General features: G+C 71.4%; 99 protein-coding genes and 2 pseudogenes (1 of these 101 only partly in view). 48 read left to right on the top strand and 53 right to left on the bottom strand.

Annotation, left to right across the window (positions count from 1 at the left end):
• Nucleotides 1-304: 304 nt before the first annotated feature.
• Nucleotides 305-1192: a hypothetical protein gene (locus tag LNK82_RS20755; protein WP_230568684.1), complete on the top strand. Its 888-nt coding sequence runs from the start codon at nucleotides 305-307 to the stop codon at nucleotides 1190-1192.
• 174 nt (nucleotides 1193-1366) lie between these two features.
• Here LNK82_RS20755 and LNK82_RS20750 read toward each other — a convergent pair whose 3' ends face one another.
• The 3 genes from LNK82_RS20750 to LNK82_RS20745 all read right to left on the bottom strand — a co-directional run bounded on the left by LNK82_RS20750 (nucleotide 1367) and on the right by LNK82_RS20745 (nucleotide 3361).
• Complete coding sequence (locus tag LNK82_RS20750) at nucleotides 1367-2317, bottom strand: DUF7710 domain-containing protein (protein WP_230568683.1); 951 nt, start codon at nucleotides 2315-2317, stop codon at nucleotides 1367-1369.
• Nucleotides 2317-2661 (bottom strand): hypothetical protein, encoded by a 345-nt coding sequence (locus LNK82_RS48335; RefSeq protein WP_372470535.1) that lies wholly within the window; start codon nucleotides 2659-2661, stop codon nucleotides 2317-2319. Before LNK82_RS48335 ends, LNK82_RS20750 begins: the two co-directional genes overlap by 1 nt.
• A 325-nt stretch (nucleotides 2662-2986) precedes the next feature.
• On the bottom strand, nucleotides 2987-3361 hold the full coding sequence (locus LNK82_RS20745) for a MerR family transcriptional regulator (protein ID WP_230568750.1): 375 nt from the start codon (nucleotides 3359-3361) through the stop codon (nucleotides 2987-2989).
• A gap of 82 nt (nucleotides 3362-3443) precedes the next feature.
• Between LNK82_RS20745 and LNK82_RS20740 the strand changes: the two genes are divergently transcribed.
• Nucleotides 3444-4307 (top strand): NAD(P)-dependent oxidoreductase, encoded by an 864-nt coding sequence (locus LNK82_RS20740; protein ID WP_230568682.1) that lies wholly within the window; start codon nucleotides 3444-3446, stop codon nucleotides 4305-4307.
• Nucleotides 4308-4768: 461 nt separating this feature from the next.
• Here the strand turns inward: LNK82_RS20740 and LNK82_RS20735 are convergent, their stop codons facing one another.
• The 8 genes and pseudogenes from LNK82_RS20735 to LNK82_RS48330 form a co-directional block, all read right to left on the bottom strand.
• Entirely contained in the window at nucleotides 4769-6100 is a 1332-nt protein-coding gene (locus LNK82_RS20735; RefSeq protein ID WP_268996744.1) for an LLM class flavin-dependent oxidoreductase, read from the bottom strand.
• 2 nt (nucleotides 6101-6102) lie between these two features.
• A pseudogene (locus LNK82_RS20730) lies at nucleotides 6103-7087 on the bottom strand (ROK family protein).
• Between the two features lie 179 nt (nucleotides 7088-7266).
• Complete coding sequence (locus LNK82_RS20725; protein ID WP_230568681.1) at nucleotides 7267-7620, bottom strand: 4Fe-4S dicluster domain-containing protein; 354 nt, start codon at nucleotides 7618-7620, stop codon at nucleotides 7267-7269.
• Nucleotides 7617-9188, bottom strand: a complete 1572-nt coding sequence (locus LNK82_RS20720; protein ID WP_230568680.1) for an FAD-dependent oxidoreductase — start codon at nucleotides 9186-9188, stop codon at nucleotides 7617-7619. The genes LNK82_RS20725 and LNK82_RS20720 overlap by 4 nt, the downstream gene beginning before the upstream one ends.
• 27 nt (nucleotides 9189-9215) lie before the next feature.
• Nucleotides 9216-10067, bottom strand: a complete 852-nt coding sequence (locus LNK82_RS20715) for an ABC transporter permease (RefSeq protein WP_230568679.1) — start codon at nucleotides 10065-10067, stop codon at nucleotides 9216-9218.
• Nucleotides 10064-10885 (bottom strand): ABC transporter ATP-binding protein, encoded by an 822-nt coding sequence (locus LNK82_RS20710; protein ID WP_230568678.1) that lies wholly within the window; start codon nucleotides 10883-10885, stop codon nucleotides 10064-10066. Before LNK82_RS20710 ends, LNK82_RS20715 begins: the two co-directional genes overlap by 4 nt.
• Entirely contained in the window at nucleotides 10882-11889 is a 1008-nt protein-coding gene (locus LNK82_RS20705; RefSeq protein WP_230568677.1) for an ABC transporter substrate-binding protein, read from the bottom strand. Before LNK82_RS20705 ends, LNK82_RS20710 begins: the two co-directional genes overlap by 4 nt.
• 75 nt (nucleotides 11890-11964) lie before the next feature.
• Nucleotides 11965-12048 (bottom strand): putative leader peptide, encoded by an 84-nt coding sequence (locus tag LNK82_RS48330; protein ID WP_372470534.1) that lies wholly within the window; start codon nucleotides 12046-12048, stop codon nucleotides 11965-11967.
• 253 nt (nucleotides 12049-12301) lie between these two features.
• On the opposite strand from LNK82_RS48330, the gene LNK82_RS20700 reads away from it, so the two are divergent.
• On the top strand, nucleotides 12302-13219 hold the full coding sequence (locus LNK82_RS20700; RefSeq protein WP_230568676.1) for a TauD/TfdA dioxygenase family protein: 918 nt from the start codon (nucleotides 12302-12304) through the stop codon (nucleotides 13217-13219).
• A 444-nt stretch (nucleotides 13220-13663) separates the two neighbouring features.
• On the opposite strand, the gene LNK82_RS20695 is transcribed toward LNK82_RS20700, so the two are convergent.
• A complete protein-coding gene (locus tag LNK82_RS20695) occupies nucleotides 13664-14215 on the bottom strand; it encodes a hypothetical protein (protein ID WP_230568675.1) in 552 nt (183 codons plus the stop codon).
• On the opposite strand from LNK82_RS20695, the gene LNK82_RS20690 reads away from it, so the two are divergent.
• Nucleotides 14196-15569, top strand: coding sequence for a pentapeptide repeat-containing protein (locus tag LNK82_RS20690; protein ID WP_230568674.1), 1374 nt, complete (start codon nucleotides 14196-14198; stop codon nucleotides 15567-15569). The genes LNK82_RS20695 and LNK82_RS20690 overlap by 20 nt on opposite strands.
• 600 nt (nucleotides 15570-16169) lie before the next feature.
• Nucleotides 16170-16475, top strand: coding sequence for a hypothetical protein (locus LNK82_RS20685; protein WP_230568673.1), 306 nt, complete (start codon nucleotides 16170-16172; stop codon nucleotides 16473-16475).
• Here the strand turns inward: LNK82_RS20685 and LNK82_RS20680 are convergent.
• The 8 genes from LNK82_RS20680 to LNK82_RS20645 all read right to left on the bottom strand — a co-directional run bounded on the left by LNK82_RS20680 (nucleotide 16453) and on the right by LNK82_RS20645 (nucleotide 22437).
• The gene (locus tag LNK82_RS20680) at nucleotides 16453-17238 is read right to left on the bottom strand and encodes an IclR family transcriptional regulator (RefSeq protein WP_230568672.1); all 786 of its coding nucleotides are present in this window, start codon (nucleotides 17236-17238) and stop codon (nucleotides 16453-16455) included. The two genes, LNK82_RS20685 and LNK82_RS20680, sit on opposite strands and share 23 nt — an antisense overlap.
• Before the next feature lie 39 nt (nucleotides 17239-17277).
• Nucleotides 17278-18273, bottom strand: coding sequence for a sulfate/molybdate ABC transporter ATP-binding protein (locus LNK82_RS20675; RefSeq protein WP_230568671.1), 996 nt, complete (start codon nucleotides 18271-18273; stop codon nucleotides 17278-17280).
• Complete coding sequence (locus LNK82_RS20670; protein WP_230568670.1) at nucleotides 18270-19094, bottom strand: sulfate ABC transporter permease; 825 nt, start codon at nucleotides 19092-19094, stop codon at nucleotides 18270-18272. The genes LNK82_RS20675 and LNK82_RS20670 overlap by 4 nt, the downstream gene beginning before the upstream one ends.
• A complete protein-coding gene (gene cysT / locus LNK82_RS20665; RefSeq protein WP_230568669.1) occupies nucleotides 19087-19944 on the bottom strand; it encodes a sulfate ABC transporter permease subunit CysT in 858 nt (285 codons plus the stop codon). The genes LNK82_RS20670 and cysT overlap by 8 nt, the downstream gene beginning before the upstream one ends.
• Nucleotides 19941-20966, bottom strand: a complete 1026-nt coding sequence (locus LNK82_RS20660) for a sulfate ABC transporter substrate-binding protein (RefSeq protein WP_230568668.1) — start codon at nucleotides 20964-20966, stop codon at nucleotides 19941-19943. Before LNK82_RS20660 ends, cysT begins: the two co-directional genes overlap by 4 nt.
• 216 nt (nucleotides 20967-21182) lie before the next feature.
• Nucleotides 21183-21326 (bottom strand): hypothetical protein, encoded by a 144-nt coding sequence (locus LNK82_RS20655; protein ID WP_230568667.1) that lies wholly within the window; start codon nucleotides 21324-21326, stop codon nucleotides 21183-21185.
• Entirely contained in the window at nucleotides 21323-21703 is a 381-nt protein-coding gene (locus LNK82_RS20650; protein ID WP_230568666.1) for a hypothetical protein, read from the bottom strand. The genes LNK82_RS20655 and LNK82_RS20650 overlap by 4 nt, the downstream gene beginning before the upstream one ends.
• Nucleotides 21704-21900: 197 nt before the next feature.
• Nucleotides 21901-22437 (bottom strand): NADPH-dependent FMN reductase, encoded by a 537-nt coding sequence (locus LNK82_RS20645; protein ID WP_230568665.1) that lies wholly within the window; start codon nucleotides 22435-22437, stop codon nucleotides 21901-21903.
• A gap of 345 nt (nucleotides 22438-22782) precedes the next feature.
• Between LNK82_RS20645 and LNK82_RS20640 the strand changes: the two genes are divergently transcribed.
• The 6 genes from LNK82_RS20640 (at nucleotide 22783) to LNK82_RS20615 (ending at nucleotide 29335) form a co-directional block, all read left to right on the top strand.
• Nucleotides 22783-23541 (top strand): GntR family transcriptional regulator, encoded by a 759-nt coding sequence (locus LNK82_RS20640; RefSeq protein ID WP_230568664.1) that lies wholly within the window; start codon nucleotides 22783-22785, stop codon nucleotides 23539-23541.
• A gap of 139 nt (nucleotides 23542-23680) precedes the next feature.
• Nucleotides 23681-23908, top strand: coding sequence for a 4Fe-4S dicluster domain-containing protein (locus tag LNK82_RS20635; RefSeq protein WP_230568663.1), 228 nt, complete (start codon nucleotides 23681-23683; stop codon nucleotides 23906-23908).
• A 12-nt stretch (nucleotides 23909-23920) separates the two neighbouring features.
• Nucleotides 23921-25270 (top strand): ABC transporter substrate-binding protein, encoded by a 1350-nt coding sequence (locus LNK82_RS20630; RefSeq protein ID WP_230568662.1) that lies wholly within the window; start codon nucleotides 23921-23923, stop codon nucleotides 25268-25270.
• Nucleotides 25267-26037: an ABC transporter permease gene (locus LNK82_RS20625; protein ID WP_230568661.1), complete on the top strand. Its 771-nt coding sequence runs from the start codon at nucleotides 25267-25269 to the stop codon at nucleotides 26035-26037. The genes LNK82_RS20630 and LNK82_RS20625 overlap by 4 nt, the downstream gene beginning before the upstream one ends.
• Nucleotides 26034-26699, top strand: a complete 666-nt coding sequence (locus tag LNK82_RS20620) for an ABC transporter ATP-binding protein (RefSeq protein WP_230568660.1) — start codon at nucleotides 26034-26036, stop codon at nucleotides 26697-26699. The genes LNK82_RS20625 and LNK82_RS20620 overlap by 4 nt, the downstream gene beginning before the upstream one ends.
• Nucleotides 26699-29335, top strand: coding sequence for a fumarate reductase/succinate dehydrogenase flavoprotein subunit (locus LNK82_RS20615; RefSeq protein ID WP_230568659.1), 2637 nt, complete (start codon nucleotides 26699-26701; stop codon nucleotides 29333-29335). The genes LNK82_RS20620 and LNK82_RS20615 overlap by 1 nt, the downstream gene beginning before the upstream one ends.
• Nucleotides 29336-29465: 130 nt before the next feature.
• Here the strand turns inward: LNK82_RS20615 and LNK82_RS47795 are convergent, their stop codons facing one another.
• Complete coding sequence (locus LNK82_RS47795; RefSeq protein WP_230568658.1) at nucleotides 29466-29744, bottom strand: serine hydrolase; 279 nt, start codon at nucleotides 29742-29744, stop codon at nucleotides 29466-29468.
• 714 nt (nucleotides 29745-30458) lie between these two features.
• Between LNK82_RS47795 and LNK82_RS20605 the strand changes: the two genes are divergently transcribed.
• The 7 genes from LNK82_RS20605 (at nucleotide 30459) to LNK82_RS20575 (ending at nucleotide 38611) form a co-directional block, all read left to right on the top strand.
• Complete coding sequence (locus LNK82_RS20605; RefSeq protein WP_230568657.1) at nucleotides 30459-30665, top strand: hypothetical protein; 207 nt, start codon at nucleotides 30459-30461, stop codon at nucleotides 30663-30665.
• 238 nt (nucleotides 30666-30903) lie between these two features.
• The gene (kdpF, locus tag LNK82_RS20600; RefSeq protein ID WP_033434554.1) at nucleotides 30904-31005 is read left to right on the top strand and encodes a K(+)-transporting ATPase subunit F; all 102 of its coding nucleotides are present in this window, start codon (nucleotides 30904-30906) and stop codon (nucleotides 31003-31005) included.
• The gene (gene kdpA / locus LNK82_RS20595) at nucleotides 31005-32627 is read left to right on the top strand and encodes a potassium-transporting ATPase subunit KdpA (RefSeq protein WP_230568656.1); all 1623 of its coding nucleotides are present in this window, start codon (nucleotides 31005-31007) and stop codon (nucleotides 32625-32627) included. Before kdpF ends, kdpA begins: the two co-directional genes overlap by 1 nt.
• Nucleotides 32624-34678, top strand: a complete 2055-nt coding sequence (gene kdpB, locus LNK82_RS20590; RefSeq protein ID WP_308257241.1) for a potassium-transporting ATPase subunit KdpB — start codon at nucleotides 32624-32626, stop codon at nucleotides 34676-34678. The genes kdpA and kdpB overlap by 4 nt, the downstream gene beginning before the upstream one ends.
• Before the next feature lie 8 nt (nucleotides 34679-34686).
• Nucleotides 34687-35229, top strand: coding sequence for a potassium-transporting ATPase subunit C (locus LNK82_RS20585; protein ID WP_230568655.1), 543 nt, complete (start codon nucleotides 34687-34689; stop codon nucleotides 35227-35229).
• 58 nt (nucleotides 35230-35287) lie between these two features.
• A complete protein-coding gene (locus LNK82_RS20580; RefSeq protein ID WP_230568654.1) occupies nucleotides 35288-37864 on the top strand; it encodes a DUF4118 domain-containing protein in 2577 nt (858 codons plus the stop codon).
• A gap of 219 nt (nucleotides 37865-38083) precedes the next feature.
• Nucleotides 38084-38611: a family 43 glycosylhydrolase gene (locus LNK82_RS20575; RefSeq protein ID WP_230568653.1), complete on the top strand. Its 528-nt coding sequence runs from the start codon at nucleotides 38084-38086 to the stop codon at nucleotides 38609-38611.
• Nucleotides 38612-38956: 345 nt separating this feature from the next.
• Here LNK82_RS20575 and LNK82_RS20570 read toward each other — a convergent pair whose 3' ends face one another.
• Nucleotides 38957-39229 carry a GlsB/YeaQ/YmgE family stress response membrane protein gene (locus LNK82_RS20570; RefSeq protein WP_106620231.1) on the bottom strand — a complete coding sequence of 91 codons (273 nt, stop codon included), beginning with the start codon at nucleotides 39227-39229 and terminating at the stop codon, nucleotides 38957-38959.
• Between the two features lie 205 nt (nucleotides 39230-39434).
• The gene (locus LNK82_RS20565) at nucleotides 39435-40643 is read right to left on the bottom strand and encodes a PP2C family protein-serine/threonine phosphatase (protein WP_230568652.1); all 1209 of its coding nucleotides are present in this window, start codon (nucleotides 40641-40643) and stop codon (nucleotides 39435-39437) included.
• A 502-nt stretch (nucleotides 40644-41145) separates the two neighbouring features.
• Between LNK82_RS20565 and LNK82_RS20560 the strand changes: the two genes are divergently transcribed.
• Together LNK82_RS20560 and LNK82_RS20555 are read left to right on the top strand one after the other, a co-directional pair.
• Nucleotides 41146-41355, top strand: coding sequence for a hypothetical protein (locus LNK82_RS20560; protein ID WP_230568651.1), 210 nt, complete (start codon nucleotides 41146-41148; stop codon nucleotides 41353-41355).
• A 325-nt stretch (nucleotides 41356-41680) separates the two neighbouring features.
• Nucleotides 41681-42052, top strand: a complete 372-nt coding sequence (locus LNK82_RS20555; protein WP_230568650.1) for an STAS domain-containing protein — start codon at nucleotides 41681-41683, stop codon at nucleotides 42050-42052.
• A 253-nt stretch (nucleotides 42053-42305) separates the two neighbouring features.
• Here the strand turns inward: LNK82_RS20555 and LNK82_RS20550 are convergent, their stop codons facing one another.
• Entirely contained in the window at nucleotides 42306-42755 is a 450-nt protein-coding gene (locus tag LNK82_RS20550) for an ATP-binding protein (protein ID WP_230568649.1), read from the bottom strand.
• A 219-nt stretch (nucleotides 42756-42974) separates the two neighbouring features.
• Between LNK82_RS20550 and LNK82_RS20545 the strand changes: the two genes are divergently transcribed.
• The gene (locus tag LNK82_RS20545) at nucleotides 42975-43766 is read left to right on the top strand and encodes a GNAT family N-acetyltransferase (RefSeq protein ID WP_230568648.1); all 792 of its coding nucleotides are present in this window, start codon (nucleotides 42975-42977) and stop codon (nucleotides 43764-43766) included.
• A gap of 360 nt (nucleotides 43767-44126) precedes the next feature.
• On the opposite strand, the gene LNK82_RS20540 is transcribed toward LNK82_RS20545, so the two are convergent.
• The 3 genes from LNK82_RS20540 to LNK82_RS20530 all read right to left on the bottom strand — a co-directional run bounded on the left by LNK82_RS20540 (nucleotide 44127) and on the right by LNK82_RS20530 (nucleotide 46767).
• Complete coding sequence (locus tag LNK82_RS20540; RefSeq protein WP_230568647.1) at nucleotides 44127-44543, bottom strand: DUF6892 domain-containing protein; 417 nt, start codon at nucleotides 44541-44543, stop codon at nucleotides 44127-44129.
• A gap of 311 nt (nucleotides 44544-44854) precedes the next feature.
• Complete coding sequence (locus LNK82_RS20535) at nucleotides 44855-45979, bottom strand: cytochrome P450 (RefSeq protein ID WP_230568646.1); 1125 nt, start codon at nucleotides 45977-45979, stop codon at nucleotides 44855-44857.
• A gap of 266 nt (nucleotides 45980-46245) precedes the next feature.
• Nucleotides 46246-46767 carry a hypothetical protein gene (locus tag LNK82_RS20530; RefSeq protein WP_230568645.1) on the bottom strand — a complete coding sequence of 174 codons (522 nt, stop codon included), beginning with the start codon at nucleotides 46765-46767 and terminating at the stop codon, nucleotides 46246-46248.
• Nucleotides 46768-47340: 573 nt separating this feature from the next.
• On the opposite strand from LNK82_RS20530, the gene LNK82_RS20525 reads away from it, so the two are divergent.
• The 5 genes from LNK82_RS20525 (at nucleotide 47341) to LNK82_RS20505 (ending at nucleotide 52601) form a co-directional block, all read left to right on the top strand.
• Nucleotides 47341-49290, top strand: a complete 1950-nt coding sequence (locus tag LNK82_RS20525; RefSeq protein ID WP_230568644.1) for an FAD-dependent oxidoreductase — start codon at nucleotides 47341-47343, stop codon at nucleotides 49288-49290.
• A gap of 18 nt (nucleotides 49291-49308) precedes the next feature.
• Nucleotides 49309-50478 (top strand): hypothetical protein, encoded by a 1170-nt coding sequence (locus tag LNK82_RS20520; RefSeq protein WP_230568643.1) that lies wholly within the window; start codon nucleotides 49309-49311, stop codon nucleotides 50476-50478.
• Complete coding sequence (locus LNK82_RS20515; protein WP_230568642.1) at nucleotides 50478-50861, top strand: hypothetical protein; 384 nt, start codon at nucleotides 50478-50480, stop codon at nucleotides 50859-50861. The genes LNK82_RS20520 and LNK82_RS20515 overlap by 1 nt, the downstream gene beginning before the upstream one ends.
• A 359-nt stretch (nucleotides 50862-51220) precedes the next feature.
• A complete protein-coding gene (locus LNK82_RS20510) occupies nucleotides 51221-52159 on the top strand; it encodes an acyl-CoA desaturase (protein ID WP_230568641.1) in 939 nt (312 codons plus the stop codon).
• A 58-nt stretch (nucleotides 52160-52217) separates the two neighbouring features.
• Entirely contained in the window at nucleotides 52218-52601 is a 384-nt protein-coding gene (locus LNK82_RS20505; protein ID WP_230568640.1) for an HPF/RaiA family ribosome-associated protein, read from the top strand.
• Nucleotides 52602-52714: 113 nt separating this feature from the next.
• Here the strand turns inward: LNK82_RS20505 and LNK82_RS20500 are convergent, their stop codons facing one another.
• Nucleotides 52715-53584, bottom strand: coding sequence for a hypothetical protein (locus tag LNK82_RS20500; RefSeq protein WP_230568639.1), 870 nt, complete (start codon nucleotides 53582-53584; stop codon nucleotides 52715-52717).
• 149 nt (nucleotides 53585-53733) lie between these two features.
• Entirely contained in the window at nucleotides 53734-54156 is a 423-nt protein-coding gene (locus LNK82_RS20495) for a hypothetical protein (RefSeq protein WP_230568638.1), read from the bottom strand.
• A 2-nt stretch (nucleotides 54157-54158) separates the two neighbouring features.
• Between LNK82_RS20495 and LNK82_RS20490 the strand changes: the two genes are divergently transcribed.
• Complete coding sequence (locus tag LNK82_RS20490) at nucleotides 54159-54368, top strand: hypothetical protein (RefSeq protein ID WP_230568637.1); 210 nt, start codon at nucleotides 54159-54161, stop codon at nucleotides 54366-54368.
• Between the two features lie 14 nt (nucleotides 54369-54382).
• Here LNK82_RS20490 and LNK82_RS48680 read toward each other — a convergent pair.
• Nucleotides 54383-54748, bottom strand: a pseudogene (locus tag LNK82_RS48680) (NsdA family TPR-like regulatory protein); the annotation flags it as partial.
• Nucleotides 54749-55199: 451 nt separating this feature from the next.
• Between LNK82_RS48680 and LNK82_RS46905 the strand changes: the two are divergent.
• From LNK82_RS46905 to LNK82_RS20470, 3 genes are all read left to right on the top strand, one after another.
• The gene (locus tag LNK82_RS46905) at nucleotides 55200-56516 is read left to right on the top strand and encodes a hypothetical protein (protein WP_268996743.1); all 1317 of its coding nucleotides are present in this window, start codon (nucleotides 55200-55202) and stop codon (nucleotides 56514-56516) included.
• 225 nt (nucleotides 56517-56741) lie between these two features.
• Nucleotides 56742-57209, top strand: a complete 468-nt coding sequence (locus tag LNK82_RS20475; RefSeq protein ID WP_230568636.1) for a calcium-binding protein — start codon at nucleotides 56742-56744, stop codon at nucleotides 57207-57209.
• A gap of 433 nt (nucleotides 57210-57642) precedes the next feature.
• Nucleotides 57643-58350, top strand: a complete 708-nt coding sequence (locus LNK82_RS20470) for an AfsR/SARP family transcriptional regulator (protein WP_230568635.1) — start codon at nucleotides 57643-57645, stop codon at nucleotides 58348-58350.
• 20 nt (nucleotides 58351-58370) lie between these two features.
• Here LNK82_RS20470 and LNK82_RS20465 read toward each other — a convergent pair whose 3' ends face one another.
• The 3 genes from LNK82_RS20465 to LNK82_RS20455 all read right to left on the bottom strand — a co-directional run bounded on the left by LNK82_RS20465 (nucleotide 58371) and on the right by LNK82_RS20455 (nucleotide 60697).
• Nucleotides 58371-59117, bottom strand: coding sequence for a GAF and ANTAR domain-containing protein (locus LNK82_RS20465; protein ID WP_230568634.1), 747 nt, complete (start codon nucleotides 59115-59117; stop codon nucleotides 58371-58373).
• A 57-nt stretch (nucleotides 59118-59174) separates the two neighbouring features.
• Complete coding sequence (locus LNK82_RS20460; protein WP_230568633.1) at nucleotides 59175-59894, bottom strand: GAF and ANTAR domain-containing protein; 720 nt, start codon at nucleotides 59892-59894, stop codon at nucleotides 59175-59177.
• Between the two features lie 323 nt (nucleotides 59895-60217).
• A complete protein-coding gene (locus tag LNK82_RS20455) occupies nucleotides 60218-60697 on the bottom strand; it encodes a DUF5994 family protein (protein ID WP_230568632.1) in 480 nt (159 codons plus the stop codon).
• Between the two features lie 361 nt (nucleotides 60698-61058).
• Here LNK82_RS20455 and LNK82_RS20450 point away from each other — a divergent pair, with 361 nt between their 5' ends.
• Complete coding sequence (locus LNK82_RS20450; protein ID WP_230568631.1) at nucleotides 61059-61538, top strand: STAS domain-containing protein; 480 nt, start codon at nucleotides 61059-61061, stop codon at nucleotides 61536-61538.
• Here the strand turns inward: LNK82_RS20450 and LNK82_RS48325 are convergent.
• Nucleotides 61506-61757, bottom strand: a complete 252-nt coding sequence (locus LNK82_RS48325; protein WP_372470533.1) for an RGCVC family protein — start codon at nucleotides 61755-61757, stop codon at nucleotides 61506-61508. The genes LNK82_RS20450 and LNK82_RS48325 overlap by 33 nt on opposite strands.
• Nucleotides 61758-62311: 554 nt before the next feature.
• Here LNK82_RS48325 and LNK82_RS20445 point away from each other — a divergent pair.
• Nucleotides 62312-63364, top strand: coding sequence for a fatty acid desaturase family protein (locus LNK82_RS20445; RefSeq protein WP_230568630.1), 1053 nt, complete (start codon nucleotides 62312-62314; stop codon nucleotides 63362-63364).
• A gap of 100 nt (nucleotides 63365-63464) precedes the next feature.
• On the opposite strand, the gene LNK82_RS20440 is transcribed toward LNK82_RS20445, so the two are convergent.
• Complete coding sequence (locus tag LNK82_RS20440; protein WP_230568753.1) at nucleotides 63465-64799, bottom strand: hypothetical protein; 1335 nt, start codon at nucleotides 64797-64799, stop codon at nucleotides 63465-63467.
• A gap of 526 nt (nucleotides 64800-65325) precedes the next feature.
• Here LNK82_RS20440 and LNK82_RS20435 point away from each other — a divergent pair.
• On the top strand, nucleotides 65326-66228 hold the full coding sequence (locus LNK82_RS20435; RefSeq protein WP_230568629.1) for a calcium-binding protein: 903 nt from the start codon (nucleotides 65326-65328) through the stop codon (nucleotides 66226-66228).
• A 194-nt stretch (nucleotides 66229-66422) separates the two neighbouring features.
• Here the strand turns inward: LNK82_RS20435 and LNK82_RS20430 are convergent, their stop codons facing one another.
• From LNK82_RS20430 to LNK82_RS20420, 3 genes are read right to left on the bottom strand one after another with little or no spacing between them, the layout of a single operon-like run.
• Complete coding sequence (locus LNK82_RS20430) at nucleotides 66423-66731, bottom strand: TetR-like C-terminal domain-containing protein (RefSeq protein ID WP_230568628.1); 309 nt, start codon at nucleotides 66729-66731, stop codon at nucleotides 66423-66425.
• Nucleotides 66728-66976: a TetR family transcriptional regulator gene (locus LNK82_RS20425; protein ID WP_230568627.1), complete on the bottom strand. Its 249-nt coding sequence runs from the start codon at nucleotides 66974-66976 to the stop codon at nucleotides 66728-66730. The genes LNK82_RS20430 and LNK82_RS20425 overlap by 4 nt, the downstream gene beginning before the upstream one ends.
• Nucleotides 66969-67805 carry an alpha/beta fold hydrolase gene (locus tag LNK82_RS20420; RefSeq protein ID WP_230568626.1) on the bottom strand — a complete coding sequence of 279 codons (837 nt, stop codon included), beginning with the start codon at nucleotides 67803-67805 and terminating at the stop codon, nucleotides 66969-66971. The genes LNK82_RS20425 and LNK82_RS20420 overlap by 8 nt, the downstream gene beginning before the upstream one ends.
• A gap of 93 nt (nucleotides 67806-67898) precedes the next feature.
• Here LNK82_RS20420 and LNK82_RS20415 point away from each other — a divergent pair, with 93 nt between their 5' ends.
• Complete coding sequence (locus tag LNK82_RS20415) at nucleotides 67899-68492, top strand: hypothetical protein (protein WP_230568625.1); 594 nt, start codon at nucleotides 67899-67901, stop codon at nucleotides 68490-68492.
• Nucleotides 68493-68544: 52 nt separating this feature from the next.
• On the opposite strand, the gene LNK82_RS20410 is transcribed toward LNK82_RS20415, so the two are convergent.
• Nucleotides 68545-69030, bottom strand: a complete 486-nt coding sequence (locus tag LNK82_RS20410) for an RICIN domain-containing protein (protein WP_230568624.1) — start codon at nucleotides 69028-69030, stop codon at nucleotides 68545-68547.
• A 348-nt stretch (nucleotides 69031-69378) separates the two neighbouring features.
• On the opposite strand from LNK82_RS20410, the gene LNK82_RS46900 reads away from it, so the two are divergent.
• Both LNK82_RS46900 and LNK82_RS20405 read left to right on the top strand, forming a co-directional pair.
• Nucleotides 69379-69507, top strand: coding sequence for a hypothetical protein (locus LNK82_RS46900; protein ID WP_268996742.1), 129 nt, complete (start codon nucleotides 69379-69381; stop codon nucleotides 69505-69507).
• A 111-nt stretch (nucleotides 69508-69618) separates the two neighbouring features.
• On the top strand, nucleotides 69619-69867 hold the full coding sequence (locus tag LNK82_RS20405) for an RICIN domain-containing protein (RefSeq protein ID WP_230568623.1): 249 nt from the start codon (nucleotides 69619-69621) through the stop codon (nucleotides 69865-69867).
• Between the two features lie 39 nt (nucleotides 69868-69906).
• Here the strand turns inward: LNK82_RS20405 and LNK82_RS20400 are convergent, their stop codons facing one another.
• Complete coding sequence (locus LNK82_RS20400) at nucleotides 69907-70971, bottom strand: saccharopine dehydrogenase family protein (protein ID WP_230568622.1); 1065 nt, start codon at nucleotides 70969-70971, stop codon at nucleotides 69907-69909.
• A gap of 71 nt (nucleotides 70972-71042) precedes the next feature.
• On the opposite strand from LNK82_RS20400, the gene LNK82_RS20395 reads away from it, so the two are divergent.
• Nucleotides 71043-71987 carry a GlxA family transcriptional regulator gene (locus LNK82_RS20395; RefSeq protein WP_230568621.1) on the top strand — a complete coding sequence of 315 codons (945 nt, stop codon included), beginning with the start codon at nucleotides 71043-71045 and terminating at the stop codon, nucleotides 71985-71987.
• Nucleotides 71988-72189: 202 nt separating this feature from the next.
• Entirely contained in the window at nucleotides 72190-75450 is a 3261-nt protein-coding gene (locus LNK82_RS20390; protein ID WP_230568620.1) for a P-loop domain-containing protein, read from the top strand.
• Nucleotides 75451-75609: 159 nt separating this feature from the next.
• Here LNK82_RS20390 and LNK82_RS20385 read toward each other — a convergent pair whose 3' ends face one another.
• Nucleotides 75610-77265, bottom strand: a complete 1656-nt coding sequence (locus LNK82_RS20385; RefSeq protein ID WP_230568619.1) for a S8 family serine peptidase — start codon at nucleotides 77263-77265, stop codon at nucleotides 75610-75612.
• A 500-nt stretch (nucleotides 77266-77765) separates the two neighbouring features.
• On the opposite strand from LNK82_RS20385, the gene LNK82_RS20380 reads away from it, so the two are divergent.
• Nucleotides 77766-81074, top strand: coding sequence for a CHAT domain-containing protein (locus LNK82_RS20380; RefSeq protein WP_230568618.1), 3309 nt, complete (start codon nucleotides 77766-77768; stop codon nucleotides 81072-81074).
• Between the two features lie 211 nt (nucleotides 81075-81285).
• Here the strand turns inward: LNK82_RS20380 and LNK82_RS20375 are convergent, their stop codons facing one another.
• Entirely contained in the window at nucleotides 81286-84267 is a 2982-nt protein-coding gene (locus LNK82_RS20375) for a TIR domain-containing protein (RefSeq protein ID WP_230568617.1), read from the bottom strand.
• Between the two features lie 346 nt (nucleotides 84268-84613).
• Nucleotides 84614-85831, bottom strand: coding sequence for a DUF4032 domain-containing protein (locus LNK82_RS20370; RefSeq protein ID WP_230568616.1), 1218 nt, complete (start codon nucleotides 85829-85831; stop codon nucleotides 84614-84616).
• Between the two features lie 152 nt (nucleotides 85832-85983).
• On the opposite strand from LNK82_RS20370, the gene LNK82_RS20365 reads away from it, so the two are divergent.
• Nucleotides 85984-86937 (top strand): Gfo/Idh/MocA family protein, encoded by a 954-nt coding sequence (locus tag LNK82_RS20365; protein ID WP_230568615.1) that lies wholly within the window; start codon nucleotides 85984-85986, stop codon nucleotides 86935-86937.
• Between the two features lie 126 nt (nucleotides 86938-87063).
• Complete coding sequence (locus LNK82_RS20360; RefSeq protein ID WP_230568614.1) at nucleotides 87064-88062, top strand: YdcF family protein; 999 nt, start codon at nucleotides 87064-87066, stop codon at nucleotides 88060-88062.
• 12 nt (nucleotides 88063-88074) lie between these two features.
• Here the strand turns inward: LNK82_RS20360 and LNK82_RS20355 are convergent, their stop codons facing one another.
• A complete protein-coding gene (locus tag LNK82_RS20355; protein WP_230568613.1) occupies nucleotides 88075-88212 on the bottom strand; it encodes a hypothetical protein in 138 nt (45 codons plus the stop codon).
• Nucleotides 88213-88295: 83 nt separating this feature from the next.
• Here LNK82_RS20355 and LNK82_RS20350 point away from each other — a divergent pair, with 83 nt between their 5' ends.
• Nucleotides 88296-88646 (top strand): hypothetical protein, encoded by a 351-nt coding sequence (locus LNK82_RS20350; protein ID WP_230568612.1) that lies wholly within the window; start codon nucleotides 88296-88298, stop codon nucleotides 88644-88646.
• Here LNK82_RS20350 and LNK82_RS20345 read toward each other — a convergent pair.
• Both LNK82_RS20345 and LNK82_RS20340 read right to left on the bottom strand, forming a co-directional pair.
• A complete protein-coding gene (locus tag LNK82_RS20345) occupies nucleotides 88603-90474 on the bottom strand; it encodes a S9 family peptidase (RefSeq protein ID WP_230568611.1) in 1872 nt (623 codons plus the stop codon). The genes LNK82_RS20350 and LNK82_RS20345 overlap by 44 nt on opposite strands.
• Nucleotides 90471-91820: a M20/M25/M40 family metallo-hydrolase gene (locus LNK82_RS20340; protein ID WP_230568610.1), complete on the bottom strand. Its 1350-nt coding sequence runs from the start codon at nucleotides 91818-91820 to the stop codon at nucleotides 90471-90473. The genes LNK82_RS20345 and LNK82_RS20340 overlap by 4 nt, the downstream gene beginning before the upstream one ends.
• A gap of 95 nt (nucleotides 91821-91915) precedes the next feature.
• Here LNK82_RS20340 and LNK82_RS20335 point away from each other — a divergent pair, with 95 nt between their 5' ends.
• The 3 genes from LNK82_RS20335 (at nucleotide 91916) to LNK82_RS20325 (ending at nucleotide 93466) form a co-directional block, all read left to right on the top strand.
• Entirely contained in the window at nucleotides 91916-92452 is a 537-nt protein-coding gene (locus LNK82_RS20335) for an ArsR/SmtB family transcription factor (RefSeq protein ID WP_230568609.1), read from the top strand.
• Nucleotides 92453-92527: 75 nt separating this feature from the next.
• The gene (locus LNK82_RS20330) at nucleotides 92528-92986 is read left to right on the top strand and encodes a DUF4383 domain-containing protein (protein ID WP_230568608.1); all 459 of its coding nucleotides are present in this window, start codon (nucleotides 92528-92530) and stop codon (nucleotides 92984-92986) included.
• Nucleotides 92987-93004: 18 nt separating this feature from the next.
• The gene (locus tag LNK82_RS20325; protein ID WP_230568607.1) at nucleotides 93005-93466 is read left to right on the top strand and encodes a DUF6292 family protein; all 462 of its coding nucleotides are present in this window, start codon (nucleotides 93005-93007) and stop codon (nucleotides 93464-93466) included.
• A 46-nt stretch (nucleotides 93467-93512) separates the two neighbouring features.
• On the opposite strand, the gene LNK82_RS20320 is transcribed toward LNK82_RS20325, so the two are convergent.
• Nucleotides 93513-94685 (bottom strand): glycosyltransferase, encoded by a 1173-nt coding sequence (locus LNK82_RS20320; RefSeq protein ID WP_230568606.1) that lies wholly within the window; start codon nucleotides 94683-94685, stop codon nucleotides 93513-93515.
• A 196-nt stretch (nucleotides 94686-94881) separates the two neighbouring features.
• On the opposite strand from LNK82_RS20320, the gene LNK82_RS20315 reads away from it, so the two are divergent.
• Nucleotides 94882-95124 (top strand): acyl carrier protein, encoded by a 243-nt coding sequence (locus LNK82_RS20315; protein ID WP_230568605.1) that lies wholly within the window; start codon nucleotides 94882-94884, stop codon nucleotides 95122-95124.
• 60 nt (nucleotides 95125-95184) lie between these two features.
• Nucleotides 95185-95685, top strand: coding sequence for a metallophosphoesterase family protein (locus LNK82_RS20310; RefSeq protein ID WP_230568604.1), 501 nt, complete (start codon nucleotides 95185-95187; stop codon nucleotides 95683-95685).
• Nucleotides 95686-96142: 457 nt separating this feature from the next.
• Here the strand turns inward: LNK82_RS20310 and LNK82_RS20305 are convergent, their stop codons facing one another.
• The 3 genes from LNK82_RS20305 to LNK82_RS20295 are packed head-to-tail and all read right to left on the bottom strand — an operon-like array spanning nucleotide 96143 to nucleotide 97823.
• Entirely contained in the window at nucleotides 96143-96634 is a 492-nt protein-coding gene (locus tag LNK82_RS20305) for a GNAT family N-acetyltransferase (RefSeq protein WP_230568603.1), read from the bottom strand.
• 16 nt (nucleotides 96635-96650) lie between these two features.
• Nucleotides 96651-97292: a class I SAM-dependent methyltransferase gene (locus LNK82_RS20300; protein WP_230568602.1), complete on the bottom strand. Its 642-nt coding sequence runs from the start codon at nucleotides 97290-97292 to the stop codon at nucleotides 96651-96653.
• Between the two features lie 36 nt (nucleotides 97293-97328).
• On the bottom strand, nucleotides 97329-97823 hold the full coding sequence (locus tag LNK82_RS20295) for a hypothetical protein (RefSeq protein WP_230568601.1): 495 nt from the start codon (nucleotides 97821-97823) through the stop codon (nucleotides 97329-97331).
• Nucleotides 97824-97995: 172 nt separating this feature from the next.
• On the opposite strand from LNK82_RS20295, the gene chrA reads away from it, so the two are divergent.
• Entirely contained in the window at nucleotides 97996-99120 is a 1125-nt protein-coding gene (gene chrA / locus LNK82_RS20290) for a chromate efflux transporter (RefSeq protein WP_230568600.1), read from the top strand.
• A gap of 25 nt (nucleotides 99121-99145) precedes the next feature.
• Here the strand turns inward: chrA and LNK82_RS20285 are convergent, their stop codons facing one another.
• The 3 genes in view from LNK82_RS20285 to LNK82_RS20275 are tightly spaced (each overlapping or abutting the next) and all read right to left on the bottom strand, a layout consistent with a single transcriptional unit that may run on beyond the window.
• A complete protein-coding gene (locus LNK82_RS20285) occupies nucleotides 99146-99337 on the bottom strand; it encodes an MbtH family protein (RefSeq protein ID WP_230568599.1) in 192 nt (63 codons plus the stop codon).
• Nucleotides 99334-100551, bottom strand: coding sequence for an MFS transporter (locus LNK82_RS20280; protein ID WP_230568598.1), 1218 nt, complete (start codon nucleotides 100549-100551; stop codon nucleotides 99334-99336). Before LNK82_RS20280 ends, LNK82_RS20285 begins: the two co-directional genes overlap by 4 nt.
• Nucleotides 100548-115343, bottom strand: partial view of a non-ribosomal peptide synthase/polyketide synthase gene (locus tag LNK82_RS20275; RefSeq protein ID WP_230568597.1) — the 3' portion only. The gene runs 3900 nt beyond the window's last position; 14796 of the gene's 18696 nt are visible here — the last part of the coding sequence; the start codon falls outside the window, past its right edge; its stop codon occupies nucleotides 100548-100550. Before LNK82_RS20275 ends, LNK82_RS20280 begins: the two co-directional genes overlap by 4 nt.

The following is a 115343-nucleotide window of genomic DNA, read 5'->3' as shown; positions in this document are numbered from 1 at the left end:
GGCCCCCGCAACCAGGATCGTCCGACCGAACCTCGACAACGCCCGATCGAACTGAAGCCACTCACGCTCAATCGTCGGCCTGACCTCAAAAGCGCGCGAACTGCCGCTCAACGGCAGAAGCAGACGTACGCCGCAGCGCCCGGTCATCAGTCGGCGTCACATCACCTAAACGGGTGACCATCAGCCGGTATCCGGGTGACCAAGGTCGACATGACCGATCCAGCGCGACTCGTGTCGTCCGAGCAGGCAACCATGGGCACGACGACCATTCTGCAAGCGAAGACAACGTACGGAGGGCGGCCACTTGTTGATCATCGCTCCGGTCGAGCCGGTGCCACCCAACTTCCCTGCGGCCGCCGGCTTCTTCTCCCAACTCGCAGGCGTCATGGCCGGCTTCGCCTTCGCCAGCCTGATCACGCTGATTGCAGCTCAGCTGACCACCAACCATTCGGCGGGCAAGACCCTGGAGAGTGGTGGCCCCCTGTTGGCCACGTTCGTCGCCCTGGGGGTGTCGAGCCTGGACTACGCCATGGTGGCTGGTGAAACCGCCGGCACTGCGCGAGTAGCCTCGCTCCTGACGGTGTCCGGGGTGGGTTTCGGCGTTGCCGGGATCATGCTGCTGTACTCGATGCTTGTCCTCGTCCGCGGCCTGGAGAGCGACGCTCCGCGAAGTCGCGCCATCAGTCACGCCATGGGGAACCTGATCAGAGCCGTCATCGTCTTCCTGCTCTCCCCGGTCGTCGTCCTGTTGACGTGGAGCGGAGCACGCGGCCATGTCATCCAGAAGTACGGTGCCGCCGCGGGCTTCACCGGCCTCGACTGGGCGGCGCTATCGGTTCTTCTGTTCATCGTCGTGGTGGTCACCGTGTGCGCCGTCAAGTTCTTCGACCGGCCACAGCACCACCCCGCGTTCACCCGGTTCATCTCCGGGGTTGCGGTCGTCCTCACCTCGGCGTCAGTCCTGGGCGCAACCGCGCTCCTCAGTTTCACCGAGAGCTCCACACCGGTTCCCGACCCCATCCCCTTGGTAGCGATCATCCTGGTTGGAAGCTTTGCCGTGTTGGTGGCCTACTCGGCGAGCAGGCTCCGCACCGCTTCGGACAACTCGGATACACCCGTGCTACCGAACGACCACGCAGAAACTTCCCTGGCACCAGACGACGGTACGGCCAGTGAAGTCAGCGGCCGATGATGCGGTTCCGGCGCAGATCAGCCCGGCCGACCCGACTTCTCGCCACCTTCGACGCCGAATGGCCGAACCCCTGACGACTGTGGTCACCCCCCAGCCGGCACATCGGCGTCACGTCCCCCTCATCGGCAGAAGCGGACGTCCGCTGAGGCACTCGGCCTGCGGCGTGACAGGACGTCAATCGCGGTGGCCGTCGGTCAGGTGGATGTGACGCAGTCCTGGACCGAAAGCCGCGACGTGGTCCGCGGTGCCGTGGTGGGGCTTCGTCGGCGTGAAGCGGCCTTCGCCGACCGCGACGTCGTAGGCGCCTCCGCGTGGGTACTCGGCCATGATCCCGGTGACGTGCCACTCGGCCGCCCAGGCGAGTCCGGCCTCCAGGGTGTCGAACACCCCGGAGGGGTGCCGGGCGCGGTCGCCTTGGAAGATCCAGACGGTTGACCTGAGCGGGCTCCGCCGGTCGGCATCGGGTCTGCGGCGCAGGCCTTCCGGCGTGAACGAGAACGAGCCGGGGAACTTGCCGGGCCGATGACGTGCGGCGAGGACCACAGGCTCGGCGTGCACCCCGCGCGGCTCCGTCCCGGGGGTCGTGTCCACGATGGCATTCCACAGGTGCAGGCAGATCAGACCGCGGTCGGGATCGGCCGTGGCGTAGGCAAGGGTCTGGGGGAAGAAGGGGTTGGTTCCGCCGATCCACAGCGACGGGGGCCCGAACGTCCCGATGACCTCCGACAGGGTCCGGTCCTGCGTCACCCACTCGCCGACACCGGAGCTCAACTGCTGGAACTCCGCCTCCGACAACGCCCGATCGAGTTCGAGCCAACCGAGGCGATGGGCGATCTCGGCGTAGACGGAGGTCGTGGCATCACGCACGGCATCCACCGGCAGGATGTCGCCGTACGCGCCCATGACGCCCGTCGCGGCGAAAGCGTCGCGTTCGCGCAGTCCATCACACTCCCTCCGCCACAGCTCCAAGCTTCCGTCCACGGCGGCCATCGCCTCCAGCAGAAGCCTTTCGGCCGTCTCATGACCGCCGTACGTGCCAGGACGACGAAGCACATCGTTCACCCGCGCCAAGTGGTGCCGGCGGGCTTCACGGAGAAGGAGGTCTGGATCCTGTTCGCTGCTCATCACCGCCGATCATGGCACTCCGACGAGTTTGCGGGACCTCCGCTCGTCGGCAGAAGCGGATGTTGGCCGCGCCAGGCGGGATGCTGTGTCGCGTCGTGCCGCGGACCCGTCCGCACCGGCGGAGAACGAGCAGTCGGGCCGCTCGTATGTCGTCGGCGCTCGTCGACGTAGTGCCGCACGAGGTCCTGGACGACCTCCTGCCGCGGGTAGATGTAGTGGGTCTGGCCGTCGTACCGGGTGCCGTAGTCGACCTCGTGCGCTTTCCCGTTCACCCAACATTCGCACGCGCCAGGCCTGTCCGCCTCTTGGAGCAAGCGGTCCGCGAGCCCGTGCTCTGTCAACATTCGCACCGCGCGGTGCTCCGACACCCCGGCGCGCGGCCGGGTCTCCGGCCTCGCCCCCCGACTTGGCCGACGTGGCAGCGACTGCTTCCACGCGTGATCGCCGCCACCGACCTTGCCCAGGTTGAGTCGCTCGGCCACGAGCACGACCACAGTGCCGACCGTCGCCGCGGCCACGCCCGAGGCCGGCAACGCCATCCACCTGCCCGAGAGCACCTCTGGGACGTCCTGGACGGACTGTGGGCGAACCGCTGGAGTTCATCACAGGTGGATCATCGCCACGGCTGCCGGAAACACTTCAGACAGTCCGTCCGATCCGGCAACGCCCTCAGCGGCTCGGCGGGGGAGCTGTCGAGCGTTCGGTGGCAGCGATGTAGTCGGCGAGGGCTTCGCGGGATCGGGTGAGGGACGCGAGCCGGTCGTCCAGCGCCTGGAGCCGGGCGCGGAGGCCGTCGAGGAGTTCTGGGCAGGGTGCCAGGCTCGGCGCAGGGCCCGTCGTGCACGGGAGCATGTAGCCGATTTCCTCGGTCGTGAGGCCGGCGCCCAGCAGTTTCGTGATCTGGTTGACGGTCAGGACCGCGTCGTCGGTGTACTCGCGGTAGCCGCCTGCGCTTCGGCCGGGTTCGAGCAGGCCCTGTGCTTCGTAGTAGCGGAGTTGGTGGGTGCGGACGCCGGTGCGGCGGCTCAGTTCCCCGATCAGCATTCCCGGCTCGCCCTTGACCTTCATACCGATGTGAACGTTCAGGATCCCGGTACCTGTTCCGAGTGGGTAGAGGGAGACGACGATGGGTGTGGAGAAGTCGGTGGCGGTTGTCGGGCTGGGGTTGATGGGGCAGGCGTTGGCGGGGGCGTTCGTGCGGGTCGGGTATCCGACGACGGTGTGGAACCGGACTCCTGGGAAAGCCGGGCGGTTGGTCGCCGACGGTGCCGCGGTCGTCGATTCGGTCGAGGAGGCCGTGGCGGCCGGGTCGGTGGTGGTCGTCTGCGTCGCCGATCACGGCGTGGTGCGAGGGTTGCTGCGGACGGTGGGCGGTGGGCTCGAGGGCAAGGTGTTGGTGAACCTGACCTCGGCCACATCGGTGCAGATGCGGGAGATCGGTGGGTTGGAGGGCGTCGACAGCTACCTCGCGGGCGCGATCATGGGGATGCCGCAGGGGATCGGCACGACCGAGTCGTTGGTCTTGTACAGCGGGCCGCGTTCGGTGTTCGAGGCGCACGAGGAGGTTCTGCGGGTTCTTGGTGAGGCGGTGTACCTCGGGGCCGATCACGGGCTGTCGTCGCTGTACGCCGGGGCCGGGGTAAGCCTGATGTGGAGCGTGCTCAACGGCTTCCTGCACGGCGCGGCCCTGCTGGGTGCGGCGGGCGTGGAGGCTTCGGCCTTCGTTCCGTTCGCGCGGCAGAACATCGCGACGGCGTCCGGCTGGTTGGCCGGGTATGCGGGGCAGATCGACGAAGGGGCGTACCCCGGGGCGGACGCGACGATCGACTCACACGTCGCCGCGATGGGGTCCCTCGTCCAAGAGAGCGAGGCCAACGGTGTGAACGCCGAGTTGCCGAAGTTCATCAGGGAGTTGGCCGAACGCGCGGCTGCCGACGGACGGGGCCGGGACGGGTACGCCGCGATGATCGATCTGTTCCGCACGCCCTGAGGACCGTTCAGCGGAAGTAGGTCGGGATTCCCGGCACGGTAGCCGTGGCATCGCCCCAAACCGCCGTGCTGCACCGCGTCACGAGGCCGTCGGGTCGGTGGCCGGCAGAGAGATGCTTTGTGGCGTGGAGCGCCGGGTCGGCATCGGCACCGAAAAGGCGCTGTGGTGAAGTCCCGCCACCATGCCGCTCGCTGCCGCACGGATCTTTTAGAGCGTGGCCCGGGACTGTCAGCGCAGCTGTGAGTCGGTGCCGGGGAGCACGTCGGTACAAGATCCGCTGAGGGCTGGAGGCGGCTTGGACAAGCAGGCCCGCTACCGTCGCACGGACGAGTTCCTGACCATCGTGCGGGCTCGGGCGAGTCGTTTACCAGTGTCGGTCACCCTGGACGGCGAACGTGGTCGACACGAGGTTCGGCCCGACGTCGACGGGTAGAACAGGTCGACGCCGGGCCGAACGTCGTTCAGACCAGCGTGGCCGCGGCGTAGCGGCCCGCCGGGCGCGGTAGGCCGTAGTGGTCGCGCAGCGTCCGGCCGGTGTACTCGCTGCGGAACAGGCCGCGGGCGCGCAGCAGCGGCACGACGTGGTCCACGAAGTCCTCCAGGCCGGACGGCAGCAGGGGCGCCATCACGTTGAAGCCGTCCGCCGCGCCCGTGGTGAACCACAGCTCGATGTGGTCGGCGATCTGCTCGGGCGTGCCGGCGACGACCTGGTGCCCGCGTCCGCCGCCGAGGCGACCGAGCAGCTGGCGCAACGTGAGCTCCTCCCGCCCCGCCAGGTCGCGCACCAGCTCGAACCGGCTCTTCGCGCCGTTGACGCGGCTGACCGGGGGGAACGGCGGCAACCGCTCGTCCAGCGGGTGGTCGGTCAGGTCGAGGCCGATCAGCTCGCCGAGCTGCCGGACCGCCCGCACCGGGATGATCAACGCGTCGAGCTCGTCGGCCAGTCCCCGCGCCTCGGCCTCGGTGCCGCCGAGCACCGGGACGATCCCGGGCAGCACCTTGACGCCGTCGGCGTCACGCCCCCGGGCCCTGGCACGCCGTTTGAGGTCGGCGTAGAACGCGGTCGCGTCGCCGTGCGTCTGGTGGGCGGTGAACACCGCCTCCGCCCACGCCGACGCGAACGCCCGGCCGTCCTCGCTCGACCCGGCCTGCACGAGCAGCGGGTGCCCCTGCGGGCTTCGCACGGCGTTCAGCGGCCCGCGCACGGAGAAGAACCGGCCCTTGTGGTTGATCTCGTGCACCTTCGCGTCCTCGGCGAACACACCGGATTCCCGGTCCACGACCAGCGCGTCGTCCTCCCACGAGTCCCACAGCGCGGTGACCACGTCGAGGAACTCGTCGGCCCGCCGGTAGCGCTCGGCGTGCTCGGCGTTGACCTCGCGGTTGAAGTTCTGCGCCGAACGGTCGCCCGCCGTGGTCACGATGTTCCACCCGGCCCGCCCACCGCTGATGTGGTCGAGCGAGGAGAACAGCCGCGCCAGGTTGTACGGCTCGCTGAACCCGGTCGACGCGGTCGCGATCAGCCCGATGTGCTCGGTGGCCTGCGAGATCGCGGTCAGCAGCGTGATCGGCTCGAACCGGTTGGCGGCGGTGTGCCGCACGTCGCCCCAGATCTGCACGCCGTCGGCGAGGAACACCGAGTCGAACGTCCCGCGCTCGGCGGTCCGCGCCAGGCGCTGGAAGTGCGCCACGTCGTCGAGGGCACGCGGGTCTGTGCGGGGGTGCCGCCAGGCGGCTTCGTGGTGGCCGACGCCCATCAGGAACGCGTTGAGGTGGAGCTCGCGTGCGGACAACTTCAGACTCCCAGTCGGATCGGGTTGCGGAGGTCGAGCGGGTCGGCGTAGATCGCGTCGAGCTGGACGGCGCCGGCCGCCACACCGAGGACGTCCAGGCCGAAGCTGCTCGGCAGCACGGCCGAGGGCGACGGGCAAGCGCGCGACGTCGCGGCCACCTCGGCGCGCAACGCGTCCGCGCACTCGGGCAGCCGGGTGACGCCCAGCTCGGTGACCACGACGACGTCGGGGTTCACGATGTCGAACAGCAGCGCCGCGGCACGGGCGACGATCCTGGCGCGCTCGACCAGCAGCGCGGCGGCGGCGCCGTTCCGGGCCACGGCGGCATCACCCAGATCGGTGATCGAAGGCCGGGGGATCACGCCCGCCCGGTAGGCGCGCCACGCCCACGCGCGGTCGGACACGGTGGCTTCCAGGCACCCGGCTCGGCCGCACGGGCACTCGGTCGCCCAGCGCCAGGTGCGCGACACCGCCCGCCGCCGACCGCGCGCCCCGGTGCGTGCCGCCACCGGTGATGATCGCCGCGTCCACCACGTTGCCGACGAACAGGTGCACGAGCGACTCGTGGTGACCCGCGGCGCCGAACAGCTGCTCGGCCCTGGCCAGCGCCCGCGCGTGGCTGTCCACCAGTACCGGCAGCCCGGTGCGCGCCGCGAGCAGGTCGCGCACCGGCACGTCCCGCCAGCCCAGCGAGGCGTGCTCGACCAGCACACCGGCCTCGGTGTCGACCCACCCGCCCGCGGCCACACCGAGGCCGAGCGGCACCTGCCCCGGCAGGTGCTCGGCGTGCAGCCCCACCAAGCGGTCGGCGGCGGTCGCGAGCACCTCCTCGTGGTCGTCGGGGTCGCGGTGCGGCACCCGCAGCCTGGCCCTGACCCGCCCTCGCAGGTCCAGCAACGCCAACGTGCAGAACTCGTGGGCGATGTGGATCCCGGCCACCAGGTGGCGACCGGTCTCCACGTCCACCGGCGTGTGCGGGCGTCCCATGCCCCGGTACGGCAGGGAGCCCGCCACCTCGGTGAGCAGGCCGAGGCCGGCCAGCGCCGCGCAGTTGCGCGTCACGGCCGCCGGGCTCAGGCCGGTCAGCCGGGCGATCGTGGTGCGCGCGACCGGTCCGTGCCGCAGCACGGCCCCCAACAACGCCGACGCCGCCGTGCCGCGGGGGTTCACGAGATCAGCGGCGGGCCTGCCGGCGACAGCGCGGGGCCCACCGCCCGTGCCGCGCCCGGGGTGCGCCCGTGACCCCACCCGATGTCACGGCGGTAGCTGCCCAGCAGTCCCGTCCGCCGCAGGTGCTCCTCGTCGTGGGCGAACGAATCCACCGGCAACGGGTGGGTGTGCGGCGCCACGAACAACGCGTCGGTCGGGCAGTTCGCCTCGCACTGGAAGCAGGTCTGGCAGTCCTGCTGCCTGCTGATCACCGGCACGCCGTCCGCGCCCCGGTCGAACACGTTGGTGGGGCACACGACGACGCACTTGTCGCAGGTGACGCACTGCGCGGCCGACACCAGCTCGATCACGCCGCCACCTCCTGCGGGCGGGCCCACACCTCGTCCAAGCCACCCGAGGTGATCCGGAAGTGCTGGGCGGGGTCCAGTTCGGGGAAGTCGAGCCGCTTGGCCATGCCCCGGCTCTCGCTGCGCACCAGCGCCGAGCCGTACATCCACCGGGCGTGCGCGGCCATCGCCGCGGCCTGGCGCGCCCGCACCGCGTCCGGGCCCTCGGCGCGCAGACCGGAGCGCAGCGCCGACCACGTGGCGTCGAGCTGCCCCAACGCCGTGCGCAGCACGTCACCGTGCCGCAGGTAGTTCTTGTCGTACGGCAGCACCTCGGCCTGCACGGCGCTCACCACGTCCGCGGACGACACCGACGACGTCGTGCCGGTCGGGCGCAGCCCCGCACCACCGGCGGCGCGGACGCGGCGCCCCGAAGCGGACGCACCGAGTGCACGCGCGAACCGTGCCGCCGCTCGCCCCGACCACGACCCGGACGAGATCGCCCACGCCGCATTGTGGCTGCCGCCGCCGGTGAACCCGCCGCAGATCAGCTCCCGGGTCGCCGCGTCACCGGCCGCGTACAGGCCTGGCACGGTGGTCGCGCACCCGTCGTCCACGATCCGGATGCCGCCGGTGCCGCGCACCGTCCCCTCGGCCAGCAGCGTCACCGCGAACGGCTGGGTGAACGGGTCGATGCCCAGCCGGTCGAAGGTGAGGAAGAAGTTCGGCTGCGCCAGCCGCATCGCCGTGCGGGCGGCTTCGTCGGCACGGTCGAGCTTGCAGAACACCTTCTCCGACGCCAGCAGCGTCCGCGCGATCACCGAACGGCCGCGTTGGCTGCCCGCGCCGTCGAGCACAGATCCGTCCGCCCGGTAGAACGTGGCGTAGTTGTAGAACGCGGTCTTGGTGACCGAAGTGTGCTCGGGCGCGATGCCGTAGGCGTTGGAGAACTCCATGCCGGACAGCTCCGCGCCCACCTCGGCGGCGAACAGCGCGCCGTCACCGGTGTTGACGTTGCAACCCAACGCCTTGCTCAGGAACGCGCAGCCGCCCGTGGCCAGCACCACCGCACCGGCACGCACCCGGAACGCCCGGTCGGCCTGCCGCTGGTACCCCGCCGCACCCGCCACCACGCCGTCGTCGGTCGTGACCAGCTCGGTGACGGGGCTGTGGTCGAGGACCCGCACGCCCGCCCGGCGCACCCGGACGCGCTGCCGCCGCATGTACTCCGGCCCTTGCAGGCCGTTGCGCAGCGGTCGGCCGTCCGGACCGACCGGGAACGGGTAGCGGGCCACCTCGGCCAGCTCGTTGATCCGCTCGTAGGTCTCGTCCAGCACCCGGGCCATCCAGCGCCGGTCCGCGAGGTGACCGCCCAGCGCCTCCCTGCTCGCCATGGCCCGCTCCCGTGCCTCGGGCTCCGGTGGCACGTACCACACACCGGTGCCGCCGGACGCCGTCGCGCCGCTGGTGCCGCAGTACCCCTTGTCGGCCAGCACCACCGCGGCGCCGTCCTCGGCCGCCTTGAGCGCGGCCCACGTCGCGGCGGGCCCACCGCCGACGACGAGCACGTCCGCGTCGAGTTCGAGCGTCATGCGAAGCTCCTTTCCGTACTCGGTGGATCAGGAACCGACGGGAACCCGCCAGGACGTGAACCGGCGCTCCAACGCGACCAGCAGCTGGTTGAACACCACGCCGATGGCCGAGATCGTGATGATGCCCGCGTACATCTGCGGGATGGCGAAGTTGAACTGCGAGGCGTTGATCAGGTAGCCGAGCCCGGCCTTGGCCCCCACCATCTCCGCGGCCACCAGCACCAGGATCGACACCGCGCCGGCCAACCGGATGCCGGTGAACACCGTGGGCACCGCGGCGGGCAGGATCACCTTCTGGAAGAGCCGGAACCCCGACAGGTCCACCGACCGGGCCAGCCGCAGCAGGGTCGGGTCGACACCACGCACCGCGCTGATCGTGTTGAGCAGGATCGGCCAGGTGCACGCGTAGAACACGATGGCGATCTTCGACGTCTCACCGATGCCGAGCAGCAGCACGAACACGGGCAGCAGGGCCAGCGCCGCCGTGTTGCGGAAGACCTCCAGCAGCGGCCCGAGCAGCGACGCCACCGACTTGTACCAGCCGATCACCAGGCCCAGCGGCACGGCCACCGCCACCGCGAGGCCGAACCCGGACAGCGACCGGGCCAGGCTCGCCCCGGTGTTGTCCAGCAGCTGACCGTCGGCGGCCAGCCGCCACCACGCGTCGAGCACGGTGGAGAACGGCGGCAGGAACGTGTCGTCGACCAGGCCCAACCGGGGCGCGGTCTCCCACACCCCGAGCAGCAGCACGATCGCCACGACCTTGCCGACCGTCGTCACCAGCGCGTCGACCACCCGGCGTGCGACCGGCGGCCCGGCCACCCGGCTCGCGGGCCCCTCCTCGTCCACGGACGGTCGTGACTCCAGCAGCGCGGTCATACCGCCGCCACCTCCTTCTCCTGTTGCTGTGCGCGGGAGACCTCGTCGTGCAGCAGCTCCCAGATCCGGTGCCGGTAGCGCGTGAACCCGGCGCCGGAGCGCAGGTCGGCCTGGCCGGTGCGGTCACCGAGGTCGATCGGGACCACCTCCTTGACCCGGCCGGGCCGCGAGGTCAGCACCGCCACCCGCTGCCCCAGGTAGACCGCCTCGTCGATGGAGTGCGTGATGAACACGACCGTCTTGCCGGTGCGCTGCCAGATGCGCAGCAGCTCGTCCTGCAGGGACTCGCGGGTCTGCGCGTCCAGGGCCGCGAACGGCTCGTCCATCAGCAGCACGGCCGGGTCGTAGGCCAGGCTGCGGGCGATCGCGACGCGCTGCCGCATACCGCCCGAGAGCTGGTGCGGGTGCCGGTCCTCGAAACCGCCCAGCCCCACCAGGTCCAGGAACTCGCGGGCCCGTCCGGACCGCTCCCGGCGTGGCACACCGGCCGCCTCCAGCCCGAACTCGACGTTGCCCTGCGCGGTGCGCCACGGCAGCAGCGCGTACTGCTGGAACACCACGCCCCGGTCCAGGCCGGGCCCGGTGATCGGGGCGCCCTCCAGCAGCACCTGGCCCTCGCTCGGCTCGGTCAGCCCACCGAGCAGGTCCAGCAACGTGGACTTGCCGCAGCCGCTCGGCCCGACCAGGACCAGGAACTCGCCGCGCTCCACGTCCAGGTCGACACCCCGCACGGCGGTGAACTCGGTGCGCCGCCGGGACGCCCGGTCGCGGACCACGAACCGCTTGGTCACGTCGCGGAAGCTGATGTGGGTGCTCACGCCGCCACCCCGTTGAACTCGTTGGTGTAGAGGTCGGCGAGCGCGACCTGGTCCTTGGTGATCTCGCCGCGCTCGGCGAGCCAGTCGACCCAGAGCGCCAGCTCCTCGTCCACGATCCGGCCGCCCTTCCCGGCGACACCGGTGGACTTCCAGTACCGCAGCGCGGCCGGGTCCTCGTTGCGCCCGCGCTTGGTGAGGATGTCGACCTTGCGCGCCACCACCTCGTCGCGTGGCGTCGTGCGGCTCCACTCGATGGCCTTCGCGACGCCGGTGACGAAGGTCCGCACGGTGTTCGGGTTGTCCCTCAGGAACTTCTCGGTGAACACGTACGTGCCCGCGGTGAACGCGCCCAGCAGGTCGAAGTCGGAGAACAGCTTGCGCAGACCGCCCTTCTCCAACGCCTTGTCGCGCAGGATCCCGCCCAGCACGCCGACCTCGAGCTGACCCTGCCGCACGGACTGCTCGATGTTGACCGGCGGCACCGCGATCGGCTCCACCTTCTCGATCTCGTCGGGGGACAGGCCGTTGCGCTTGAGGTAGATGCCGAGCATGGCCTCGTGGTGCGCGCCCAGGGTGTTCATCCCGACCTTCTTGCCGATCAGGTCGCGCGCGGAGGAGATCGGGCTGTCCTCCAGCACGTAGAAGCCGCTGAAGGCGGCCTCGTCGGAGCCGTAGTAGCCGATCACCGACCTGATCGGGGCGCCGGCGGCCTTGAGCTTGACCACCGCGCCGTTGAACGCGCCGCCGAAGTCGACCTGGCCGGTGGCGGCGGACTGGATGTCCTGCGGGCCGCTGGTGGTGTTGCCGACCCACTCCAGCGTCACGTCGCCGAGGTGACCGAGGTCGGCGGCCAGTTCGGGCAAGGTCACGTCACCCGCCCAGCCCTGGTAGCGCAGCGTCTTGGTCTCGACGCCGCCACCGGCGCCCGCGGTGGAGCAGCCGACCGCGGCCGCCGTCAGGCCGAGGAGGGTGAGGCCGAGGAAGTTCCGTCGCGTGCTGATCACGGCGAATCCTTTGTTGGGGATAACGGGCAGGCCGAATCACCGGGCACCGGCGCCCGGGGTGGAAAGGAAGAGGGGTCAGCGACCGGCGCGACAGAGGGCGCCGGCTTGCCGTCGGAGATCGACGTGCCGGCGAGAGGTGAGGGTGACGGCTTGGCTCACGTGCCAGAGCCTCACACCGAGGTCAGGCGGGGTCAACGGGCTCGGCGACCGTCCCACATCATGGAGTCGGCCGTCCGCCGAGCTGGACACGGGCCACTTCCTTGCGCAGCGCAAGGAAGTGCCGAGGCGGTCGCCGACGTCAACCGCGTCCGCGTGCTGGGAAGATTTAATTCACCACCGCGCAATGTTGTGCCCGCACCGCCCGAATCTCCATCGTGAAGTGCGAACGCATTCCCACGAGAGGACAACGACGATGACCGCACAGCTTTCCGACACGATCACCGTCCACCGGCTCGGCGCGGGCATCGGCGCGCGGGTCGACGGCGTCCGGCTGGGCGGCGACCTGTCCGAGGGCGCCGTCGCGACCGTCCGGGACGCGCTGCTGGCGAACAAGGTGGTGTTCTTCCGCGGCCAGGAGCACCTGGACGACGCGGGCCAGCTCGCCTTCGCCCGGCTGCTCGGCGAGCCGACGCTGGCCCACCCGACCGTCAAGGGCCGCGAGCACACCAACGTGCTGCCGATCGACTCCGACTACGGCAAGGCCAACAGCTGGCACACCGACGTCACCTTCGTCGACCGCGTGCCCGCGATCAGCATCCTGCGCGCCGTCGAGCTGCCCCCGTACGGCGGCAACACGGTGTGGGCCAACACCGTGCGCGCCTACGAGGAGCTGCCGCCGGCGCTGAAGGCGTTGGCGGACCGGCTGTGGGCGGTGCACAGCAACGTCTACGACTACGCCGGGCTCGTGGACTCGACCCGCATCGGCGGGGTGGACGTGAAGGAGGAGTCCTACCGCGAGGAGTTCGAGTCCCAGCGCTACGAGACCGAGCACCCCGTGGTGCGCGTGCACCCGGAGACCGGCGAGCGGGCGCTGCTGCTCGGCCACTTCGTCAAGCGGATCGTCGGCCTGACGACCGCCGAGTCGCACACCGTCTACCACCTGCTCCAGGACCGCGTGACCCGACTGGAGAACACCGTGCGCTGGCAGTGGGCCGACGGCGACGTGGCGATCTGGGACAACCGCGCCACCCAGCACTACGGCGTCGCCGACTACGACGACGCACGCCGTCGCCTGCACCGCATCACCATCGCGGGCGACGTCCCCGTCAGCGTGGACGGCGTCACGAGCACCACGGTCGTCGGCGACGCAGCCCACTTCTCCGCCCTCTGACCCGACCGTCCCGCGGGAAGGCGATCGTCGCGCCCGGGACCGGGGGAGCCCCGCTCAGGCCGACCAGCCGGAGCGGCCCGGCCGGCCGGCCGTCGTGCCGTGCCGATCGGCAGGCCGGCCGAGCCGTCCCCCGCCACGGGCGCTGCCCGCGGGGTGAACCGGGCGCGGTAGTCCTCGCCCGTGGCCTTGACGGGCGGACGTGACGTCGGAGGTGCGAACGCATCACCCCCAGTCTGGTCAGCCCGATGACCATGTACATGTGGCAACCGGAGAAGAACCAGTGGGATCTCGCCTTGAGCATCCTTCAGGGAACGTGCCGGCAACTCCAGGACGTCTTCGCGCTCTCCGTACAGGAGGCGTGGAGCCGGATCGGGTGCTGCCCGATGTACGGGGACAACGGGGGGCACGGCGACTGGACGACGGACAACCGGCAGTCCCTGTGGTTCAGGCGAGCGGCTTGAGGACGGTCAACGGGACGTCGAACACGAAGGGCTTGCCGTGACGGTCGCTCAACCACCCCGTGCCGACCGTGGCGATGTCGTCGTCGATGTGGTCGACCGTGCAGCCGACGAAGGCAGGTCGAGGGTAGGTCGCGTCCGGAGTCAGGTCCGTGCCGTCATCGAAGTAGGCGACCTTGCCGACCAGTTGATGTGGCCTTCCCATGGTGGCCTGCGTGTCGTGCCCGACGGGCGGGCATACCCGCTGCGGCTCTCGGCACAGCCACTTCGGCACACCCTCGGCACAGGCGCCGCAGAACCTCGACCGCAGCAGGCGTCCAGCCCGCCTGGCGTGCCTCCGGAACGCCGCCACGGCGACCGACGATGATCCGGATATGCCCGAGGACCGCCCAGCTCTCCCACCGCCCTCCCGTCCGGCACGCGGTGAGCAGTCCGCCAACCACTGGCCCATGCCGCCGGCGACACCATCCACGTCGCGCACGCCGCTGGAGCCGATGCCGCGCAGGGTGATCGCGACCGTGGCGGCTCTGATCGCCACAGCGACGATCGGCCTGGTGGTGGTGTTGTGGTGGGCGGCCACGGCCGGTTTGTCCGGAGCAGAGCTGGTGAACGCGCGGTTCAACGCACTGCGCACGGGGCTGAGCATCGGAGTGGGCGGAGGCGGGATCTTCGCGCTGTACCTGGCGTGGCGACGCCAGCACGCCACCGAGATCGGGCTGGTGCAGAAGGAACGCGACCAGGCCGATGTCGCGCGCGCCTACGAACTGCAACGCGAAACCGCCGAGCACACCCGCCTGCACGCCGAACGCGTCGCAGCCACAACGGAGCGCGACGCCGAAGCGCGCCGGATCACCGACCTTTACGCGAGATCGGTGGAGCAGCTCGGGTCGGACAAGGCCCCAGTACGTCACGGCGGCCTGTACGCCCTGGAACGTCTCGCGCTGGACCACCCCGACAACCTCGCTCTGCGCCAGACTGTGGTCAACGTGATCTGCGCCTACCTCCGCGCTCCCTTCGATCTCCCTGGCGAACCTCGCGACGCCGACACGGATCGGCCTGTCCGCGACGAGCGCCACGAACAGGTTCAGGAGCGCGAGGTTCGCCTGACCGCCCAGCGCATCCTCACCTCCCACCTGTACTCGGGCAGTGACGACGACTACCTCGCAGCGACCTTCTGGCCCGACACCGACCTCGACCTCACCGGCGCAGTTCTCATCGACTGGGACATGAAGGACTGCCTACTGCGTAAAGCGACATTCAAGCGGACTATTTTTGCTGGGCATGCAATATTCTCTGGAACGACCTTCACCGGCAATGTGCAGTTCAGTGGGGCGATGTTTTCCGACGATGCCCTGTTCGGCAGGGCAACGTTCACCAGGAACGTCCAATTCAATGGAACTGCATTCAACGGGGGTGCTCGATTCGACGGGGCAAAGTTCATCATGCATGCGGGGTTCAGTGAAGCGACTTTCGCTGAAGGGGCCTTGTTCGAGGGGGCGACGTTCACCGGGAAGGCTCTTTTCAACAAGGCAAGGTTCAGTGGGGACGCCCAATTCGGCGGAGTCAAATTCATTACGTATGTCGAATTCAATGAGGTGATGTTCGCTGGAAACGCCCTGTTTTGGGGAGTGGCGGTCGAGGATGCCTACTTCAACGGGGCGGCATTCAGTGAGGACGTCCGATTCGATGAAGCAAACTTCATCAGGGAGACGCAGTTCAAGGGAGCCACGCTCCGCCACGCTCCACCTGGACCGCGTGCCGTCTTGTGGTGGCCCACGAGATGGCGACCCTCGTTGGATCACACGGCGATCGAGGGTCGCGAAGGCACCTGGCATCGCCTTCTCGGGCGCGGCGAAACCGATGAGCCGGCTTCCCCGTCCGATGATGGCTGATCCCCGGTCCGTTCCCGATCGCGGTACCCGGCGGCGCAGGTTGGCTTCAGTGCCAACCCTGACGGTGGCACACAGTCTGCCCGTCGCCGTGAACGCCGGAATTAGGTGCTGGTAAACGTGGAAGGCAAGTAGGTCCTCGGCGCGACTATATTTGTCACTTCGAAAGTCGGCGGTGGCTGCATCGACACTGGTCGGCGTCCGGTCGATCGGGCCGCTTTCGGGCGGCGTGGTCGACCGGCTGCCGCACCTGACCGCGCTGCACGCGGCGTCGGCCGCGCCGCACCCCGGCGCCCTGCCCGCGCCGCCACCGCTCAGGTACTCCGACACCCAGATCCGGGAGATGGAAGCGGAGGACGCCGAGGCGTACAGCCGCGCCGTGGGGGAAGAGGCCGAGGACTTCGGCCCCAAGCCGCTGTCGGTCACGCGCTACCCTGCCGACGACGAACCGGAGTTCGGGCGGGTGCCCGCGCCGCGCCGTCGCGCAGCGGTCCAGCTCGGTCCGGCCGCGACGGCGCCTCCGTTGGCGGTGCAGTTCCGGGAACCCGCGCTCGCCGGGAGGCGACCGTCCTGGTCGCTCCTGCGGAACGTCTACCGGCTTCGATGCCGACTACTACCGGGCCCAGCAGCGCTTCGTCCGCGCCGCCGTCGACCAGGCCCAGACCGCCCTGGCGGCAGCTCGACCCGCGCGCCCAGTCCGCCTCGCGGATGGAGGAGGTCCGGCCGCAGGTCGTCACGGCGGTGGAAGAGGCACAGCGGGAGCCGGCGGCGCTTGCGCCGCGGTACATCGCGGGCACGCTGCCGGCTGCGGGCGCGGTGTCGGCTCCGCTCGCGCTGCTGGCGGCGTCGGCGTTCCTGGGCCGCCAGGTGAACGGGCTTGAGGAGCCTAGCTCGTGGGCGGTGCGGTGAGCAGGGGTGCGACGCGGTGCGTGGTCTCGTCCAGCAGGGCGGCGAGTTCGGGGAGGCGGTCGTCGGTGATGCGGACGGTGGGGCCCTGGATCGCGATGGCGCCGAGCACTCCGCCGCCCGGGCGCGGCACGGGGGCGGCGATGGCGCGGACGCCGGGGTCGCGTTCCTCGTCGTTGAGGGCCCAGCCGCGTTCGCGGACCAGGTCGAGCTCGGCGCGGAGCTGGTCGCGGTCGGTGATGGTGCGGTGGGTGGCCCGGACGAGGTCGCCGAGGCTCTCGATCTGCTTGTCGATGTCGCCGCCGAAGGCGAGCAGGCACTTGCCCATCGCGGAGACGTGCATGGGGACCCGGCTGCCCGACTCCTGGTTGAAGCGCAGCGGTTGGCGGGACACCACGTCGAGCACGACGCGGACCTCGTCGCCGGCGCGGATGCCCAGGTTGATCGACTCGCCGGTGGCGGCGGCGAGCTCTTCCAGCAGGGGCAGCGCCTGCTGGTAGCCGAGTCGCCGCGCCGCCTTCTCGCCGAGCACGACGAGCGAGGGACCGAGCTGGTAGCGCTCGCTGCGCGGGTCCTGGACGAGCAGACCGGCCTCGGTCAGCGTGCGGGCCAGGCGGTGAGTGGTGCTCACGGTCAGGCCCGTCCGCTGCGAGAGTTCCGTGATGCCCACGCCGCCGTCGTCGGCCTCGACGCAGCGCAGGACGCCGAGTGCGCGCTCGACGGCCTGGGCACCGGATCGTGGCTGGTTGGGTGGTGCGTCGGTCACGCCGGCATCCTCGCACACCAGCCGGCGGGCCACGCGCTGTCACGAGTTGGCGGGCACCAGCTCCCCCGGCGGCGGTCCGGCCACGGGAACCGTGGGCGCGCCGAGGGCCGGTCGCACCCACAGGCGGTCGCCGGCGCTCACGCCCAGTGCCAACTGCTGGGTCCGGGTCATCGTGACCAGCACCCGCTGGCCGCCGACGGCCAGCTCCACGCGGACCTCGAAGCCGATCCGGGTCACCCGCTCGACCTGCCCCTGCGCGGCGCCGCCGGGGTCGGTCTCGTGCAGGCGCAGGTCGTGCGGGCGGATCAGCTCGTCGCCGAGTCGGGTGACCGGACCGAGGAAGCGCATGACGAAGTCGTTGGCCGGCTCGTCGTAGAGCTGGTCGGGAGTGCCGACCTGCTCGACGCGACCATCGTTGACCACCACGATCTCGTCGGCGACCTCCAGCGCCTCGTCCTGATCGTGGGTGACGAAGATGGTGGTCACGTGCACCTCGTCGTGCAGCTTGCGCAGCCACTCGCGCAACTCCTTGCGGACCTTGGCGTCCAGTGCGCCGAACGGCTCGTCGAGCAGCAGCACGGCCGGCTCGACCGCGAGCGCGCGGGCGAGGGCCATCCGCTGCCGCTGCCCACCCGACAGCTGCGCGGGCAACCGGTCGCCGAACTGTTCCAGGTGGACCAGTTCCAGCAGTTCGTCGACCCGCCGGCGGATCTCGTCCTTGGGGCGCTTGCGGATCTCCAGCCCGAACGACACGTTGCGCCGCACGGTCAGGTGCTTGAACGCCGCGTAGTGCTGGAAGACGAACCCGACGTTGCGCCTGCGGGCCGGGTGGTGGGTGGCGTCGACCCCGTTGATCTCGACCTGCCCGGAGTCGGCGGTCTCCAGCCCGGCGATGATCCGGAGCAGGGTGGACTTGCCGCCGCCGCTGGGCCCGAGCAGCGCGGTGAGCCCGCCGGAGGGGATCTCCACGGAGACGTCGTCGAGGGCGACGAAACGCCCGAAGTTCTTGGACACGTTGCGGACCGCGATGCTCAACGGGTGGCCCCTTCCTGCGGGCGGATGAGCGAGACGACGACGAGGCACAGGATGGCGGCGAAGGCCAGCAGGAACGAGGTGGCGTAGGCGGTGTTCTGCTCGAAGTCCTGGTAGCGCTGCTCGACCACGAGCGTCGCGGTCTGCGTGCTGCCCACGATGTTGCCGGACACGATCTTCACCGCGCCGAACTCGCCGAGGGAGCGGGCGAGGCTCAGCACGACGCCGTACACCACCGCCCAGCGGATCGCGGGCAGCGTGATCCGGCGGAACACCTGCGCGGCGTTGGCGCCCAGGCTCCTGGCCGCCTGTTCCTGCTCGTCACCGATCTCCTGCAGGACCGGGACCACCTCGCGGACGACCAGCGGCAGCGCGACGAACGTGGTGGCCATGACCATGCCGGGCATGGCGAAGACCACCTCGAACCCGGTGGCCTGGAGCACCGGTGAGAACCAGCCGTCGACGCCGCCGTAGACCAGCACCAGCGCCAGGCCGACGACCACGGGCGACACCGACAGCGGCAGGTCGATCAACGTCGACAGCACCCGTCGCCCAGGGAAGCGGTAGCGGACCAGCAGCAGCGAGACGCCCACCCCGAACACGGTGTTGATCACCACGGCGCTGAACGCGACCTGGGCGGTCAGCCACAGCGAGCGGGTCACCAGCGGGTCGGACAGCGCCTCCACCATCGTGTCGAGGCCGTCGGCGAACGTGTGCCGCGCGACCAGCGCCACCGGCCAGACGACCAGCAACCCCAGGTAGCAGATGACGATCCCGCGCAGCACGTAACGGACCCGGGAGCGCGGTGCGGTGCGGTCAGCCACGGCGTGCCACCCTTCGCTGGATCACTTCGAGGGCCGTGATCACCGCGAGCGCCGTCGCGAGCAGCAGCGTGGCCACGGCGGCGGCCGAGGAGAGGTCGCCGTTCTCGATGTAGGTCAGGATGCGGACCGAGGTCACCTCGGTGCGCATCGGCAGGTTGCCCGACAGCAGCACGAGCGAGCCGTACTCGCTGATCGCCCGTGCGAACGACATCGCCGCACCCGCCGAGATCGCCGGCAGCAGGCTCGGCAGGACGATCCGCCGGAAGATCACCGGTGCGCTCGCGCCGAGAGAGGCGGCGGCCTGTTCGGCCTCGGTGTCGAGTTCGGCGAGCACCGGCTGCACGGTGCGCACCACGAACGGCAGCGTCACGAAGAGGAACGCGAGGAACACCGCGGTCCGGGTGTTGGCGACGTCCACGCCGATCGGGCTGCGCGGGCCGTACAGGGACAGCAGCACGAGGCCCGCGACGATGGTCGGCAGGGCGAACGGCACGTCGATGACCACGTCGAGCACCCGCTTGCCCGGGAAGTCGTCCCGCACCAGCACCCACGCGATCAGCGTGCCGACCACCACGTTCACCGCGGTCACCAGGAAAGCCTCGGTGAGGGTGAGCCGGATCGCGGCGAACGTCTGCTCGTCGACCAGCGTCTGCCAGAACGCGTCCCACCCGCCCGCCGAGGTCTCCACCACGACCGCGATCAGCGGGATCAGCACCAGCAGGCTGAACCACAGCGTCGCGACGCCCAGCCCGATGCGCGACCCGGCCTCCAGGTTCGACCGAGGGGTGGTCCGGCGCCGCCGCGCCGGACCGGTTCCCGTCGTGTCGACCGTGACGTCGACCGAGGTCATGACTTGCCGGTGTCCTTCTGGATGAGGGTGATCAGACCCTTGTCCTGGTCGAAGAACTTGTCGGCCGCGGCGGGCCAACCACCGAAGTCCTCGGCGATCGTCAGCAGTTCCTTGGGCGCGGGGAACGGGTTGCTCTTGTCGTTGGCGCCGGCGACCTCCACCGAGATGCCGTCGGTCACGGGCCGGAAGCCCTTCTTGGCGAACTCGGTCTGGCCGGTCTCGCCGAGCACGAAGTCCAGCCACTTGGCGGCCTTGGGGTCGGCGTTCTTGAGCGTCGCGCCCGGGTTCTCGATCAGCAGGGTGGTGTCGGGCACGAGGTAGTCGAAGTCCTCGCCGCTCTGCCGCGCGAGGATCGCCTCGTTCTCGTAGCTGATCAGCACGTCACCGGTGCCGCCGGTGAACGCGGTGGTGGCGTCCCGGCCGCTGCCGGGCAGCGCGGAGACGTTGGTGAAGAACTTCGTGAGGTACTCACGGGCGTCGTCCTCGGTACCGCCGGCCGCGATCACGTGGCCCCAGGCGGCGAGGATGTTCCAGCGGGCGGAACCGGAGGAACCCGGGTTCGGCGTCACGATGCCGATGCCGGGTTCGACGATGTCGTCCCAGCCCTTGATGCCCTTCGGGTTGCCCTTGCGCACCACGAGCACGACGACCGAGTCGGACACGATCCCCTTGGTGGGGCCCGAGTTCCAGTCCTCGGCCACGAGACCGGCCTTGACGAGCCTGGTCACGTCCGTCTCCACGGAGAAGTGCACGTAGTCGGCCTTCAGCCCGCTCGCCACGGCGCGGCTCTGGTCGCCGGACGCGCCGTAGGACTCCTGCCAGGTCACGCCCTCGCCGTCCGGCGTCTTCGCCCACGCCTGTTGGATGGCGTTGTTGGCCGCCTTCGGGACAGCGAAGCCGACCAGCGACAGCGTCGTGCCGCCGACCGCACCCCCTCCTGTTCCACACGCGCTCACAGCGAGCACCGTCGCTGCCGCCAACGCGGCCAATCTGCTGGGTATGGAACGGGTCGTCCTGCTCATGGGGACCTCCGTGCGGCGGGAGCGGGCTTCGCAAACGCCCGCAGAGTACGGCGACGGAGACCATGTGGAAACGGCTCCCACAATGCGGACAAGTGCGCACGGGAGCGGTGGGCGGCGCCTGTCGGCGGCCCTGTCACAATGTGGGATCGTATTCCACAGATGGCGCGGGCGCCAGTGGTGGACGACGGCATCGCGGTACCGACCGCCCGTCCTGATCTAGGCCACCGACTCGTTCACCTTCCCGGCGGCCAGGAACCGCAGCAACGCCCGGCTCACGTCGTCGTTCTGCCGGAAGGCCGGGTTGTTCGTCCGCGGCCGGGCGAAGGCCGCCTGCGCCCGGTTCGTCGTGTAAGGCCTCACGACGAACCGGCGTGCGTGCGGCACCCTCGACTCATCCAGCACGCGGCTGTCCGACGCGTCCACGGCGACCTGCCCGTCCCGGCGCGAGCAGTTCCTCGAGCCGGTCCGCTGGCGAAGTAGCCGAACAATCCCCGCCACCACGCGAGATCCCCGGTCAGGCGACCGGACGCGGCGAGCTGCGCGAGCTGCCCGACAACGCCCAGCAGGGCGGTGAACGCGCCCAGGTCCGCGCTGAACGCCTGGTCGCTGCGGCGAGCGAGGTCGGCGGTGGTGTAGTCGTGCGGGAATTCCTGGAGATCGTCGGACGAGCCGAACACGAGGCCGTCGAGGGGGCGGTCCAGGCGCTCGAAGTCCAACCGGTCCACGGCGGCGGGCACGGCCGACTCCTCCAGTGATGCTCACCGGCATCCTGACCCTAATCGTGTCCGGCTGAACGGCGGTCGACGTCTGACGGTGGTGAGCGGCCGGACCCGGGCGCTTCGACAGCCCCGGTCCGGCCGTGCCGCTCCGGCGTCGCGACCACGGTGTTACGCCCATCCCGGTGCCGAGGCGGCCTGTCGGTGGAAGCGGTTCGTCACAGGACGACTTCCGGCGTCGGGACGAGTGCGTTGAGCGCATCGGCGTCAAGCCGCCTCACGAACACCTCCGTCAGCTCGTCGTGCGTCCCGGCCAGTGCCGACTCGTTGAGGAACACCCCGCGTCCCGCGACGCGTCCGCCGAGCTCGACCAGCAACGGCCGCAGGTGCACTTCGACCGCCAGCGCGTGCCGGTCGGAGGCAGCGATCTGCAACGGCACCACGACCTTGCCCCGCAACCAGTCCGCGGGCGCGCGGTCCAACACCGCCTTGAGCAGGCCCGTGTACGTCGCCTTGTAGGTCGGCGTCGCGATCACGAGCACGTCGGCGCGCGCCAGCTCGTCGAGTGCCGACTGAACCTTCGCCCCTCCCGGGGTGAACACCTCCTGGGCGAGATCCGCCGCGTCGACGAGCGGTCCGGCGTCCGAGACCTCGTGCCTGAGCACCTGGCGCACCGCGTCGCGCAGCGCGAGGGCCGCGTGCCAAGTGCGTGAGGCCGGACGCGGATTTCCGGCCAGCACTCCGATCCGTGTCATGGACGTCCCTTCCCGGTGGGGGTTGCCGGTGTCCTTTGTGGACCAATCAATCGGGCGTGGTGGAGATCGCGCTCGCCTGCGGACGGAGAGGTCGATGTGGCGGCGCGCACCGAAGCACGTCGATGCTGGCACCCGGACCGCTGTCGGACCAAGAGGGCTCAGGATGTGGGAGAATGTCGTTAACAGAGCCATTTCCGCGCCGACACGCGCTCCACGGGGCCGTCCACATCGTGGACAGTGCCCCGGGTGGCGGAACTGGGCCGTTGTCGCAGGAAACCCCCCGCTTCAGGTGGCGTAATCCGGTCGTTACCTCGCGTCCCGGCGGCAGACCGCAGACTGTGCCGCGTGAGCAGCCCGCGACCGAACCCGTCCGAGCGGCGCCTGCGTGCCGACCGGGCGCGGCAGGCCGCCGACGTCATCCGCCAGCTCGTCGTCCAGCGCGCGTTCCCCAACGGCGCACTGCCCGACGAGCGCTTCCTCGCCGCCGAGTTCTGCGCCTCCCGCAACAGCATCCGCGAGGCGCTCGACCTGCTGCGCGAGGAAGGGCTCATCGAACGCGTCCCCGGGGTCGGGACGGTCGTGGTGGCGGAGAAGTACGCGCACGGCCTCAACCGGCTCATGGGACTGGCCGAAACCCTGCGCGAGCACGGCGAGGTCGGCAACGACGTGCGGGCCGCCGGGCTGGTCCGGCCCCCCGGCCCGGTGGCGCAGCGACTGCGGCTCGCGGAGGGTGAGCAGGTCGTCTACGTCGAACGGCTGCGCCGGCTCAACGGGCTGCCGCTGTCGCTCGACCTCACCTACCTGCCGCGCGACGTGGGTGAGCCGCTGTTGGAGGAGGACCTGGAGAACCGGGACATCTTCTCGCTCATCGAGCGCACCAGCGGGCAGCGCCTGGGCACGGCGGCGGTGACGCTGGAGGCGGTGAACGCCGACCTGCACTCGGCCGCGGTGCTGGAGGTGCCGCACGGGTCGGCGTTGCTGGTCGTGGAGCGCCTCAGCCGCTTCACCGACGGGCGCCCGGTGGACCTGGAGTTCATCCGGATGCGCGGCGACCGGCTCACCATGCGCGCCGAGCTGGTGCGCGGCCCGTTGGAGGCGCGGTGAACGTCGCCCCGCGCTTCCGCCTGCACGTCGACCTGCGCCGGCAGGCCAGCGCCATCTGTCGCTAACCCCTTCGCATCCCGTCCGAGCTGCGTCCACGAGGACGCAGCCGTCCTGTCGCACCCTTCCCAGGAGAACCGCTGTGGCTCTGGTGAACAACCGCGCCGACGTCCCGGTGACCATCGACCAGTCGCTGTGCATCGAGGGGTGCCGGCTGTGCGTGGACATCTGCCCGTTGGACTCGCTCGCCATCAACCCCGACACCGGCAAGGCGTTCATGCACGTGGACGAGTGCTGGTACTGCGGACCGTGCGCCGCGCGCTGCCCGACGGGCGCGGTCGAGGTCAACATGCCCTACCTGCTGCGCTGAAAGGGAACGACGATGTCCAAGCGAATCCTCGGCGCGGCAATGGTTGCCGCCATGCTGACCTCGTGCGTCGCCGGCGCGGCGTCGGCCGACGTGGTGCCCGTGGTGGTCGGCTACCAGTCCAAGACCATCAACACCGTCACTGCCGGCACCCTGCTGCGCGAGCTGGGCCACTTCGAACGCAGACTGGCCGACCTGGGCGCGCGGACCGGCAAGAAGTACGAAGTGGTCTGGCAGGACTACGACACCGGCGCGCCCATCACCGCGCAGATGCTCGCCGCGAAGATCGACATCGGCTCGATGGGCGACTACCCTCTGCTCATCAACGGTTCCCGCGCGCAGAAGCTCGGTGACGAGGGCACCCGCATGGTGTCGGTCACCGGCTACAACGCCCGCGGCGCGTTGAACATGGTGGTAGTGCCGCCGGACTCGACCGCGACCACGCTCGCCGACCTGGCCGGGCAGCGGGTGTCCGCCAGCGTCGGGTCCGCCGGGCACGGCACGCTCGTGCGCGCGCTGGGCGACGTCCAGGTGACCGTGGAGAACCAGCAGCCCTCCGTCGGCGCCTCCGCGTTGCAGGCGGGCAACGTCGCCGCGCTCGCACAGTTCGTCGCGTGGCCCGGACAGCTGGTGTTCGCCAAGCAGGCCAAGCTGCTCTACGACGGCGCGGCGCTCGGCCTGCCGACGCTGCACGGCGTCGTGGTGCGAAACCAGTTCGCCCGACAACAGCCGGACGTCCTGGCCGAGTTCCTGCGCGCCCAGGCCGACGCCACCCGCCACCTGCACGAGGAGCCGCTCGACGCGGCGCAGGTCGTCGCGAAGGCGACGGGTCTGCCGGTCGAGGTCGTGTACCTCTACAACGGTCCGAACGGCATCGCCACGTTCGACCTGAGCCTGAAACCCCTCCTCCGCGACGCCTTGAAGCAGGACGTGCCGCTGCTCGAGTCCATCGGCAACATCGAGGAACTGGACGTCGACCGGTTCATCGACGACGGGCCGCTCAAGGCCGCGGTCGGCGAGGGCGGCGCGGACACCGCCAACCCGGCGAGGATCACCGGCAAGGACACCGCGTGCGGCCTCGACGTGACCGACCCCGCCACCGCGAGCGAGGTGTGGTTCGAGGGCGAGGAGACCACCCACCCCGCCGCCAACCCGACGTGCCTGCTCAAGCTGATCAACCAGAGCGGCAAGAAGGTCCGGGTGGCGTACGTGCCCGACGCGGTCACCGGGACCCGGTGGTTCGCCGACCACGCGCACTGGGTCCGCGCGGACGACGGAACCCTGCTGCCGCACACGACGAAGGCCGCCGCCCGGGGCGTCGTGCTGGACTACGCGCAGGCGCTGGCCGCGGCGGGCAAGCCGTGAGCGCGCGGTGGGTGCTGAGGATCGGCTCACTGGCCGCGGGACTGCTGCTGTGGCAGGTCCTCACGGCCACCGGGACGACCGCGTGGCTGCGGTTCGACCGGTTGCCGACCGTCGTCGAGGTGGCGTCGCGGCTGGCCGAGGAGACCGGCACCGCCGGGTTCTACACCGACCTGGCCGCGAGCCTCGGCCGCATCGGCACCGGGTTCCTGCTCGCTGCCGCGCTGGGCACCGCGCTCGGGATCGTCGTCGCACGGTCCAGGCTGCTGGGCGACGTGCTGCAACCCCTGTTGGAGGTGGTGCGGCCGATACCCGCCATCGCGCTGGTGCCCATCGCGATCCTGCTGTTCCCCACCGACGAGCAGGGCATCGTGTTCATCACGTTCGTGGCCGCGTTCTTCCCGATCCTGGTGAGCACCCGGCACGCGGTGCGGGCGCTGCCGACGATGTGGGAGGACGCCGTCCGCACGATGGGCGGCAGCCGGCGGCACGTCCTGCTCAAGGTCGTGCTGCCGGGCACCCTGCCCGGCGTGTTCGGCGGCCTGTCGGTCGGCATGGGAGTGGCGTGGATCTGCGTGATCTCCGCCGAGATGATCTCCGGCCGGTACGGCGTCGGCTACCGAACCTGGCAGGCCTACACGATCGTGGACTACCCCGGCGTAATCGTCGGCATGGTCACCATCGGGCTGCTCGGCTGGCTGACGTCCTCCGCGGTCGAGCTGGCCGGACGACGCGTCACGCGGTGGCTGCCGAGGGAGGCCAGGGCATGAGCGTCCGCGTGGAAGGTCTGACCGTGCGCTACGGCGACGCCGTGGTGCTGCGGGACCTCGACTTCGACGTCAGCACCGGCGAGACCCTCGTCGTGGCCGGGCCGTCGGGCTGCGGCAAGTCGACGCTGCTGCGCGCGATCGCGGGCCTCACCCCGGTCGCGGCGGGCCGCGTCGTCGTGGACGGGCAGGAAGTGCGCGGCACGTCCCGGGACCGCGCGATGGTGTTCCAGGAGGACGGGCTGCTGCCGTGGCGCACCGCCCAGCGCAACGTCGAGTTGCCGCTCGCCCTGCGAGGGGTGCGCCGGACCGAGCGGCGGACCGTCGCCCGGCGGTGGCTGAGCCGCGTCGGCCTCGTGGGCTTCGAGCGGCACCTCCCGCGCGAGCTGTCCGGCGGGATGCGGCAGCGCGTGCAGCTGGCCCGAACCCTCGCCCAACGACCGAAGGTGGTGCTCATGGACGAGCCGTTCGCCGCCCTGGACGCGCAGACCAGGGCCGACATGCAGGAGCTGGTGGTGGAGGTGCTGCGGGAGGCCGGCACGACCACGGTGTTCGTCACGCACGACGTGGACGAGGCCGTGGTGCTCGGCGACCGGGTCGTCGTGCTCGGCACGGGCGAGGTCGACGTGCGGCGCGAGGCGATCCTGGCGGCGGTGATGGCGTGATGGAGATCCCCGACATCTCGCGACGCGTGCGGCTGGAGTGCGACGTGCTGGTCGTGGGCGGCGGCACGGCCGGCTCGATGGCCGCGATCACCGCCGCCGAGCACGGGAAGAACGTGCTGCTGCTGGAGAAGGCGCACGTGCGGCACTCCGGCGCCCTGGCGATGGGCATGGACGGCGTCAACAACGCGGTCATCCCCGGCAAGGCGACACCGGAGGACTACGTCGCCGAGATCACCAAGGCCAACGACGGCATCGTCGACCAGCGCACCGTCATGCAGACCGCCACCCGCGGGTTCGCCATGGTGCAGCGGCTCGAGCGGTACGGGGTGAAGTTCGAGAAGGACTCCTACGGCGACTACCACGTGCGCCAGGTGCACCGCTCCGGCAGCTACGTGCTGCCCATGCCGGAGGGCAAGGACGTCAAGAAGGTGCTGTACCGGGTCATGCGCGAGCGCCGCATGCGGGAACGCATCCGCATCGAGAACCGCGTGATGCCCGTGCGGGTCCTGGTGTCCGAGGGCCGGGCGGTCGGCGCGGTCGGGTTCAACACCCGCACCGGCGAGTTCGTCACCGTTGCCGCGGGCGCCGTCATCCTGGCCACCGGCGCGTGCGGTCGGCTCGGCCTGCCCGCCAGCGGCTACCTCTACGGCACGTACGAGAACCCGACGAACGCGGGCGACGGCTACGCGATGGCCTACCACGCGGGCGCGGAGCTGTCCGGTATCGAGTGCTTCCAGATCAACCCGCTGATCAAGGACTACAACGGCCCGGCGTGCGCGTACGTCGGCAACCCGTTCGGCGCCTACCAGGTGAACCGGCTGGGGGAGCGGTTCGTCGACTGCGACTACTGGTCGGGGCAGATGATGGCCGAGGTGGCGCGCGAGATCGCCTCGCCACGCGGACCGGTCTACCTCAAGGTGACGCACCTGCCGGAGGAGTCGCTCTCCGCGCTCGAGGGCATCCTGCACACCACCGAACGCCCCACCCGCGGCACGTTCCACGCCGGCCGCGGGCACGATTACCGCACCCACGACATCGAGATGCACATCTCCGAGATCGGGTTGTGCGGCGGGCACTCCGCGTCCGGCGTGGCCGTCGACGAGAACGGTGCCACCACCGTGCCCGGCCTCTACGCGGCGGGCGACCTGGCGTGCGTGCCGCACAACTACATGATCGGCGCGTTCGTGTTCGGCGACCTCGCGGCCACGCACGCGTCGGAGCACGGTGTGCCGCCGGGACCGCTGCCCGAGGACCAGATCGCCGCCGCGCACGAGCTGGTGTACCGGCCGCTGCGCAACCCCGACGGCCCGCCGCAGCCCCAGGTCGAGTACAAGCTGCGCCGGTTCGTCAACGACTACCTCGCGCCCCCGAAGACCGGGACGAAGCTCCTGATCGCCCAGGAGTCGTTCGCGCGCATGGCAGGCGAGATCGCCGGCATGGGCGCGCAGACCCCGCACGAGCTGATGCGGTGCGCCGAGGTGACGTTCATCCGCGACTGCGCCGAGATGGCCGCGAAAGCGTCCCTGATGCGCACCGAAAGCCGGTGGGGCCTCTACCACGACCGCCTCGACACGCCGGATCGCGACGACGAGAACTGGTTCCACCACCTCAACCTGCGCAAGAACGACGCGGGGGAGATGGAGTTCGTCAAGCGACCGGTGCACCCGTACCTCGTGCCGGTGGACGGTCTCGAACACCGACCGGGTCAGGTCGAGTTCCTCGGATCGCCGTCGATTCGAGCGGCGTCGGTCGCGACCACCCGCGCGTCCGGTGGCGTCGTCGGCTCCGACCGGCTGCTCGACCTGGTGGCCCTGGCCGACGAGCACCCGGACCTGGCCCGGTTGGAGGAGTACCTGCACGACCCGGACCCGGCCGTGCGCCGGGCCGCCGTCGCGACCATCACCGAGGTCGTGCCGGAGGCCTTCGAGTTCGCCCTGGTCCGCGCCATGGCCGACGCGGACGAGGCGGTCCGGACGGCCGCCGCGGCTGGTCTGCGGGAACTCGTCGAGGTCGTGCCGCGCGGGGAGGCGCTGCGGCGCGCCTTGGAGGAGTCGCCGTTCCGTTCGGTGGCGCTGGAGGTTCTGTGGGCACTGAAGCTCGGCACCACCGAGGTCTACGCGTCGGCCCTGGCCGACGCCGATCCGGAGGTGCGTTCGGCGGCACTGCGCGGCCTGGTGTCGTTGCGGGAACGGGTTCTCGTCGAGTCGCTCGCCGATGATCCCCGGCGCGAGTTGCGAGTCCAGGTGGCCAAGGGCCTGGGCACCCTGGCCGACCCCGCCGCGGTTTCGACGTTGCAGGCGCTGGCGGGCGACGCGGACGCGTTGGTACGTGCGGCGGCTCTGGAGGCCGGGGGGCAGATCGGCCGTCCCGCCGCGCTCCAGCCCGTGGCACGGGCAGCGCTCACCGACCCGGCGTGGCAGGTGCGCGTCGGAGCGGTGCAGGCCATCGACGACCCGGACGCCGTCCTGCCGATGCTGGGTGACGGCAACATCGACGTGCGCAAGGCGTCCGTGCGAGCTTTGACCAGGTGGGCCCGGTCGCCCGCCGTGAGGTCAGGGCTGTCGGACGCACTGGCCGACACCGACGCCGACGTCCGGGCCTACGCGCGGCACGCGCTGGAAACACCGAACAGGTGAAGTCCAGACTGATTTGAAAGAGACCCGGTGATCGAGGTGAGCACGGAACCAGACCACCGTCGGGCCTGTGGGCTCCCAGCGGACCCGCTACGCCGCGTGTTCCGCGTTCCCGCCAGGCCGGGTCGCGCCGCTACCCGAGGCAGGCCCGGACGGCCTCGGCCAGGTTCGTCGCCCGGAGGTCGTCGGGACGGTGGTTCCAGTGGTTGGTGACGTAGCCGAAGCCGATCCGGGCGTCGGGGTCGGCGAAGGCGGTGGACCCGCCGGAGCCAGGGTGGCCGAACGACCCCGGACCGGGCATCGGCAGCGGCGCGCAGGCGCGCCAGAACCCGAGCGACATGTTGAAGGAGCGCTCGGCCGGGATGTTCAGCTCCGGCGGCACCCCGTGCAGCCGGGTCCGGTCGGTCTGCACGGCCGTCGCCCTCCGGACGGTGCGTCGCAGGCGTCCAGGGGGCTGATGTCGGAGTACGAGGTGCCGAGCGTTGCTTGGTCGCGGTTCGCACGGTCTCGGTGTCGGGCGGGACAGGCGGTGGAGGTCGACGGCGAAGGGGCCGTCGTGGTCCGCGTGCATGAGCGCGTCGAGGCCGCCGGGCTCCGGTGCGCCCAGGTCGGTGAACAACGTGCCCGTGTAGAAGTCGGGGCTGGTGTCGAGGGTCTGGCCGGTGCCGGTGGTCGTGCCGATGACGCGGTAGCCCCCACCGAGGGCGGTCGGCCAGGTGCAGGCCCAGCGTGGTGAACGCGGGCATGCCGGGCAGGGTGGCGGGCCATCGCTGGATGTGTGCCTCGTGGGCGGCCAGCACGATCCGGTCCTCGCGGCGCAGGATCCACTCCAGGTGGGCCCGCACCTGCGTCCACCTCAGCATCAGGCTGACCATGCCGTCGCCCATCAGCCGGCCGGCCTGGTCGGGGTCGGTCGCGCCGCGGACCCAGGCGTCGACCGCCCAGCCCTCGGTGAACCCGGGCTCCAGGGCGTAGGCGCCGAACCCTTGCCGTTCGACCAGGTAGCGGCACAGGCGGTGGCGCAGCAGGTAGGACTCGGCGTTGTAGTGCGCGCTCTCCCCGATGGCCACCACCCGCGCGTCGCCGACCACCTCGTCCAGTCACTCCGGGGCGTCCAGCGGCCCTGGTGGCCGACTCCATCGGCTACCGCCAGGGCACCCTCTGGCTCACCCCCGACGAGCTCACCGGGCTGGCCGGCGAGCTGATGGGGATCTTCCGGGCCCGCGCCGCCAACGGACCCGCGCCGGGCCGTCGCCCCTACCTGCTCAGCCCGGTCTTCTTCCCGATCGGGACGGTGCCGGATGCCGAGCACGGGTCGCCGCAGGACGAGTGATGAGGCCGGGATCTCTCGGCCGTCAACAACGCGTATGGGACCCCATCGGGGGTGTCAAGGACTCGTCAGGCGCCCATTGAGCAGCCAGTTCCGGAGGCATCCTTCCCGGCATCGCGGTCCCGCGTCCGGGACTGCTCGGAGTCGGGAAGGGGCGCGGGATGGCCGATCTGGCCTACGTGCTGCTGATCATGGGTGTGTTCCTGGTGGCGGCGCTCGGGGTGCGCGGTCTGGGGCGGTTGTGAGCGGCACCGGTGTGGTGGCCAACGCCGTCGGCGGCGTGCTGGCCCTGCTGTTGATCGGGTACCTGTTCGTCGCGCTGATCCGACCGGAGAAGTTCTGATGTCCCCGACCCTCGCCGGCCTGGCGCAGGTCGGTCTGCTGGTCGTCGCCTTGGCGGTGGCGTACCGGCCGTTCGGCGACTACATGGCCCGCGTGTACACGAGTGCCCGGCACTCCGGGGTCGAACGCGCGGTGTACCGGGTCGCGCGTGTCGACCCGGACTCCGAGCAGCGCTGGGGCACCTACGCGTTGAGCGTGCTCGGTTTCTCGTTCGTCGGCGTGGTCCTGCTCTACGTGCTCCAACGGGTGCAGTCGGTGCTGCCCTGGGACTTCGACCGCGGGAACGTGCCGCCGGGGATGGCGTTCAACACCGCGGTCAGCTTCGTGACCAACACGAACTGGCAGTCCTACGTGCCCGAGACCGTCATGGGCCACGCCGTGCAGATGATCGGCCTGACGGTGCAGAACTTCGTCTCCGCCGCGGTGGGCATGGCGGTGGCCGTGGCCCTGGTGCGCGGGTTCGTACGGCACCGCACCGATCGGCTGGGCAACTTCTGGGTCGACCTGACCCGCGGCGTGGTGCGCGTGCTGCTGCCGGTGGCGTTCGTGTTCGCGATCGTGCTCGTGGCCACCGGCGTGGTGATGAGCCTGAAGTCCGGTGTGGACGTCGACGGGCAGACCGTGGCGACCGCGCCGGTGGCGAGCCAGGAGGCGATCAAGGAGTTGGGGACCAACGGCGGCGGGGTGCTCAACGCCAACTCCGCTCACCCGTTCGAGAACCCCAACGCCTGGTCCAACCTGATCGAGGTCTTCCTGATCCTGCTCATCCCGGTCTCGCTCACCCGCACCTTCGGCACCATGGTCGGCGACCGCCGGCAGGGGTACGTCCTGCTGGGCGTGATAGGTGCTTTGTGGACGGTCATGCTCGCCGTCATCTGGGTGGCCGAGGCGAATGGCCTGCGGCCGCTGGAGGGCAAGGAACTGCGGTTCGGCATCCCGGGCAGCGCGCTGTTCGCCAACAGCACCACGGCCACGTCCACCGGCGCGGTGAACTCGATGCACGACAGCTTCACCGGTCTGGGCGGTGGGGGAGCGATGCTGAACATGCTGTTCGGCGAGATGACCCCGGGCGGTGTCGGCACCGGCCTCTACAGCATCCTGGTCATGGCCGTGATCGCGATGTTCCTCGCCGGGCTGATGGTCGGTCGCACGCCGGAGTACCTGGGCAAGAAGCTGGGCCGCCGTGAGGTCACGGCCGCCGCCGTGTCGATCCTGGCCATGCCGACCGTGCTGCTGCTCGGCGCGGGCATCGCCGCGATCCTGCCTTCCACGCGGGGTGCGGTGAACAACCCGGGTGCGCACGGCCTGTCGGAGATCCTCTACGCCTACGCCTCGGCGTCGAACAACAACGGCAGCGCGTTCGCCGGCATCACGGTCACCGGCGACTGGTTCCAGGCGTCGCTGGGCGTGTGCATGGCGTTGGGCCGGTTCGTGCCGATCATCGCCGTGCTGTGCCTGGCCGGTTCGCTGGCCGCGCAGCGGAAGGTGCCGGTCACGGCGGGCACGCTGCCCACCACCGGCCCGCTGTTCGCCACCCTGCTCGGCGGAGCGGTCGTGCTGGTCGCCGCGCTGACCTTCGTTCCCGCCCTCGCCCTCGGTCCGATCGCGGAGGCCCTGTTGTGAGCACCACCACCGAACACCCACCGCGGACTCCGGAAGAGATCCGCGAACGCCACCCGCACCACCTGGGCCACCAAGTCGCCGCGGGCATCTTCAACCCCCGCCAACTGCTCGTCTCCTTCCCGGACGCGCTGCGCAAGCTCGACCCCCGCCACCAGGCGCGCAACCCCGTCATGTTCGTCGTGTGGGTCGGCTCCCTGCTGGTCACGGTGTTCGCCATCGGCGACCCGGGCGTGTTCACCACCGCCGTGGCGGCGTGGCTGTGGCTGACCGTGCTGTTCGCCAACCTCGCCGAGGCCGTCGCCGAGGGTCGGGGCAAGGCCCAGGCCGACTCGCTGCGCAAGGCCAAGACCGACGCCGTCGCGCACCTGACCGACGGCCGCACCGTGCCGGGCACCCAGCTGGAGGTCGGTGACCTCGTGGCCGTCGAGGCCGGGCAGGTGATCCCCGGTGACGGCGACGTGGTCGAGGGCATCGCCACCGTGGACGAGTCCGCGATCACCGGCGAGTCCGCGCCCGTCATCCGCGAGTCCGGCGGCGACCGGTCGGCCGTCACCGGCGGCACGACCGTGCTGTCGGACCGGGTCGTCGTGCGCATCACCGCGAAGCCGGGGGAGACGTTCGTCGACCGGATGATCGCCCTCGTCGAGGGGGCTCAGCGGCAGAAAACGCCCAATGAGATCGCCCTGACGATCCTGCTCTCGACGTTGACGATCATCTTCCTGCTCGCGGTGGTCGCGCTGCAGCCGTTCGCGGTGTACTCCGGCGGTGAGCAGTCGGTGATCGTGCTGACCGCGCTGCTGGTCTGCCTGATCCCGACGACGATCGGCGCGCTGCTGTCGGCCATCGGCATCGCGGGCATGGACCGGCTGGTGCAGCGCAACGTGCTGGCCACCTCCGGCAAGGCGGTCGAAGCCGCCGGGGACGTGGACACGCTGCTGCTGGACAAGACCGGCACCATCACCTGGGGCAACCGGCGCGCCACCGACCTGATCCCGGCGCGCGGCACGTCGCTGGACGCGCTCGTGGACGCCGCCCGGTTGTCGTCGCTGGCCGACGGCACCCCGGAGGGCCGCAGCGTGGTCGAGCTGTGCGCCGAGCGCCACGGCCGCCCGGCGGAGGCGGACGAGCACGAGAAGACCGGCGAGTTCGTGCCGTTCACCGCGCAGACGCGGGTCAGCGGCGTCGACCTCGACGGGCGGCGCGTGCGCAAGGGCGCGGCGAGCGCGTTCACCCTCGACGGGGCCACCAGGGCGGTGGTCGACGGGATCAGCGCCGAGGGCGGCACACCGCTGGTGGTCGCCGTGGACGACCGCGTGCTGGGCGTGATCAGGCTGTCGGACGTGGTCAAGCCCGGCATGAAGGAGCGCTTCGCCGAGCTGCGCGCCATGGGCATCCGCACCGTCATGGTCACCGGCGACAACCCGCTCACCGCCCGCGCCATCGCCGCCGAGGCCGGGGTCGACGACTTCCTCGCCGAGGCCAAGCCCGAGGACAAGATGGCGCTGATCCGGCGCGAGCAGGAGGGCGGCAAGCTGGTCGCGATGACCGGCGACGGCACCAACGACGCCCCCGCCCTCGCGCAGGCCGACGTGGGCGTGGCCATGAACACCGGCACCTCGGCCGCCAAGGAGGCCGGGAACATGGTCGACCTGGACTCCGATCCCACCAAGCTGATCGAGGTCGTGGCGATCGGCAAGCAGTTGCTCATCACCCGCGGCGCGCTGACCACCTTCTCGGTGGCCAACGACCTGGCCAAGTACTTCGCCATCCTCCCGGCCATGTTCGCCGCCATCCACCCCCAGTTGGACGAGCTCAACATCACGCACCTGGCTTCGCCGCGGTCGGCGATCCTCTCCGCGGTGATCTTCAACGCGGTGGTCATCGTCGTGCTGATCCCGCTCGCGCTGCGCGGCGTGCGGTACAAGCCCACCAGCGCCGCCGCGCTGCTGCGGCGCAACCTGCTGGTCTACGGCCTCGGCGGCGTCGTGACGCCGTTCGCGGGCATCTGGCTGATCGACCTCCTCGTCCGACTCATCCCCGGAATCGGGTGACCCGCTCCATGAACGCACTCGCCAAGCAGACCTTCGCCGGACTGCGCGTCCTGCTCGTGCTCACCGCGCTCACCGGCGTGCTCTACCCGGCGGCCGTGTGGACCGTCTCCCGTCTGCCCGGCCTGCACGCCAACGCCGAAGCCGTCCACACCACGCTGGTCGGTGCGGACCGTGACGGCGATCAGTGGTTCCGCACCCGGCCCTCGGCCGCGACGCTCCCCGCGTCCGGCGGTTCCAACAAGGGCGAGCTCAACCCCGACTACGACGCCGTCGTCGCCGAGCGCCGCACCGAGATCGCCCGACGCGAGGGCGTGGCCGAGGACCGCGTGCCGCAGGACGCGGTCACCGCCTCGGCGTCCGGTCTGGACCCGCACATCAGCCCCGCCTACGCCGAGCTCCAGGTGCCCCGCGTGGCCCGGGAGAACGGACTGGCCGAGGACGAGGTTCGGACGTTGGTCGCCGAGCACACGGACGGTCGCGCCCTCGGGTTCCTCGGTGAACCGGGGGTCAACGTGACCGCCCTGAACCGGGCGCTCGACGCGGCGGCATGACGATCGGGAGGCGATCACCGCCACGGTGCTCGCCTCCGCGCTTGCGGCCGGCGGGATCGTGGAGAGGCAGGCTGACGTGGTGCGGGGCAAGCGCGGTGAGCTGCGGATCTACCTGGGGGCCGCGCCCGGGGTCGGCAAGACCTTCGCGATGCTCGGAGAGGCGCACCGACGCCGTGAGCGCGGCACCGACGTGGTCGTCGGGCTGGTCGAGACCCACGGCCGGGACAGGACCGCGGCCCTGGTCGACGGGCTGGAGGTGCTCCCGCGCCGGCGGTCGCACCACCGCGGGGTGCGGGTCGACGAGATGGACGTCGACGGCCTGCTGGCCCGGCGGCCCGAGGTGGCTGTGGTGGACGAGTTGGCCCACACCAACCTGCCCGGGTCGCGCAACGCCAAGCGGTGGCAGGACGTCGAGGAGCTGCTCGACGCCGGGATCGACGTGTTGTCGACGGTCAACGTGCAGCACTTGGAGTCGCTCAACGACGTGGTCGAGCGGATCACCGGCGTGCGGCAGCGCGAGACCGTGCCGGACGAGGTGGTGCGGCGTGCCGAGCAGGTGGAGCTGGTCGACCTCACGCCGGAGGCGCTGCGCCGCCGCCTGGCGCACGGCAACGTGTACGCCGCGCACAAGATCGACGCGGCGCTGGGCAACTACTTCCGGGTCGGCAACCTCACCGCGTTGCGCGAACTGGCCCTGCTGTGGGTGGCCGACCAGGTCGATGTGGCGTTGCAGCGCTACCGCTCGGAGCAGAGCATCACCGACACCTGGGAGACCAGGGAACGGGTGGTCGTCGCGATCACCGGCGGCCCGGAGAGCGAGACCCTGATCCGCCGGGCGCGGCGCATCGCCGTGCGGGCGGGCGCCGAACTGCTGGTGGTGCACGTCCTGCGCGGTGACGGCCTCGCCGGTGCACCGCCGGACTCGATCGCGAGATCGCGCAGGACCACCGAGGGCGTCGGCGCGACGTTCCACACCGTGGTCGGCGACGACGTGCCCACCGCCCTGCTCGACTTCGCCCGCGCCGTCAACGCCACCCAGCTCGTGCTGGGAACGTCGCGCCGCTCGCGGCTGGCGCGGGTGTTCGACGAAGGCATCGGCTCGGCCGTCGTCCAGGACTCCGGGCCGATCGACGTGCACATGGTCACCCACGCGCAGGCCCGGCGCGCCTCCAGCCGGAGGGTCAACCGGGGTGCGCTGACCACGTCACGCCGACTGCTGGGATGGGTGTTGGCGACGGTGCTGCCCGCCGTGGTCACCGGACTGGGCATGCTCACCCGGGACGAGGTCTCCTTCTCCACCGACCTCATCGGGTTCTTCCTGGTCACGGTGGTCGCGGCGCTGGTCGGTGGGCTGGGTCCGGCGCTCGGCGCGGCGCTGCTGGGCGCGGGCCTGCTGAACTTCTTCTTCACCCCGCCGTACTACAGCCTGGCGGTCGCGACCCCGGAGAACCTGGTCACCCTGCTGGCCATGCTCCTGGTCGCGACCCTGGTCGCCCTGGTCGTGGACCGCGCCGCCCGGCTGGCCGAGCAGGGCGCGCGGGCCCGCACCGAGGCCGCGCTGCTCGCCTCCTACGCCCGCACCGTGCTGACCAGCCCGTTCCCCCTCGCCCGACTGCTGGAGAAGGTGCGGGAGAACTTCGGCCTGGAATCGGTGGCGTTGCTGGAACGCGGCGACGGCGAGTGGGAACGCGTCGCCTGCGCGGGCCCCCGGCCGTGCGACGAGCCCGACGAGGCCGATGTCGACGTGCCGGTCACCGCGGACGTGCACCTGGCCTTGCGCGGCCGCGCCCTGCCGGCGAGCGACCAGCAGGCGTTGGAAGCCGCCGCGGGCCAGGCGCTGCTCGCCCTGCGGCAGCAGCGCCTGGCCGCCCAGACCGCCGAAGCCCAGCGGCGCGCCGAGACGACCGAACTGCGCACCGCGATCCTGTCCGCCGTCGGCCACGACCTGCGCACCCCGCTGACCTCGATCAAAGCCGCCATCGGCAGCCTGCGCGACCCCGACCTGCGGCTCTCGCCCGAGGACACCGCCGAGCTGCTGGACACCGCCGAGGTCTCCACCGACCGGCTCGCCGGCCTGGTCGACAACCTGCTCGACTCCTCCCGCCTGGCCACCGGCGCCGTCGCGCCCCTGATCAGAGCCGTCACCTACGACGAGGCCGTCGCCCGCGCCCTGACCGGACTCGACGAGCGCCGACTGGTCTCGGTCGACGTCCCCGAGGACCTGCCGCCGGTGCTGGCCGACGTCGGCCTGTTGGAACGGGTGGTCGCCAACGTCGTGGACAACGCCCTGCGGCACGGCCGCCTCACCCCGCGCCGCCCGGTCGACGTGGACGGCGACGGCGCCATCACCCCAGACGAACCCGAGATCGCCGTCCGCGCCGGCGCCCACGGCGACCACGTCGAACTCCGCGTGGTCGACCACGGCCACGGGCTGCCCAAGAACACCGTCGACACCGTCTTCGCTCCGTTCCAACGCCTCGGCGACCGGGGCAACACCCCCGGCGTCGGCCTGGGGCTCAGCGTCGCCAAGGGCTTCACCGAGGCCATGGCCGGCACCATCACCGCCGAGGACACCCCAGGCGGCGGCCTGACCATCGTCCTCTCGCTACCCATGGCCAAGGCGGTGTCGGCATGACGACCGCCCCGAACCTCGTGGCCCGACTGCGCCGCAAGCCCGAACTGAGGAAGGCGCCCCAGGCGTCGAGGACGCGGAGAAGCCTCGGACCCGCGATCCGGTTCGAACCCGGGAGGTGTGAGCGTGGCCGGGTGCGCGCGGTGGTGACCTGAATGGACGATGCGACTGCGGCGGTGGTGCTTCCTCGTCTGGTCATCCCGGACAGGTCCGGGTTCGCCGATGGACTCGGGCAGCATGGTCTGCATCGCGGAGACGACCGTGGCTGATCCCACTCGTCTCATCAGCGAACCGGTGGTGCTGACGCGCCCGCTGTACGGCTGGGAGAACGTGCACGGGACGATCAACAACGAAGGCCCGTACCCGTTGCTGACCGACGAGACCGTGTACATCACGTACTCCGGTGGGGACTCCAGGGGCTACACCTATTCCATCGGGATGCTGAGCATTCCCCGAGGCGGTGACTACCTGGATGCCTCCGCGTGGTCCAAGGCGATCACGCCGGTCCTGAACTACCGGTCGGTGGAAGGGCTCTGTGGTGCCGGGCACAACTCCCTCTTCACCGACTACGACGGCAACACCTGGATCTGCTACCACGCGGTCGCCTCGCCCGTGGGTCACGACGTGGTCTCGTCCGCGATGCACCGAGTCCACTTCGGCAGGGACGGAATTCCCGTCTTCAACCTCAGCCCGGCCCGCGACCTGCGAGAGGAACTGACCGACGTTCGCCTCGAAGTGGTGGTGCCCTGATGCGCAGGACAGGCCCTACCTCGGGCTGACGGCATCGGCGAACGGCCTGGGCGGCACCCGGACCTGGTAGGGAGCCGCTGCCGGTGATCGTCGTCAACGGCTCGGACAGCGCGTGTGGACGGTTGTTCTTGTGACTGCACGAGTACGCCCACCTCCTGCTGCACACCGGCGGCCTGTGCGCACTGGTGACCGACCGCGCGGGTCGCTTCGACGCGGTTGACGTGTCCGGAGTGGACATCGATGAGCCGGTCGGTCGACCCGAAGTTCGTCCCGCTGCGTGTCCCAGGAAATGGTCGGGCCCGCCGGTGGGTGACCGGCGGGCCCGAGTGGTTCGGTGGTGTCGTGTCAGCTGTGTGCGCGGTGGCCGCGCTTGGTGACGACGTGGTAGATGCCGAGCACGATCAGCGAGCCGAGGATGGCCAGCAGCCAGGTGCTCAGGTCGAAGAAGCTGCCGATGTCGGAGCCGAAGATGGCGCGGCCGATGAATCCGCCGATGATGGCGCCCACGATGCCCAGCAGCATGGTGATGATGATGCCGCCCGGGTCCTTGCCGGGCATGATGGCCTTGGCGATGGCGCCGGCGATGAGACCCAGAACGATCCAACCCAGGATGCCCACGGTGGTTCCTCGTCCTCGTGCCACGGCGCCTTCTGCGACGCGGCGTGATCGCTACAGGGACCGGGTTGCCCAACTCGCACCCATTTCACACCTCCGTGACCTCCCCGCTGTCACCGCGCCGACTGGTCCCGTCCAGGTGCCGACCTGTCCCGGGGGTGCGGTCCTGTCACCCCGGTTCGGCAGGTGGCGGGTCCGGGCGGGCGGGTCAGGGGCGGTGGCGGGTCACGAGCACGGCGATGTCGTCGGTGGCGGGTTGGGTGCCGACGAGGCTCGCCATGACCTCGGCGCAGACCATCTCCGCGGTGGCCGGCACCACGTGCCCGAGCAGCTGCTCGAGTCGGCTGTCGAGGTCGACGCCGCGGCGTTCGACCAGCCCGTCGGTGTAGAACGCCAGCAGCGCGCCGGGTGGCAGGTCGAGGGTCGTGCCCTGGCGGCCGGTGACGGCCAGGTGGTGTCCGATTGGCGGTCCGACCGGAGCCGGGACCAGGCGGGACGGTTCGCCGGGGATGGCCAGCACGGGTGGCAGGTGGCCGGCCAGCGCCAGGTCGACGCGGGCGGTGGTGGTGTCGATCACGGCGTAGGCGACCGTGGCCATGGTGTGGGCCTCGAAGTGGCTGGCCTTGCGGTCGAGCTTGCCGAGCACCTCCGCCGGGTCGGGGAACTCCAGGGCGTAGGCGCGCAGGGCGCTGCGCAGTCGTCCCATGACGATGGCGGCCGGCAGCCCGCTGCCGACCACGTCACCGATGACCACGCCGATGCGATCGCCGGGCAGCGTGAACACGTCGTACCAGTCGCCGCCCACACCGTTCTCCGCGCCCGGCACGTAGCGCGCGGCGAACTCCCAGTCGGGAGTGGTCGGCAGCCGGCCGGGCAGGAGGCTCTCCTGGAGCAAGGCAGCCGCCGCCAGTTCGGACCGTGAGCGGTGCAGGTGCGCCGCGGTCGCCAGCCGATCGGCCGCGAGTTGGAGCAGGTCGACGTCTTCGTCGGTGAACCGGCGCGCAGCCGTGCTGCCGATGTGCAGCACACCGACCAGTCTGCCTTCGGCCACCATCGGCACGCCGAGCATGACCTGCAGACCGCGCTCCCACAGCAGGGGGTTGACCACGGTGGTGGGATCGACGTGGTCGATCTGCACCGGCTCCCGACGGCCGGCGACCATGCCGGCGAAGCCCGAGCCCACCGGTATCCGCACACCTTGGAGGACTTCTTCCTCCAGACCGGCGGTCGCCCTGGCCACCAAGTGCCCACCGCCGGAGTCCACCAGGAGCACCGTGGCGGTGTCGACCGCGAACAGCGACCGCAACTGCTGCAGCAGCACGTCGAACAGCTTGTCCAGGTCGAGCTCGCGCAGCCCGCTGTCGGTGATCGCCTCCAGCACCTGCAGCCGCCGAGGCACCCGCCCGGCATCCATCATCCACCCACTCCGTCCTGGTCGTCGAGCACACCCGAAGGACAGCACGAGCGTGTGACAGGGGCCATGCGAGCCGGCGCGGAACGACTGGGTGTACCCGTGACCGTAATACGGCTCGCGGACGAGTACCACCGCGGTCGACGCCGGGTGAGATCTGACCCGTTGACAGTAGGGAGTGCTCGACGTGGGGGACTCGGCGGGGATCCGCCGTCTTCACCGGGTAGAGGGGATGCCGGTCAAGGCGGCGTCGACGTCGCCGGGCCGGCTCGGACCCGTGTGCGCGCCGCGGCGATGGAAGAACACCGCGGCGTGGTCTGCGGACGGGCGACGTGAGAGGCGTGATGGCGAGCACCGGTCGTGGTGGAGCGCACCTCTTCGAGCCGAGCCAGGAGATCCAGCGTGAACTGGAGACCAACCCGAAGTACCGGCCCACCAGTCACCTGCGCGTCGAGGTAGCGGTCGACTCGTCCACGACGCGCACCTGCGCGGACCGAAGGTGGCCGACGTGTTCTCCATCACCAGATCCGTGCTGCCCACCCTGGTGGGAGTCGCGATGGCGGACGGCTTGTTCACCGACCTGGACGCACCGCTGGGGCAGGTGCTCGACGTCCGGCGCACACCGGCGGAGAACCACACCCTGCGCCACCTCCTGACCATGACCCGGGTTGGCGAGACCGAAGGCGTCTGGGACGTGGACGAGCTGTGGTGCCGGTGACCGAGCACGCGGCAGCCCGGTCGTTTCCCCCGCTGGGGATCAGCGACTGGGACCGGTCCGCGGACCCCGAGGGACTCGCCGTGGGATGGGCGCACCTCCGCCTGTCCGCGCAAGGACCGCCCTGGGACGGTTGTGGCTCGACGGGGCAGTCGGAGGCAGGCCGGTTCGTCCGGGTTCCCGCCCTCGGGTCGGCTCGTGTCGGAGATGGCTCGACGCAGGACCCGGGCAGCGTGTACCTCCTCGACCCCGCGGCCGTCACCACGCTTCCGCGAGTCAGGTCTGGACAGGGGCTGTGTAAGCTACGGGCAGCGGTCATGATGGTGCCGTGAATGCTGCTGACTCGCCCAATCCCGAGTTGACCACCGACTCGCACGGTGACGCGATGATCGTCCGCGTCGTCGGGGACATCGACATGGCCAACAGCGACGACCTGCGCGACCGCTGCCTGGAACTGCTCGACGGCGGCGCCGGTGCGCTGGTGATCGACCTGTCCGGGGTGACGTTCTTCGCCTCCTCCGGCATCGCCGCGCTCGGTCACATCCGTGCGCACAACGCCTCGCTCCGGCGCCGACCGGTCCACGTGGTGGCGAGCCGCGCCGTGCGCCGTTCACTGACGGCCACCGCGATGGACAAGCTGCTGCCGTTGCACGAGACGCTGGAACAAGCACTGGCCGACGTGCGAGCGGACGCCCTGTAGCACCGGAACGGAGTCGATCCCTCCCGCGGTCCGATGCGAGCGGGATCGACTCCCGGGCGTTCTCCCGGTTGAGAGCGGCGACGATGTGGACGGCGAGGCCGTGACCGAGGTCCTGCCCCGGTGTTGACAGTCGTTTTCACTGCGCTGTACGGCACGCTGTCGGCAGCGCTTGCGGCGATGGCGCTGCGTGGGCGGTGGCCCCCGCTGCGTCGCCACTCCGTGGGTCGATCACCGTCGAGTTCAGCCGGGGCGATCAGCCGGAGAGGACGGTGGTCGGGCGGTGGGAGTGGTGGGTCAGGACGGCCCAGACGGTCTTGCCGACCGCGTGGCGCACGGCTCCCCACTGTCGGCAGATCCGGTCCACGAGCAGCATCCCGCGACCACGTGTCGCTCGCACCGACGAGTCGCCCACCACCGGTATCTGTGGTGACAGGTCGGTCACTTCGATGCGGATCAGGTCGCGGCTGCGTCGCAGCCGCAGGTGCAGTGGGTGCCGGCCGTGCTCGTACGCGTTGGTGACCAGCTCGGACACCACCAGCTTGGCGTCGGTGATCTCGTCTTCTGCGAGGTCGGCGAGGACATCGCCGGTCCACTGCCGTGTCTCGACCAGATCGGGCACGACGCCCGTCAGTTCGAACGTCAGCGCTTCGAGGGGCTCGGCGGGTCGAGGTCTGGGTAGGTAGGCGGCGTCATCGGCCGTCATGATCGTCCTTCCTGCCGAAGACGTGGAACGTGGTGAGTTGGTACCCCCGCAGCTGATCGACAACACCCGCCTCGTGATCACCCGATGCGGGCACAGCCCACGACGACCCGTGCGCACGCACCGGTGAGGTGGCCGTCGTCGTGGGCGGTGCAGACCAGGCGCGTGCCGTCCCGCCAGGTGCCGAGCAGGGAGGCGCCGCCGATAGCATGATCAGCTGTGATGATCGAGGAGGCGATGGACCGCAACCTCGCCGCGCACGCAGCCCACCTGCACCGGCGTTCACCGAACGCCACGGTGAGCGACGCTGGTGACCTGCTCGTCGCCGACAGCGGGCTCGATGACGACACGTTCAACCTCGTCGCCGCCGCCCGCTTCACGCCGGCGAACGCGACCGAGCGCATCGAGCAGGCGGTCCGCGCCGTCCGGGCCACCGGACGACCCTTCTCCTGGTGGGTAGGCCCCGCCTCCGCACCCGCGAACCTCGCCGACCTGCTCACCGCGGCCGGCCTGCCCGCTTCGGGCTCCGAGACCGGGATGTGGCGCGACCTGACCGACCTGCCGGAGATCCCACCCACGGGCCGACTCGACATCCGCCCGGTGGCCACGCCGGACGACCTGGCCGACTTCGCCGCCGTGCTCGCCGCCAACTGGGACCCACCCGCGGCCACCGTGCGCCGCTTCTACGCCGACGCCGCGCCGCATGCCCTGTCCTCCCCGGCCCGCTACCTGCTCGGCCGCGTGGACGGCCGCCCCGTGTGCACCGCCGAGGCATTCCCGCACGCGGGCGTCGCGGGCATCTACAACATCTCCACCCTGGCGACCGACCGCCGCCGCGGCTACGGCGGCGCGATCACCCTGGCCGTCCTGCACGCCGCCCGCGCCGCGGGCGCCACCACAGCGGTCCTCCAGGCTTCGACCGACGGTGAACCCGTCTACCGCCGCCTCGGCTTCACCGCCTGCGGCCGGTTCACCGAGCACGCCTTCCCCCGCGTCACCGACCCGTCGGCATGACCACCTTCGCCGGGGTGGAGCACGATGTCGGACACGCTGCCCGTCGCGGTCCGTCGCCCTGCTCGGCCTCCGATGACCGGCCGAGCAGAACCAACCAGCTGGCGAGCCGGACGAAGATCAGGTACAGCGGTCGTGCGCCACACCTCACGATCAGGCCGCTGCGATACGATCAGGCCGCTGCGATCCGTGATCCACGTTCGCCGCAGCTCGGCCGGTGTGGAGTTCCGGCGCACGACACGGGCCGCGGACGGGCGCTCCCGTGCCTACTCGTCGGCGCGATGGCGCGCGCTGTCGATGAAGGCGCCGTCGTCGGAGAAGACCGCGTCGATTGCCGGACGTGCCCGAGCGGTAGTGGCCGGGTCAGAGCCAGTCTGCTTCGATTCCGCGGGCGCGCAGCGTCTCCAGCGACTCCTCGTTGCCCGTGTAGAACAGCGTCATCGACTTCAGGTTGGGAAAGTGCCGCAGGTCGGCGAACTCGTCGACGTCGAACAGTCCGTCCTCGCCGTCCCAGTTCGGCGCGATCTCGAGGTAGATCTCGTTGCCGCCGTCCATCTCGATCTCGGTGATCTTCTCCGCGAGCTCGGCGGGGACCTCGAGCGCCTCGAAGTAGGCCAGAGCCTCGGGCACCGCCTCAACGCTCCCGTCGTCGTAGGTGAAGCCCTGCTCGGCGGCGTGCTCGCGCAGGTCGAACCTCGGCAAGAGGCCCTGGTTGTACATCAGCTCTTGCACGACGGCGAGCTTGAAGTTGACGTCGGCGAACGGAATCGGCTGGCTCATACCCGAACCATATAGGCGGCGATTACACCACTGTCCGGAAGTCATCCTGTTCTCGTACCAGTGGTCGCAGCCACGAAGCGTGGCGACAGGGACTGGTGCAGCAGTCCGCGAGGAACGCCCGGTCACCGGGGGAGCTGCGGACGGGAGTTGCCCGGTTGGAACCGTCGGTGCAGGCGCCCGTCCTCGGGGAACGGTTCACGGGCGAGCAGGCCGGACTGGCGGGTATCGGCGAAGGGCTGTTCCGCGGGTTCGTGGAGAACGCGGGTTCGCCGTTCACCGACCGGGTCGACGTCATCCACGTCCCGGATCGGTCATGCCGGGAGCACGCGCAGCCGCAGGTGGCGGGGAGCGTGCAGGGTGCCGAAGGTCGGTGCGGGATCGCGGTGAGGAGTCAGGTGGCGGTTCTTCAGAACGGCCGCGAGGACGACGGTCAGCTGCGTGAGCGCCAGTTGCGAGGCAGGGCAGGTGCGGGGGCCGAGCGCGAAGGGCAGGTAGCTGCCCGGCGCCGGGTGGAAGCCCGGGCTCCAGCGCTGCGGGTGGAATCGCGAGGGCTCCGGGTAGGCGTCCGGGTCGTGCTGGTTGAGGTAGGGGCTGAACAGCAGGGTCGTCCCCGTCGGCAGTCCGCGGGTCGGCGCGGTGAGCTGCCGCCGCAGTTGCCACACCGGTGGGTGCAGGCGCAGGGTTTCGCGGATCACCGCCCGGCACAGCGGGAGGTCCGCCGTCGGGTCCGGGTGCGCGGTGGCCTCGGCCCGGGCCCGCTCCTGCACGTCGGGGTGGGTGGACAGTTCGTGCAAGGCCCAGGCCAGCGCGGTGGCGGGGACGTGGTGGCTGGACAGCAGCATGGTGCGCAGCGTCAGCGTCACGGTGTGCTCGCTGAACCCGTGGTCGGTCAGGACCGCCCGCAGTCCCGCGGGTGAAGGGTGGGTGAGGATGTGCTGCCGGATGGCGTTGTAGGTGGCGCGCTGGGCGTGCCGCAGACGACGGCGTCCGAGCGGCCAACGGGTCCGCCCGGCCAGGACCAGTTCGCGTTCGACCAGAGCGGACAACGCCTCGGACGTCTCGCCCAGCAGGTGTCGGGTGTTGACGGCGGAGATCAGGCTGACGGTTGCGTCCCCGGCGTCGACGACGCCGGGTGACGGCCAGGCGGACACGGCACGCTCGGCCTGTTCGGCGATCACGGAGATGGCCGGGGTCAGTCGCGAAGCGGTCAGGAAGGGGCGCATGGCACGGCGCACCGCCATCCAGGTGTCCAAGCCGTTCGGTCCCCATGAGGTGATGCCGGTGCGCCGCGCGGACCTGACCGTCGACGTGTCCTTGCTCGCCAGCAGGCGCTCGGTCTCGGTGGGGTCGGTCACCAGCCGCAGACCGTGCTCGAGCTCGGTGACGCCTCCACCGGACCCCGCGGCCGCGGTCAGGGCGTCGAGTGGCCCGGTCATCGCGTCTCACCTTCGAGTGGGCGACGGCATCGCCCGGACCACCGGTGACGGGCGGTCCGGGCGAAGCGGGTCACACCGGCGGGTAGGCGTAGTAGCCGGTGGTGGCCGGGCGACGACGACGCAGGATCATTCTCAAGAGTTTCATCGCATCCATCCTTGCGTGGAGGAAAGCCAGTATTGCCAAAGGTTTCCGCAGTGGTCAAGGAGGGGCGGGCCTGGTTCACCCCGATGCGGCGACCGGCCGCCGACGACCGATGTGGGGCACGTCAGCCGAAGACGTAGATGCCGCTGCCGGAGGCCGTGGTGAGCCCGGGTTCGGCAAGGCAGGCCAGGAGGTTGAGGTTGAGCAGTTCGACGACGTGCGTGGTGGAGTCACCGGTGAACTTGCCCGCGGTCACCGTCCCGTTCTCCACGATGACCAGCGTTCCCAGGACGTAGTTGGCGGACCGGTTGTAGTTGATCGTGCTGGTTTCACCGGTGTTCCAGGTGATGGTGTACGAACCACTGCCTGACGCCGCGAGGTCGCTGCACGAGCGGTTGAGGCCGCGGATGGTCGCCTGCACGTGCCCTCCCGTCACCGCCGGATGGGAGAGGGACGTGCACGAGAGGACGTTGTACACGCTCACGTCCACCGGCCGAGGTGTGGTGAGCAGGCCGGGGGAATAGGTCACCGACTCGTTCTCCGCGCAGGTGAGATCGCCCGGCGCCGCGTGCGCGGGGGACGGTGGGAACAGCAGGGACGACGTGATCAGCGCGACCGGGACGAGCAGACCTCGGATACGTCCCACCGCCACCACCTCCACAGGACGGGCACCCGAACGGGCGCGTGAGAAGACTGCGATCCATGGCGACACAGGCCGGTGCGCGGGCGCCGTAACGCCTGCGCCGCCCACGCCACCCGTCGAGTCACAGGACGGCGGTGCCGCCGGGCTTGAGGTGCGACCTGGGTTCCCAGCGCGCGGTCGACGTCCACTACGGCTGCGGAAGCGGGCACGTGGAACAGCCCCGTGGCACCGAGCAGGGCGCTGACGCAGCGACGATCGACGAACGCAGACGCATGAGGATTCCCGTTCTTCGGAAGTGTGATGGGGGACGAGTCTCGCGGCTCGATCCTCCGTCCTCAATCGGCTGAAGGGCTTGCGGCGGAACACCGTCCGTCGATGTCCCTTGCCACACGCCGCAGAACTGCGGAGTCGGTTGGAGGCACTGCCCCGCAGCATCCGACACCGGATCAACCCGCACTTTGCGGGAACATGCCCACTGAGGATTCGCCACGGTCTCCGGGGCAACTCGGAGGGAGCAACCGGAAACACTCGATCCGGGACTGCCGGCGACGGTGCCGACTGCCAGAGAATCAAGCGATGTCTCGAAAAGCTGACGCCCTGCCCAGCGTCATCGTCGTGGGCGCCGGGATGTCCGGGTTGGCCGCCGCGCGGGCGCTGCGTGAACTCGGCCACCCCGTCACCGTCCTGGAAGCACGCGACCGGGTCGGCGGGCGGATCTGGACCGACGAGCACGGGGTCGACCTGGGCGCGCACTGGATCCACGGCACGGACGGCAACCCGATCACCGAGCGGGTCGAGGACCTGGGCATCCCCTACAGCTACGTGGGCGGTGACAGCGCCTACACAGGGGGCTTCGACAGCTTGGACCTGTTCGGCGCGGACCGCCGCCTGACGAACCACCGCCGCAAGAGCCGCACCCTGGAACTGGCCGACGACGTGCTGCACGAGATCGAGCGGCAGGCCTCGATCGCGCGCAAGGAGCAGCACCCGGACATCCCGCTCGGCGAGGCCGTGCGCGGGGTCCTCGCCGCGCGCCGGTTGCCGCCGGAGGACGAGCAGGCGGTCCGCTACCACCTCAACGTGCTCCTGCGGGAGGACGTCGCCGAGGACCCCGACAGGCTGTCCCTGCAGTTCTGGGAGGACGGCTATCTGGTCTACGGCTACGGTGACAGCACCCTGCACCAGGGTTACCAGTCGGTGGTCGACGCCCTCGCCGAAGGGCTGGACGTCCGGCTGGGCCACGTGGTCGTGCGGATCGACACCACCACCGGACCGGTGCGGGTCACGACCGACCGGGGTGACTTCGAGGCCGACAGGGTGCTCGTGACCGTGCCGCTCGGGGTGCTGAAGTCCGAGGTAGTGCGCTTCGATCCGCCGCTGCCGGAGATCAAGCGGTCGGCGATCGCCCGGTTGGGGTTCGGCACACTCAACAAGATCGCCCTGCACTACCGCGAGCCCTTCTGGCCGACGGAGCAGTACGTCTTCGGCTACCTGTGCCGCGACACCGACCGCTATCCCACGGTCGTCATCAGCATGTGGAAGTCCCACGGCAAGCCGGTCCTGGTGATGCTGCTGGGCGCTTCGCTCGGCCGCGAGGCGGAGACCTGGTCCGATCAGGAGGTCGCCACCTACGCCCGCACCATCGTCGAGGACCTGTTCGGCGCCGCCGCGCCGGTGCCCGAGCACATCTCCCGCACCGCGTGGTCGTCCGACCCCTTCGCCTTGGGCTCGTACACCTGCATCGGCGTCGACTCCTCGTCGAAGGACATCGGCACGCTCGCCGAACCGGTCGGTGACCGGCTGTACTTCGCCGGTGAGGGCACCAACCCCTACCACTGGGGTTGCGTGCACAGCGCCTACGAGTCCGGCCTGCGTGAAGCCGCGCGGATCAGCGGGGACGCCACCCTCTACACCCCGCCGAGTGCCGGGATCTCCCGCCGTCAGTCGCGCAACACCGACCGCGTGCTGCGCTTCGCGCGGCTGCGGATGACGCACATCGACGAGCGTGATCTGAGCGAGAGGGTGGCGTGCCTGCGCGAGGGCGTCGATCCGCACGGCGTGCGGCTCTTCGCCTCGCTGGCCGACTCCGAACTGGAGACGCTCGCCTCGATGTTCGACGAGATCCCGTTCACCGCGGGCGATGCCATCTGCCGCGAGGACGACCCGGCGCACGGGGTGTTCCTCGTCGCCCACGGCCAGGTCGAGGTCGACTTCGGCGGCATCTACGACCGCGCGATCGTGGGTCGCGGGGCCGTGCTCGGCCACCACGACCTGTTCTTCAACGCCCGCACCACGTCGGTGACGGCACTCGGCGACGTGGTCCTGTTCTACCTCGACCACTACCGGTACCAGAGCTTCCTCCACGCCTTCCCCGACGTGCTGATGCTGATGATGTCGGACCTGGTCACGCGGTGGGAGCAGCTGGAGAACACGCTCGGTTCCACGATCCTGTCCGCTGCCGTGGGGGAGACCGGAGCGGCCGCGTGGGGTGTCAAGAGCCGGCCGCACGACCCGACCTGCGGTTAGGCACCGGGCGGTGATCCGGTGCTGCACGCGCAGGCGCTGTCGCCGCTGTGCCATGATCTGGTCGTGGGGGACTCCTTCAAGGTCGCACCGAAGGCCGTCGAGCTGCTGGGCGGGCTCGTGCAGCGCCAGAGCTCCGGCATCGCCGCGCACCTCAAGGCACTGGAGCACAACCAGGTCGACGACCTGGGCCAGGGGGTCTTCCTGGAGCTCTCCGGCCACCTGGAGAACCTGCGCTTCCACGCGCAGGACAACACCCGGCGCGCACTGAGCCTCGCCGGCTCGTCGGCGGTCGAACTGACCAAAGCGGCCGAGTTCTACCGCACCACGGACCGCGACCAGGCCGGCCGGCTGGACCAGGTGTACCCGGCGGTGCCGACGTACCCGAGGAACGTCGAGGCGAGCGAACTGCCGCCGGGCGTCGCGTCGAGCGGATTCGTCGACGTGGTCGAGACCAGGTACTACAACGGCCCCGGCGAGACGAGCATCGAGAACGAAGTGCTGCGGGACAAGTGGCCGATGGGGGTCGAGGACAAGCTGGGCAAGTGGCTCGAGGTCGGGGACTTCGGCTCGGTGGCCGCGACAGCCGACAAGATCGCGCAGAAGATCCTCGGGTGGAGTCCGCTCGACCGCATTACCGAGGTCTACAGCGGCGACTGGAACGGCATCTACCGGGAGAGCGTCGTCATCGCCGACACGGGCACCGCGTTCGACGGCATCGCCAAGAACGTCCAGCGCGGCCGTTATGCCATCCAGGACGGCTGGGACGGCAACGCGGCTGCGGCGGCCGAGCGGTGGCTCGACGAGTTCGCCCTCGGCTGCGCGGAGCACGCGAAGTACTGCCACGACGTGGCCAAGAAGGTCTCGCTGCTGGCCGAGTCCGCCTTCCACCTGTACCAGACGATCGGCGTCCTGCTGGAAACGATGATCGACGCCATCGTCGCGCTGCTCACCGCGATGAGGGGCAACGCGGTGGCCAAGTTCATCGGCACGATCGCCGACGTCGCGACCGGCGGCGCGGCGAAGTTCCTCGGCTCGATCATCGGCATCGCCAACCAGATCCAGTCCGCGGTCGACCAGGTCCGGGCACTCGTGCACGGGTTCGCCGCCGTCGTGCAGGCCGCGCGGGCGCAGGGCGACGGCGTGCGCGCGATCTGGCCGTGGTCCCACTTCGACCACCCGGGAGCGTGATGACGAACCCGTTCGCGACCGCAGACGGCGTGCAGGCGCAGCACAACCTGTTCCGCGTGCTCGCCGCGGCGGACGACGGCGCCGTCTCCGACTTCGCGAAGGAGGTCGTCGCCGGCCGCTCCACCCCGCGCGACCTGCTCACCCAGCAGTGGGCGGTGGAGTCGGTGGCGGACAGGACCTCCGCCGCGATCGACGAGTTCCAACACCTGCCCGAAACCGAACGCACCGCGCTCGTCGGGCAAGGCGCGGCATTCCTCGACGAGTACATCGCCGGGCTCGCGAACCTGGACGTCGAGGCCGAGCTGACGCCGCCACCGCGCGGGACTGCCCGCGACGACGACGATGACGAGCCGGGACCGTCGTTGCTGAGAGACGCCTGGTAGCCCTCTGCTGTCCGGGGTGTTCTCGACAACTCCGTCCTGCACCCATTTGGGCATGATCGATCGGAATGGTGTCGAGTGGATTCCGGCTGGTGCCGTTCACGGTCGAAGAATATCTGAAAGATTACCGGTGATTTCGGTCCTGGCGGGCGGCGATCCATCTTCAATGGGTCGACAGTGTCCAGGCGGCCCCAGCCTGTTCGAACGCCGAGGGCGTCGGTGCCACCACGCCGGTTTGCCAACGCCGTGCCACGGGTACCCGACCGATTCGGCGGCTGCCTGTCGCCGCACCCGCCCAACCCCCACACCGATCGCCCCGGACCCCGGCGACGGAGAACAACGCCGTTGCCGGAGGTACGAACATGAGCACGAAAGTCCGATCGGACGTCCTGCGAGCCGACAAAGCGCCGCAGCCCGTGCTGGCCGGGGTGAAGTCACCGGCCGAGATGTTCCTGGTCAAGTTGTTCGCGGTGATCCCGGCCCTGGCGCTCGCCGCGGCGGTTCCGCTGGCGTGGGGCTGGGGTCTGGGTTGGGTCGACCTCGGCCTCGCCGTCTTCTTCTACACCCTCACCTGCCTCGGGGTGACGATCGGGTTCCACCGCTATTTCACCCACGGCGCGTTCAGGGCCAACCGTGGGCTGAGGATCGCGCTCGCGGTGGTCGGCAGCATGGCCATGCAGGGCCCGGTCGTCGGCTGGGTCGCCGACCACCGCCGGCACCACGCCTACGCCGACCGCGAAGGCGACCCCCACTCCCCGTGGCTCTTCGGGACGTCGGCCGGCGCGCTGGCCAAGGGTTTCTGGCACGCCCACATGGGCTGGCTGTTCCAGCGGGAGCTGACGAACGCCGCCCGCTTCGCCTCGGACCTGCTCGCCGACGAGGACATCCAGCGCGTCAACCGCTGGTTCCCCGCGCTGACCGCGGTGACGCTGCTCGCACCCGGGCTCGCCGGGGGCCTCATCACGTGGAGCTGGTGGGGTGCGCTGACCGGGTTCTTCTGGGCCGGCCTGGTGCGCGTCGCCGTGCTGCACCACGTCACGTGGTCGGTGAACTCGATCTGCCACATGATCGGCGACCGCCCCTTCGCCTCGCGCGACAAGTCCGCCAACTTCTGGCCGCTCGCGATCCTGTCGATGGGCGAGTCCTGGCACAACTCCCACCACGCCGACCCCACCTGCGCCCGCCACGGCGTGCGACGCGGCCAGATCGACATCTCCGCGCGGCTGATCCGGGTCTTCGAGGTGTTCGGCTGGGCCACCAACGTCCGCTGGCCGCGGCCGGCCCGGACCCACAAGGCCTGACAACCGCGGACGTGTTCCCGGTCGACGCCGAACGCAATCCACAAAGGACGGACAGCGCATGCATGACGCCCCCGAAGGCGCGACGGTCATCGTCCAGCGCCTCCAGCTCGGGACCGGTTTCCTCGCGTCCGAGCACGACTGGGTCTCGGGACACCTGGCCTCCCTCGGATCGCGGTTGCGGTCGTTCCGGGCCGATCAGGTCGACCTGGAGGTCAGCGTGAAGGACCGCCAGGGCGTCGAGCAGCGGGTCACCCTGGAGTGCTGGATCAACCGGAGCCCTCGCCTGCACCTCGTCGCCACGTCCTCGAAGCGGGACTTGCCCGCGGCGCTGAGCGAGGTCCGCGACGAGTTGATCCGGCAGGTCGACGAGGCCAAGACGCGCACCGAACCGCGCAACAACCGCGCGCTGAGGTCGGTGCCCGCGTTGCCCGAGCACGAGTAGGCGACGCCACGCACGGCCCTCCCCGCACGACGCAGGCCGGGCGGGAGGCCGTCGATCGACCTTCCCGCCCGGCCTCGGCCTGGCTCGTTCACCCGGTGTGCCACCGGAAGCGGTCAGCCGGTGCAGTTGGGGACCGCGGGAGTGCTGCCGACGCAGTTGTTGGGGGTGTTGGCGGTGATGGGGGAGTCGGTGGTGGTCATGGTGCCGCCTTGGCGGTACACGCCGCCGGACTGGCCCAGGGCCGATAGCGCGTGGTTGTCGGTCACGGCGGTCTGGGTGAGGGTGGTGGCGGTGGAGTTGATCGCGGAGATGCCGCCGCCGCGGCCGGCGCTGTTGCCGGTGACGAACAGCGGGCTGCCGGTCACGCCGGTGACGGTGAGGGTGCCGCGCAGGCCGTTGTAGAGGCCGCCGCCCTCGCCGAGCGGGGTGGTGTTGCCGGACACCGGGCTGTTGGTGAACGTCGCGGCGGGGGCCTTGCCCGACGGCGTGTCGGCGTTGGCGAGGCCGCCGCCGTTGCCCGAGGCGGTGTTGCCGGTCAGGGTGCTGCCGGTGAGGGTGACCGCGCCGCGGTTGAGGATGCCGCCGCCGTGGCCGACGACGTTGCCGCGGGTGAACGCGACGCCGGTGGTCAGGGTGAGGCTGCCGGTCCGGCCGACCTCGGCGATCCGGAACAGCCCCAGGCCCAGCGGGGACGCGTTGGTGACGGTGGCGGGGCCGATCATCTCGATCGGGGTGGTGATCACCGGTAGCGCGTTGGACGCGCCGCCGTGCGCCGTGGTCATGCCGTAGGTGCAACCGCCCGCCAGGACGAGGGTGTCCGAGGTGGGGGTGGAGTTGGCCAGGTTCACCGCCGCGACCAGGGCGTTCTCATCGCACGCCACCGGAATGGTGATGGCCTGCGCCGCCGGTGTGACGACGATCAGGCCCCCGGTCATGACGGTGGCGCCGATCAAGGCTTTGACGGTGGTGCGGATGTGTCGCATCGGAATCATTTCCTGGAGCAGGATTGAGGGCGACCGGCGTGGCGCGGCGGAGCCGGTGCGTTCGATTTGCCCGGGTGCCACCGCAATTCGAGTGGCTGGTGGCTTCTCGCCCCGTGCAAAAACCCCGGCTCGCCAAACCACCTCTGCGATCAGCGCGGGAGGTGTTTCGCCACCGGGGTCCGGGGTAACAATGCCCAATCTATACCATCGGCCGAACGAACGACCCCTCGTTCACCCGAATGGTTGTCGACGTCGCGACGCGCCGACGGGATCGACCCGCCGGCTCCCGTCGCCGCCCCTCCCCGGGCGGCGGAGGCGGGGCGGAAGGCGCGGATCCGCTCCGGCAGCGCGAGTGCGCCGGGGTGGCCGCGGCGGCGTGCCGCCTCGTCCCGCAGCGGGCGCAGTCGCTCGACCGCTCGGGTCGAGGTCGGCACCTCGCACCGGTCGACCGCTTCGTTGCCCAGCTCGACCGCCGCGTCGACCTGGTCGTCGAGCAGGTGGCAGATCGCGAAGGAGATGAGGCTGAACGCGCGGCTGCGCGCCATGCCGGGCCAGTCCGGTGTAGACGACACCGGTGATCGCGGTGAAGTGGGTGGCGGTGAAGAACGCCGCCCAGGCGGGCACGGGCTCGTCCGACGCCCGCACGAAGGCGTCCCGCGCGCGGGCCAACGACATCGCGACATCGTCCAAACGCCACCATCCGCGCCTGCGCCCAGGCGCGGTTGGCGAAGAAATCGCCCGCCCCAGGTCGTTGTGGTGCAGCGACAACCGCCCGATCCGGTAGTAGACGTTGGACGCCGGCGACGTGTGGTCACCCCGCGCTGCGACGGTCAGCGCCGTGCGGAAGTGCCGCGCCGCCGTGACCGGCAACCCCGTGTCGAAGCAGGACCAGCCCGCCAGGTCGTGCAAGTCGGCCACGGCGGCGTGCAGCGGCCCGGAGACGTCGTCGGCACCGGGGTGTTCGAGCAGCGCCAGGGCGGGCGGCAGGCGCGACACGGCGGCCTCGCGGCAGCGCCCTCCGCCGTGTCGGTGGTCGAGTGCGCGGTGGACGGCGGTGAACGCCACCACGGAGTCGACGTCGGCCATGACGACCCGTCCCCGCACGTCCCACGGTCGATCCGGACCCGAGCCCTCGGTGGGCGTAGTGCTGTCGGGCTGCGTCACAGGACCTCCGGCGGTCGCCGACAAGACGGTGGTTCACCGGGGTCCGGAGCGAACGACCAGAACACCCCACTGCCCCACGGTTGCGGTGTGCGGCTGTTGATCGGTGGTGATCGAAGCAACGCGCGATCCGGAACAGGTCGACCCGACCCGTGAACCCATGACCTGTTGACCGGGTGACGTGCGGTATTCATCCGCACGGATAGTCGGGACAACCCTCGTACTGCGGACTCGTTCGCGTTCAGGGGAGTGCGCCTCGCATTCGGGTGACCGGCGGCGTCGTGCCTTCCGCCGGTCCCGCGGAGACGCGCACGCTGAGCCTTCGAGGGTGTTGGTCGTCCCGGTGCTCTCGTTCATCGGCACCGGATACGTGACCCCGGACCCCGGTCATCCGATCACCCCCCGCGGGGTCCGCGGCATCGGCTCGGACCCACCTCACGGGTGGAGATTGATCATGAAATCAACGTTGCGCGCCGGCACGGCCGGCCGCTTGGGTCGCGTCCTGGTCGGGTTGGGCACGGTGGCCGGTTTCGCACTGGTGGCGCCGGGCACAGCCCATGCTCTCCCGGTCGGGTGCACGCAGACCGGCAACAACTTCGTCTGCACCGCAGGCATTCCCGCCGGCGAAGTCCTCACGGGCACCACGGCGAACAACATCATCACCATCACCGGCGGACCGGTGAACGGGACCGTCAACTCGCTCGCCGGCAACGACACCATCAGCGTCACCGGCGTCGCGGGCGTCGCCGGCTCGAACGGCGCCCCCGGTGCGAACGGCACCGCGGGCACCCCGGCCGGCAGCGCGGGCGGCAACGGCGGCGTCGGCACCGGCGGCGGTGTCGCCGTGGGCGGCACCGGGATCGTCGACGGCGGCCCGGGCACGGACAGCATCAGCGTCACCGGTGGTGCGGGCGGCAACGGGGGCAACGGGGGCAACGGCGGGACCGGCCTCAACAGCGGTGCCGGTGGCGCCGGTGGCAACGGCGGCGTAGCCGGTGTCGGTGTGGCGGGCAACGCCGGGACCATCCACGGTGGCACGGGCAGCGACACCGTCAACGCGACCGGGGGCAAAGGCGGTAACGGCGGCCTCGGCGCGCCGGGCGGCAACGGCGGCCTCGTCGCGGGAGGCGCGGGCGCCGGTGGCATCGGTGGTGCTGCGGGTGTCGGCGGCGTCGGCAACTCCGGAACCGTCAACGGCGGCACCACCGACGCCGGTCTCGACACCGTCACCGCGACCGGTGGTGCGGGTGGATCCGGCGCCGCGGGTGGCGTCGGTGGCTGCGGCAGCGGCGGTGGCGCGGGCGGCGTCGGCGGCGCCGGTGGCGCGGGCGGCATCGGCAACAGCGGAACCGTCAACGGCGGCGCCGGAATCGACACCTTGAAGGCCAACGGTGGCGTCGGCGGAGCCGGCGGCGTCGGTGGCAAGGGCGGTAACGGCATCAGCGCCACCCAGCCCGGTGGCGCGGGTGGCGTCGGGGGTGCGGGCGGCGCCGGTGGTGTCGGCAACTCGGGAGCCGTCAACGGTGAAGTGGGTGCCGACGCCATCACCGTCACCGGTGGCAACGGCGGTAACGGCGGTGCGGGCGGCAATGGCGGCACCGGGTGCAGCGGTCCCGGCGGCGCGGGTGGCCTCGGCGGCGCCGCGGGCGCTGGCGGCCTGGGCAACACCGGTACTGTCGAAGCCGGCGCCACCGTGGTCAACGGCAACAGCGGCTCCGTCGGCCCCAACGGCGTAGCCGGTGTCAACAACGGCGGGATCTGCTCCTGCTGATCGACCGCGGTCACGCGGGAACACCCGGGCCCCGGGCTCGCGGCCACGCCGCCGCGAGCCCGGGGCCCGACCGGCGCGACGCGCGAACGCCGCGCGCGCCGAACGTGACGAAGTGTCGCCTCCGTCAAGTCCTCGGCGGGTGCCGCGACGGCCGTCACGCGCCGGTAACGCCCCCTGGAACACGCTGTGGTCATCCGAATTCCCGGAGATGAAGCGGAGGACGACATGCGAACTCGACAGCTCTACCCGATCCTGGCAGCAGGCGCCTTGGTCATGGGCGGTTTCACGGGAGCCGGCGTCGCCTCGGCGGCGGTCCCGTGCACCATCGGTCCCAACGTGACGCAGAACGACACCACGGTGTTCGGTTCCGGTGGGAACGACACGATCGACTGCACCAGCGCCAACCCGGGCAAGATCATCTACGGCAGCGGTGGCAACGACACCATCACCGGCACCGCCTACATCGACACGATCCACGGCGGCGCGGGCGACGACACGCTCACCGGCCAGGTCGGCGACGACCTGCTCTACGGGGAACTCGGCACGGACACGCTGAACGGCTCCGCGGGCAACGACGCGCTCAGCGGTCCGGGCACCGATGCCGCGCAGGACACCCTCAACGGCGGTGACGACACCGATTCCTGCGGACCCGTCGGCGTGCCGCCGGACCTCCGCAGCAGCTGCGAGTCGTAGCACTCGGGCACCACCGAGATGACGCGCGAACACGAAGGATCGTCGACGACCCGGCCCTGGAAGGGGACCGGGTCGCTCCTCGTGTCGTCCGGAGGTCTCGGGAACGAACCCCCGAACGGGTGGTTTGAGGCGCCGCGCACCCTGCCTCACACATGACGGATTCGAGCGGTGGCAAGGGTTTGACCCCCGCGTGGGGCCGCTCGCCGTGCCCGCGCTGGTAACCTGGTCCGCAGGACGTCAGTCGACGGTTCCACCGCAGCCGGCTCCGATTCGGCCGCGAGCGCGCGTGCTCCGCGCACACCGTGCAAGTCAAAGCCGAAAGGTCTTCCGTGATCATTCTTCCGGGCCTCTTCGACACAACCTCGACTCCGGGCTCATGACCTCACTCGCGGCGCCGGGAGCGCGCTTCGCGCCCCGCGGCCACCAAGCAGGCTTGCACGTCGCTCTCCTCGACGGGTTCCGGCTCACCGGGGGAGCCGACGCCATTCCGGTCCAGGGCGGGGCCGAGCGCCTGCTGGCGTTCATGGCGATGCGCCCGCGGGCGGTGGGGCGGCTGTTCGTGGCGAGTTCACTGTGGGGGGACGCCACCGAAGGCCACGCCTACGCGGCCCTGAGGTCGACGTTGATCCGCATGAACCGCGCTTGCCGGGACACGCTGCTGGTCACCCCGTCGAGCTTGGAGCTCGCGCCCGGCGTCTCGGTCGACCTGCGCGACGCCCAAGCGCTCGCCCACCGCCTGCTCGAAGCCGGTCCGCACGCCGTGGGGGACCTGAGCGTCGAGGCGGTCGCCACCCTGTCGTCGGAACTGCTGCCGCTCTGGTACGACGACTGGCTCGCCTTCGAGGTCGAGGACTGGCGCCAACTCCGGCTCCACGCGTTGGAGGCGGTGGTGGACGGCCTGGTGGAGGCGAGGCGCTTCGGAGATGCCACGGCGGCGGCGAGCGTGGTCGTCCGCGCCGACCCGTTGCGGGAGAGCGCGCAGACCGCCCTCATCCGCGTCCACCTGGCCGAGGGCAACCAGTCCGAGGCGGTGCACGCGTTCGACCGGTTCAGCCGCCTCCTCCACGTGGACCTGGGTCTGGCGCCCACCCCGCAGCTCCGAGACCTGGTCGGCGGCCGGGCCAGGCCACCGCGCGGCTGACCGGCCGAGCTGCCGTCCGGTCAGCGTCGAAGCCGACCGGTGCCGGCGGGCGCGGTGAGCAGTTGCGGGGTGTCGATGTCGCCCGCGATGACGGCGTGGGCGACGCCGCTCAGCTTGAGGTTGTGCCCTCGGGCATAACCGCGCAGCGCCGCGAACGCGGTGTCCATGTCGACCTGGAGGCGTTCTGCCACCAGCCCCTTGGCCTGTTCGACGACCACCCGGCTGTTCAGCGCGGTTTGGAGCTGCTCGGTCAGCACCTGGTGGTGGTGGATCGAACGTTGTTGCAGCAGGCCGATGGTGGCGACGTCGACCAGCGCGGTGGCGGTGCGCAACGCGCCGGCGTCCAGCTCGCCGGACCGGTTCCGGAAGAGGTTGAGCGCGCCGATCACCTCGCTGCGCAGGCGCATGGGCAGCGCGTCCACGGCGGCGAACCCCGCCTCGGCGGCCACCGCGGTGAATCGCGGCCACCGCTCACCCGCCTCCGCCAGGTCGGGGTGGCTGACCCTGGTGCCGGTGGCGAACGCGTCCAGGCAGGGCCCGTCGTCGTTCTGGAGCTGGAAGAGCTCCAGCAGCCGGGCCTGTTCGTTGGACGACGCGATCAGCTGCAACCTGCCCCGCTGGTCGGCCAGCAGCAGCCCCGCGGCGTCGACGTCGAGGAGTTCGACGCACCGGTCCACGAGCATGTGCAGGAAGTCGATGACGTCGAAGTCGTCGACCAGGGTGTCGGCCAACTCGACGAACGTGTCGACGAGACGCTCACCGTCCATCGCGGCCACCTCCGCTGGTGTGCTCAGCACACGGTCTTGTTCCGTACATTCTCACGGTCATCCTCCGTCGCGGTCGAATCGCCGTCGGCGGGCCACGACGTCGGCCGCCAGCGCGTTCAGCGGCACCTGCTCGGCGAACGCCCGGGCGCGCAGGTGGGCGAACGCGTCGGCCATGCCCAGGTCCAGTTGCGCCGCGACCATCCCGGTGGCCTGGTGCACGTGGGGGTTGTGCAGGGGGAGGCCGTCCTCGGCGACGTCCGCCGGGCTCAGGTCGGCCTGCTCGTCCAGCAGCAGCCGCAGGGCCAGTTCCGCGAACGCCAGCGAGTCGGTGAGCGCCGAGGGGTCGAGGTGGCCGACGTCGAGCCGGTACAGCGACAGCACCCCGACCCGGATCGCGCCGACGCACAGCGGCAGCGCGAACAGCGCGGCCGCTCCGGCTTCGACGGCCAGCGGTGCGAACATCGGCCACCGTGCCTGGCTGGACAGGGCGTCGAGATCGGCTACGAGCGCCGGTCCGCCTCCGCGCCAGACGTCGACGGCCGGTCCCTCACCCACGGTCACCTGCAACTCGGCCAGGCGTTCACCCAGCGCGTTCGTGGCGCACCTGACCTCCGGCCAGCCGGAGGTGTCCACGGTGAGCACGGCTCCGCTGACACCCAACCGCGTGATGGCGGCCTGGCAGAGGGCACCGACCGAGACTGGCGTGCCCAGGTCGGCGGCTTCCTCGGCGATCCAGCGGCTCACCTGCGCCAACCGACTGGTGGTGTACCGGGCCATCCGGAGACCTCCCAGCCACCTGGTCGCAGGGCACGATCCGAACCTCCCGCACCGTGGAACACGAACGTCCCACTCTACGCACCGCGACCCCACAGTCCGCCGACCGGAGCGCGACGCCGGAACTCTCACCCGAATGCGCAGCGAGGTCGTGCGACCCGCGCCGCCGGACGGCAGGCGAGGGCGATCAGCGTTGAGCGGGAGGCGGCCGACGGCGGCTCGCGTTCACCCGGACACGCCTGCGCCACAGCGGGACGCGACGACGCCGATCGGTGGATCGGGCGCCGCGGCTGGAGGAGGTGTGGCCGTCCGCCCCGACGGGGCGGTCACGACGCGACCTCGTCCTCGTAAAGGAGCATTTCCCGTCGACGGCCGCGCTCGACCGTCCGCCGGCCGGGGAGGGCGGCGGTGCCGGCACGCCGGGCGGCGACGGTGTTCCACTCCAGGACGTCTTCGACGGTGGCGGTCGAGCCGGTGTGGGCGGCGGCGCGCATCGCGGCCCGTGCGGCGTCGCCCGGCGTGGCCGGCGGGATCACCAGCAGCCGGGTCCGGACGCGGTCAGGTCCGACCGGGGCGACCGTGTGCGGCCGCGTGGTGCGGAAACCTTCCATGCGCACCACCGTGCCGTGCACGGTGAGACCCAGTCTGACGGCGTCCCACGCGTCGAGGTCGTAGGAAAACCGTTGCACGGGCAGCCCCAGCGCGGCCATGGCGGTGATCAGCGGGGGGAACTCGGTCGCCGGGTCCGTGGACCACGGCCACCAGCCACCGTCGACGGAGCCCGGCTCGTCGGTGTGGGGTTTCACCGCCTACCGGCATCGAGGCCCTGTGACCGGGCGGGTGGTGGGGGGACCTGGCTGGTTCGAGGTCAACTCGGCGTTCCCGCCTCCGGCCGGACCGGCCGGAATCGTGGTGCGCCCAAGGCGGTGCCGGCTCGAACGCCGGCGCTCGACGCCCTCGGTACCTCCCACATTACACCGGTGAACGCCTCGAAAAGATTTTCGAGGCGTTCGGCATGAGGTGCAGAAAAGTCCGAAGTGCTCGGAATTCATTCGGATGAGGTTTGAAAACGCCTTGTGGGGGGATCTCGCCGGGCGATACGCTGGAAACCTGAAACTCGTCAGCCGCCCGGACCCCGCGGACGCCACGCTTCGGCGAGGAGAGCCCGTGAGTACCGACGTCCGAAGTGCCGCTCGACCGCCGTTGCGGGAAGTCATGGTCCCGTCGCCCGGCGAACTCCTGGTGGTCGCGGTACGGCCGCTGTCGGCTGTCGCCGTGCTGTGCGCGGTGTCCGGTGAAGTGGACCTCTCCACCGCGCCCCACCTGCGCAACCACCTCTTGGGGCAGATCAGCTCCCGCGGGCCGGACCTGGTGGTCGACCTCGGCGAGGTGGGCTTCCTCGGCGCGGCCGGTCTCACCGTCCTGGTGGAAGCCAGGGCCGCGGCCGCGGCGTCCGGGGTGGGACTGTACGTCGTGGCCCGGACCCGTCCGGTGCTGCGGCCGCTGGCCGTCACCGGACTGGACGTCGAGTTCGAGGTGTTTCCCCGAGTCGGCGACGTGCCGTCACGGCGTCCCGCTGAGGCGTCCTCCGCGCGCCGAGGCCCAGCGCCGGCATCAGGCCCGGTCGCTGACGTTCGCCTGGCCTGACTTGCCGTAGGTCGCGGCGCTCGACTCGGTGGAGCACAGGCAACCCCGGTGCAGGTCACCCGCCCGGGTCGCGGCGCAGAACCGCTGTGCGAGGGCGTCGTGGGCGTCCGCCGGATATCGGTCCGTCCTTCGTGTGGTCGAGGCGTCGTGCCCGATGCGTTGCCGTCGCGCACGTCTGACCGCAGGCGGGAGGATTCCCGACCCGTTCTCCGGGAACACCTCGAATGAGATCGACTTTGCATGCACTCGGCGTTCTCCCGTGATCGACTCTTCATTCGATCTCGAATCGTCGCGGTGGAACGCTCGACGTGCGCGTCGTTCGATCGGCGAGCAGCGACCCCACTTGCGGGGACGAGCGGTCGGTGCGACCGTAGAGGTCCATCGTGGTGGCGCCCGTAGGATTCAACGGCGTCGCCCGCAGTGGGAAATGCCGCCCCGGACCCCGGCGGCCTGTGGTCACACCAGGCGCGATCGGGAGGTTTGCGGTGAACGGACCGGCATGTGCCGTGCGGCACACGGGGACGATTGTGGGAACCCGCCGACTGTCGGCCGCGTTGGCTCGATGACGGGCAAATGCGGTTGCTTCGCACCCGTCCACCGAAAACCCCCGGGCGTCCAACGGCCCGCACTTCCGTGGGCTTGGTGATCCTCGCGAACGGCCACGCCGACTGACCGGCCGGCCCACCTCCCCTCCCAGGCCCCACTCCACCCCCAGGTCGCGGACACCGGGGTAGCGGAGCGGACGCGTCCGTCCACCCGGAAAGCAGATGTTCATGACCTCCTCACCCACCGCCGAGGCACGACCTCCCGATGCCCGGCAGGGCAGTGACTTCGCCCGCTTGACGCGGCAGCTCAAGGACGCCGGCCTGCTCGACAGGCGCCGCGGGTACTACGCGACGAGGATGACGATCAACGTCCTGCTGCTCGCGGCTACCGGAACGGCGATGGCGCTGCTGGGCGACTCGTGGTGGCAGGTGCTGACCGCGGTGCTCCTGGCGGTGGTCTCCACCCAGTTCGCCTTCATCGGCCACGACGCCGGGCACCGGCAGATCTTCCGCTCCCACCGCCACAACGACCTCGTGGGCCACCTGCACGGCGGTGTCACCGGGATCAGCTACCAGTGGTGGGTCGGCAAGCACAACCGCCACCACGCCAACCCCAACCACGAGGACCACGACCCCGACATCGAGATCCACGCCATCGCCTTCAGCCGTGAGCAGGCCGGCGACAAGCGCGGCCTGTACCGGTGGATCACCAAGTACCAGGCCTTCCTGTTCTTCCCGCTGCTGCTGGTCGAGGCGGTCGTGCTGCGGATCTCGGGTCTGCAGGCGCTGTGGCACGGCGAGCTCAAGCACCCCTGGCGGGAGGCCGCGCTGCAGCTCCTCCCGGCGGCGGCGTACCTGACCGCGGTGTTCCTGCTGCTGTCCCCGCTGAAGGCCGTCGTGTTCATCGCGGTCCACCAGGGACTCATGGGCGTCTACCTGGGCTGCTCCTTCGCCCCCAACCACAAGGGGATGCCCATCATCGCCAAGGGGCAGCGCCTTGACCACCTGCGCAAGCAGGTCCTCACCTCCCGCAACGTCACGGGTGGCCGGTGGGTCGACGCACTGCTCGGCGGCCTCAACCACCAGGTGGAGCACCACCTCTACCCGCACATGCCCCGCCCCAACCTCCGCCGCGCACAGCCCGTCGTCGAGGACTTCTGCGCCCGCAACGGCATCCCCTACAGCAAGGCCGGCCTGTGGTCCTCCTACGCCCAAGTGCTGCGCCACCTGCACGACGCCGGCGCGCCCCTGCGCTCCGGACACCGCGCGCCGTCGGGCTGAGAGAGCGGCGGACGCGAACTCCGCCGGCGACCACGACCGGGGCCGGTGTGCCTGGCGATCGCCACGCACACCGGCCCCGTGACGGGCCTGTCGCCGCCGATCAGCAGGTGCAGGCGCCACCGTTGTTGACGCCGGCCACGCCGTTGGCGCCGACCAGACCGGAAGCGCCACCGGAGTTGGTGATGGTGTTCACCCCGGTGCCGCCGTCGACGGTTCCGGCGTTGCCCGTGCCGGCCGCACCCGCGGCGCCGCCCAGACCGCCCGCGCCGCCGGGACCGGCGCACCCGGTGCCACCGTTGCCGCCGGCGCCACCGTTGCCACCGCCACCGCCGGTGTTGGTGATGACGTCGTTGTCGGCGTCACCGTTGACGGTCCCGGAGTTGCCCCCGCCCCCGGCGCCACCGGCACCGCCGACGCCACCCGCTCCACCGGGCTGCGTGGCGCTCAGACCGTTGCCGCCCTTGGCTCCGAGGCCGCCGGCGCCACCGAGACCGCCCTTGGTCTTGAGGGTGTCCGCCCCTGAGCCGCCGTTGACGGTCCCGGAGTTGCCGATGCCACCCGCGCCGCCGGCGCCGCCCACGCCACCCGCGCCGCCGCCGCTACCGCAGCCGCCGACCCCACCGGAGGAACCCGCACCGCCGGCACCGCCGGTGGTGGTGATGTTGTCGATGCCGGTGTCCGCAGCGCCACCGTTGACGTTCCCGGAGTTGCCGACACCGCCGACGCCCGCGGCGCCACCGATACCGCCGGCACCCGCTCCGCCTGCCGTGGCCCCGCCGTTGCCGCCCAGTCCGCCGACGCCGCCGAGGCCGCCCTTGCCGCCGGTCGCGTTGACGGTGTCGCCGCCGACCCCGCCGTTGACGGACCCGACGTTGGCGGCCCCGCCCGCGCCGCCGACGCCGCCGTTGCCGCCGGCACCGCCCGCGCCGCTGTTCAGGCCGATGCCGCCGACGCCGCCTGCGCCGCCATTGCCGCCGCCACCGCCGGTGACGGTGATCTGGTCGGTGCCGTCACCGCCGTCGACGATGCCGGTGCCGCTGATGCCGACGCCGCCGCTGGTCCCGACGCCGCCGTTGCCGCCGGCGGTCCCGGCGGGGGTGCCCGCCGTGCCGTTCGCTCCGGGAGGGCCTGTCGCCCCGTTGAGGCCGGCGGCGCCGGTGATGATGATCGTGTCGTTGCCGCCCAACCCCCTGATCGTGCCCGCGACGGAGCCGCCGGTGATCGTGATGGTGTTGGCGTTGGCGGTGCCGTCGAGGACCTGGCCGGCGGGGACGCCCGCCGTGCAGGTCACGTTCTCGCCGGACCGGACACACCCGGCCGGGTCGGCGGCGTGGGCGGAGCCGGGAGCCACCAGGGCGAACCCCGCCACGGTTCCCAGCCCGATCAGAGCACGTCGAACCCGTACTGCCGTGGTGCTGCGCGTGGTCGATCGCATGACTTTTCTCCACATCGTGTAGTGGTTCGGTTCTTCCTCGGCGCCGTTGATGAGGCACGAGGAGGTCTGTCGTGGTGAGAACGCGGCTTTTCTGGTTGATCTGCCGCCACCGGGGCGTTTTGCCTGGGTGACCGGTGAGTGCGATCTCGTCGGCGGTCACTGCCGCGCATCGGACCTGGCCGCGCTCCCGGGGCAACCCTGTTCCTCATTCGTCATATTTGCAAGTTGAACGGCGGTTCGTCATCTGGTTGCGAGGAATTCCCGGCCACGGAGGAATTATCCACCTCGGACGCGGGCGCGAGGGGCAAACATTGATTCGAGTGTTTCTCGTCGCCGCCGCCGCCGTTCGATTCCGGCCAGGGATTCCGCCGGTGGGTGTCCGATCGGATCTCATCGGATCATGCATCGCACGCACCCGGCGAGCCGTCCGGCTGACGTACGGACCGTGCGTCCATTCGGGCGACGTTGCGCCGATCTTTGCTGCAACAGGAGTAACGTTCTGCGTCACACCCCAGACCTCGGTGACGTGACCCAGGCCGCCATGAGCGGTTCGCATCACGAGCCGAGGTTTTCGCATGTGGAGGAAGTGGGCACCGGCAGCCGCGCCGGGCTGTGGGGGGCGCGATTCGCGCCAGGTCGGGTTCTCGCCAGCGCATCACGCTGTGCGAGTCATCGCCAACAATGTGTCAAGGAAATGAACATGAGAATCCTGCAGAGCCAGTTCCGTCGAGGAGTCGTCGCCACGCTGGCCGGCGTCTTCGCCGTCCCGTTCTTATGGGCGGTAAGCCCTCTGACCGCTCACGCCGCTGTGAACTGCGTCGTGAGCGCCGGCGTGACCCAGACCGACACCGTCGTCACCGGAACTCCCGGGAACGACACGATCGACTGCGGCGGCACGAACCCCGCCAAGACGATCAACGGCAACGGTGGCAATGACACCATCACCGGTTCGGACTTCAACGACACGATCAACGGTGGCGACGGGAACGACACCCTCACCGGCGGCACCGGCGACGACACCCTCACCGGCGGCCTGGGCATCGACACCATCTCGGGAAGCGCCGGGAACGACACGCTCATCGGCGCGTCCAACGACGGCAGCCAGGACAGCCTCGACGGCGGCCTCGGCACCGACACCTGCCAGGGACCCGCGCCGGACCCCGACATCCACGCGAGCTGCGAGAACACGAGCACCCCGCCAGGATCGGGACCGGGCTCGGGCACGGGTAACGCGACCGAGCTGTGCATCGCGACCGGTGGCGTGCTCACCCTCACCGTGAACCCGGTGGGCTACGTCTGCGTGTTCAACCCGCTCGGGTCCACCGACCGGCGCGTTTCCGAGGCCCGTGCCATCTGCACCGGAGCCGGCGGAACCTTCGTGAACCTGCTCCCCCTGAGCTACTCCTGCCTCCTGCCGACCACGCCGTAACCACTCGCACCACCGGTCGATCCAGTGGCCCGTCACCCGGCTCCGGCTGGGTGGCGAGCCACTGATGCGATCACAGCGGGTTGCGGCCGGGTGTCGACGTGCCGGTCAAGCGCACCCGGTGTCCTGACAGGACTTGTCACCGCCCGTGCGGTCCAGGCCACCAAGTGCAGGTCCCGCTTCCTCGTGGGTGAGGTTCACGTGCGGTGGAGGGGTGTTCGCAGACCGGTGACCACCATGTGGATCAGCAGGTCGTAGGTGTCGTCCAGCTTTTCGGGTCGTTGGAACGCGTTCTGCGCTTCCAGCACCGCGAAGCCGTGCATGGCCGCGCGCAGGCAGCGGACCGCGTGGATGGCTTCGGCGTCCTGCATGTCCCAGGCGCGCAGGGCGGCCAGCATGATGTCGACCAGCCTCTCCCCGGCCTGCGCCACCATCGGCTCGGGTGCCTGGACGAGAGCGGAGTAGCGGTGCGGGTGCTCCAGCACGTACTCGCGCCAGGTTGTCATGAGCGCGCGGATCGCCTCCGGCCGAGCACCGCCCCGCCGATCCGCACGGCCAGGTCGTCCATGATCCGCACCGACATGAGCGCGCGCAGCTCGGCCAGGTTGCGGACGTGCTTGTAGAGCGACGGCGTGGCCACGCCCGCACGGGAGGCCACTGCCGCCAGGGTCAGCGCGGCGGCGCCCTCCTCGTCGACCAGGCGCAGCGCGACGTCGACCACCGCGTCCGCGGACAGCGCCGCCCTAGCCACGGGTGTCCGCACCGAGGAAGGCCAGGACCGCCGCGGCGACCTCGGCCGGGAACTGCACGTGCGGGTAGTGGCCCGCCCCCTCGATCACCTCGACCCGGCCCAACCCTGGCGGCATGGCCGCCACGATTCCCTCGCCTTCGGCGCGCGCATCGGTCCAGTCGGGGTCCAGCGAGCCCTCGACGACCAGGGCGGGGCAGCGGATGTCGCCGAGCCGGGCGCCCGCGTCGGTGGGCGCGGACATGCCCATGCTGCCCACCACCGCCATCCGGCCGGGCCTGCGCAGGTCCGCGTCGAGCGCGGCGACGTGCTCGGCGAAGCCCGCCGGCTTGGCGCCGGGGTAGGCGTGGTCGAGGTAGCGCTTCCACAGCCCGACGCTGCGGAACACCCCCGCGCCCATGAGCAGCAGCATCCCCTTGCGGTAGCGGGGGTTGGAGAGCAGGCCGCCGAAGTCGACCTTCTGCGCCCGGGTGAACGGGCTGATCTGCACGATGGCGCTGACCGACTCGGGCTCCTGCGCGGCCGCGATGGTGACGGAGCCGCCGGTGAACGAGTGACCCACGAGCACGGCCGGACCGCCCAGGTGCCGGACCACGGCGAGCAGGTCGGCCGCCGAGTCGGTGCGGCTGTAGGAGGCCCAGCCGGTGCTGGACTCGCCGTGGCCACGCTGGTCCACGCTGGCGACCCGGTACCCGGCGTCGGCCAGTCGGACGGCCACCTCGCGGTAGGCGGCCCGGTTGTCGCCCATGCCGTGGGCCAGCACGATCAGCGGCCCCTCGCCGATCACCTCGTAGGCGAGCAGGCCGCCGTCCAGCTCCAGGAACTGCGTCATGTGGATCCCCTCACGGCTAATGGCTATAGCTAACAAGCTAATGGCATTAGCCTTGGCTGTCAACCGACTCGTACGGGCGGTACCGCCGCGCCGATGATGGGTCACCGTCGGCCGGTCGATGGACGAACACCGAGCCGTCCGAGCTCGGCCTGCTGCAGGCAGCTGCAGGAAGCCGGCGGCACGCCGGTCACCTCGGGCACCGTCACGTCGACGACGCCGAACGCGACCGTCTCCTGGCAGGTGCCGGCGCCGCTCACGGCCGCAACGGCGTACCGGTTCCGGGTCAAGGCGACGAAGAGCAGCGTCGAGGCGGCATCGCCGTGGCTCACCTTAACCCCGGACTTCGTCGCACCGGCCGTGCCCGCGGTCGCGTCCACGGGCTACCCGGAAGGCTGCTGGGCCGGCGGCACCGGCACGCCCGGGTCGTTCACCGTCACCCCACCGACCGCGGACGTCTCGTGGGTGGTGTGGCGACTCGACGACGGCCCGTGCCAGGAGGTGCCGTACTCCGGCACGCCGCGGTCGTGGGTTCGCACAGGACGGCAAGGTGTGTGGCCGTTGGCGAAGGTGAGGTTGGCGCTGCCCGCGAACGGGGTGGTCTGCGTTTCGGCCAAGGGTGTCCACGTGCCATTGAACGCGGTCTTGGTCCAGGACCGGAAGTGCGGCCTCTTCCAGTTCTTCCGCTGAACGGGGCACCGCCCGCGCTGTGGCACGAGCGGTGCCCCGTTCAGGTCCCGGGTCAGACGCTGCGACGGGTGAAGCGTTGGTTGGGGCTGGAGGCGTTGTAGGTGTAGAGGGAGATGCGGGCGCCGTCGGTGGTCAGGTACTCCCAGACGTCCAGGGCCAGGCCGGATTCGCGGTTGACGAGGCTGATCACGTTGTTGCCGTGGTCGACCACGCGCCACTGCTGGCCGGTGGCGGTGGAGTCGGGTTGTTGCACGACGTTCGCGCCGGTGGTGGTGCCGGTGGGCTGGAGGAACAGGCCGCTGTGCCGTGCCTTGAGCTTGACGTGGCCGTCGGCGGCGGTGACGAACTCGAACTGCTGGTTGGTGCCGTTGGTGAGGGTCCGCTGGACGAGCCCGGCGCCGGCGGCGGTGGAGGCGCCGCTGATCTCGGCGGCCTTGCCGCTGTGCTGGGCCACCAGGGTGTAGGTGCCCGGCACGGTGGGGGTGGTGCCGAGCTGTGCCTCCCACCTGGTGTTGGACCCGGACGCGTCCGCGGCCATCCGCAGCGAGCCGTCCGCCGCGGCGAATCAGAGTGCAGACGGTCGCCGCCACGGCGATCGGCGTCCTGACCGGCGGCCTGATGGTCGTCGAGCGTGGCCTCGGCGACCGGGTGGGCGACATTCGTCGCGTCGGGGCGAGCGTGGCGGCGTCCGATGTGGACCAGGACCGGCTCATCCCGGCCGGCGGTGCGGTGCGAAGCGGCTGTCTCGACGAACGTTGGTCCCGGACAACGACGATCGATGGAAGGCGACCAATGAAGGCCTTCGTCGGAAGGGCGCGACACGAGGATCACCAGGCGGCTGCCGGCACTCGGGGCGGCGCTCGGCCTGGCCGTGAGTGCGGTGGTCGTGGCGGCCGCTCGCGCGCAGGCGCCACCGGTCACCGTCACCAACGGCACGCAGTTCACCGACACCTCCGGCGGGGTCGTGCACGCGCACGGCGGCGGCGTGCTGAAGGTCGGCGACTACTGCTACTGATTCGGCGAGAACCTCCACGCCAACAACACGTTCCGCGCGGTCTCGGTCTACCGCTCCACCGACGACTCGCAGTACGCGTGGCTGCCGATCACGTTCCCCTCGAACACGAGCATGAGCCTGTGCCTGGATGTCGCGTCGGCGTCCACAGCGGACGGTGCGAACGTCGTCCAGTACACCTGCGGAAGCGGTACCAACCAGCAGTGGCAGTGGGGCGCGACCGGCAGCTACTTCCAGGTGCGGGCCCGGCACAGCGGCAAGTGCCTCGACGTGGTCAACGCCGACACCGCCGACGGCGCCGACATCCAGCAGTACACGTGCGGCTCCAGCACCAACCGGCAGTGGACCAGGACCCAGTCATGAGCCGGCCCAGCTAGCCGGTGCACGCCCCATCGGCACGCCCTACGCCGAATCGGCCGCGCGCACCGGCCTGGCGGACGCTCGCGCCGACCGCTGAACCGCGATGGCACCGGCATCCCGTTCCAACGTGGCGAGGACATCGGCGGCGTCGAAGGCTTCGCCGGGAGCCGCGGCGCCCGGGCCCCGGTGGCGTCCGTCCAGGAGCCGGACGGCCCCTTCGACGACGATCGGCGCGGTGACGGCGTAGATGTCGCGTCCGGTCGCACTGGTCCGCCGGGTGTCGGCGCCGTGGCGCACGAGGACGTCCACGACGAACCGCTGTGCCGATCGTCCGTGCTCGTCGGTCGAGACCGGTGCCGGCGTGGCGTCGTCGCGGAGGTCCTCGAGCGGGGCGGTGTTGAGGTAGGAGCGGAGCTCGCCCACGTCGAGGTGGCGATCGATGGTGATCACCTCGGAGAACGGCATCTGCACGACCGACTGCTCACCCAGCGGCGAAGGGTAGGACCAGGTGCCGGACGGTGCCGGGCTCTCCAGTGCGGTCAGCGCGTTGCCGCGGATCACCAGGCGGGTCGCGGTGTTGCGCGCCCCGGTGACCCTGGTGCCGGCGGTCGGCCACCAGCGGTCCAGGCCGATCGCGACCTCGACCTCGTCGGCGCGCGAGCCGCCGTCCAGCGCGGCCGTGACCAGCAGGTCGGCGAGACCGCCGTAGAAGGCCATGGCGGGGACGACGGCGACGCCCGCGGCTCGGGCAGGTGCGTCGAGGTCGCGGTAGAGCGCCTGCACGACCGGCTGCTCGGCGGTGACGTCGAGGTAGTGGGCGCCCGCCTGGACCGCGGCCTGGGCGAGGGGGAGGGCGGTGTCGAGGAACGGCCCGGCGCAGTTGATGACCGCGCCGGTGCCGGCCACCGCCCGCCGGAGCAGGTCGGGATCGTCGATGCCCACGACCCGGCGTTCGAGGGCCGCGTGTCGCGGTGGGACGGCGGCCAGGCGTTCGGCGCTGCGGCCGGCCAGCACGGGAACGAGCCCGCGCCGCAGCAGTTCGTCGACGACGAAGCGTCCTGTGTGGCCGGTGGCGCCGTAGACGAGGACTCGATCGGTTGCGTTCACGAGACCATCGTCGGGTGCGACACCGGTCCAGGACGAGTGTCCGAAACGACGTGCGCCGTACAATATGAGACATGCTCAGGGTTGCCCTCGTCCTGCACGGCTCCGCGATGCTGTACGAGATCGCGATCGCGTCCGAGGTCTTCGGCATCGACCGATCGGACCTGTCTCCCACGGGCCAGTGGTACGACCTCGTGGTCTGCACCGCCGACGGCGCTCCGCACCCCTGGCTGGCGCACCTGCCGACCACGTCGTACGCCGGGATCGCCCACGTCGACACCGTCGTCGTGCCCTCGTCCGACGACCTCGACGACAACCCCGACCCCGAGCTCCTCGACGCGCTGCGCGCGGCCCACGACCGCGGCGCCCGCATCGTCTCCCTGTGCACCGGCGCGTTCGTCCTGGCGGCGGCCGGGGTGCTCGACGGCCGGGTCGCGACGACGCACTGGATGCACGCCGAGGACCTCGCCCGCCGCTACCCGCAGGTCGACGTCCGGCCCGACGTGCTCTACGTCGACGAGGGCGACGTGCTCACCTCGGCCGGCAAGACGGCGGCGCTCGACCTGTGCCTCCACCTGGTGCGACGCGACCTCGGCGCCGCGGCCGCCAACGGGATCGCCCGGCGGCTCGTCGTGCCCGCCCACCGAAGCGGCGGCCAAGCGCAGTTCATCACCCCACCCGCCGAGCCACGACGCCCGGACGGTCTCGCACCCACCCTCGAATGGGCGCGCGCCCGTCTCGACCAGCCCCTGACCGTGCGCGACCTCGCCGGGCACGCCAACCTCAGCACCCGCCAACTTGCCCGCCGCATGCAGGCCGAACTCCGGTCCGGACCACTCGACTGGCTCCACCACCAGCGGATCGCCCGCGCCCAAGAGCTCCTCGAACGCACCGACGCCACGATCGACCACATCGCGGCCTGCTGCGGCATGGGAACCTCCACCACCCTGCGCCGGCACTTCCACCGCGTCCTCGGCGTCACCCCCACCGCGTACCGGGCAACGTTCCGCGTGGAGTGACACCGCAGACGGCGTGCGTGTCGGGCCGGCGTGGCGGCGCGATGGGTTCCCCCGCGCTGCGGCAGTGTGTACCGCCATGGGAACGCTGACCTGCGGCATGAACGTCTCGCGCACGCGGATGGATCGGGCGTCGAGTCGCCCGTTCGGGGCATGCCGTGGGTGATGGCCTCAATCGTGCGATGTGATGGCGGGATACTGGTCGATGCCTGACGATGCGCACCTGCCACCGGGTGGAGTGGAGAACTCGGTGGACGGTGATGTCACCGGGTCGGTGGTCCAGGCGGGCGGGATCACCGGCGGTGTGCACATCGGTGACATCAACCTGCGGACCGGTGCGCCGGTGCGCACCCGGTACCGCGAGCAGGTCAAGCAGATCGCGCCCAAGGAGCTGGTCAACCGCGACGCCGAGCGGGCCGAGCTCGCCGCGTTCGCCACCGACCCGGCGTGCGCGGGCAGCTATGCCTTGTGGCGAGCCCCTGCCTGGGCGGGCAAGTCGGCCTTGCTGTCGTGGTTCGTTCTCCACCCACCTGCACGTGTGCGAGTGGTGTCCTTCTTCATCACGGCGCGGATGTCCAGCCAGAACGACCGCGCGGCGTTCGTGGAGAACGTGCTCGAACAGCTCGCCACGCTGCTGGAGGACGCACTTCCGGCGCTGCTGACGGTGCACACCCGTGAGGCGCACATGCTCGGGTTGCTCGCCGAAGCCGCCCACGTCTGCGAGGAACGCGGGGAATCGCTGGTCCTGGTCGTCGACGGGCTGGACGAGGACCGCGGGGTCACCACCGGCCCGGACGCCCACAGCATCGCCGCGTTGCTGCCGGCCGAGTTGCCGCCCGGGCTGCGCGTGGTCGTCTCCAGCAGGCCGCAACCGCCGATCCCACCCGACGTGCCCGAGCACCACCCGCTCCGTGACGCCGGCATCGCCCGGACGCTCGCCACCTCCGCGAAGGCGACGGCCATCCGCGCGGAGATGGAACGCGAGCTGAAAGAGCTGCTCACCGGCACGGAGATCCAACAGGACCTGCTGGGGCTGGTCGCCGCGGCGGGTGGCGGGCTGAGCCCTCGGGACCTGTCCGAGCTGACCGGCAAGTCGCAGTGGGAGGTGGACGACCACCTGCGCACCGTCACCGGCCGCAGCTTCACCCTCAGGGACGCGCACCGGCAGCCGGACGCCGTGGTCTACGTGCTGGGCCACGAGGAACTGCAGACAGCCGCGATCACCATGCTCGGCGCCACCCGGATCGAGGGCTACCGCGACCGGCTGCACCGGATGTACCTGCGATACCGGGAAGCAGGATGGCCACCGTCCTCCCCGGAGTACCTCATGAGTGGCTACTTCAACATGCTCAAAGCGGTCGGCGACCTCCCGAGGATGATCACCTGCTGCACGGATCTGGCTCGGCACAACCGGATGCTGGACATCTCCGGCGGCGACGTCGCGGCCATCGCCGAGATCGTCAGCACCCAGGAGACCATCGCGGACGGAGGCCTCCTGGGCACCGCCGCCGTGGCAGCCATGGCCAGGCTGGCCGTGCACCGCGACCACCTCCGCAAGCGCAACTCCTACATCCCGCGCGAGTTGCCCGCGGTCTGGGCCGCGCTCGGTCACGTCAACAGAGCGGAGGCCCTGGCACAGTCCATCACCAGCCCGTACTGGCGGCGCAGGGCCCAGGTCGCACTGGTCGAGGCGCTCGTCACCACCGGGGAACTCGACCGGGCCGAGTTGGTGGCGCACTCCATCGCCAACGCGGTCGAGAAGCACGAGTCGCTGGTCATCGTGGTCGAGGCACTGGCCGGGGCCGGGGCGCACGACCGGGCGCGGGCGATCACCGGACTGATCACCGACCTGATCGGGCGAAGCCGAGCGCTGTGTGCGGTGGCGCGGGCGATCGCCGAGGCAGGGGACATCGACCAGGCCGAGGCGTGTGCCAGGTCGATCAACAACCGGCTCTGGCTGGTGCGCGCGCTCACCGCGATCGCTGAGGCAGCAGCGGACCACGGTGAAGGGGAGCGGGCGCGCGGGCTCGCGTCGGAGGCGGTCTCGGCATCCAGAACCCTGTCCAGGGCCGATGTGGAAGGCGCGGCCAAGAAGGCGCTGTCCAAGGCGCTCATCGTCGTTGGCCAGGACGACGAGTCACGCGTGCCGGCGAAGCCGATCCGCTCCAAGCCGGTCGATCCGAAGCCGGCCCCGGATTCCGGTGGACGCTCGGCGTACGACGGGGTGCCGGTCGATCAGGTCGACAACTGCGAACAGCTGGTCCTCCTCGCACGAGAGGCCATCGCGCGAGGTGACCGGGACCGGGCGCGCGACGCCGCGACGGAGGCCGAGATCCTGGCGAGGAAGATCAGCAACCCGGTCGGTGACGGCCAAGCCCTGGTCACGCTGATCAAGGCCGCCGTCGCCGTCGACGAGCTCGACCGGCTGCTCGCCGTCGCCGAGTTGATCACCGGGCACTACGAGCGGGTCCAGGCGCTGACCGCGCTGATGAACGCAGTGGCGGACGAGGACCTGGCCAGGGCCCGCGCCATCGGGGCCACCGCCGAGGCTCATGCCAGGTTGGCCGTGAGCGAGATCGAGCAGAAGCAGGCCCTGCTCGCCCTGGTACGAGCCGTGGTGCCGATCGGTGATCTGGGCTGGGCGGAGGCCCTCACCGAGTCGATTCCCGTCTCCGACGAGCACACCGAGGCCCTGTACCTCCTGACGGAGGCGTTGACGGCCAAGGGGAATCCCGACCGGGCGGTGCAACTGGCCCACACCGTGCCGGAACCTGGCGAGCGCTGCCGGGTACTGATCGGCATCGCCTGGTCGATGATGAGAGCAGGCGACCGCAGCGCAGCCAGGGAGCTGGTCGCCCGTGTCACGACCATCGCGAGCACGATCAGCCAGGTCGGCAAGCGATTCCAGACGTTGGTCAAGCTCATCGGGATGACGGCCGCAACCGACGGTCCCGGACACGTCGACCGGCTGATCACCGAAGCTGAGGCGCTGATCGACCTGGTCGACGAGACGACCTGGGAGAGGTCCCGGTTGATCCAGACGGTCGCCATGGCCGAGGGTCTGGCGCGAGCCGAAACGCTCGCCGGATCGATCGCCGATCCGCACCGGCGGCACGTGGCGCTGACCGAGCTGCGCGGGGACCCGCCGACCAAGCCTGTCGACGAACGCCCCGCTCTCCAGGCCGAGCCCTCACGGCGGGACATCCTGATCGCCGAGGGCTTCTTCGACCAAGCCGCGCAACTCATCCGGGCGATACCAGACCCCGACAGCCAATGCGTCGCGTGGGTCGCCTGGGCGAGACACGCCGGGCCCGCCTACTGCACGGAGGCGATCGTGGCGATCCTCAACCAGCAGCGGTGGCCGAAGGCAACAGGGTTGATAGCCGAGTACGAACCAGCTGTGCTGGCTGTGCTCGTCGACGAACTGCTGGCCATCGCCACCCCCACGCCGAAATCGCCAGCCTGACCGCGAGACACCCACTTGCTCCTTGCACCAGCGCACAACACGAGCCAAGCGGCGACATCGTGTGGTGTTCCGCGTCTTGGACCTGGATCCGGCACCGACGGCTCGTCAAGGCGGCGACACCACGGGCCCGGTCGTCCCGGGCCCGTGGTCGGGACAACGTCAGAGGAAGTCGCCGCCGCGCGTCACGGCGCCGTAGGCGTCCACGATGCCGTGGCCGTAGAAGCCGTTGAACGCGGTGTCACCCACGCAGGTCGCGGTGAACTCGGCCGGCCTGCCCACGTTCTCGTAGGACACCGTCCGCGGCTCCGGGCACGCCCGCGGCGTGGCCGTGCCGTACAGCACCGCCTCGACCTTGTCCGGCGACAGGGTCAGCGTGCCGGGGTGCGCCCGGTCCCGCTTGCCGAACTGGCTGACCACCAGCGCGGCCACGCCCGAGGCGTGCGGCGCGGCCATCGACGTGCCCTGCGCGTAGCGGTAGAAGCCGCACGTGGTGGCGTCGCAGTACTTGGCCACACCGGCCGCGAGGCCCTGCGGGGTGATGTTGCCGTCGGCGTCGATGTTGCCCGCGGCCAGCGCCACGTTGCGCGGGTAGGTCGAGCGGATCAGGTTCTCGTTCGTGCGGTACCAGTCGGTGCCGAAGAAGTCGCGGAGGTAGCCGCCCGGTGCGGACAGGGCGATCTGCTCGGTGCCGTAGTTCGAGTAGTCGGCCTTGAGCGTCGACGGCCCGAGCCCCGACACCGAGATCACGTGGTCGCCCTCCGTCGGGAGGTTGAGGCACGTGCTGTTGTCGATCGGACGCGGGTAGGTGCTGCCCGGCGGGTAGTTCGGGCTGGTCACGTCGGTCCGCGGGTTGCCTTGGTCCTCGTGGTTGTTGCCGGCCGCGCCGATCAGCGTCACACCCTTGCCGTGCGCGTAGTTCAGCGCGCGCTGGATGGCGGCGATCGTGGTCCGCTGGGCGATCTGCGCCTCGGGGCTGTCGGCCGGGTTGGCCGTGCAGTTCATGTACCAGGGATCGACGAAGAACGACATGTTGATCACGTCGAGGCCGACGTCCGCGCCGTAGGTCAACGCGTCCACGACGGGCTGGAGGAAGAAGAAGCCGGAGTCCTGCCCGCCGCGGATGTTGACCAGCGACACGTTCGGCGCGACACCGGACACGCCGAAGCCGTTGGCCGCCGCGCCGATGGTGCCCGCGACGTGCGTGCCGTGGCCGCCGTCGTCGTGGTCGGCGGGGTCGACGCAACCGCGGAACTCGCACGGCCCGTCCAACACGCCGCCGCTGGAGTTGTTCGGGATGTCGATGGTGAAGTTGCGGGACAGCGCGCGGTTGAAGTTCGGCGCGATGTCCGGGTGGGTGCCGTCCACGCCGGTGTCCAGCACGCCGACGTAAACCCGCTGGTCGCCGGCCTGTCGGACGCGGGCGATGTCGGAGCGCACCAGTCGCAGGCCCCACAGGGCGTCGTCGAGCGGGTCGAGGCCTGCCGCCGTGGTCCGGGGCGGGGCCTTGGCGGTGGTCGCGTCGGCGTGCTCGTTCTCGACCTCGTGCCACTCGCGGGCCTGGCGCTGTGCGATCTCGGGAGACTTCCCGATCGGCCGCACCGGCGCCGCGCCGAACACCGCGTCGGCGGCAGCGACGCGCTGGACGAACCCGGTGGCCGGTGCCTTCACGGTCAGCGTGCCGACCGCGGTGTTCTCGGCTGTGACCCGTCCGCCGGCGGCGCGAACGGCGGCACGGGCGGCCTGCGTCGACGCACCGGCCTCCACGAGCACGGTGTAGTCGGTGTCCTGCGGCTGGGCGTTCGCGGCCTGGGTCATCGCCACCACCATCACCGCCGCCCCGGCCACGGAGAGTGTGCGCCGGGCTAATCGTCTGGGTCTCAAGGGTGTCTCCTCCTGCCGAACGGGTTGCGTCGCGACACCTTGTCACAGCGCACCGCCGATGGTCAGGAGTCATTCGTCGGAATCGCGGGACGCATTATCGGGTGTGGTGAGCACGGGCTCGTCCGTCCGGGCCAGTGGACCTGCTGATCGCCGGTCCAGTGCTTCGACGTTGATCGTGCACGGGTGTTCGACCGTCCGGTCCGTCATCGCCCGGACGAGGAGCCTCTGTTGCGATCACGCCGGTTCGCCCTCCGCCACCACCATGTACCGGCTGGCGGTGCGGGCATTCCAAAGGGAGCTCTATTGCGTTTGTGTCCACTGCCGGAGCGGTGTCGATGACGTCCATCGCGGTGCGGGTGCGCCTCCGCAACTGGCCGGTTGTTGCACTACCGTCATCGGATGACGGACTGTGGCGCCGGATTTCGGGAGGCTGCTTGACCGACGAGGTCGCGGGGCACCTGAACCTGGTCTCGGGCAGCGGTCGGCATTCCGTGGTCCAGGCCCGTGACATCAGGGGTGGCGTCGCTGTCACGGTGGAGTCGCCCGGTTCGTCGTGGCGGGCGCCCCGGCAGTTGCCCCTGCCCGTCGCGGGGTTCGTCGGGCGCGTCCCTGAACGGGAAGCCCTGGACCGGATGCTCGACGACGAGAGCGGGGCGGTGGTCATCTCCGCCCTGTCCGGAACAGCGGGGGTAGGCAAGACGGCGCTCGCCGTCCACTGGGCCCACGACGTGCGGGACCGGTTCCCCGATGGGCAGCTGTACGTGGACCTGCGGGGGTACGACGCGCAGCCGCCCGTGTCGGCCGGTGAGGCCCTCGCCGGGTTCCTCCGCGTGCTGGGCGTCACCGCTGTTCCGGCCGATCCCGACGAACGGGCCGCGCTGTACCGGTCGTTGTTGGCCGAACGCCGGGTGCTGGTGCTGCTGGACAACGCTCGCAACGCCGACCAGGTGCTGCCCCTGCTGCCGGCGAGCCCGAGTTGTTTCGTCCTGGTGACCAGCCGCGACAGCCTGCCCGAGCTGCGTGTCCGCTACCGCGCTCGCAGGGTCGACCTCGGGGTGCTGACCCTCGATGAGTCGCTGACGATGTTGCGTGACTCGCTCGGGGACCGGGTGCGGCAGCAGCCCGCCGACGCCGTCGAACTCGTCAACCGGTGCGCCAACCTGCCGCTCGCCCTGCGCGTGGTCGCGGAGACGGCGGTTGCCCGTCCTCGGAGCACGCTGCGCCAGTTGGCGGGGGAACTGGCCGACGGACGTGAGGGCGACGTGGCGGCGGTCATCTCCTGGTCCGTCCGCCAGTTGGACGAGCACTGCGCCGCCGCGTTCCGATTGCTGGGCCTGCACCCCGGACGGGACTTCGACGCGACCGCGCTGGCCGCACTCGCCGGCGTGAACGTCGAGGAAGCCGACGACCTGGTGGACGGCTTGCTCCGGGTGCACCTGATCGAGAAGGTGCACGAGCAGCGCTTCCGCATGCACGACCTGCTGCGCAACCACGCCCGACGACTGGCCGCCGACATGGACCCGATCGCCGCGCACCTCGCGTTCTCCCGGCTGTTCGACCACTACCTGCACCTCAGCGGTCTCGCCGTGGAGGCCCTGGCCGGGTCGGGGGTGATCCGATCGTCGCTCGACTGGGCGCCGGCGTCCACTACACGGCCCTACGAGCCCGACGCGGCAGGCAGCTGGATCGAGGATGAGATCGACAACCTCGCCGCCATCGCGGCCGAGGGGACGAGGAGGGGCGAATACGACCTCGCCTTGGGGTGCATGCTGCGCAGTCTCGGCATCGCGTACCGGCTCGTAGGGGATCTGCCGTCGGCGCTGCGCCAGTTCGGACACGCGGCGGACCTGCTGGGACGGCGGTTGCTCGGCACCGTCAAGGGGATAGCGCTGGACCGCGCCGCGACGTTGCTCGCCGCCGGGCTGGCCTCGCAGGCGGAAGCCGTGCTCACCCTCCACCGCCCTGAATTCACTGAACTGGAGGCCGCGGAGGCCGACCACCAGTTCGCGATCGCGGCCCTGTTCAAGAGCGATCACGACCGGGCCCTCCAACTCGCCGAACAGGCACGACGCGTGTTCGTCGCCCACGGGCGCAGCGAACCCGCCGCCCTCAGCGCACTGGTTCGGCTGACCGCCGCCGCGGCAGCCGCGGTAGCGGTTCCGGGCCCCCTGCCGGGTCCGGGAAGCGAGGAGCTCTCGGTTGCCGCCGAACTGGACCGCTGCGGATTCCACGACGCCGCGGTCGCAGCCCGGCTGCTCGTCGTGCGCTTGCGGATCGCTGGAGGCGATCTGCGCGCGGCGGCCGAAGCGCTCGGCGAGCACCAGCGCGAGGGTGAGGACGCGCCGACCGACATCGTGGTGCTCCGCACCTTGTGCCACGTCGAACTCCTGGTGGCCTTGGGCGATCCGACGCGGGCGCTGGCCGGCGCGCGGGCGGCCCTGAGGAAGATCGACCGGTTCTCCGGGCCGGTGCTCTACCGTCCCCTGCTGGACGTGCACGACCGCCGCTTGACAGCCCTTACCTCACAACTGGTGTCCAGCGCCGTGGATCCGTGGCAGGTCTTGGACATCACCGAGCAGACCCGCTCCGCCGCGGCACGCCAAGTGCCCACGCGTGCCGCACTGCACCCCGCGCTCGCCGACCGGCTCACCCAGATCCGCTTCCTGACCCGTGCCGTGGGCACGACATCGCGCGACGACCCGGAATGGGACGCCTTGCACCGGCGACTGGCGCGGATGCGGCGCGAAGCCGCTCTCCTCGGCTGGGTGGAGCAGGCCCACCACCCGGTGAGCCCGCGGCACCTCGCGGCGCGTCTCGGCGAACGAGCGCTGGTCGCCTTCACCGAAGCCTGGGACGGCCTGCTCGCCGTCGTCCTCGTGGACCGCACCGCGACCGTCGTGCGCCTCGGCGACGCCGCCCGGTCGGCCGAAGACGTCCGGGAACTGCACGCCGACCTCGACGCCATCGCACCGGACAACCTGCCCCGACCCCTGGTCGACGTCATCGCCGCCTCGGCCCGCCGCCGGGCGGCCTGGTTGGACGAGGTGCTGCTCCGACCTCTGGCGGACCGCATCGCCGACCGGGACCTCGTCGTCCTGCCCACCGGCGTGCTCCACGCACTGCCCTGGTCGACGTTGCCCTCGCTCCACGGCCGGACGGTGGTGGTGGCGCCCTCCGCCACCGCCTGGGTGGAACGGCACGACGACGACCGGCGCGGGGACGGCCGGGTGGTCGTCGTCGCGGGCCCGAAGTCGGCGCCGGACGTGACGCGACTGCTGCGGTACCACCGCCGAGTCGACCTGCTCGCGGGCGAACGGGCGCGCGGAGACGACGTGCTCTCCGCGATGGACAACGCGACGCTGGTCCACCTCGCCGCGTCCGGCGAGCACCAACCCGAGAACACCGCCTTCTCCGCCGTGCGGTTGCACGACCGCCTGGTCTACGCCCACGAGATCGGCGACCTCAAACAACCACCGGACATCGTCCTGCTGGACGGCGCCGACCTCCAGGGCGGACAGGTGGGGACCGGCGCCGCGACGCTCGGCTTCGCCGGCGGCCTGATCAAGGCGGGGGTGCGCAGCGTCGTGGTCGCGGCAGCGCGCACCGGCGTCGGCACCGGCGCCGCAGCGGTGCGCGAGTTCCACGCGGCCCTCGCCCAGGGCGAGGGCCCGGCCCGAGCGGTCGCCACGATCAACGCCCGCAACCCGCTGCGCCGGACCTTCGTCTGCATCGGCCGTGAATGACGCGCCGACCGCGAGTCGGGTGGTCGGTGCCGACCTCCGGACCCGGGTGGCGGTGGCCGGAGTGCTCCGAGCTCGCGTTCCGCGCCGACGACCTGGCCCGGCATCGGCCGCGCGGTGACTGGTCGGTCAGCACGACAGTCCAGGAACCGACGCACGGGACCCAGGGCACATCAGGCCGTCGAGGCGGGTCACGCCCGAGGTCGTTCTCCGGCTACCGCGGTGGGCACACCTCCAGGAACGCCACTCCGGGCAAGTGGCGCGCCCACTCGTCGACGGTGAGGGAACGTCGAGCGGTGGCGCACAGGGCTGCGGGGACGTCTTCGGCGGTGCGGACGTCCCAGAACCGGATGGCCGCGTCCTCGCCGGCGCTGGCCAGGGTCGCGCCGTCCGGGCTGAACGCGACCGCGCGGACGGGCTGTCGGTGGCGGACGTGCGGTCCGTTGACCTGCTTGCGCGCCGCCACGTTCCACAGCCGGACCGAGTTGTCCCCGCCGCCGCTGGCCAGGGTCCGGCCGTCCGGGTGGAACGCGAGGGAGTACACCGCTCCGGAGTGCCCCACCAACGGATCACCGGCCGCCCGCCGCTCGGCGACGTCCCACAGCCGGATCGCGCCGTCGTCGCCGGCGCTGGCCAGGGTCGTGCCGTCCGGGCTGAACGTCAGGGCGCCGACCGGGCCGGTGTGGCCCTCGAGCACGTCACCGACCGGGCTTCTCGTACCGGTGTCCCAGAGCCGGACCTCGCCCTGGCGGTTGCCCGTGGCGAGGAGCGACCCGTCGGGGCTGAACGCCACCGCGTACGTGGTGCCCCCGGTGTCGACGGCGCCGAGCTTTGTGTGGTCCTCGGCGTCCCAGAACGTGACCTGAGTCCGGCTGCCGTCCTCGTCGCTCTTGCCCGTGCCCAACCGGCCCTCTCCTGCTGTGACGAGCGTGTCGCCGTCCGGGCTGAACGCCGCGGCGCGGACCAGCGACAGGTCGGCGGCCAGCGGCTCCGCGCGCGGGACGCGGTTGGCGTGGTCCCACAGCATGATGCCGGCGAGCTCATCACCCATACCGCCGGCGGCCACGGTCGCACCATCGGGGCTGAACGCCACCGCCAGCACCGGCGTGCGGTTGTCGGTCGGCAGGTCGGTCACGGCCCGCCGTTGAGCCACGTCCCAGAGCATGAGCGTGCGGGGCGGCCCGGGCGGTGGCAGTTGCGTGCCGAGCGGGTAGTAGAACTGCACCGCTTGGCCGCCGCCGATCGCGACGATCCGCCCGCGGTCGACGTAGCACACCCCCCAGCCGCTGTGGCCGCACGCCTCCATGCTCCCGTGTTCGCCTGCGGTCTCACCGTTGTCGCCGCCGGTCACCAGTACCTTGCCGTCCGGGCTGAACGCGAGCGCGTACAGCATGCCGGAGTGCTCGATCGCCGGGTGGCCGAGTTGGAGGAGTTCGGCCACGTCCCACAGCCGCGTCGTGCCGTCCCGGGCGCCGCTGGCGAGCGTTCGGCCGTCCGGGCTGAACGCCACCGACGTGACGGCGCGGGTGTGACCGTTCAGCGGTTCGCCGAGCAGGGTGCGGCTGCGGACGTCCCAGAGGCGAACGGTGCCGTCCTCGCTGCCGGCCGCGAACACGCGCCCGTCGGTGCTGAAGGCGAACGACTGCGCCAGGGACATGCGGTCGGGTCTGGTGTGTCCGGTCAGGGACGCGCCGATCGGTTGGCGGGTCGCGGTGTCCCAGAACCGGATCGTGCCGTCCGTGCCTCCTGTGGCGAAAAGGGTGCCGTCCGGGCTGAAGACGATCACAGGGCCGACCAGGCTCGCCTTGTCGCCGGGGTGGGCGGGCAGTGGTTCACCGAGCGCGGTGCCGGTCGCGGTGTCCCAGAACCGCACGGCGCCGTCCGAGCCGAGCGCCGCGAACGAACCGCCGCCGGGGTGGAAGGCGACCGACGGCCGCACCGAGTTGCGCTCGTAGGGGTCGACCTGCGGCACTTCGACGGTGTGGACCGCCTTCTCGCTCGAGATGTCCCACACCGTCACCTCGTGGCCGGGATCACCGAGCACGAGTCGCGTACCGTCCGGGCTGAACGCCGCACTGATCGAGCCGTTCAACCACGGTGAGGTCGTGTCGCCCTGGCGGGGCTCGGCCAGCAGCTCACCGGTTCCGAGGTCCCACAACCGAGCGGACAGTCCGGGGCCCGCCGTGAGCAGCGTCCTGCCGTCCGGACTCACCTGCACGACCTGCGTGGCGCCCTTTTCGCCGTTGGCGGCCCCGCCGACCTGTCGCAGCGCGGAGGTGTCCCACACCTGGACGTGGTTGCCGCCGGTCACCAGGCGCTTGCCGTCCGGGCTGAACGCGACAGCCTCGACAGGCCCGCCGGCAAAGACCCTCCCCACACCGGGACGTGCGGCTGCCTGCAGCATCGCCGCTTCGGCCTCCGGGGTCCGGGCTACCCGCCACGCGGCCAGCGCGAGCAGCCGCGACAGCTCCGGATCGCTGTCCTCCATCAGTTCGCTCTTCGCCGCCACGGCCCGCGACAACGCCTGTCGTCCCTGCTCGATCGCCTCCTGTTGCTGGAGGATCGTCCGCGCACCCAGCCCCAGCACGGCCACGAGCAGCACCGTCAACGCAGTGGCGACCCCGCGGCGCACCCACGTCGCGACCCGGTGACGCCGCACGTCCTCGCTGTCCAACTCCTCCTTGGCCTTGCCGTGCACCGCGGCCGCCAAGGTCGCGACGTCGACCCGGAACCGGCTGTGTCGCAACGACAACTCCGGTTCGTCCCGGGCCCAGGAGAGGTCGACCCACAGCGGCTCGGCGGAGAACCACCCCCGCAACGCCTCCGGCAACGCGGTGGTCCGGTCCCAGTCGAAGTCCCCGGCGAGGCCGTCCCACACGATCTCCCCGCCGGTCAGCGCGATGAGGAAAGTGCCCTGCTCGCGTTCCGCACGCCAGTACTCGACCTCTCGCCCCACCCATGGTGACCTCGCGGCCTCGGGCGAGGCGAGCAGAATGAAGAACCGGGACTCGCGCAACGCCTTGTCGATGGTGTCCCACAGGTCCGGGTTTGCGGCGAGGCTCTCCTGGTCACGGAAGACCCGCAGAGCCCATACCTGGTTCCACCGCCGCGCCAACTGGTGCAGCCCTCGACGCAGGAACGGAGCGATCCGCTGGTCCGCCGCGTGGCTGTAGGACATGAACGCGTCGTAACGCATGCCGGACCATCCCCCCGTTTCGCGCCCTTTGCCCACGCTAGCGAACGCGCTGGTCCCGCGAATCCCCTTTTCGGGTAATGCCCATGGCGCAGCAGTACTTCGTCATCGTCGAACAATTCTCCGGCAAGCGGAACACCGGAAACGGCGACACGTTTTCCGCAGAATGGCGGAAGCGTCACCTGGGCTTGCCCTGAGAGTTCGAAGGCTTTCCGGACCTGGTCCGATAGGGCCTGAGGGTATTCGTCCGCGGCACTACCAGAGAAGTATCCCGACTGGTTGCGGCCCCGTGCGGTCCGGTCGTGCGGAGAGTCGGATCCCAAGCCGCGGCCCGGACGCACTCGAGACGTCAGTCGACGTCCTCGTCGTCGACCTCGTTGTCCCGGTCCGGCAGCACGGTCGCGAGGTAGGAGCGCAGCGCGGCGGTGGTGCCGACGTCGCGGCCCGCGTTCTCGGACAGGAACCAGCGGTGGACCAGGACCTCGTGGAACAGTTCCGCCGGGGCCAGCACGCCGAGCAGGTCGGGCGGCACGGCGGCGACCACCGGGTCGTAGACCTCGTTGCGCCACAGGTGGCCGGCGGTCGTCTCGGGCACGGGCGCGCCGTCGCGCTGCTCCAGGTAGGCGCGGAACGAGCGCAGGTCGTTGAGCAGGCGCCTGGCCTGGCCCTCCTGCACCTCCAGGCCGGTGAGCTTGAACAGCTCGCGGCGGCTCTGGCCGATCTCGGCGACCCGGATGTCCACCCGCAGCCGCGCGCCGTTGTCGGAGGTGACCAGCTCGACCTCGTCGACGTCGAAGCCGAGGTCGTTGAGCCGGCGCAGGCGTTCGGCGACCCGGTAGCGCTGCTCGTCGAGCTGGAAGAACTCCTCGCGGGTCACCTCCTCCCACAGCGCGGCGTACCGGCGGGGCACGCTGTCCGCGACCTCGATCGGGTCGATGTCGGACGGCAGCAGGCCGCCGGCCTCCAGGTCCATCAGCTCGCCGCCGATGCGCTCACGGGCGAGGTCCACGTCGTAGGTCCGCTGGCCGGCCGACAGCTGCGGGTGGCGCTCGACGGTCTCGGCGTCGACGAGGTAGGCGGCCAGGTTGCCCGCGTCCAGCCGGAACAGCGTGTTCGACAGCGAGCAGTCGCCCCAGAACGTGCCGGACAGGTGCAGCCGGACCAGCAGTCCGACCAGCACGTCCACGAGCCGGTCGGCCGAGTGCTCGACGCGCGGGCTGGAGAACAGGTAGCGGTAGGACATGGAGTGGTCGAGGTAGCGGGTGACCAGGATGGCCTGCTGGTCGTCCGGGCGGTCGACGCACAGCCCGAGCACCGACACCGAGGGCATGCCTTCCCGCTCCAGGTCGCCGAGGATCGAGTACTCGTGCCGGGCCAGCGATTCGGCGATCTCCTTGAGCGCGTACACGCGGCCCTCGCTGGCCACGAACCGCACCACGTGCCGCGAGATACCGCGTTGGGGAACGGTCAGCAGCAGCTTCTCGTCCCAGTCCTCCAGGGGCTGGGCCCAGGGCAGCGAGAGCAGTCCACCGGCCTCGCTGGCGGGTGGGCGGAAGAGGAATCGCATGTGCTCCCCGTGGCTGGTGCGCGGACGACGCTGAAACTACCTCCTCACGGCGCCGTCGAGCCACGCGATGTGTCCTGGTCGTCACGATCAAGAAGGCAGTTGACGGCCCGGCGTCCGTGGGGCGGATACTGCCGGGTGTGGAGGCTGCCGGGGTGGAACCGATCGACGGACGGACGCGGGTCGGGTTGGTGGGGGTCGGCACCATCGCGCGGACGCACCTGGAGGTGCTGGCGGAACGGCCCGACGTGGACTTGGTGTTCACCGTCGACCCGCACGCCGAGCCGCCGGTGTTCCGGGGCGTGACCCCCGCGCACCACCGGGACCTCGACGACGCGTTGGCGGCGCACCGACCGCACCTGGTGGTGATCGCCACGCCCGCGGACTCGCACGCCGACCTCGCCACATCGGTGCTGACCGGCTCCGACGCACGAGTGCTGGTGGAGAAGCCCCTGGTGCCGGACCTGGCGTCGGTGGACCGGCTGAGCGGCGTGGCCGGCTCGCACGACCGGCTGTTCACCGCGCACCACTTCGCGTTCTCGCCCGAGGTGGAGTGGGCGGCGGACCTGGTGGCCGCGCACCCGGAGTGGGGGCCGGTCACCGCGATCACCTCGGCGTTCAACGACCCGTACGTGCTCAAGGGCGAGCAGGCGTTCACCTCCTACCTCTCGGCGTGGACGGACTCGGGCATCAACCAGCTCACCGTGCTGGGCCGGTTGGTGCAGATCATGGCGGTGACGTCGCTCCGGGACGAGCGCACGAGCTGTTGGGCCGTGGCCTCGTTCCGGTCCCGTGGCGCGGTGGGGACGGCCCGGTTGCACACCAGCTGGCGCACCGGCGCGAGCAGCAAGTCCACCGCGTTCACCTGCGGTGACGTGGAGGTGTGGCTGGACCACACGGCGATGACCGCGTTCGCGTTCCGGGGAGGCGAGTTGCTGGCCGAGCACGGCGGTGACGGCCGGACGCCGCGCAAGATCGCGCACTACCGGCCGCTGTACGCGAGCCTGCTGTCCGGCCGGCCGGACCCGATCCTCGGTTTCACCGCCGCCGCGACCCTGACCGGCTTGCACGCGACGGCCGGCCACCCCGGACCGGGGACGTCCGCCTGACCGCACGGCGCGTCGTGGTCCCGGGTGTCAGCGCCGCGGCGGATCGACGTGTTCCGCGAAGAGATCCGGCCGGCGCGCTCGGGGACGACGACTTCGGGTGACCGCCGGCCGTCTACATTGGCTCGCATGATCTTCGGGATCGCGGCGCTCGTGCCCGCCCTGTTCTTCGTGATCGGCGTGATCCGGGACCGGCGGCGGCTCGGCAATGCCGTGTGGCTCGGTGTGACGCTGGTGTTCCTGCTGCTCTGGCTGGTGTTCCGGGCCTCGGCGAACGGCGGGTGGTCGGCCGTGGTCGTCGGGTACGTGTTCGTGGCCGTGCTGCTGGGGCTGGGGTTCGTGTTGCCGTCCGCGTTGGTCGCCAACGGCGTGCTGATGCTGCGCCGCGAGGGTTTCGGCCTGGCGAACCTGCTCTCGCTGCTCGCGGGACTCGCGATCTTCGGCTTGGTGGCGGCGTTCGGCTTCGCCACGGCGCACACCGGACCGGTGGTCGACGCGGTGATCGGGTCGTTGTTGATCGTCGCGGCCTACGTCGCGTTCCTGTTCGTCAGCCTGCTGCTGTACTCGGTCGTGTACGGCAGCATCGGCCGCCGCACGGGCTTCGACGCGGTGATCGTGCTCGGCGCGGGCCTGATCGGTGACCGCGTGCCGCCGCTGCTGGCCGCACGGCTGGACCGCGGCCTGCGCCTGTACCACCGCGAGGTGGACGCGGGCCGCACGCCGCTGCTCGTCGTCTCGGGCGGGCAGGGGCCGGACGAGGCGGTGTCCGAGGCGGCGGCGATGCGCGACTACCTGCTGCGCCGCGGCGTGCCGGACGAGCTGATCGTGCTGGAGGACCGGGCGACGACGACCGAGCAGAACCTGCGGTACAGCGCGCGGCTGCTCGCCGAACGTTCGTGGACCGGCCGGGCGGTCGCGGTGACCAACAACTTCCACGTCTTCCGCGCCGCCGTGCTGGCCCGCAGGCTGCGGCTGCGCATGCAGATCATCGGCGCGCCCACGGCGTGGTACTTCCTGCCCAGCGCGTTCCTGCGGGAGTTCGCCGCGCTGCTGGCCCAGAACCCGCTCGTCCACACCGTCACGTGCGGCCTGCTGGTCGGCCTGCACCTGCTGCTGACGCTGTCCTGATCCCGGACGACCTCACACCCGGACGGTGAGCGAGGCCGTGCAGCCGGAGGTGGCGTCGCCGGTCACGGCGGCCGGTTGCTCGTCGTGACCGTCGCGGAACACGGTGTCGTCGGTCAGGGAGGTGCGCGCCAGGTTGGGCACGCTCTGCACGTACCCGGCGGTGCCGTAGAAGGTACACAGCGGCGCCCGCGTATGGCCGGCAGTCCGACCCGCTGTCGAGCACGGTCAGCTCGATGCGCAGCGGCACGTCCTCGGCGGTGCGCGAGCCCGTGCCGAAGCTGGTGCGGATGTCGCTGCGCACGATGCCGGAGATGGTGACCACGTTCGGGGCGTTGGAACCGTCGCCGGGGTACGGGCCGGCGGTTTCCTGCGGGATCACGTCGCCGCATTCAGCCGACGCGGAGGCCGACGTTGGGGTGATGGTGCTGTCGGTGGCGCGCGCGGTGAGTGAGGCGAGCCCCACGCCGCCGAACAGCGTGAGGGCCCGCCTGCGGGTCAACGTGGCCAGGTCGAAGGCGAGGCCGCGGTCGTGGATGGGGGTCATGCCGTCCACGATGAGCGTGGTTCCTGTGCTTCGTCTGTGAAGTTCCTGTGGGGTCCTTGGCGGAGGTGGTCGGCGAACCAGGAGACGATCAGCTCGATGGTGTCGGCGAGCCCGGCCCGGTCCCACTCGTGCCCGACTCCGGGGTGCAGCACGAGCCGCGCTGGTTTGCCCAGCTCACGCAGCCTGCGGTACATCCGCTCGGACTCCGCCGGGTCGACCCTGGTGTCGTTCTCGCCGTGCATGATCAGCACGGGCGCGGTGAGCCGGTCGGCGTGTTCGAGCGGGCTGCGCTCGGTGAGGACGGCCACGTCGGCCGGGTCGTCGGGATCGCCGATCCAGTCCACCGCGCGCTTGCGCCAGGTCGGCGGGAACGACCGGATGTCGTTGAGCAGGTCCGACGAGCCGCACTCGCTCACCCCGGCCCGCCACAGGTGCGGCAGCCTGGTCAGGCAGGACAGGGCGGCGAACCCGCCGTACGACGCGCCGTGCACGCCCAGCCGCGTCGGGTCGACCCACGGCACGTCGTCGAGCAGCCGCACCGACGCCTCCAGGTCGGCGAGGTCGCCGCCGCCCCAGTCGCGGTAGATCAGCCGCTGGTAGCGCATCCCGTAGCCGGACGAGCCGCGGATGTTGGGGGCGAGCACGCCGATCCCGCGGGCCAGCAGCGCCTGCACGAGCGGGTCGAACGCCGGTTTCGCCTGGAACTCCGGTCCACCGTGGACGGTCACGACCACCGGCGCCCGGTGCTCCGCGCTCGCCGACGGCGGCCGGTAGAGCAGGCACGGCACGGCTTCGCCGTCCGCGCCGGTCGCGTGGACGAGCGTCGGGGGCACGATCGCGTCCGGCAACCGGGCGCCGCAGTCGGTCAGCTGCCTGGCCTCGTCGTCCCGGTCGAGGTCGACCAGGAACAGGTCGGTCGCGCCGTCCGGCCGGCCGAGCTGCACGAGCAGGTCGCCGGACGCGGTGAACCGCGGCGCGAAGCCGTCGAAGCCGAACTCGGCGACCGCGACACCGCGCGGGAGCCCGGTGACGTCGGCGGGTGGGCCGCCGACCTCCGCCCACCGCAGCCGGGAGTAGCCGTGCTCGTTGAGGCCCCACGCCAGCCGCGTGCCGTCCGGGGAGACAGCGGCGCCCTCCACATCGGACTCGGGGGTGTCGAGCCAGGTCAGGCCACCGTCCAGGGACAGCGTGGCGAGGCCGAGGAAGTCACGGCCCTGGGTCGTGCACAGGTAGACGCCGGACGAGTCGGGCAGCCACGCGACCGGGTGGTACTTCGCCGGACCGTCGTGCGGGGTGAGCAGCCGGACCTCGTCGGTGGCCAGGTCGCACGCGAACAGGTCCTGCTCGGTGTTCTGGTGCAGCCGCAGCACGAGCAGCAGCCGGGCGTCGGGGGAGAAGCCCATCGGCAGGTAGCGGTCGTCGCCGAGCAGCACGATCCGCTCGTCGCCGGTGCGCAGGTCGCGCACGAGCACGTCGAACACCTCGCGGTCACGCGCGTTGCTCGCGTAGGCGAGCAGCGACCCGTCCGGGCTGTACGGCTGCCCGGTGCTGCCGTACGGCGTGCCGATCTCGCACCGCACGCCCTCCTCGGCGACCAGCCACTCCACCTCGCCCGTCGCGGGGTCGACCTCGGCCAGCCGGTGGTCCTCGCCGCCGTCCGGGTCGGTCAGCACCAGCAGCCGCGCGCCGTCCGGCCGCCACGCGCACCGGCGGACCGACCCGGCCACCTCCACGTGACGCGGGGTGCCGCCGCTCAGCGGTGACACCCAGGGTTGCGGGCGGCCGGAGGCGTCGCTCACGTACACCACGGACTTGCCGTCCGGGCTCGGCTCCGCGCCGGTCAGCCACTCGAAGTCGGTCCAGGTCACCGTCCCACCTCCGCGATCGCGTGCTGCACGGTGGCGGCGGCGACGATCCCCCGCCGGAACCAGTGCAGGTCCAGGTTCTCGTTGGGCGCGTGGTTGGCCTCGTCCACGTTGGCCAGCGGCACGCCGTAGCAGGGCACGTCCCACGCGTCGGCGAACGCGGCGATCGGGAGGCTGCCGCCGAGCGCGGGCACGAGCAGCGGCGGTTCGCCCAACCCGGCCTCCGCGCCGGCCAGGACCGCGTTCGTCCACCGGGTCTCCGGCAGTGTCCGGGAGGGTTGCATCGCGGCGCCCTCGACCAGTTCCACGTCCGGCGCGTGCACGGCGAGGTGTGCCCTGAGGGCGGCGAACACGGCGTCCGCACGTTGCCCGCCGACGAGCCGCATGTCGCACCGCGCCACCGCCCGGTTCGGGATGACGGTGCGGTGCTCCGGGGTGTCCTCGCAGCTCAGCGAGTTGATCGTGAACGTGGGCGCGGCCAGGCGGTGGCTGAAGCCGAGGTCGGCGGGCGGTTCCATCGCGGTGACGCCGATGCCCGCGAGGGTGGCGGGCACGTCGACCGGCAGCCGGTCCAGCGCGTCGCGTTCGCCGGGGCTCAGCGGGACGACGTCATCGGTGACGCCCTCGACCAGGATCCGGCCGTCGGGCGAGCGCATGGTCCCCAGGGCGTGCACCAGCCGCCACGCGGGGTTCGGCGCGACACCGCCCCAGTTGCCGGAGTGCAGCACGCCGGACGCGCCCGAGGCCCGCAGCTCGAACGTGACGATGCCACGCACGCCGAGCACCACCGCCGCGCGGCCGGACTCGTGCACCGGGCCGTCGCTCCACACCACCAGGTCCGGCCGGTCGACCTGCCGCAGCACCGACGCCAGGTGAGGGCTGCCGATCTCCTCCTCGCCGTCGAGCAGCACGGTCACCCGGCACGGCAGGCCGCCGGTCAGCTCGCGCAACGCCCGCAGGCCGAGCAGTTGGGCCAGGTGCTGGCCCTTGTTGTCGCCGGTCCCGCGGCCGTAGATCCGGCCGTCGCGGAAGTCGGGAGTGAACGGCGGGGTGACCCACTCGTGCGGCGGCCCGGGTGGCTGCACGTCGTAGTGGCCGTAGACCAGCACGTGGGGCGCGCCGGGCGGGCCGGGCGCGGTGCCCAGCAGGGCGGGCCAGCCGTCGGTCTGGCTGATCTCGGGCTGGAAGCCGTTGCGGCGCAGCAGTTCCGCGCCGTGCACGGCCGCGTCCGCCATGCCTTCGCCCGTGCGGCTGACGCTCGGTCGGGCGACCCACTCGGCCAGTTCGGCCAGCAGCTCGCCGTCCCGTTCGCGCACCCACTCGCCGACCCGCCGCGCCAGTCCGTCCACGCCCACACTCCTAGTGATTTCACAAAGTGCAATCGATATCAGTGAACCAAACCACTGGCGGGCGCGGCAAGGACGGGTGGGTTAGCCTCTGCGGCGTGCCGGCCCCGCCTGATCACCCCGCCCGCGACGCGACGGTCGAGGAGCTGAAGGTGCTCGCGCACCCGTTGCGCTGGCGCATCCTGCGGTTGTGCTGGGACCGGGCGTTGACGAACAAGGAGCTGTCGGACCGGCTCGGCGTCGCGCCGGCGACCGTGCTGCGGCACGTGCGGGCGTTGGTGAAGCGGGACTTCCTGGCCGCCGAACCGGTGCGCAGCGGCGCGCGCGGCGCGTTGGAACGGCCGTACCGGTCGACCGGTCGGACGTGGCGGCTGGGGCTGGTCGACGTCGAGGGCGAGGGCCTGGTCCAGCGGGTGGACCTGGCGATGCTCGCCGCGCACCGGGCCGAGGTGCTGGAGGCCGGGCCGGACGCCAACCGGGACAGCGCGAGGGGTGTGCTGCGCCTCGGCGCGGCGTCCCAGGCGGAGCTCAACGCCCGGTTGGCCGCGCTGATCACCGAGTTCGTCGAGCGTGACGAGGTGGACGGGGAGCCGTTGAGCTACCTGTGGTCGCTGGTGGCGCGTCCGGAGCGGTGAACCCGTTTGCCCGCACGCACGTCGGGTAGTCGGACGGCAACCGAAGTGGGTTTCCGCGAGGCAACGGGAGTCGACATGTCCAGACCCGGCACAGCGACGACACGCACACCGGTCCAACTGGCGGCGACGGTGGTGGGCGCGGTGTTCCTCGTGGTCGGGATCGCCGGGTTCATCCCCGGCATCACCACCGACTACGACACGATCCAGTTCGCGGGGCACGAGTCGCAGGCCAAGCTCTTCGGCGTGTTCGCCGTGTCGATCCTGCACAACGTCGTGCACCTGGGGTTCGGCGTCCTCGGCCTGGTGATGGCCAGGTCGATGCGCAACGCGTTCCTGTACCTCGTCGCGGGTGGCGTCGTCTACCTGCTGCTGTGGTTGTACGGGCTCATCGTCGACCACGACAGCTCGGCCAACTTCGTGCCCGTGAACGGCGCCGACAACTGGCTGCACCTGTTGTTGGGCCTCGGCATGATCGCGCTCGGCTTCGCGTTGGGTCGTTCGGCTCGTCCGACCCGGGCCTCCGGGACCGGGTGACCAGGGGGCGTGGCGAGCGTGGCCCCCGAATCTGGGTCCGGGTCTTGGTCCGAGTCCGGGTCTTGGTCCGAGTTCGGGGCTGGGGCCGAGGACACGCCGACCCGCGGCCTCCAGCGGTACGTGCGGGCCGTCGCGGTCGAGTTGGGGTTGGCGGCCGAGTGCTGGCGCGCCAACCCCGGCCCGCCCGCGACGGCGTGCCTGGAGGTGGACGGGAACCTGCCGTCGTTCCCCGACCGGGACTTCGCCCTGCTGTGGGACGAGGAGTACGGCTGGGCGGCCGCGGTCCGCGCCCGGCCGGCCGAGCCGCCGGTGGTGATCACCTACCGGGGCGGGGACGTGCTGCCGCCGGCGCCGGAGGTGGCCGCGTACGTGGCGGCGCTCAGGCGTGGTGACCATCCCGGCGACCCGAGGCCGATCCGGTTGCGCGCGTACGGCACGCCGGACGACCTGACCGATCGCCTGCGCGCTTACCGGCCGTGATCCGGGCTTGGGCGAGGGGCCGCGTGGGCAGGCGTCGGCTGCGTGGTCAGCCGTCGGTGAGCGAGGACTCCAGCGTTTCCGGTCGACCGGTGGCCTGGCGGTACACGCGGGCCGTCTCGACGGCGATCCTGGTCGTGCTGTACCTGGCCTCGACGCGGTCGGTGGCGGCGATGCCGTAGGCGTCGCGGCGGGCGTCGTCGATGAGCAGGGGGCGCAGCGCGCGGGCCAGCGCCCGCGGGTCGTCCGGTGGCACGAGGAGGCCCGTGACGCAGTCCACGACGATGTCCATCGCCCCGCCGACGTTCGCGGCCACCACCGGCACGCCGCACGCCATGGCCTCGAGCGGGGTGACGGCGGCGCAGTCCGACCCGGCGCAGACCACCACGTCGGCGGACCGCAGCAACGCGGGCATCGCCACCTGCGGCACGCGGCCGACCAGCCGGACCCGGTCGCCGACGCCCGACGCGCGCGAGTGCTCGCGCAACCTCCGCACCTCCTCCGGCCGACCGCCCACGACCACCAGCTCCGTGTCCCACACCGACCGCAGGGCGGTGATCACGTCCTCGGCCCCGACCGCCGGCGAGACCAGCCGGTGCGCCAGCGGCCGGTTCAGCCGCGGCCCGTCCGGCTTGAACCGCTCCACGTCCACCCCGGGAGGCACGACGGCCAGCCGCGTTCGCGGCACGCCCATGTGCACCAAGTGCGTCTTCTCGTCCGTGCACATGGCCACGACCCGGCTCGCCTCGCGTCCGATCAGGCGCTCGGTGGACAACCGCACCTCCGGCACGCCCTCGTCGCCCGCCTGCTGGGCCACCACGCCCAAGGAGTGGAACGTCTGCACCACCGGCACGTCCAGACCGTTGGCGGCCAGCACCGACGCGACGCCCGACGTCCAGTAGTGGGCGTGCACGACGTCCGGTGGGTCGGCCCGCCACTGCGAGCGCAGGAACCGGGTGAACTCGTCCAGGTGAGGCAACAACTCGTCGGGGTGAACCGGGCTCGGTGGCCCCGCCGTCACGTGCACCACGTCGTAACCGAGCCGGGTGCGCACCACGTCGGGCGATCGAGGGGAGTCGCGCCGGGTGTGCACCGTGACCTCGTGGCCATCCGCGACCAGCGCCGCCGACAGATCGGCGACGTGGACGTCCTGACCGCCCTCCTCGGCGTCACCGAGCACGGGCAGCGGGCTCGCGTGCGCCGAGACGACCGCGATTCTCATGGGTTCCTCCAGCCGGCAGTGCGGCTCGCGCCAGACCAAGGCTGTCGTCTCAACCCGGATCGCACGCTACAAGCAACCTCCGACCCCTGCCACTCAGCGCAACCACGTTCGAGTGGTGGGTGGGGTGGTCGGTGGTGCGGTTGGGAACGTGGTCGGTGGGTATGGCACAGGACGACCGACCGACGAAGGAGGGGCCATGGCCACCGGGGAGACCGGATTCGACGACGTCAGCTACGACCTGATCTCCGTGCAGTACCACGCGCTCAAGGCGGGGCACGACTACGGCCAGTACGTCCGGGACGCGGAGAACGCGGGCAAGCAGGAGATCGCCACCTTCTTTCGCCGCGTGATGGAGGAGGATTCGGCGCGCGCCAAGCAGTGCCACGAGTTCCTCAAGGAGTTGGCCGCGAGCGGTGACGCGGGCCCGGCCCTGACTTGAGCCGATCCGGCCGGGCGGAGGTGGTGGGTAGTAGGTCCGGTGGGTAGTAGGTTCCGCGCCATGCGGGTAGTCGTCCTGTCGGACACCCACGCGCCCCGGCGGTGGAAGTCGTGTCCTCCGGAAGTGGCGGAACACCTGCGCCACGCGGACGTCATCCTGCACGCCGGTGACGTCTGCGTGGCGGCTGTGCTGGATGAGTTGGCGCAGTACGCGCCGGTGATCGCGGTGTGCGGCAACAACGACGGGCCGGACGTGGTGGAGTGGGGCGCGCCGGAGACCGTCGAAGTCGACCTCGCCGGGCTGCGGGTGGCGATGATCCACGACAGTGGCCAGGCGACTGGGCGTGTCGCGCGGATGCGGCGCCGGTTCCCGGAGGCGGACTTGGTGGTGTTCGGTCACTCCCACATTCCGATGGACGTCACCGGGGAGGGTGTGGGTGCTTTGCGTGTGTTCAACCCGGGCTCGCCCACCGATCGCCGCCGCCAGCCGCATGGGACTGTCGGGTTGCTCGACATCGAGGACGGGGAGTTGGTGGCGGCGAGGATTGTGCCGGTGACGTGAGGTGATGGTGGGTGGACGGGGTGAGTTGGGTCGGCTGTTCCGGGTTGGGTCCGGCTCGATTCGTGATCGGCTGCTTGGGGTTGGGGCCGGCTCGATTTGACATGGGGCCCTTACGGGCACCCCAGGCAGGCCAAAGCCGGGCAGGCATGGCGGGAAGAGCGTCCGCCAAGCCTGCCCGGCTTCGACCAGCCTATGGCACCCGAACCCATGTCAAATCGGGCCTCGGTGGGTCGGTTCCGGGTCCGTTGGGGTGTTGTTGGGTCGGGGTTGCGGATCACTCGACTGGGCGAAGAGTGCAACCTGTGACAACCCAAATCGCATGTCTCACGTTAGCCGGATAAAACGGCCGGCCCGGCGGCGGACATGGCGTGGGCGAGTGCGGGAGGGAGTGGTGAGCGGGGTGATGTGTGGTCGAGCGGGGGAGTGTGGTGGTCGGGGTTGCGTCGGGAGTTTGGGGTCAGCGGAGAGTGATCCAGTAGCGTCGGGTCGCACCGAGGTCGGTGGGCTGAGTGCGGTCGACGATGCCGCCGTTGCGCTCGATCGTCTTCATCGATGCGGTGTTGGTGTCTTCGCAGACGAGCAGGATTCGGTCCAGGGGGAGTGCGCGCGCCTCGTCCAGCACGCGGCCCAGGGCCCAGGTGGCCAGGCCGCGTCGGCGTGCGGAGGGGCGGATGCCGTAGCCGATGTGGCCGAAGGTCCGCACGTGGTCGTCAGGGGCGAGGCGCAGGGCGATGCCGCCGAGCACGTGGTCGTCCTCGACGATCCACCGGCACACCGAGTCGGGCTGGTCGGTTATGCGCGCGACCCAGGTGGCGAACCCCGCCTGCGAGTCGACCTCGTCGGACGGGAGGAGTCCGAAGCCGTCTTCGTGGACGCCTGGGCCCCAGTCGGCGTGAGCGGCCTGCCAGGCTTGGTGCAGGCGGGTGGTTGGCGCGATCAGGTCCGGCACGGCCCGAGCTCCTGGATCAAGATTTGGTCCGGGCGATGAGCATTCCTCCCGGCACGTCGTCGTCGGGGCCGATGAGGACTTGCGCCTCGATGGTGAAGTCGGCGTCGCGCAGCCAGTCGGCGACCCGCTCGACCGGGCGGCGGTGGACGTGGACCGACATCGGGTGGCCGCCGTAGCCCTCGGTCTTGAGGCGGGTGCGGTCGCCTACGTGGAAGCCGAGCATGACGACGCCGCCGGGTCGGAGCACGCGCTGGAAGTGGGTGAGGACGGTGGGGATCTCGTGGTCCGGGATGTGGATGATCGAGTAGAACGCCAGGACGCCGCCGACCGAGTCGTCGGCCAGGTCGAGGTTGGTCATGGAGCCGACGTGGAAGCGCAGGTCGGGGTGGTGGTGGCCGGCGAGTTCGACCATGCGGGGTGAGAGGTCGATGCCGAACACGTCCAGGCCGAGGCCGTGCAGGTGGGACGTGATGAGGCCCGGTCCGCAGCCGATGTCGGCGACCGGGCCGCCGACCTCGCGGGCGGCCTCGGCGAACATCGCCAGGACGCCGCGCAGCAGTGGGGTCTTCGCCAACGCCTCGCGCGTGATGTCGAGGTAGCTGGCGGCCACCGTGTCGTAGGAAACCCTGGTGTCGGTCAGCCAGTCGTCTGCGCTCACGGTGGTGACGTTAGCGGCGACGGCTTGAGCGACGGGTCAGGGGAGGAGTTTGAAGGGGGGTTCCAGCCGGGGGTCGCTCCACCGCAGGGCGGCGGCGCAGGTTGCGCTGTCCAGTCGGCGGACGGTCAGGGTGAGTTCGCGCAGTGGCTGCCGCACGTCGATGCCCAGGTCGGCGGTGGGGTTGTCGGCGGTCAGCGTCCCGCTGGTGCGGTCGCCGGCGACGACGGTCCACTCGACGCGGCTGTCGGGGCAGTCGGTGTGCTCGTGGACGAGCGTGCCGGTGATCGTCGCGATGTCCTCACGGCCGGGTTTCCACGTCGTGGTGACGGCGCGTTCACCGGACACCCGCCACAGGTAGGACGACGTGTCGGAGCAGTTCTTCATCCCGGCTTCGTCGAAGGTGCACGGGTGGTTGAACGAGTCCTGCGCGGGGACGTCGCCGCCGACGTGGGTCATCGAGACGGGTGCGGTCCAGATCGCTGTCGCGAGGCTCACCCACGCGAGCACCGCCCAGGCGGCGAACTTCAGCATGTCGCCTCCCCACGACCCGCGTCGTAGTCAGTGTCGGGGAGCACGGCCCGGCACGACAAGCGTCGTTTGCCTGTGGTCAAGGGCTCGGTGAAGATTGGGCGGTGCGAGTCGACCTTCACGTCCGGGAGCGGGCAGCGGTGGGTGGTCGGTCGGTCGAGCGCGTGGACGCCTCGTGACGCGGGTCGGGTTGGGGACCATCGCCCGGGAGTGGGGGCGGATCGGGTGTGTCGGGTTCGGTGGGCCACCGGCGCACATCGCGTTGCTGCGGGACCTGTGCGTGACCCGTCGGGGGTGGTTGTCCGATCGCGAGTTCGAGGACGGCATCGCGGTCACCAACCTGTTGCCCGGGCCCGCTTCGACGCAGCTGGCGATCCTGTGCGCGTGGCGGTTGCGCGGCGCGCTGGGCGCGGTGGTCGGTGGGGTTTGCTTCATCGTGCCGGGGTTGTTGTTGATCCTGGCGCTGGCCGTGCTGTTCCTGGCCGACAACGCCCCCGCGTGGGTGACGGGGGCGGCGGCGGGAGCGGGGGCGGCGGTGCCGGCGGTGGCGTTGCACGCGGCGTGGGGGTTGATCCCGGGCAGCTACCGGCGGGTCGGCACGGCGTGGGCGGCACGGGTGCGCTGGGCGGCGTACCTGGTGGTGGGTGCGGTGGCGGCGGCGGTGACCGGGCCGTGGTTGGTGTTCGTGCTGGTCGCGGCCGGGCTGGTGGAGATCGCGGTGCGGACGCAGTCCGGCCGCGGCGCGCATTGGCCCGTGGTTTTGGCCCTGCCCGCCGCCGGGGGAGGGCTGGGTGCGGTGACGTGGGTGGCGGCCAAGGTCGGCGCGCTGTCGTACGGCGGCGGTTTCGTGATCATCCCGTTGATGCGGCAGGACGCCGTGCACACGTACGGGTGGATGACCGACGCGCAGTTCCTCAACGCGGTGGCGCTCGGGCAGATCACCCCGGGACCGGTCGTGCAGACGGTCGCGGTGGTCGGGTACGCCGCCGCCGGGCTCGGCGGCGGGCTGCTGGCCGCGTTCGTGGCGTTCGCGCCGTCGTTCGTGATGGTCATCGCGGGTGGTCCGCGGTTGCAGCGCCTGCGGGATGACGACCGGGCCCAGGCGTTCCTCACCGGTGCGGGCGCCGCCGCCATCGGCGCGATCGCGGGCTCCACCGTGCCGCTGGCCTGGTCGCTGCACGAGCCGTGGCAGTTCGTGCTGCTCGGCCTCGCCGCGCTGTGGCTGCTGGCCCTGCGCCGGGGCGTGGTGAGCGCCCTGGTCGCCGCGGGCGTGGTCGGCGCCCTGGTCCCGCTGTTCTGAAGCGGGACCAGGGCACCGACGACCGTCAGTCCATCGCCGCGCGCAACGACGCCGGGCGCATGTCGGTCCACACCTTGTCGACGTGCGCCGAGCACTCGTCCTTGGTGCCCTTGGTGCCCTCGAACCGCCACCCGGCGGGCACGTCGTGGTGCGCGGGCCACAACGAGTACTGGCCCTCGTCGTTGACCAGGACCTGGTAGGTGATGTCGTCCCTCATGCCTCGTTCTCCTCCTGTGCTCTCGCATACCCGCGCAGAGTCGGGCTGACCGTGACGAAAACCGTGATCAACAAAATGCCGGCCGCGCACACCAGCACGGCGGCGTTGGCCGACAGCGCCTGGGTCAGCACGCCGCCGACCAGCGGACCGGCCGCGCCCGCGCCGCCCACGACGACACCCATCACGCCGCTGAGCCGTCCGCGCAGCTCGTCGGGCGTGAGCAGCAACTGGTGGGTGCTGATCGTGGTGTTGGCGGTCGGCGCCAGGAAGCTCATCAGGGCGAACAGCACCCCGATCAGGTAAGCCGACTCGACCACCAACGCGCACGGCACCAGCAGGGTCAGCACCCAGAACACCGACGCGATCGACCGGTGCGGCCCGAGCACGCGGTGCAGCCAGGGCGCGGCCAGGGCCCCGAGCACGCCGCCGACGCCGAGCATCGCCGCCATCACGCCGATCTCGCCGAACGACGCGCCCCGGCCCTCCACCAGCACGATGACGACCACGTAGAACGCGGTGAAGAACAGGTTCAGCACCACCGCGCACAGCGCCGTCACCCGGATCTCGCGCCGGCTCCACACCCACCGCAGGCCCTCGCCGATCGACCGCAGCAGGTGCGGGTGCGACTCGACCGGCGCGGACGGCGGCACCCGCAGGAACAGCAGCGCCACGAACGCCACCACGTGCGTGACCAGGTCCACCAGGAACGGCAGCCACCGGGTGACGGCCAGCAGCACGCCGCCCAGCGCCGTGCCCGCCATCTGCCCCAACGACGACCGCGCGCTGTTCATCGCCACGGCCGTGGCCAGCTGCGAGTCCGGCACGAGCCGCGGCAGGCACGCGTCCTCGGCGGGTTCGAACAGCGCCCGGCACACGCCGAGCACCGCGGCGACCGCCATGACGTGCGGGATCGTGACCGCGTCGGCCCAGATCGCCGCCACGAGCCCGCCCAGGGTGACCACCTGGGCGGCCTCGCAGCACAGCATGATCCGGCGGCGGTCCCACCGGTCGACCAGCGCGCCCGCCGGCAGCCCCACCAGCAGCTGCGCGGTGGCGTCCACGGTGAGCACGAGGGCGGACAGCACCGGTGAGTCGGTCAGGTACAGCACCAGCAGCGGCAGGGCCAGCATGGAGGCGCTGAACCCCACCTCGGCCAGCGCCTGACCGCCCCACAGCAGCGTGTAGTTCCGGTTGCGCGCCAACGACGTCGTCACAGCGCACCCCGGCAGTCCGCGGCGATCGCCCGCAACGCGGCGGCGAAGTCGGCGGCCACCGCCCCGATCTCCGCGCCGGAGTGCGCCGACGCGTGGTAGTACCAGGTGAAGCCCAGCGTCTTGCCGGCCTCGCCGACCACGTCGAGCACGTGGTCGGCGGTGTCGGACGGGTCGTGCTCCGCGCCGACCGACGGGAGCACCGCCCGGTACAGGCCGGTCGGTTCGGCCGCGTCCCCGGAGGACTGGCCCGACCCGAACTGGCCGAGGTAGTTGAACGACACCGCGGGCCGCCCGCCGTCGGGCACCAGGCCGTGCTGCCGCAGCGCCCCGTACCCGAACCCGTTGCCGGGCACGGCCCGCAGCTGCCGCCGCACGGCCTTCACCCGGTCGCGCCAGCTGCCGTCGGGCACCTCCAACTCCACCGGGAACACCGCGGTGAACCAGCCGACGGTCCGCGAGAGGTCCACGTCCAGCACGTCCTCGCGCCCGTGGCCCTCCAGGTCCACCGCGACCTGCGAGGATCCCGTCCACCGGGACAGCGCCCACGCCAGCGCGGCGAGCAGCACGTCGTTGATCCGCGTCCGGTAGGCGGCGGGCGCGCCGCGCAGCAACGCGTCCGTGTCCTCCTCGGACAGCTCCACGGTCACCGCCTCGGGCGTCCCGGACGGCGTCGGGAACGTCGGGAACGACCGGGTCCAGTGCTCGACCTCGTCGTCCAGCCCGCCGCCGAGCACGTGGGCCTCCAGCCGCCGCGACCACTCCCGGTACGAGGTGGTCTTGGCGCCGAGGTCCTCGCCCCGGTAGGCGGTCTCCAGGTCGTCCAGCAGGATCCGCCACGACACCCCGTCGACCACCAGGTGGTGCGCGACCAGCAACAACAGCGGCTGGTCGTGCCCGGATCGCCCGGCACGGAACAGCACCGCCTTGAACAGCGGTCCGGTCGCCAGGTCGAACGACGCGTGCACCTCGTCGGCGACCTCCTCCAGCCGCTCGGCACCGTCCACGACGGTCAGCACGTCGACGTCGCCCACGTCGTCGTTGTGCTGCCGCCACACCCCGTCGACCGACGTGAACCGCAGCCGCAACGCGTCGTGGTGCGCCACCAGCACGCCCAGCGCCCGCCGCAACGCCGCCACGTCCACCGCCGGGTCCAGCTCCACCAGGTGCGACTGGTTGAAGTGGTGCGGGTTGCGCCGCCCGGAGGTCAGGAACCAGTGCTGGATCGGCGTCAGCGGCACCTCGCCCACCACCGGCGCGGTGTCGGCCGACGACGTCACCTCCACCGCGACGTGCGGGGCGAGCGCCGCCACGGTCTGGTGCACGAACAGGTCGCGGGTGGCGAACCGGTACCCGGCCTGCCGCGCCCGCGCCACCACCTGCATGCTCAGGATCGAGTCGCCGCCGAGGGTGAAGAAGTTGTCCTGCGCGCCGACCCGGGGCACGTTGAGCACGTCCGCCCAGACCGCCGCCAGCGCCTCCTCGACCGGCCCGGACGGCGCGACGTACCCGGCGCCGACGAGCGCGCCGAAGTCCGGCTCGGGCAGCTTCGCCCGGTCCACCTTGCCGTTGGGGCTGATCGGCAGCGCGTCCACCGGCACGAACGCCGACGGCACCAGGTAGTCCGGCAGCGACTCGCCCAGGAACTCCCGCAGCTTCGCCACCTCGCCCACGACGTACGCGACGAGCCGCTTGTGGCCCCGCGCGTCGGCACGCGCCACCACGACCGCCTCGCGCACGTCCGGGTGCGCCAGCAAGGCCGTCTCGATCTCGCCGAGCTCGATCCGGAACCCGCGGATCTTCACCTGCTCGTCGGCCCGGCCGACGAACTCCAGCACGCCGTGCGCGTTCCACCGCACCACGTCGCCCGTGCGGTACATGCGGGACCCCGCCGGAGAATCGGACTCGGCGCCGTACGGGTTCGCCACGAACCGCGACGCGGTCAGCCCCGGCCGGTCCAGGTACCCGCGCGCCAAGCCGACACCGGACACGTACAGCTCACCGGCCACCCCGACCGGCACGGGCTGCAACTCGCCGTCCAGCACGTGCACCCGCGTGCCGGGGATCGGGCGGCCGATAGGCGGCGCGCCACCGGGCTCCAGCGGCTTGCTCCACGACGTGACCACGGTGGACTCGGTGGGACCGTAGGCGTTGATCATCCGCCGGCCGGGGGCCCACCGGCGCACCAGGTCCGCCGAGCACGCGTCACCGCCGACGATCAGGGTGCGGAACGTCGGCAGCTCGACGTCGGGCACGGTGGCCAGCGCGACCGGTGGGATCAGCGCGTGGGTCACGCCGAACGTGCCGATCACCTCGGCGAGCTGGTCGCCGAGCAGCGGTCCGGGCGGCGGCACGACCAGCGCCGCGCCGGCGGGCAGGGCCATGCACAGCTCCAGCACCGAGGCGTCGAAGCTGGGGGAGGAGAACTCCAGCACCCGGTCGCCCGGCCTCACCTGGAAGTGGTCGATCTCGGCCGCCGCGAACGTGGCCAGGCCGGCGTGCGACACCACCACGCCCTTCGGCCGCCCGGTCGACCCGGACGTGTAGATCACGTACGCCGGGTGCTCCGGCCGCACCACCGCACCGGGGTCGGTGTCGGGCTGACCGGCCACGTCGACCGGACCGTCCAGCACGACCAGCGGCCGGGCGTCGTCGAGCATGAACGCGATCCGCTCGGCCGGGTACTCCGGGTCGACCGGCAGGAACGCGGCGCCGGCCTTGAGCACCGCGAGCTCCGCCACCAGCAGGTCCACCGAGCGGGGCAGCCGCAGCGCGACGATCCGCTCCGGGCCCGCGCCGAGCCCGATCAGATGGTGCGCCAACCGGTTCGCGCGGGCGTTCAGCTCGGCGTAGGTCACGTCGGCCGCACCCGTCAGCGCCAATGCGTCCGGGGTGCGCCCGACCTGCGCCTCGACCAGCTCCACGAAGCCGGGACCGTCGACGGCGGGACCGGTCGATCCCCACGCCGACAGCAGCTCCCGCTCGGCCTCCGGCAGCACCGGCAACGCCCACAGCGGGCGGTCCGGGTCGGCCGCGATGCCGGCCAGCAGCACGCCGAGGTGCTCGACCAGCCTCTCGACGGTGCCCGCGTCGAACAGGTCGGTGTTGTACTCGACCGACCCGTGCAGCCCGCCGTCGTCGGCCTCGGTGAACTCCACCGTGACGTCGAAGCTGCTGCTCACCGTGGGCTGCTCGACGTCCTCCGCGTCCAGGCCGGGGAAGCCCGGGGCCTGCGGCGCGTTCTGCAACGCCACCACGGCCTGGAACAGCGGCGTGCGGCTGGTGTCGCGGTCGGGCTGCACCGCGTCGACGACCCGCTCGAACGGCACGTCCTGGTGCGCGAACGCGTCGAGCACGGTCTCCCGCGTGCGGGCCAGGAACTGCGGGAACGTCGCCGCCGGCTCGACCCGCGCCCGCAGCGTCACGGTGTTGACGAAGAGCCCGACCAGGTCCTGCGTCTCCGGCCGGTCGCGACCCGAGGCCACCGTGCCGACCGCGAAGTCGTCCTGCCCGGACCACCGGTGCAGCAGCACCTCGCAGGCCGCCACCAGCGCCATGAACAGCGTGCCGTCCACGGCCCGCGCCAGCTCGCGCAGCCGTTCCGCGACCGCCGCCGGCACCACGAACCCGGTCTGCGCGCCCGCCGTGGTCTGCACGGGCGGCCTTGGCCGGTCCGTCGGCAGTTCCAAGGCGGGCAAGCCGGCCAGCTGGTCGCGCCAGTAGTCCAGCTGCGCGTCCAGCGGCTGCTCCCGTTGCCAGGCCGCGACATCGCCGTACCGGACGGGCAGCGGCGGCAGCTCCTCGCCGCCGTACAGCGCGGCCAGGTCGGACATCAGCACACCGCCGGACCAGCCGTCGGTGACGATGTGGTGCATCGTCAGCGCCAGCACGTGGTCGTCGGGTCCGCACCGGACCAGCGCCGGCCGGAACAACGGCCCCTCGGCCAGGTCGAACGGCTCCAGCGCGGGCATCTCGTCCACCACCGGCAGCGTGACGTCCGCCGGCCGCACCACGGCGACCGGCAGCCCGTCCACCGCCGGGAACGTGGTCCGCAGCGACTCGTGCCGCTCGACCAGCGCTGTCAACGCCCGCTCCAGCCGCGGCACGTCCAGCGCACCGCGCAGCCGCACGGCCAGCGGCGTCACGTACTCGGTGCCGCCGGGCTGGAACTGGTCCAGGAACCACAACCGCTGCTGCGCGAACGACAGCGGCGCGTCACCGTCGACGCGCGTGATCTCGCGGCCGACCGAGGCGGACCCGGACAACCGGGCCGCGAGCGCCGCCACCGTCGGGTGGTCGAACAGGTCGCGCGGCGAGACGTCGAAGGACGACCGCAGCCGCGACACCACCCGGATGCTGGAGATCGAGTCGCCGCCGAGGGTGAAGAAGTTGTCCTCCGCGCCCACCTCGGCCAGGCCGAGCACCTCGGCCCACACGTCCGCGACCACGCGCTCGGCCTCGGTGCGCGGCGCGACGAACCCGCCCGCCGCGGACGCCTCCCGCTCCGGCGCGGGCAGCGCCGCCCGGTCCAGCTTGCCGTTGGCGTTGAGCGGCAACCGCTCCAGCGCGACGTAGGCGGTCGGCACCATGTAGTCCGGCAACGACCGCTCGACGTGCTCGCGCAACCCGGCGGCCACCGCCGTGCCGGCGGGCACGTAGTAGGCGACCAGCCGGTCCTCCCGCACGATCACCGCGACCTGCGCCACGGCCTCGTGCGCCGCCAACACCGCCTCGATCTCGCCGAGCTCGATGCGGAACCCGCGGATCTTCACCTGCTGGTCCGCGCGCCCGAAGTACTCCAGCCGACCGTCGACCCACCGAGCCAGGTCGCCGGTGCGGTACATCCGGGTTCCCGGCGGGCCGAACGGGTCGGCCGGGAACCGCTGCGCGGTCAGGCCCGGCCGGTCGAGGTAGCCGCGCGCCACACCCGGACCGGCGACGAACATCTCGCCGACCACCCCGGGCGCGACGGGCTGCAACTCGTCGTCGAGCACGTAGACCCGCAGGTCGGGGATGGGCACGCCGATCGAGCCGTCGGCGTGCGTCCAGGTGACGTGGACGGTGGTCTCGGTGATCCCGTACATGTTGATCAGCGCGCCGGAGCCGCGCCACGCGGACACCTTGCGCAGGTCCAGCGCCTCACCGCCGAAGATCACGTACCGGACGTCGAGGTCGGGAGCCTCCTCCAGCAGCTGGTAGAACGCCGATGGTGTCTGGTTGAGCACCGTGACGCCTTCGTCGGCCACGAGCCGGGCGAAGTCGCGCGGCGACCGCGACACCTCGTAGGGCACGACGACGAGTCGGCCGCCGTGCAGCAGCGGGCCCCACAGCTCCCACACCGAGAAGTCGAAGGCGTAGCTGTGGAACAACGTCCACACGTCGTCCGGCCCGAAGCCGAACCAGTGGTCGGTCTCGGAGAACAGCCGCACCACGTTCGAGTGCGGCACGACGACGCCCTTCGGGCGGCCCGTCGAACCGGACGTGTAGATCACGTACGCGGTGTTCTCCGGCCGCAGCGGCACTTCCGGCGTCTGGGACGGCATCCCGGACAGGTCGGGCAGCTCGTCCAGCGTCACCGCCGGCCGGGCGTCTTCGATCATGTACGCGATCCGGTCGGCCGGGTACGACACGTCCAGCGGCAGGTAGGCCGCGCCCGACTTCAGCACGCCCAGCACCGCCACCACGAGGTCGAGGGAGCGCGGGAACCTCAACGCCACCAACGACTCCGGCCCCGCGCCCGCCGCGATCAGGTGGTGCGCCAACCGGTTGGACCGCTCGTCCAGCTCCCGGTAGGTCAGGCTCACGCCCCCGCACGTCACCGCCGGCGCGTCCGGCGTGCGCGCCGCCTGCGCGGCGAACAACGACGGGATCGTGTCCTCGACCACCGCGCCGGACGACGTGCCGTTCCACGACACCAGCACCTGGTCGCGCTCGTCGTCGGACAGCCACGGCAGCTCGAACACCCGCCTGCGCGGGTCGGCGCCGATCGCGTCGAGCAGCCGGGCCAGCCGGTCGCCGAGCGCGGTGATCGTGCCGTCGTCGAACAGCCGCGGGTCGTAGGTCAGCTCCACGTGCAGCGCGTCGTCCACGTGCGCGCGGACCGTGAGCGGGAACGACGTGGTGTCCAGGCTGTCCACCTCGCCGATGCCCGGCGCGCCGTCCGGCGTGTCCTTCTCCACCGGGTAGTTCTCGAACGCCAGCAGGCTGTCGAACAGCCGCCCGCCGGCCCAGCCCTGCACCTGCGCCAGCGACACGTGCTCGAACTGCCGCGCCTCGGTCTGGGAGTCCTGCAGCCGGCGCAGCCAGGCGACGACTTCGGCGTCGGACTCCACCGTCACCCTGGTGGGCACGGTGTTGATGAACATGCCGACGATCGACTCGACGCCGGGCAGCTCCGCCGGGCGGCCGGACACCGTGCTGCCGAACACCACGTCCCGCCGGCCTGAGGTGCGGGCCAGCAGCAGTGCCCACGCGCCTTGGACCAGCGTGTTCACCGTGAGGCCGTGCGTGCGGGCGACCGCGTCCAGCCGGTCGGCGGGCAGGTCCAGCAGGACTTGCGCGGAGGACTCGGCGCGGTGCGCCTCGGCGGGCGGCCGGTCGAACGGCAGGGGGGTGGGCGTCTCGAACCCGGCCAGCACGCCGCGCCAGTACGACTCGACGGCCGACTGGTCGACCTCGGCGAGCCAGGCCAGGTAGTCGCGGAACGGCCGCCGCGCGGGAGCCGTGCCGCCCGCGTACTCGCCCAGCACCTCGCCGAACACCTGCGCGGTGCTCCAGCCGTCGAGCAGCAGGTGGTGCGAGGTCCACAACAGGTCGACCTCGGTGTCCGACACCCGCCCGATCACCAGTCGCATCAACGGCGCGGTGGTCAGGTCGATGCCCGCCGCCGCGTCGGCCGCGACCACCTCGTCGGTGACGTCGGCGTAGGTCACCGGCACGGTCACGTCGCGCCGCACCACCTGCACCGGCTCGTCGAGCCCTTCCCACACCACGTCGGTGCGCAGGATGGGCGTGCGGTCGACCACGCGTTGCCACGCCTCGGCGAACCGCTCGGGATCGTCCACACCGGACAGTCGCACGCGCAGCTGGTTCACGTAGGCGGTGCCGTCGTCCACGAGGCTGTGGAACAACATGCCCGACTGCAACGGGGTGAGCGGGTAGACGTCTTCCACGTCCCGGTCGACGATCAGGTCCACCTGCTCGGCGGTGAGCGTCGCCAACGGGAAGTCCGAGGGCGTGCGGCCCCACGCGTCCGGTCCGGCGCAGTGCGCGACGATCCCGCGCAGCGCGTCGAGCATCCGGTCGGCCAGCGCCCGGACCGCGGCCTCGTCGTGCGCCTCGGTGGAGTACTCCCAGTCCAGCACCAGCTCCCCGGACGACACGGCGGCGCTGATGTCGAGCAGGTGCGGGCGGACGGCGTCGTCCGGCGTCTCGCGGCCGTGGTCGAGGTCGTCGAGCTCGTCGTCGTACTGGCCCAGGTAGTTGAAGCACACGCGCGGCAGCGGGCCGGTCACACCGCGGTCGGAGTACTTCAGGGCCTCGTAGCTCAACCCCTTGTCGGGCACGGCGCGCAGCTGCTCCTTCACCGACTTCAGGGCCGCGCCCCAGTCACCGTCCGGCAGTGCCAGCGCCACCGGGAACTCGGCGGTGAACCAGCCGACCGTGCGGGACAGGTCGAGGCCGTCGAACAGCTCCTCCCGGCCGTGGCCTTCCAGCGCCACCAGCGCCCGCCCGGCGAACGCCGAGGTCAGCGCGGTGAGCAGCACGTCGTTGACCTGCGTGCGGTAGGCGTCGGGCACCAGGTGCAGCAGGGCGTCCGTCTCGGCCTTGCCCAGCCGCACGGACACGCTGCGCGCGCTGCCCGCCGACGTCGGCACGGGCTCCTCCACCGGCACGTCGGCCCAGTGCGGCAGGGCGGCGTCGAACCGGCCCTCGCGCACGTGCCGGTCGAGCCGGTGCGCCCAGTCGGTGAACGCCGTGCTCTTCGGCCCCAGGTCACCGCCGTGCAGCGCGGTGTCCAGGTCGGCCAGCACGATCCGCCACGACACCGCGTCGATGACCAGGTGGTGCGCGGTGACGAACAGCCGGCCGTCGTCGAACAGCACCGCGCGCAGCAGCGGCCCGTGCCGCAGGTCCAGGCTGGTGCGGGCCGAGTGCGCTTCGGTGGCGAGGTCGCCCGAGGCGACGCGGAACACCTCGGCGGTCTCGGACTCCGCCACTTCCTGCTGCCACACGCCGTCGACCTGCGTGAACCGCAGTCGCAACGCGTCGTGGTGGGCGACGACGGCCCGCACGGCGTCACGCACCGCGGCGGGCTCGACGTCGCCGAGCTCCACCACGACCGACATGGTGAAGTGCGCCAACGGTCCCTGCTCGGCGAAGAACCAGCGCTGGATCGGGGTGAGCGGCGCCGGCCCGGTGACGGTCTCGTGCGCCGTCGGGGTGTCGTCGGTGACGGCGAGCGCGAGGTCGCCGACGGTCTGCCGGAGGAAGACGTCCTTGGACGTCAGCTTCAGCCCGGCCTGCCGGGCCCGGGACACGACCTGCATGCTCAGGATCGAGTCGCCGCCCAGGGCGAAGAAGTTGTCCCGCGCGCCGACCCGGTCGACGCCGAGCACCTCGGCCCAGATCCCGGCGAGCGTGGTGGCGACACCCGGTTCGGGCGCCACGTACCCGGCCTCGGTGAACGTCGGCGCGGGCAGCGCCCGCCGGTCCACCTTGCCCGCCGGCGTGACCGGTAACGCCTCCAGCGCCACGAACGCCGACGGCACCAGGTAGTCGGGCAGCCGCTGCTTGAGCCAGCCGGCCAGGTCGGTGGCCGTGCCGACGGTGTAGGCGACGAGCCGCTGGTGGCCGTTGTGCTCGCGGGCCACCACGGCGGCCTGCGTCACGTCCGGGTGCCGCAGCAGCGCCGCCTCGATCTCGCCCGGCTCGACGCGGAAGCCGCGGATCTTCACCTGGTCGTCGGTGCGGCCCAGGTACTCCAGCTGGTCGCCGACCCAGCGGACGCGGTCGCCCGTGCGGTACATGCGCGCGCCGGGCTCGCCGAACGGGTCGGGCAGGAACCGCTGCGCGGTCAGCCCCGGCCGGTCGTGGTAGCCGCGGGCCACCTGCGCGCCACCGAGGAACAGCTCACCGGGCACGCCCACCGGCGCCGGCCGCAGGTCCTCGTCGAGCACGTGCGCGACCAGGTTGGTCAGCGGCCGGCCGATCAGCGCGCGGTCACCGGTGACCACGGTGGACACCGAGTCCACCGCGACCTCGGTGGGGCCGTAGTAGTTGTGCGCGGTGACGCGGGAGTCGGCCAGCGCCCGCCACAGCTCGGGGGGCAGCGCCTCGCCGCCGAGCATCACGTCGCCCGGCACGTGGTCGCCGTCCAGCAGGCCCGCGGGGAGGAGTTGCTGCACGTAGGACGGCGTCAGGTCGAGCAAGCCGATCCGGTGCTCGCGCACGTACTCGACCAGGGCCGCCGGTTCGAGCCGGACGTCGTCGGTGATGACGTGCAGCTCGTGGCCCGCGGCCATCAGCAGCGGGCCTTCCCACGACGTGTCGAAGGAGAACACGGCGGTCAGCGCGACCCGCGTGCGTTCGACGTCGAGCACCCGGTGGTGGTTGTGCATCAGGTTGGTCAGCTGCCGGTGCTCGACCACGACGCCCTTGGGCACGCCGGTCGAGCCGGACGTGTAGATCACGTAGGCGGCCTGGTCCGGCCGCACGACCACGCCCGGGCGTGTGTCGGGGTAGGCGGCGAGGTCGGGCATGTCGTCCAGCACCAGCGCCGGGCGCGCGTCGCGCAGCAGGAAGTCGACCCGGTCGCGCGGCAGGTCCCGGTCCACCGGCAGGTACACCGCGCCCGCCTTGTGCACGGCCAGGATCGCCACCACGGAGTCGGCCGAGCGCGGCAGCGACACCGCGACGACCCGCTCCGGGCCCGCGCCGTGCGCCAGCAGGTGGTGCGCGAGCCGGTTGGCCCGCGCGTCGGCCTCGGCGAAGGTGAGCCGCGTGCCGCCGCACACCACCGCGCCCGCGTCGGGCGTCCGCCGAGCCTGCTCCTCGAACGCCTCGGCGAACGTGACCTCGGGGACCTCCAGCCGCACGCCGCGGCCGTCCGGCTCGTCGCCGAGCAGCAGCGGCGCCTCGACCAGCGGTCGCTCGGGCGCGGCGGTCACGCCCTCCAGCAGCGTGACCAGGTGCCGGGCCATCCGGTCGATCGTGTCGGCGTCGAACAGGTCGGTGCTGTACTCGACCGCGCCGCGCAGCTCGCCGTCGACCTCGCCGAACTCGAACGTCACGTCGCACGTCGAGGTCAGCAGCGGCAACTGCACGTCCTCCACCCGCAGGCCGGGCAGGTCTGGCACGTCGGCGCCGAAGTTCTGCATCAGCACCATGGCGTCGAACACCGGGTTGCGGCTCGGGTCGCGGTCCGGCCGGACGGCGTCCACCACCCGCTCGAACGGCACGTCCTGGTGCGCGAAACCGTCCCGCACGGTGGTCCGCACGTCGGCCAGGAACTCCGTGAACGACCGCCGCAGGTCCACTGAGGACCGCAGCACCACGGTGTTCACGAACAGGCCGACCACGTCGTCCAGCTCGGCCCGCCCGCGGCCGGACACCGCCGTGCCGACCGCGATGTCGTCCTGCCCGGTGTAGCGGGCCAGCAGCACCTTCGTGGCCGCGAGCAGCGCGGTGAACAGGGTGTCGCCGTGCTCGGCCGCCAACGCCTTCACGGCCTTCGCGACGGGCGTGGGCACGGTGAACTCGTGCATCGCGCCCGCCGTGCCGCGCACCGCCGCGCGCGGCCGGTCCGTCGCCAGCTCCAGCGGCGGCACGCCGGCCAGGTGAGCGGCCCAGTAGTCGACCGAGGGCTCCGGCAGCCACGCCGTGTAGTCCACGTACTGCACGGTTCGCGGCGACAGCTCCTCGCCCGCGTACAGCGCGCCGAGGTCACGGGCCAGCACGCCAGTCGACCAGCCGTCGGTGACGATGTGGTGCAGCGTCAGCACGAGCACGTGGTCCTCGGGCGCCACCCGCACGAGCCGGGTCCGGAACAGCGGCCCCTCGCGCAGGTCGAACGGCGTGCCGACCTCGTCGAGCAGCACCGCCTCCCAGTCGGAGTCCTCGACCGCGAGCGGCACTTGGAACGGCTCGTGCACGAGCTGCACGCCGTCGTCGAACGTGGTGCGCAGCGACTCGTGCCGGGCCACCAGGCCGTCGAGGGCACGCCGCAGCGCGTCGAGGTCGAGCGGTCCGCGCAGGCGCAGCGCGGTCGGCGTGACGTACTCCGTGCTGCCCGCGTCGAACTGGTCCAGGAACCACAGCCGCCGCTGCGCGGGCGACTGCGGGTGGACGAGCGGAGGGTGGACGCCATCGCGCGGGATCACCGGGATGGCGTCCACCGCATCCTGACCGGAACCCGCCCCGGAGCTGATGGCGGAGGCGAGGCCGGACACCGTGGGGTGGTCGAACACCGCGCGCGGCGACAGCTGCACGCCGAACGCCGCGCGCAACCGCGAGGTCACGCGGATGCTGAGGATCGAGTCGCCGCCGAGGCGGAAGAAGTCGTCGTGCGCGCCGACCCGGTCCAGCCCGAGCACGTCGGCCATCACGTCGGCCACCACGCGTTCGGCGTCGGTGCCCGGCTCGACGAACTCGCCGGCCAGGTCGGGCTCGGGCAGGGCTTTGCGGTCCAGCTTGCCGCTGGGCGACAGCGGCAGGTCGGCCAGCACGACGACCGCCGAGGGCACCAGGTAGTCGGGCAGCCTGCGGGCCAGCGCGTCGCGCGGGTCGGTCTCCGGAGTGCCGGTCACGTACCCGATGAGGCGGTTGTGCCGGACCACCACGGCGGACTCCCGCACGCCGGGCACGTCCAGCAGCGCCGCTTCGACCTCGCCGGGCTCGATCCGGAAGCCGCGGAGCTTGACCTGGTCGTCGGCCCGACCCAGGTACTCCAACGTGCCCCGGTCGAGCCAGCGCACCCGGTCACCGGTGCGGTACATGCGCTCGCCCGGTCCGCCGAACGGGTCGGCCAGGAACCGCTGGGCGGTCAGCCCGGGCCGGGCCAGGTACCCGCGGGCCACCTGCGGGCCGCCGAGGAACAGCTCGCCGGGCACGCCCGGCGGCACCGGCCGCAGGTCGGCGTCCAGCACGTACGCGGACAGGTTGGCCAGCGGCCGTCCGATGACGGGCCGGTCGCCGACCACCGGCGTGGCCACGGAGTCGACCGTCACCTCGGTGGGGCCGTACTGGTTGAAGCCGGCCACCGGCGACTCGGCGATCTCCCGCCACAGCGCCGCGTCGACCGCCTCGCCGCCGAGCATGATCACCCGCAACCCGGACTCCAGCAGCCCGGCCTGCACCAGCTGCCGCGCGTAGGACGGGGTGAGGTCGACCGTGCCGATGCCGTGCTCGGTGATGTACCGGACCAGCGCGGGTGGATCGAGCCGCAGCTCCTCGTCGATGACGTGCAGCTCGTTGCCCGCGGCCAGGAACAGCAGGCCCTCCCACGACGTGTCGAACGAGAACGTCGCGGTGACCGCGAACCGGGTGGGTTCCGCCATCAGGGCCGCTCTGTTGGCGTAGTACAGGTTCGCCAGCTGCCGGTGCTCGACCACGACGCCCTTGGGCGTGCCGGTCGACCCGGAGGTGTAGATCAGGTAGGCGGCCTGCTCGGGGCGCACCGCCACGGCCGGCGGCGCGTCCGGCAGCCCGGTCAGGTCGGGCACGGCGTCGAGCACCAGCGCGGGTTCCGCGTCGCGCAGCAGGAAGTCGATCCGCTCGGCGGGCAGCTCCGGGTCGACCGGCAGGTACACCGCGCCCGCCTTGAGCACGGCGAGCACGGCCACCACCAGGTCGGCCGAGCGCGGCAGCACGACCGCGACCGTGCGCTCGGGTCCCGCGCCGTGCGCGAGCAGGTGGTGCGCCAACCGGTTGACGCGGGCGTCCAGCTCGGCGAACGTCAACGCCGTGCGCGACCCCGTGCGGTCGTGGAACACCAGCGCGGTCGCATCCGGCGTCCGGCGGGCCTGCTCGGCGAACACCTCCGGGTACAGGCCTTGGGGCGTGTCCTGCGCGGTCCGGTTCCACTCGACCAGCACTTGGTGCCGTTCGGCGTCGGTCAGCCACGGCAGGTCGGCGATCGGCGTGGTCGGGTCGGCCGCGATCGCCCGGATCAGCTCGCGCAGCCACCCCGCCAGCCGTTCGGCGGTGGCGGCGTCGAACAGCTCGGGGTCGTAGGCCAGGTCGAGGTTGAGCCGGTCGGTCACCGACGCGCTCAGCGTCAGCGGCAGCGTGGTGTTGTCGACCGCGTCGATCTCGACCACGCGCGGCCCGTCGCCGTCGCGTTCGAAGGGGTAGTTCTCGAACACCACCACGGAGTCGAACAGCCTCGTCCCGGCCCACGACTGGATCTCGGCCAGCGAAGTGTGCTCGAACCGCCGCGACTCGCTCTGCGCCGCCTGCAGCTCGCGCAGCCACGCGCCCACCTCGGCGGCGCCGTCCACGACCGCCCTGGTCGGCACGGTGTTGATCAGCATGCCGACCATGGACTCGACACCGGCCAGCTCGGCCGGGCGGCCGGACACCGTGCTGCCGAACACCACGTCGGCCTCGCCGGAGGCGCGGGCCAGCAGCAACGCCCACGCGCCCTGCACCACCGTGTTCACGGTCAGGCCCGCGCGCTGCACTGCGTCGTCCAGGTCCAGCGAGAACCTCACCGCCGCGGACGCCTCCGAGCGGTGCGCCCGCGTGGGCGCGCGGTCGAACGGCAGCGGCGTCGGACCGTCCACATCGGACAGCACGGACCGCCAGTGCGCCTCGGCCGCGCCGCGGTCCTGCTCGGCCAGCCAGCGCAGGTAGTCCCGGAACGGCCGCCGCGCGGGCAGCCGGGCGGGCGTGCCGGTGACGATCGCCCGGTACTGCTCCAGCACCTCGCCGAACACCTGCCCGGTGCTCCAGCCGTCCAGGATCACGTGGTGCGACGACCAGACCAGCTCGACCCGGTCCTCGCCCAACGGCGTGACCTCGACCCGCAGCAACGGCGCGACGCCCAGGTCGAACGGCGCGTCCACCGGCCCGCCCGGCAGCTCCACGTGCCGGTGCACGACCTGCACCGGCTCGGCGACCCCGTCCCACACCACGCTCGACCGCAGCACGGGCGTGCGGTCCACGACCCGTTGCCACGCCTGGCGCAACGCCTCCGGGTCGCGCACGCCGTCGAGCACCAGGCGCATCCGGTCGACGTACGCGCCGGGCTCGACCAGGCTGTGGAACACCATGCCCGCCTGCAACGGCGTGAGCGGGAGGATGTCCTCCACGTCCGGCCCGGCGAGCGCGTCGACCTGCTCCTGCGTGAGCCGGGCCAGCGGGAAGTCCGACGGCGTGCGTCCGCCGGCGCCGGGCCGCGCGCAGTGCGCCACGATCTCCCGCAACGCCTCCACGGTCCGCTCGGCCAGCCGCCGCACGGTCTCCTCGTCGTGCACGTGCTCGGAGTACTGCCAGCTCAGCTCCAGCTCGCCGCGCTCGACCAGGCCGGTCACCTCGAGCAGGTGGGAGCGCGGCTGGTCGCCCGCCAGGTCTTCACCGACCGCGTCGCGCCGGGCCCGGTAGAAACCGCCGTCGGCGACGTCGAACCGGCCGTGGTAGTTGAACGAGACCTGAGGCAGCTTCCCGCCGCCCAACGCCTCGAAGCTCAGCCCTCGGTGCGGCGCCGCGCGCAGCGACTCCTTGACCGACTTGAGCGTGCGGCCCCAGTCGTCGCCCGGCTCCAGCACCACCGGGAACTGCGTGGTGAACCAGCC

Source organism: Saccharothrix luteola (genome assembly GCF_020859565.1).
GTDB lineage: Bacteria > Actinomycetota > Actinomycetes > Mycobacteriales > Pseudonocardiaceae > Actinosynnema > Actinosynnema luteola.
The sequence above is the reverse complement of the archived record's forward strand: the minus strand, read 5'-3'. Positions and strand labels throughout refer to the sequence as shown.

What these genes read in the sequence shown, in the direction of transcription:
- LNK82_RS20685 (WP_230568673.1), top strand. Translation starts at nt 16,170, where the DNA reads ATGCCGACTACTACCGGGCCCAGCAGCGCTTCGTCCGCGCCGCCGTCG.
- LNK82_RS20315 (WP_230568605.1), top strand. Translation starts at nt 94,882, where the DNA reads ATGGCCACCGGGGAGACCGGATTCGACGACGTCAGCTACGACCTGATC.
- LNK82_RS20385 (WP_230568619.1), bottom strand. Translation starts at nt 77,265, where the DNA reads ATGACCCAGGCCGCGAACGCCCAGCCGCAGGACACCGACTACACCGTG.
- kdpA (WP_230568656.1), top strand. Translation starts at nt 31,005, where the DNA reads ATGTCCCCGACCCTCGCCGGCCTGGCGCAGGTCGGTCTGCTGGTCGTC.
- LNK82_RS20535 (WP_230568646.1), bottom strand. Translation starts at nt 45,979, where the DNA reads ATGACCGGGCCACTCGACGCCCTGACCGCGGCCGCGGGGTCCGGTGGA.
- LNK82_RS20410 (WP_230568624.1), bottom strand. Translation starts at nt 69,030, where the DNA reads ATGGCCGCGGACGCGTCCGGGTCCAACACCAGGTGGGAGGCACAGCTC.
- LNK82_RS20285 (WP_230568599.1), bottom strand. Translation starts at nt 99,337, where the DNA reads ATGAGGGACGACATCACCTACCAGGTCCTGGTCAACGACGAGGGCCAG.
- LNK82_RS20475 (WP_230568636.1), top strand. Translation starts at nt 56,742, where the DNA reads ATGCGAACTCGACAGCTCTACCCGATCCTGGCAGCAGGCGCCTTGGTC.
- LNK82_RS20715 (WP_230568679.1), bottom strand. Translation starts at nt 10,067, where the DNA reads ATGACCGCGCTGCTGGAGTCACGACCGTCCGTGGACGAGGAGGGGCCC.
- LNK82_RS20360 (WP_230568614.1), top strand. Translation starts at nt 87,064, where the DNA reads ATGATCTTCGGGATCGCGGCGCTCGTGCCCGCCCTGTTCTTCGTGATC.
- LNK82_RS20375 (WP_230568617.1), bottom strand. Translation starts at nt 84,267, where the DNA reads ATGCGTTACGACGCGTTCATGTCCTACAGCCACGCGGCGGACCAGCGG.
- LNK82_RS20540 (WP_230568647.1), bottom strand. Translation starts at nt 44,543, where the DNA reads ATGAGCCAGCCGATTCCGTTCGCCGACGTCAACTTCAAGCTCGCCGTC.
- LNK82_RS20515 (WP_230568642.1), top strand. Translation starts at nt 50,478, where the DNA reads ATGACGAACCCGTTCGCGACCGCAGACGGCGTGCAGGCGCAGCACAAC.
- LNK82_RS20295 (WP_230568601.1), bottom strand. Translation starts at nt 97,823, where the DNA reads ATGCTGAAGTTCGCCGCCTGGGCGGTGCTCGCGTGGGTGAGCCTCGCG.
- LNK82_RS20500 (WP_230568639.1), bottom strand. Translation starts at nt 53,584, where the DNA reads ATGCGACACATCCGCACCACCGTCAAAGCCTTGATCGGCGCCACCGTC.
- LNK82_RS20510 (WP_230568641.1), top strand. Translation starts at nt 51,221, where the DNA reads ATGAGCACGAAAGTCCGATCGGACGTCCTGCGAGCCGACAAAGCGCCG.
- LNK82_RS20630 (WP_230568662.1), top strand. Translation starts at nt 23,921, where the DNA reads ATGTCCAAGCGAATCCTCGGCGCGGCAATGGTTGCCGCCATGCTGACC.
- LNK82_RS20395 (WP_230568621.1), top strand. Translation starts at nt 71,043, where the DNA reads ATGCTCAGGGTTGCCCTCGTCCTGCACGGCTCCGCGATGCTGTACGAG.
- LNK82_RS20505 (WP_230568640.1), top strand. Translation starts at nt 52,218, where the DNA reads ATGCATGACGCCCCCGAAGGCGCGACGGTCATCGTCCAGCGCCTCCAG.
- LNK82_RS46905 (WP_268996743.1), top strand. Translation starts at nt 55,200, where the DNA reads ATGAAATCAACGTTGCGCGCCGGCACGGCCGGCCGCTTGGGTCGCGTC.
- LNK82_RS20565 (WP_230568652.1), bottom strand. Translation starts at nt 40,643, where the DNA reads ATGATGGATGCCGGGCGGGTGCCTCGGCGGCTGCAGGTGCTGGAGGCG.
- LNK82_RS20430 (WP_230568628.1), bottom strand. Translation starts at nt 66,731, where the DNA reads ATGACAACCTGGCGCGAGTACGTGCTGGAGCACCCGCACCGCTACTCC.
- LNK82_RS20390 (WP_230568620.1), top strand. Translation starts at nt 72,190, where the DNA reads ATGCCTGACGATGCGCACCTGCCACCGGGTGGAGTGGAGAACTCGGTG.
- LNK82_RS20415 (WP_230568625.1), top strand. Translation starts at nt 67,899, where the DNA reads ATGATGGGTCACCGTCGGCCGGTCGATGGACGAACACCGAGCCGTCCG.
- LNK82_RS20645 (WP_230568665.1), bottom strand. Translation starts at nt 22,437, where the DNA reads ATGACACGGATCGGAGTGCTGGCCGGAAATCCGCGTCCGGCCTCACGC.
- LNK82_RS20700 (WP_230568676.1), top strand. Translation starts at nt 12,302, where the DNA reads ATGACCGCACAGCTTTCCGACACGATCACCGTCCACCGGCTCGGCGCG.
- LNK82_RS20545 (WP_230568648.1), top strand. Translation starts at nt 42,975, where the DNA reads ATGATCGAGGAGGCGATGGACCGCAACCTCGCCGCGCACGCAGCCCAC.
- LNK82_RS20585 (WP_230568655.1), top strand. Translation starts at nt 34,687, where the DNA reads ATGAACGCACTCGCCAAGCAGACCTTCGCCGGACTGCGCGTCCTGCTC.
- cysT (WP_230568669.1), bottom strand. Translation starts at nt 19,944, where the DNA reads ATGACCTCGGTCGACGTCACGGTCGACACGACGGGAACCGGTCCGGCG.
- LNK82_RS20320 (WP_230568606.1), bottom strand. Translation starts at nt 94,685, where the DNA reads ATGAGAATCGCGGTCGTCTCGGCGCACGCGAGCCCGCTGCCCGTGCTC.
- LNK82_RS20330 (WP_230568608.1), top strand. Translation starts at nt 92,528, where the DNA reads ATGTCCAGACCCGGCACAGCGACGACACGCACACCGGTCCAACTGGCG.
- LNK82_RS20575 (WP_230568653.1), top strand. Translation starts at nt 38,084, where the DNA reads ATGGACTCGGGCAGCATGGTCTGCATCGCGGAGACGACCGTGGCTGAT.
- LNK82_RS20745 (WP_230568750.1), bottom strand. Translation starts at nt 3,361, where the DNA reads ATGCTGATCGGGGAACTGAGCCGCCGCACCGGCGTCCGCACCCACCAA.
- LNK82_RS20740 (WP_230568682.1), top strand. Translation starts at nt 3,444, where the DNA reads ATGGGTGTGGAGAAGTCGGTGGCGGTTGTCGGGCTGGGGTTGATGGGG.
- LNK82_RS20405 (WP_230568623.1), top strand. Translation starts at nt 69,619, where the DNA reads ATGAGCCTGTGCCTGGATGTCGCGTCGGCGTCCACAGCGGACGGTGCG.
- LNK82_RS20310 (WP_230568604.1), top strand. Translation starts at nt 95,185, where the DNA reads ATGCGGGTAGTCGTCCTGTCGGACACCCACGCGCCCCGGCGGTGGAAG.
- LNK82_RS20445 (WP_230568630.1), top strand. Translation starts at nt 62,312, where the DNA reads ATGACCTCCTCACCCACCGCCGAGGCACGACCTCCCGATGCCCGGCAG.
- LNK82_RS20720 (WP_230568680.1), bottom strand. Translation starts at nt 9,188, where the DNA reads ATGACGCTCGAACTCGACGCGGACGTGCTCGTCGTCGGCGGTGGGCCC.
- LNK82_RS20465 (WP_230568634.1), bottom strand. Translation starts at nt 59,117, where the DNA reads ATGGACGGTGAGCGTCTCGTCGACACGTTCGTCGAGTTGGCCGACACC.
- LNK82_RS48335 (WP_372470535.1), bottom strand. Translation starts at nt 2,661, where the DNA reads ATGTTGACAGAGCACGGGCTCGCGGACCGCTTGCTCCAAGAGGCGGAC.
- LNK82_RS20460 (WP_230568633.1), bottom strand. Translation starts at nt 59,894, where the DNA reads ATGGCCCGGTACACCACCAGTCGGTTGGCGCAGGTGAGCCGCTGGATC.
- LNK82_RS20370 (WP_230568616.1), bottom strand. Translation starts at nt 85,831, where the DNA reads ATGCGATTCCTCTTCCGCCCACCCGCCAGCGAGGCCGGTGGACTGCTC.
- LNK82_RS20620 (WP_230568660.1), top strand. Translation starts at nt 26,034, where the DNA reads ATGAGCGTCCGCGTGGAAGGTCTGACCGTGCGCTACGGCGACGCCGTG.
- LNK82_RS20550 (WP_230568649.1), bottom strand. Translation starts at nt 42,755, where the DNA reads ATGACGGCCGATGACGCCGCCTACCTACCCAGACCTCGACCCGCCGAG.
- LNK82_RS20350 (WP_230568612.1), top strand. Translation starts at nt 88,296, where the DNA reads ATGCGCAGCGGCACGTCCTCGGCGGTGCGCGAGCCCGTGCCGAAGCTG.
- LNK82_RS20525 (WP_230568644.1), top strand. Translation starts at nt 47,341, where the DNA reads ATGTCTCGAAAAGCTGACGCCCTGCCCAGCGTCATCGTCGTGGGCGCC.
- LNK82_RS20615 (WP_230568659.1), top strand. Translation starts at nt 26,699, where the DNA reads ATGGAGATCCCCGACATCTCGCGACGCGTGCGGCTGGAGTGCGACGTG.
- LNK82_RS20750 (WP_230568683.1), bottom strand. Translation starts at nt 2,317, where the DNA reads ATGAGCAGCGAACAGGATCCAGACCTCCTTCTCCGTGAAGCCCGCCGG.
- LNK82_RS20660 (WP_230568668.1), bottom strand. Translation starts at nt 20,966, where the DNA reads ATGAGCAGGACGACCCGTTCCATACCCAGCAGATTGGCCGCGTTGGCG.
- LNK82_RS20440 (WP_230568753.1), bottom strand. Translation starts at nt 64,799, where the DNA reads ATGCGATCGACCACGCGCAGCACCACGGCAGTACGGGTTCGACGTGCT.
- LNK82_RS20420 (WP_230568626.1), bottom strand. Translation starts at nt 67,805, where the DNA reads ATGACGCAGTTCCTGGAGCTGGACGGCGGCCTGCTCGCCTACGAGGTG.